The sequence below is a fragment of the Flagellimonas ulvae genome (assembly GCF_049333175.1).
Taxonomy (GTDB): domain Bacteria; phylum Bacteroidota; class Bacteroidia; order Flavobacteriales; family Flavobacteriaceae; genus Flagellimonas.
On sequence record NZ_CP186325.1, the window covers coordinates 1,679,977 to 1,795,319 of the forward strand.

Below are 115,343 nucleotides of genomic sequence, written 5' to 3' on the forward strand. Positions count from 1 at the left end.
GGGAAATTCATTTATTAAGATTCAATGGGAGTATTAGCTTTTCAAACAACATGTTCCTTTCCAACGTTACCCAATATAATACGCAGACCAACAACTTTGGCATATTTACAAGGTTTCAATGGCGTTATCTACCCATGTCGGACTTGTTTGTCATATATACAGACAACTATAACACAGCAGATAATTTCAGGCCAAGGAATAAGGGTTTAGTGGTAAAAATGACTTATTGGTTTTAGTGTTATAGAGAACATCTCGTCTAAGTAATTAAGAATGATTTATACCCAACTTGAAAGTGAACAAGAAAAGCAGGGTAAAGTCAATTCTTCCGTTTACTGGTTAAGATTCCTTTAAATTTTGAACTCTAATTTTCAACCCTCCTGTTCTAAGGGAACCTTACAATTTCATTAACGAATTGATAGATCGTTTTGGTTCCGAAAAACGAACATTTTAAAGGAATCCGCTCTTTGTACTAGATCCGTCTCGTTAAATTGCCATTTCTCAAGACCTTTTTTATATCCTTCAAGTCAGTAGTGGAGATTGTCCGAGGGGTTAGCCTAATCAAATTCATGCTTTCTCCTCAGTAGTAGAGTCGAGGTAATCACAAAACGAAATCACCTGCCACTTTTATCCTCTATTTTCTATAATACCCAGTATACTGGAGATGTTTACGGGTTTTTCCAAGGTAAAATCGGCTCCTAGATTTTTGGCAACACGATCGGTGGAAATAAGATATTCTTTTTCATGCCGAAAGTACCCGGTGACTGCAATAATTAGGGAATTTTTGTTGTGCATTGCCTCATATCTTCGTATTTGCCCTATGCATTTGATACCTCCATCGGGTAGGAATTCGTTATTGCGTACATGAAATAGGTCAAGGACAAAATAATCATAATTATTGGTTAACAGTAAATTGGCCTCGTCGGCACTGGGTACTGTATCCACATGATAACCTTTGGCCATTAATGTATCCTGCCATTCTGTAGCAAGTCTATAATCATCCTCAACTATGAGGATTCTAGGTGTTTTTTCTGTCATCTTTATTTACTAATATATGTATCCATTGACAATTTCTTTCAATTTCTGTGTCTGAATGGGTTTTAGTATAACGGGTGCTTTGGGAAAAGTACTTTCATTGAGAAAAGAACTTCCATATCCCGTAATATAGTAAAAGGGTATATTTTTTTGCTTACATTCCAAGGCCACCTTAATGCAGGTTTCTTTTTTTAAGTTAACATCCAACAGTGCAAGATTGTAAGTGGTAGTGCGCAATGCAGCAAGGGCCTCATCCTGATTCGAAAATGTATCTACCTGATTTACCTGAGGGTGTGATACAACTTTCTTCATATCCCTGGCATTCAGGAAATCATCTTCTAAAATAAGTATGTTGATACTTTGGGCCCTTAAAACCTTCTCCGGTTCTTTAGCACCCTGCACCTGTTCCAGAACAAAAACGTTATCCTTGTCCTCTCCGATTAGGCCTCCAGGGATTTTGAACTTGGCAGAGAGCCCATTTTCTTGAAAATCAACTTCAGATATACCGGAAAACTCATATTTTATGGCATTTTCAATGATGCTCGTTCCAAATCCTATCTTTTTTGGAGGTGTAACGGAAGGTCCATCCAATTCTTTCCATTCAAGGAGCAAATCATCATTTTCCTTTTTCCATGATACATTGAGCTTACCCTCTTTCACAGAAAGCGAACCGTATTTCACCGCATTAGTGGTCAACTCGTGAATGATGAGTACCATCATTGGAATGATATCGGGTGTCAACATAATACTTGGTCCTTCAAGTTTGATTTTGTCAGAGTGATTGCATAGAGGAGGTATAACTTTTAGAAGTAGTGTTTTCAAATCAACAGAGTTATATGAACTTGAGGTAAGCAGGCTGTTTGCGTCGGCCAAGGCCAGAATTCGCTGTTCCAACGAATCTACGTAATGGACCACGGATTTTTCGTTTTCCGCAGTCTGTCTCGATATTGATCGTACCAAGGTCAGCACATTTCTCAGGCGATGGTTGAGTTCACGAACCACGATTTTTAGTCGCTCCGAAGTGGCTTTTTCAACCATTACCGCTCTTTTGAAGGTCTTGACCGCCACCTCCGCCACAGCAATCGTCTCGGCATCCCATAATTCGGATTGTCCCTTGTTCAATTCCGTAAAATGATTGAAAGAACTTCTGGGATGAAGACGTACTTGCGAATCTTCCACCACCACATCTTTTTTCGGATTGCCTGCCCATGCAATGTTTTGTTCCACCGCATTCCGAAAGAAATAAATAAAAATGTTTGGGTGGTCTTTATTTATTTGAAGGGCGAGCATTCCCCTAGAGTTGCCTATTCCGTTTACATGTAGCTCATTCAAATTAGTAAAATGATGAATTTCTTGCTCTTCGTTGTCCTTTATTTTTTTTGTAATCTTATGGATGGCCTTTATCGTAGGACAATCTCCGTGAATTAAAATTTTCTTATCAATTTGATACGCCACACCATCACATTTTATGAGTGCTTTGAGCTTATCGGCATACTTTTTCCAGAAGGACCTTAAATATAGCGAGTTCTGGTTTAGGGTTACAAATTCTTCTCCATCCATATGGAGTTTGTTGATTCTTTTCTCTGCATTTCGTTCCAATTGCTGTTCCAAGACCATACTGACAAGCTGCCCCACCAATTCTGCCGAATAGGTAATTTCAGACGTTAGCTTTTTTGCGTCTTTATTGTGGAGGGCAAATAGTCCCCAAAGTTTATTGTTGATTACAATTGGGAGGGTCAAGGAGGAAGCTACCCCCATATTTCTCAGGTATTGGTTATGAATAGGAGAATTTCCCCTTAATATGGCCAAACTCAAGTTTAAAGGTGGCAAATCTTTATGGGCCGCCTTAATGTTTATTCCCTCGTCCGAAGTACTGGATATATGCCGTATGGATATCTTTAGAAAGAGCTCTCTTGCAATGGGGGGGATGTCGTATGCCGGGAAACGCAAACCCAAATAGGAATCCATTTTTCCATTGTTTACCTCGGCAACTACCTCCCCAGAATCATCTGGATGAAACCTGTAGGCCATTACCCGATCATATTCAGTGATGTTTTTCAAACCCTGTACGGATTGGGCCAAAATTTCATCGACAGTTTCCAACTTTCGTATGGTATCGAGGGTCCATTTCAAATGCGAGTTGATTTGAATGGTGGATAAGGGCTGTCCCACCGGAATAAACTCAAGTACTACGTATTTGTCCACACGATACAGTGAGAGGTCTATCTCGCACTCGTTTAACACCATTATTTTCACCTGTTCTCTATGACGAAAGGCTGAACTGTGCGATGCAATGTTCGCAATAGCATGAAAATCCTCACTTTTGAACAAATCCCTTACGGAAAGCTCAAATATGTGGGCAGGGTTGAAATTTATATAATCTCCAATATTGTTAGAGGCATAAGTTATGGCCAAGGAATCAAAGTCAAAAGCCAACAACGCACCGTAACTTTGTACGAGCCCTGGAATCTCAATGGGCTCACTGTTACATGCTTCCAGTGCCTTTGCTTCAAGCTCTTTAGACCGCTGTAGTTCTTTTTCGAAGTTCATTGGAAGCTATTTTATATATGAGGTCAAAAGTATGTTGGGCGGATTCAATCACTTGGTCATCAACAAACTTCCCTTGGGTTATAATTTTTTTTAATGTGTTCATTTGATTTTTTGAATGACCTACCAACTCAGTAAAATAGTATAATGGGTGTTGTATGCCCTGTTTTCTTGCTAAGGATAAAATTACTTTAGCTCCTGAGGATGAACCGGCAAACACATAAAAAGCACCTATTTGACTACTGATATCCCTGGCGACGAACAGGTTTCCTTGCAATTTTTGCATTTCAGCATCCAAATCGAGAGCTTTTCCACCAAGGTCTTCCTGCAAGGCTCCAATCAATGCGGTATTATAAGTGTCTATTCCAAAGTTGATCTCAAGATTTCCCAATAATGGTTTGCAATACACTCTGGCTACCAGCATGGTATAAAGAAAAAGATGCAAATTTTTTGTATTGACTTCATTTTTAAAGTTGAAAACCTCTTCAACAGCTTGATGTTGTGGTTTGGTATCGAGATATAGTTTGTTTCGAAAGGAGTTATCCAAAGTGTCTTAAGTTAAAATATTTTACTACATTGAAGCTAAAATAGACTTTTTTGGTAGGATAATACAACACCAAAGAATTAAAAAATCTTTTTCAATTTTCAGTTCGCACAACTTGGTTTCTTTCTTGTAAATGAATCAATTTCATTACAGGCATGTTTTAGCGAGTTGATTTCATTGCATCAAAAAATTAGATTTTTTAACCACAAAGCCTTGACTCATACTTTTTTGCCATCAACAATCTAGGTTTAGTTCTAAAAATATCGAATAAGACTCTGCACTTTTTTTTAACATTTTCTGAGATATGCTGGAAATATTGCAGAAATATTCTTAAATTACTAAAGAATTAACTTACGTTTGCCCTCCCCAAAAAGTTAAGAGTTCCTACTGATTTATATATTTAAAGTTTTGGTATTTAATGACTCAAAAAAGTAATTCACCCTTTCAAGAGCATAGTCAACAAAAGAAAAACGATATAACAACTGAATTTCAAATTATAGCTATTGGGGCCAGCGCAGGTGGCCTTCAAGCACTTAAAGAATTTTTCAATAATGTCCCTCCAGATTGTCCACACAGTTTTGTAATTGTTCAGCATCTAAGCCCAGACTACAAGAGTCTGATGGCTGAATTGCTTTCAAAAAATACCATACTGCCAATTTATGAAATAAGGAATAACATGAAGGTTGAACCTGGCTGTATATACCTAATTCCCCCTAAAAAAAACCTTACTATAATTAACGGTAGGTTAATGTTGGTGAATAAACCGAAAGGTAATGACTTGAATTTGCCCATTGATATCTTCTTCAGGTCATTGTCTCAAGATTCAGGGGAAAAAGCAATTGGTATTGTACTAAGTGGAACAGGCAGTGATGGCACTAGTGGTACGCGAAGCATAAAAGAGGCAGGGGGAATGGTCATGGTACAAGATCCTGTTCAGGCAAAGTTTGATGGTATGCCACAGAGTGCCATTAACACAGGTTTGGTTGATTATGTCCTGCCCGTGGAACAATTGCCTGCCGAGCTTATCAACTTTATAGAACACCCTTCTTCCAACGGAGCAGTAGAAAGTCAGATTGAGAAAGATGAGGTGACCGTTGGTCGAATTCTACATCAAATCCGTAATGTGACCAAACTGGATTTTGAGCATTACAAGCGACCCACCTTAACGCGTAGAATTGCACGGAGGATCAGCGTGAACAAATTGCACAATTTAAAGGAGTATCTTGATTTTATTTATGAAAGTCCTAAAGAGGTGCATATCCTATCCCGTGAGTTTTTAATCGGGGTCACCAAGTTTTTTAGGGATTCCCGGTTCTGGGAGAAGTTAAGTCAACTGGTCATTCAAAATTTGGTCAAGTCAAAAGGGACCAACGATTTGATCAAGGTATGGTGCGTAGGGACCAGTACGGGAGAAGAAGCTTACAGTATAGCGATTTTGCTGTCGGAAGAAGTGGAACGGCAGGGGAAACAACTTGACATCAAGGTATTTGCCACTGATCTGGAGAGCAACCATCTGGAAATTGGAAGCAGGGGCATCTATCCGGAAAGTATAATAGCCGATGTTTCACCACAGCGACTTCAAAAGTATTTTGTAAGAAAGGGAGATGAATATCAGGTCGTGGAATCACTGCGCCGTATGGTCATTTTTAGTCAGCACAATGTATTGAGGGATCCCCCATTCAATAAAATGGACATTGCCCTTTGCCGCAACCTGCTCATATACATCCAGCCTCAGGCACAGCGAAAAATTATTGGGGTACTCCACTATTCGTTGAATTTGAACGGGACACTATTTTTGGGAAGCAGTGAGACCATAGGGGATTACAAAAATGTGATGCAGGAAATGGATAGGACCGCAAAGCTCTATACCAATATCAAACCGGCCAGGTCCTTGGGGATGGAACCGTTGAACTATCCCGATGTTCAAAAAATAACTCCTGTTACCTCCGTCAAAAGCTCCAATAAGGTAAAACTGGAAAACCAGATGGCGGAGCTCATGAACGAGACGGTTGCGGAGGAACTGGGTCTGGCGGCTGTTTACGTGGATAAAAACTACAATATTCTACATGCGGTAGGAGAATTTAGAAAGTTCATTGAGCTTCCCGATAAGGGTTTTAGTGTCAATATCTTAAAAATGCTGCCCGATAGCGTATCGGTCTCCATTGGGAGTACCGTTAGAAAAGCCTTAAAGCAGAACAAAAGAGTTCTGTACAAAGGAATGAAGATCAAAAAGACAAGTGGGGATGTTTTACAGGTAGACCTGCTGGTCAATCCTTTTGATATTAACCTCATTTCGAATACAGGAGGATGTATGCTACTTTTTATCCCCAAACAATTGGAAGAAGGTACTGCAACTGTAATTGAAGAAATTTCAGGGGAGAACAATATTCGAATCAGTGAGTTGGAGGAAGAACTGAAGGAGACCAGGGAAAATCTTCAAATTGTTGTCCAAGAAGTGGAGACCAGTAATGAAGAACTACAGGCGACGAATGAAGAACTTTTGGCGGCGAATGAGGAACTACAGAGTACCAATGAGGAACTGCAGAGTGTCAATGAAGAATTGCATACGGTGAATGCAGAGCTTCAACAGAAAATAGAAGATTTAGGATCGCTCAATGCCGATATGGATAATCTTTTGCAAAGCACCGATATCGGCACCATATTTTTGGATAGGGAGTTACGTATCCGAAAATTCACACCGGCCATTCGGGAGCATTTCAGTTTAAGGGATAGTGATATTGATCGCCCAATACATCATTTCACCAGTAGTTTTGGAGATGAAATAGATCTTATAAAACGTGCCCAGAAGGTCCTGGAGTATGGAAAACCCTATCAAAAAGAGTTACGTGGCAATAATGGCAATTGGTTCTTAAAGCGTATTACTCCTTACCATAACAGCAATAACTCAATCGATGGGGCGGTCATCAGTTTTGTGGATATCAATGAGCTAAAAGAGTCCGAGGCACAAATTAAAAAGAGCGAAGAGGAGTTTAGGGCACTGTATGACAATGCACCTGATATGTATGCCAGTTTTGATGCCAAGAGCACTATCATCAATTGTAATGTAAGATTGGTGAACAATCTTGGATATTCGAATATTGAAGAGGTGATAGGGCTTCATTTATCCGATTTATATCTAGAGGAAGACGCTGACAAATTGGATGAGCGCTTGAATGAATTCAAAAAGACCGGAAAAATGGAAAATGTAATGCGGCAGCTAAGACGAAAGGATGGATCAACCATTCATGTAAGTGTAAATGCTGAAGTCCTCTATGATACCGAAGGAAACGAAGACTACACCATTACGGCTTTTAGGGATGTATCCGCTATGAAAGAGGCCGAACAAAAATACCTCGATCAAAACTTGGCCTTCCAACAGGTACTTGAAGGTACCATGGCCGGATATTGGGATTGGATGATACAGGAAGGTACAGAATACTTTAGCCCTACGTTCAAACAAATGTTTGGGTATAAGGATGATGAAATGGAAAATACACCTGAATCATGGCAAAATATAATTCATCCAGATGATTTACCTGGCGTTTTTGAGGCTTTTGACAAACATGTGGAAACAAAGGGAGAATACCCTTATGATAATCAAGTACGTTACTTTCATAAAGACGGGAGCATTGTTTGGGTGCTTTGCCGGGGAAAGGTAATCGAGTGGGACAAAGACGACAAACCTGTTCGCATGGTTGGCAGCCATGTGGATATAACCCCTTTGAAGAACATAGAGGAAGAACTGTACAGTAGCAACAGGGAATTGGAACAATTTGCCTACGTGGCCAGTCATGACCTACAAGAACCTTTGCGAACAATTGTCGATTTTGTAAAGTTGCTTGAGGAAGAGTATAAAGGCAAGCTTGATAACGGAGCAGATACCTATATCCGTTTTATCACCGAAGCCTCTGAACGGATGGGCACGTTGGTCAAAGCGGTACTAGACTATTCCCGTATAGGGAATGTAAAGACAAGTACCCTTGTGGACTGCAACCAACTTTTGGAAAATATAAAGAACGATCTCACTAAGGCCATCAAGGATTCCAAAGCGGAAATCAAAATAGGTAAACTACCTAGAATTTGGGGCTATGAATTTGAGCTTTATTCGTTGTTCTTTAACTTATTATCCAATAGCATAAAGTTCGTAGAAGTAGGAAAAAAACCAAAGATTTCCCTGAGTGCAGAGCTGAAAGACAATTTCTGGCATTTCAAGCTTAAGGACAACGGTATAGGAATCGACAAAAAGAACAAGGAAAGAATCTTCGATATTTTCCAAAGGCTACATAATACTGATTCTTACAAGGGAACGGGTATAGGTCTTGCACAGTGCAAGAAGATAGTACAGCTACACGGGGGGACCATCAATGTGGAGTCGGAACTTGATAATGGAACTACATTTAATTTTAGCATTTTGAACAAACATGAAAGAGAAACTTAAGAGCATACTTTTATTGGATGACAATCCTGCGACCAACTACATCCATAAAAAGTTTATCGCAAAGGTCAATTGCGCGGAAAAGGTACTGGATTTTCAAAACGGTTACGAAGCCTTAAAATACATACGTGACCATCCCCAATCCCCTCCTGATTTGATTTTTGTGGATATCAATATGCCCATAATGGACGCATGGGAATTTTTAGAAGAGTTTGAGAAGCTGGAAGAAGGGCTACGCCAAAAGAGCAAGGTGTTTGTTCTTACCACATCATTAAGTCCAAGAGATGTGGAAAAAGCAGGGGAAATAGAGTTGATAGAGGACGTTATAATCAAACCGTTGTCAACAGATGACATTGAACGATTGATAACAGAATTCTTTTGAAAAGATGGCCCTTTTTCAATTTAATAACACTAATTAACTGTTTCACAACAAAATACAATCATTTCACAACATTTTTTAAAAGGAAAACAATATTTCATCTGTAAATTGTAAGAAAAATCAACAACACATGGCACACTTAAATACCTTCCAGACTTCGACCACATGGCTAAAAGACATTCCATCCGCTATCGCTTTAATTGACAAAAACTTTAAAATCTGTGATGCCTCCCAAAATTGGTTTCAAAAATTTCATCTTCAAGATAAACAAGAAGAAGTGAAGGGCAGGACCATTTTTGAAATCTTCCCCCGATTCTCTGAAGATTGGAAAGTCAAATTGGAATATGTCTACGATGGTCTGACCAACATTCAGGTGATGGACAAAGTAGAATATGACGATAAGGTCATGAAATACCTGTGGCATCTTAATCCTTGGAAAGATGGTTATGGAAATCAAATTGGGGTAATACTTAATGCACAAGATGTAGGCGACAACCACCATCTACAGCTAGAGCTTCAACGTACCAAAGATAAGCTCTATCAAAAGGGCAAGATGGCCAAAATTGGTAGTTGGGACTATAGCGTCAGCGAAGACATGATTACATGGTCGCAGAATATAAAAGAAATTCTTGGTGTGGAATCCGGTTTTGAGGGCACTTTGGAAGATATGTCTAACTTCTTCAAAGAAGGCCGTTCGCGAAATACCTTTCAAACTGTCTTGGAGATGGCAATCAGAACCGGAAAGCCATGGGAAGAAAATCTTGAGATTGACGTTGTTGATAATCCTTCGATTTCGGTCAAAAGTATTGGAAGACCAAAGTTCAAAGGAGGAAAATGTTCGAGAATTCTAGGAACCTTACAAGCCATTCCACATGTTCCTCAAAACAGTTACATGAGCTCGACCACCGTTGCTAGTGATTATGAACAGTATTTTCAATTATCCCCGGTAGCTATGGCACTCTTAGATTATACTTCCGGTAAGTTTCTAAAAATCAATGATGCTCTTTCCATGGTGATTGGCCGAACCGCTGAAGAACTCAAAGACAAATCTTTTCGTAATTTTTTGAACCCGGGTGAATTGGGAAAGAACAATCCAATAAGGCAATTGTCCAAATTAAATGGCTTCGGTCCTCTGGACATCAAATATACCAAGGGAAGAACCAAGACTTTGGACTTACAACTCACTGGTAAGCTGATAAATCGCGAAAATGGAAGAAAAGTCGTATTGGTCACAATAGTAGACATAACAAGGCAAAGAGAAAAACAACTGGTATTGGAGGAAAAAATTGGGCAAACCAAAGAAGAAATCAAAAAGTTGGTCAACTTTGCCCATATGACTTCACACAATCTTAAAGGACAGGCAAGCAACTTTTCATTACTACTTCAATTTTTAAAGACCGAAAAAATGGAGGAGGAACGAAGAACAATTTTTGACATGCTGTCCTATGCCACCGATAGTCTTACCGATACCATAAAGGGACTCAGGGAAATTGTTACCATAAGACAGAATATAAATCTGAGGAAAAGGCCCCTTGCTCTAAATGAGTATATATTTAAGGCAGAACAGGGACTGTCTGGTTTAATCAAAAAAGAAGAAGCCAAAATTGTAAATGAAATACCGGATGATTTGAAGGTTAGGGCCCTTCCCGGTTATCTAGAGAATATTATGGGTAACGTGATATCCAATGCAATAAAATTCAAAAGGAAACATAAAAAGCCTCTCGTTGTCATATCCGCGCAGGTTCAAAAGTATTACACAGTAGTCAGTGTTGAGGATAATGGCGTGGGGTTGGATTTGAAAAATCAAGATAGAGAATCAGTTGGACTTTATGAGGCTTTCCAAAAAGAAAATACCACACGAGGGATGGGACTTTACTTGGTCAGATATCAAATGGAACTGATGAAGGGTAGAATCGAATGTGAAAGCAGATCTGACGAAGGGAGTATTTTTAGATTGTTCTTTTCCAATAAGTAAACCAGTTTCCAACTGCTCCACTTATTAAAGAATGGTTACGAAGTTTTAGGATTTGATATTGTTATGACAAAGTAAAAACCGTGATTTGGATTGTTATAGTACCATCTTTTATATGTCTCTTAATCTCAATTGTTCTTATCGTCAGAGAACGTAAAAAGGAGCAAAGAAAGGAATCGTCAGGTAAATCCGTTTAGACGCCCAAACGTTTCTATCCGTAAACGGATTTAAAAGGTCTTAACATGAAAAAACCTCTTCTAATAAAAAAAAGCTACTTTCAATACAATTATTTCTTTATATATCAATTTCTTTTACTTTACCATTGCTATCTTAATTCTTACAACATGAACACAATAAATCTTATAAAATTATGTTGATGATAGATAAAATGTTAATTTTTTTTGACATTTAATACAAACTCATTTATAACACATTAACTATTAAAAGTCTTTGAAAATGTACAAGGAAATCTATTTGGTCGATGACGAAGACCTGGTAAACACGATCAACGCTATTCACTTTAGAAAAATGGGTATGGAAGATAGGGTCAAGAGCTTCACCAACCCTGAACTTGCTTTGGACGAATTACGCTTTCGTAAGAACGATAAGGATAGAACATTGATTCTTTTGGACATCAATATGCCCGAAATGAGCGGGTTCGAGTTTTTGGAATTTATGATGTTGGAGGATTTTCCTGAAAACAACGAAGTATTATTGGTAACCTCTTCAGAAGCAGATTCTGATAGGGAAGAAGCCTTGAAGTATGATAAATATGTGAAAAGGTTCATATCCAAGCCCTTACAAACTGAGCATTTGGAAGATTATCTGCAAGAATCTTATGCAAGAAAGCAAGAAAGCTAATTTACCATTTTCCGATTGTTTGGTTTTGCTTCAAATAAAGCGGAACCTTACCCACATATCGCTAATGAAATCTGTTTTGATTTTTAAATTGGGACTTTATGGTTTTCTTTTCGGGAAATCGAAGTCACAAAAACCAAACCACTTGTTTGAACTTACTTGAATTTGTCTACGAAATCTATGACTGATACTCTTGATACGTTTAATGCCCTTATTCCAAAACAAGGGGATGATATTATATGGAGCATAGATCGGGATTATCAACTGACCTTTTTTAGTCACTCCTTTGAACAGCAGTTTACCAATGACTTTCAAATCGTGCCGGAAATTGGTATGGATTTGAGGTCATTGGGATTTAACGATGTTTTTTTTCATGCGTGCAGTAAGGGTTATTCCACGGCATTGAATGGAAATCCCTTGATCTACCTTTCAACAATCCAAACGAACGGAAAAGCGAAGGTTTTTGAACTTTCATTTATTCCCTTTAACAATACTAAAGGAGAAGTTTTAGGCTGCTGCATGCAACAAAAAGATGTAACAGCTGAGTCGGAAGCCCTACAATTACTAGAAGATAGAGACCGTAAATATAAGGAAGCCCAAGAGATAGCCAATGTCGGCCATTGGAACTGGGACATGCTTAAAGATGAAATTACTTGGTCTGATCAGCTTTTCAGGGTTTTTGGACAAGAGCCTGGAAATTTCGAGGCCACGTATGAAGCTTTAATGGAGATTATTCATCCTGAAGATAGGAAAGCGTTCAATGCTGATGTGGAAGCCTGTATAAGCGAAAATGTGCTTCATGATATTGTACACCGTATTGTACTCGGAGAAAAGGATGTAAGATATGTTCACCAAAAGGGTCGGGCATACTATAATTCCAATGGGAAGCCTATTCGGATGTCAGGTACCACTCAGGATGTGACATCAGAGATATTGGCAAACCAAAAAATTGTGGAGCAAAACAAAGAACTTGAGCATTTTGTCCATGTGGTATCCCACAACTTAAAGGGACCTATTTCGAATCTTTTGATGCTATTGAGTGTTTATAACTGGGGACGAGACATAGAGAACGACATTATTCTGAAAAAGTTTGAGACCACCTCAAAAGCCCTGCACCAAACCATGAAGGACCTAAGCCTCTCCCTTTCTCTGAGAAGTGTCGATGAGAATCGTTTTAGGGATGTTTGTTTTGAATCAGCTATGGAAGATGTTCTCGGTTTGCTTTCTGAAGAAATCGTGAAGGCAAATGCAAGCATCAGCATGGATTTTAGCCAAGTGTCCAAGGTTAAAGGAATCAAAAGCTACGTGGTGAATATACTTTATAATCTCATCTTAAATGCGATTGCATATAAACAAGAAGGACGAACCCCCATGGTTCGTATTTCTACCATGTTAAAAGAAGGTTCGTTGGTTTTGACCGTCACTGACAATGGAATTGGTATGAAGCTGACCCCTAAAAGGGAAAAAAAGATTTTTGATATGTATGGAAGGTTAAGTGGGCAAACAGCAGGAAAAGGTTTGGGGCTATATCTTGTGAAAACACAGGTGGAAGCAATGAATGGCAAAATTGAGGTGAAAAGCGAAATGGGAATTGGAAGTAGCTTTACCATACGATTTGGACGTCCGGCAGATTATTGCTGACGACTGTCATGAAACCTAAACCCTTTTATGGATTAACGAAAAGATTCTATGATTTCAATTAGATTAATATTGCCCTCATACCAGTATTGGAACTACCCCAAATACAGCAAATATAGTTTCAATAATTACGTGAATTGTTAACCAGATTTCAGGGCAAAATTACCAATATCAAAGATTTGTATGGAATTGCATTGCAAAGATTGGATAGGATTCTTTGAACGATAAAAGAAAAATTCTGGACTTCAGTTTCAAAAAACCAACATTTTTTGGGGATCTCTTCCTGTTTTTAGTTTGTCCCATTAATCTGTAGTTTTATTGGCTTACTTCACCAAGCTATAAACAATATTTCAATGTTCAGTATTTACAAATAGAGACCTTGGATTAGTCCAAGAGTTTTAAATCCACAATGGTGCTTGTGTAGATTTCCTCACCTTCATCGTCCTCATCTACTTCTACGGTATAGGTTATCTCGAACTTTTTGCCATAATAATCCCCTACCACCAAATCATATTTTTTCCAAACAGCTTCATCTTTCCGTTCAAACTCTAAGGAATGCCCATCACTATCAGTAAAGTAGAAGATGTAATCATCATAACGGTCATAAGTGGCAACTGTCTTTTCCACTTCTTGTAAGTGAAGGGAAGATAGTGCCACAATCAATAGTATTACAATTGTTTTCATTTTGAGTGTTTTTTTGTGCGCTTATATCTCTTGAAGATATGCAATAGAAATCAAACCGAAACCTCTTAACAATAATTTTAAATTGATTAAAATTGACACGATTAATCAAAAATCATTCTAAGAGGTTATATCGGCAAGGATAAATGGGTCTACAATTGATTTACGAGTTCAAATTGTGGTTATAAATCAGGGAAACCAGAAAGATTGCGGAAAATTTTTCTTCTATCTATTTTAGAGCTTTTATTCTGAAATTGAATCCAAAATTTTGAAGCGTATGGAAGTGAATTACATTAAACTAATCGAGACCGTGGTGGTTATGGCCATTTTTTTTGCAGTGAGATTTGTTGTGACCAAAATAATAGACAGGACTTTAAAGGATAGGCTTATCCAAGAGTCAAGGGGCTTGTCCATCAAAAAAGTGCTACGTAGCACATTATTGCTTATCTGCATGTCAATAATATTCCTCATTTGGGGTGTTGACCAATCCGATCTTGCCATATTCATTGGTTCGGTGGTCACCATCGCTGGAGTCGCATTCTTTGCCCAATGGTCACTTTTGTCAAACATTACCTCAAGTATCATTTTGTTCTTCAACCACCCCATCAAACTAAATGACAAGATCGTAATAATGGAGGGGAAGGATTATGCCATAGAGGGAAAAGTGACCAATATTGGTCTTTTCTTTATCAGCATACAAACTTATGATATGGAGGAATTGACTCTTCCAAACAACGTTTTTATCCAAAAAACAATCAAGAAACTATCCAGCACCAATTCGGTCCAAAGTTTAACTGAAAACGAAAAAAATTAGAAGCTCAGTGAAAATGTGAAAAAGCGTAAATCTTCTTTGGAAGGATAGTGTTGTTGTAAAAAATAGTAAACTTTCACTTCTATAACATACTCTTAGAGAATGGACCCTGTGCCCTATACAATTCCCAAGGCGGATGAAAGTAAAGAGGCGAGTCCAAGAAAGCTGAGAAATCCGCAGATATCGGTCACTGTGGTAAGAATAATCGAAGATGAAGTTGCAGGGTCCTGTCCAAAAGCCTTTAGGACTATCGGAATTACAGCACCGGCAAACCCGGCAATGATCATGGAAAGAACCATAGAAACACCTATAACTAAGGAAATACCAAAAGAATCTGACCAAAAGAACACAATAATGCCAGTGGTGATTGCAACAGCGACACCGTTAATAAAGCCGACCACAAGCTCCTTCTTGGCTACCCTCATCCATTGTCCTATCCTAATCTCTTTTAATGCAAGCCCCCTTATGGTTACAGCCAAGGCTTGAGATCCAGTGTTACCGGATTGGCCGGCGACAACGGGAAGGAATATCGCAAGAATGGTTATCCTGGCAATCGTATCTTCAAAGAAACCAACCACCATTGAGGCTAAAAATGCGGTAGCCAAATTTATTTGAAGCCATGGAAGACGTTTGCGTACGGCAAATGAAGCTTTAGATAGTGCATGTTCCTCTTTACCAGCACCGAACATAGTCTGTAAACCACCACTTGCCTCTTCACGAGACACCATGATTAGCGCATCGTTTCTGATAAGCCCCAAAAGATGATTTTGAATGTCAACAACAGGAATCTGTAGAAGAGAATAAGCTTCCATCACGCTCAAGACTTCCTCTCTCGAGCTTATCGCCTGTACGGAGGGCGCTTCGTATATCAGCTCTCCGAGTTCTTGTTCGGGTTTGGCAATTGCAATATAATTTACTGGAACCCTACCTACAAGTTTATCGTCGTCATCGACAACGTACACGGTCAAAACCCTTTTATCCCCAAGTCTGCGCAATTTCTCCAGAACAATCTCCACAGTATCTTCCACTGGACAACTAAAAAGATTGGTTTCCATTAGAAAACCCGCACTATTTCCATCGTAGCTTAGAAAATCCCGGATTTCCCTTGATATAATTTTAGGGAATAATTCCAATTTTCCATCAATTGAATTTCGATCAAGTCTTGAAAGTACCCTTGCAACCTTATGAGTATCAACTTTATGGAACACCTTTTTGAACAAATCGTCATTCATCATAGAAATTATACCAGGGAAGGTATAAGAAGAGAATTTAAAAAATACTTCTTTGGCCATTGCCGGCGTAGCATTGTTGAGATACGATATCATATTATCATAACCTTCGTTCTCCAGATCACCGGCAATTTCCCTGGCTGTTTTCGTCGTTGATTCCTTGTTTGACATTTTGAAGCAAGTTTTGATTAATATTGGTATTGTATTGAAAATTTCAATACAATCCTTGACTTATCCAATAGTCTCATAGATAAAAATAAAGGAGGTCAAGACTATATCTTCGGAGATAATAGCCATTATAATTTTAGTAAATATAAGTCTACTTCGAATACATTGCCTTGTGACGAAATACTTTGTTTCCGCAATCATGATTGAATTGCGAATCTTTAGATGACTACTTGAAAAAAGATTGCCCGAATGAATCGACAAATTCCAGTGATGTAAAATTCAAATAAGCTATTTGTAATATTAATTCGTTCATATTGGGATGATATCAAACCATCACCCTGTTCAAAAAAAAGTAGTTGGTTTGCTGAATTGTTATTTCCCATGGCCAAAAAATGAAGAATCTCAATTTGATTGGGTGAAACCTGGATTAAATAATCGATTAACACTATCTTTAGTAGCAGGGCATTTCTCCACCAATGCTCCTACTAGAGAACATGATCATTAAAGATGCAAAGAATAAGTTTTAAGGAATACGAGGTCAAAGGCTTCTATGATGAGATGTTCTCAGATTCTGAAGTGGTAAGACCCAGTTATCGATTATTTAAGGAATACCTGGAAAAGACAGGCTGGAAAAAACTGAAGACCCTTCAACATTCTACCGATCGCGCACAACTTTCCCTAGGCATGACCTTCAACGTGTACAGCGATAATCAAGGTGTTGAGAGGATTCTTCACTTGGACATCATACCAAGGATAATCAGCGGTGAAAATTGGGATCGATTGACCAAGGGATTGGAGCAAAGGGTAATTGCCTTGAATCTGTTCATCCATGATATTTATAATGGCCAAAAGGTCTTTAAGGATAAGATAATCCCCAAGGACTTGGTTCTTTCAAGTGCCAGCTATCTGAACCAATGTGTCGGTTTAAAACCTCCTAGAAATGTATGGAGCCATATCTCGGGAACCGACCTTATAAGGGGATCCGATGGGAATTTTTATGTTTTGGAGGATAACCTAAGATGTCCCTCCGGCGTATCTTACATGCTGGAGAATAGGGAGATTCTCAAGCGAACTTTTCCAGAAATGTTCGAAAAGCTAAAGGTCAGACCAGTCCTTGATTACTCCCATTGCCTAAGAGATATGTTGGAATCCCTTACCGATTTTGAAGGAGCATCTATAGTGGTCTTGACACCGGGAATTTACAATTCGGCCTATTTTGAGCATGCCTATCTCGCACAGCAAATGGGCGCGGATTTGGTGGAGGGACGGGATTTGGTAGTCCAGAATGGCTACGTATACAAGATTACTACAAAAGGGTTGCAAAAGGTGGATGTCATTTATCGCAGGGTAGATGATGCGTTCATAGACCCTTTGGCTTTCAATAAGGATTCCTTGTTGGGCACTCCCGGACTCTTTGAAGCTTATTTGAAGGGAAATGTGGTACTGGTTAATGCGCCAGGCGCAGGTGTGGCAGATGACAAGGCCGTTTATGCCTATATTCCAAGATTGATAAAATATTATTTGGGTGAGGAAGCCATTCTTCCAAATATCAAGACGTATATATGTTCCGAAGAACGGGATTTAAAGCACGTCATTCAAAACTTGGATAAGCTAGTGGTAAAACAGACAGATGGTGCAGGTGGCTATGGCATGTTGATAGGTCCCCATGCAACACAGACCGAAATAGCAGAATTCAAGGAGAAGGTCAAGAACAACCCCAGAAATTATATTGCACAGCCCATGATAAATCTGTCAAGAGTGCCCACGCTCTGTGAAAACGAAATTGAGGGAAGACATGTAGACTTAAGACCTTATGTTCTATATGGAAAAGAGGTAAGGGTCATTCCTGGTGCCCTCACACGAGTTGCCCTTAAAAAAGGATCTTTGGTCGTGAACTCATCCCAAGGAGGGGGCAGCAAGGATACTTGGGTATTGGATAATTTATAAAAGACGAGACCACTATGCTGAGTAGAATTGCAGATAGTATGTATTGGATGAACAGGTATGTAGAGCGTGCTGAGAATTATGCTCGGTTCATGGACGTGAACTTCAATCTCTCCCTGGAATCTGCCCCAGATGCAAAGCAGCAATGGAAACCGTTGGTCGATATCACTGGAGATTGGCCCCTGTACGAATCCTTGTACGAAACGGTGCAGAAGGAAAAGGTCATTTATTTCCTTGGATTTGATACACAAAATCCAAATTCAATCTACAACTCAATTATTAGGGCCAGGGAAAATGCCCGTGCCATTCGACCTGAACTGACCAAAGAGGTATGGGAACAGATCAACCACGTCTATTTTCTGATGAAGGAGGGTTGCGAAAGGAAAAGTTGGAAGAAAAAGGATCCCAGAACTTTCTTTAACAAGGTAAAAGAGGGATGTCAGTTGTTGAACGGTATTTTTGCCACTACCATATCACGAAGTGATGGCTGGCATTTCGGAAAAATAGGGCAGTTGATAGAACGTGCCGACAAAACTTCGAGGGTCCTAGATGTCAAATACCATATACTGCTATCAACGCCGAATGATGTAGGTTCTCCCATGGATCTTGCGCAATGGGCGGCGTTGCTCAAATCCGTATCCGCCTATGACATGTACCGGAAAAAGTATGGTAAGCTAACCACATTGAACATATGTGAATTTTTGATTTTGGACAAGGTTTTTCCACGGTCCATCAACTTTTGCCTTATTCAGGCCGGAAAATCATTGAATGCAATTACTGGATTGGATGATGGGTATTCCAATGATGCGGAAAAACAATTGGGTAAGCTAAAAGCACAACTTCAATTTATGGATATTCACGATATTTTCGCAGACGGGCTTCATGAATACATTGATGATCTGCAAAAGAAACTCAATACCGTCTCCACGGCAATCTACGAATCGTTCTTTGCAAAAAAGTATGTTGAACCCAATGTTAAAACCTAAATCCTATGACATATTGTTTGGGCATTAAATTAAAATCAGGGATTGTGGGAATCGCCGATACCAGAATAACATCTGGAAACCAAACCACCCGGGCAAAAAAGGTATTTACAGTCAACAAAAAGAAGCATTCTTTCTTTATAATGACCTCAGGCCTCCGTTCTGTCCGTGATAAATCGATAACCTATTTCAAGGAAATCATTGAGGAGAACGATGATTCTTTCAATAAACTTTACAAGGCTGTCAATGCATTTTCGGACCAGGTCAAACGGTCTGCGAACGAGGATAAAAAATCCCTGAAAGAGGCAGGCTTGAGCTTTAATTTGTTTTCCATTATCGGCGGACAATTGGAGGACGATGAGGAGCACAAGATTTATCTGCTCTACCCCGAAGGCAATTGGATAGAGGTATCCGAAGGCTCTCCTTTTGCAATAATAGGTAACAATGGCTACGGTAAACCCATTTTGGACCGTGCCATAAACTATGATTCATCCATGCAGTTTGCTCTCAAGGCCGGTTTTCTTTCGTTTGATGCAACCAGGATTAGCGCTAACGACGTGGATTTTCCTTTGGACATCATTTATTATGAAAAAGACTCGTTCAACATTGTTGAAAAACGGTACGAGGAGGAGGAGCTTCAAAATATTTCATCACTTTGGGACGAAATGCTCAGCGATTCAATACGAACTCTTCCTGATGATTGGATAAACAAACTTAGGGGTTCAGAATCCACTGAAACTATAAAAAATGCTCAAGCCGCAAGCCAGCAATAGTGTTTATGGAATTTCGGATAGAACATGAAACAGAATATTGGTATGGGGGTAAGGTATTTTTTGAGCCCCATTACTTTCGGTTAAAGCCTCAGGACGTACCCTATGCCAAACTTAAAAGTTTCAACCTTATAATATCGCCCGAGCCGATCGGAATCTCTGAGCAGACCGATGTGGAGAACAACACTGTTCATTTCAGTTGGTATGGGGGCAAGCATAACAGACTTGTCATTAAGGCAATCTCGGTTTTGTCAACAAAGGGACACAATCCATTCAGTTTTATTCTATGGCCTTCTCCATATAAAAGAATCCCATTCCTCTATTCGCAGCAATTGATGAGATACTTAAAACCGTATTTGGAAGTAGGACAAATCAATAAATCCCTTCAACAGTACGTCAATCAAATCTTGGACGCCGTAGATTCAGATACCATATCCTTTTTGAGCGGGTTTACGATCGGGATTCAGTCAGATTTCACGGTGGAGGCCCGGGAGCTGGGGAAGCCTAATTCACCGAATGATACATTTAATTCCAAAAAGGGGTCATGTAGGGATTTAGCTTGGATGCAGATACAGTTACTCAGGAAGCTTGGCTTAGCGTCAAGGTTTGTGAGCGGTTATTATTTCATTCACACAGAAAATCCAATTTATGAACTCCATGCATGGACGGAGGTTTTTCTCCCTGGAGCAGGGTGGATTGGTTATGACCCTTCCAACGGAATAAGGACCACTGAAAGATACATTCCTGTATGTTCCAGTGCGAATTACGAAAATACAATGCCCGTGACTGGAAGTGTAAGGGGAAATGCCGCTTCCAAACTAGTTACCAACCTGGATATTCAGTTACTTCAAGAATAGTTCGCCCCAATTGCATTAGGCTATTTTTTGGAAGAATAAATCAATCATTGTATCGGCCCTTGGCCTGAAAAACACTTTCTCAATTGAAACTTATACGTTATTTGATAACAATGTCAGTTACTTGCAATTAAAAAGGAGCTTTAATGAATTCAAGAGTTTTATTCTCTATTTTTAACAGACTGCTTTAGGTTTTAAGAGTAAAGGTAAATTCAAATGAAATTAAATTTTAAACTAGTTCTAGGTCTCCTTCTCATTTGGAGTTGTAGCGAAAACGTTCAAAGGAAAAAGCTAAAAATCCAGAATTGGTCAGATAGGGCAATAGAAATTAAAGGAAAGGACAGCCTGGAACATGGAAAATCATACCTTTCCATCTATTCCCAAATCTATAGCTTAACCCAAGAAAAGACACATAACCTCACTGCAATGGCCAGTCTTAGGAATTTAAGTGGTTCGGACACCATTTATCTTTTGAAAGCGGAATACTATGATACCCATGGAAAACTGGTCAGAAATTACTTTGACCGACCCATTTTTTTATCCCCTATGGAAACGGTTGAAATCGTAATTGACGAAATCGATGTGGAGGGAGGAACGGGGTCGAATTTTCTGTTCGAATGGAAGACACCTAAAAATTGCCCGGAACCCCTGTTTGAAGGAGTCATGAGTTCCACAATGGCCCAACAAGGATTGTCCTTTACAACACAGGGAAAACGTATTGAATGAATCCAATCGATTCAATTGCTTAGGATTTGTTTATTTATGCAGTATATAATATTGCCTTGTCCCAACCTTTTTCGTTTATCTACCCTGTTCCATTTATCTAGTAAGAAAATATAAAAATATCCTTTTAAATGGTGGCGTGGACACTATAATCAAAAACATTATGACCCATAAATGTATTGAAAAGGAAAGATCTTCACGTTTCCACAAATCAACAATTTAAAGAACACTGAGAAATTCCCTCTTTTAATAAATCATTCTTAAGTTTTCAATTGAGTACTAGAGGTTTATAGCTTTCCGAATATTATTTTGTATTAGCTATTTCCTTTAAAACAAAAAGTCTTCTGCCAATTTCATAAGACCTTTTATAAATGAAATATGTTCTATGAAATTAATTACCTAAAAGAACCCCATCAACAATATGAATAAGTCCATTGGACGCCCTGACATCCATTTTGGTGAGTGTAGCCGTCCTTCCCTGCGGATCGGTTAATGTGTAATTGTCGCCATCCATACCAACTTCCAACTTATCCGTCAGAGTTAGGATTGTTCCCCCTAACTCATTAATAATGTTCGAGCCTTTAAATTCCGTAAAGGGAATCGCATGTACTTCAACAATATCCTCCACGATATTTCCCCCAAGTTGATCAATACTGGTAAAGTTACCGCCCGAGTTATTGTTGATTTCATCAAAGAGGTTTTCAAAAGCGGGATCCGTGGGAACAAGCATGGTATATGCTGGCGAGGTAGCTAAATCAGCTTTTATGGTAGACCCGACTTCAGCCTCGGTGATGGTCAAAGCCTGTTCCATAATTTCAAACTCTGGATTCGCCCCGATAAATGTGGCAAGGGTTGGAACGGGAACAACATCATCCACGATATAAACAATGCCGTTACGGGCTTCTGTATCCGATAAGACTGAAGCGACCCCATTTAAAATGATATTTTGTCCAATAGCATTGAACAACATATCGATTTCAATTTGGGTATTTGTTGTAAGAAACCCCAACCCTTCACCTTCAAGAACCTCACGCGGAGTTGTCTCCAGAGTGACATGATTGTGGATAGATGCGGTCAAAAAGTCCATATGGTCAGGATTTTCTGTGTCGACGGACTCTATCCCATCAAAACCATTCTCCAACAAAAAAGCATCAAAGGTATTATCGGTGGGTACGAAGACACTAAAGGAGTTAGCTTTGGTAATCAAGTCGGAATCATCATTTAAGATATCCCTCACATCAGGTAATTTTTCCAAAGCTGCCGTAAAATTTTTCAAGTCAGGGTGTGATGCTATGATTTCATACAGTGTAGGTCCCTGTCCTGGGCTGGGTTCTCCCAACCCCAATAACACACTGTCTATAATATGCAGTATTCCGTTGGATGCCCTGATATCGACACCGACCATATGGGCAATTCTGTTTTGCGTATCGGTCAAGTTGAGTACATCATTCTCCTTTCCCACGGTCAAAGCGATGTTCATGGTGTTTATTGTTGAACTGCCCAAAGCATCCTCAATTTCCTGTGCATCAGCAATAGTGTTGGGTATGGCATGGCTTTCCACAAGATAGTTCAAGACAAGGGGGCCAAGGTTTTGCAAAGCCGGTATCTCCTTTTCCCCATAGAAACTTTCGAACGCCCCATTGTGGGGAACAAAGAAGGTAAATTCCCCAGCACTGGTTAAATCCTCGTTCACCGTTGACGCACCGGGCTCCAACAGGGAAAGGGCCTCAAGCATTTCTGCAAATTCAGTATTGCTTTCAACGAAGGTAGCCAATGTGGGTATAGGGATAGCCTTGTCCACTATATGAACGGTTCCGTTAGTGGCCAATTTGTCCTTCTCCAAAATCTCGGACGTACCGTTCAAATTGATATTTCCACCGGATGCATCGAAGAACAAATTAATTTCCTCCGCAACGTGAGTTGTGAGGTAGCCGTTTTCTTGGCTTTCCATTTCCAACACATCAATCGTTCCAATCACAATATGGTTACGAACATAGGATTTCAGAAAATCCATATCGGTCTCGTCCGTAATATCTATGGCTTCCACTCCGTCGAATCCATTTTCCAATAAAAAAGTTTCAAAAGCATCGTTTTTTGGTGCAAATACGGTGTATTCATGATTGGAGTTGCCCAATAAACCATGCGTATCCAATTGGTTGCGAAGCAAGGGGAGTTTGTCCAAAGCCTCAGTAAAAACAGTCAGTTCAGGCTCTTGGGAGATTACCCCGTAAACGGTTAAAACGGGATCGGGTTGGGGCATGGGCGTTGGATCATCGTCCTTTCCACAGGATAGTAACCCAATACACAGCAGTACCACCATCAAAAACCTTTCAATTTTCATCATCGTTTTCATTGTTCATTTTTTTAGGATTGACCGGCAAATCTAGTTCGAGCAACCAATGGCTCGAAGCATCTTGATTGAATGGTGAAGCGGCCCTAATTGAAATAATTTCAACTACATCCCGGTAGAGGTTATCGTATCTTTATCCTATGGAACTCAAATACTTCAGGCTTATCAAGACCATTGCCGAGGAGGGCAGTCTCGCCAATTCTTCCGAACGTCTGTTCCTAACGCAGTCGGCGTTGAGCCACCAACTTCGAGATCTTGAGGAACGCCTTGGATTCAAAGTGTTTCATAGAACCCGCAACAAATGGGAGCTGACCGATGAAGGAAATGAACTCTACCGCTTAGCCAACCGATTGTTCCAATCCATAGAGGAAAGCTTTAGCAACATTGAAAACATTAAGGAGGGTTCCAGAGGTTCCATAAGATTGAGTGCAGAATGTCAATCCTTTTTCCACGACATTCCAGGATTTATTCAAAAAATGGGAATTCTTTATCCCGAAATAGATATTGACTTGACCTTAGGAGCGACCCATCAGACCATTTCCCAAGTGCTGTCCAATGAGATAGATATTGCGATTGTTACCACAAAACCGGCCTCAGAAGAGTTGGTAAGCATCAAAGTACATGAAGATGAAATATTTGCCGTGATGCACAAAGAAAACCCTTTAAATACTATAGAAAATTTAGAGGCAAGCCACTTTTCCGATGTTCATTTGTTCATCAATTCGTTTCCACTGGACGGGGTTTCGGTCTATGAGCATTTTTTAAAGCCCAACAGAATAAACCCCATAAAAATTTCTGCCATTCCTTTTACAGAGATAACCCTATCCATGATAGAGGCAAACATGGGAATCATGTGCGCTCCAAAATGGCAACTAAAATCCTTTGGTCTTTCTGAAGATATCGTGTTCAAGCGCATCAGTAAAAATGGCCTCAAACGTGATCATTACTTGGTGATCAGAAAATCCAATAGGAACAAAAAATATATCCACGATTTCATCTCCTGTTTTACGGAAGATTTTTTAAACCTGTGATCTGTCATTATCATATTAAGTTGAAAAATAATCAACTAGGCATACCCTGACATTTCAACTACGATGCTATGGTTTGGGAAGAAACCTTCAGTCCTTTGAACCATCAAATCAAAGGCATTGGAATTCAAACATTTACTTTTTGGAATTACTGTTTTGTTCAGCCTCCTTTCAAGCTCCCAAGATTCGTTGAGAACCCATTGGGCCGCACGAACACATGACACACCTTTAATTGATGGAAGACTTGATGACAAGGGGTGGTCGTATTCTTCGGAAACTTGGAGCTCAGGTTTCGTTCAAAGGTTGCCCGACGAAGGTTCCAAACCAACGGCCCAGACACATTTCATGATTGTTTATGATGAAAAATTCCTGTATGTCGGCATACGTTGCGAAGACGAACCAAGTACTATCAATCAGTGGATGTCTAGGAGGGATGGGTACAGCGGGGATTGGGTAGAGGTCATACTTGACACCTACCATGATAAACGTACGGCTTTCTCCTTTACATTGAGCGCAGCAGGTGTAAAGAGCGACAAGTACATTACCCTCAACGGAACTGAAGAAGATATCGCTTGGAACCCGATTTGGTATGCACAAAGCGAAGTAAACAACGAAGGGTGGTCCGCAGAGATGAAAATTCCATTGAGCCAGCTCAGGTTCAGTAGGGAAGAGATACAGACATGGGGGCTTCAGGTACAGCGGAGGATATTGCGAAACGAGGAGCTTTCAGTTTGGAAACGTATTCCCCAAGATGCTCCTGGGTGGGTCAGTGAATTCGGTATCCTAAAGGGAATACATGCCATTGAACCGCAGCGACAGTTGGAAATTCAACCATTTATTGTCGGTTCATTGGAAACTTTTGAGAAAGAACCTGATAACCCATTCCGAAACAGCAACAAACAGGCACTCAATTTTGGGCTTGATGGCAAAGTGGGGGTTACCAACGATGTTACGCTAGACTTTACAATAAACCCAGATTTCGGTCAGGTTGAAGCCGATCCGGGCGCAATTGTTCTCGATGGTTTTCAACTGTTTTTTCAAGAACAACGTCCTTTTTTCATAGAGAACAAAAACATATTCGATTATCGGTTCTCCTCACCGATTGTGGGTGGCCCTTTTAGCTCCGATAATCTTTTCTATTCCAGAAGGATTGGGAGACAGCCACAGGGTGCGGTCACTATAGAAGGAAATCAGTTTGCAGACATTCCCCAAAGAACGCCTATTCTTGGAGCAGTAAAGCTGAGCGGGAAGACCAAAAAAGGACTATCGTTCGGGGTTTTGGAAAGTTTTACCCCCAAGGTACATGCCGAAATCAGCGACGGCACTTCGCAACTTATTGAACCACAGACCAATTATTTTGTCGCCCGTGTATTGCAAGATTTGAACCAAAGACAAACGTTCTTAGGGGGAATCTTCACCTCGGTGATACGGGCGGGGCATCCCGAAACCAGTTTTTTGCATAAATCGGCAAAAACAGCAGGATTGGATTTTCTCCATCAGTGGCAGAACCGAAATTGGTATTTTGGGGCCAATTTGGTCATGAGCCATGTAAAGGGTTCTAAGGAATCCATATTGAACACCCAACGCTCCATTCCCCATCTTTTCCAAAGAGGGGCAGGTCATTTAGCAGTGGACTCTACCAAAACGTCATTGACCGGTACAGGAGGGGATATCAAATTGGGCAAGGCGGGAAGTGGTAACGTTCAGGGGGAATTGGGAATTACATGGCGTTCCCCTGAACTTGAACTCAATGACATTGGATTTTTACGTGAAGCGGATATATTTCAGCAGTATACGGGTATTTCCTATCGGTCCATCAATTCCTTTGGTATTTTCAGGAATGCTAGGATAAACTACAAGCATTGGTTAAACTGGGACTTTGAGGGAAAACTCAATTATATTGATTGGGACATTTCGGGAGAGGCGACCTTTCAGAACAACTGGTCGGCAACATTGGGCTATTTTTCCCAGCCCCATATCTATTCGAAATCGTTGTTACAGGGAGGTCTAAGAATTAAATTGGCGGACCAGTACGGATTTTGGTGGGCATTGAACACCGATTCCCGAAGAAAATTTTTCCTGACCTATTCTGGATGGACGAAGACAGGTGATGAGGGAAGTTACTATCTGCTTGAAAATACGCTGGGAATCAATTATCGGCCCTTGGATAGGCTACGTGTTTCGTTCACGCCAAAACTTACCCTGATAAGGCATAGGCTTCAATACAATGAGACCTTGGCTGTAGGAACAGGCAATGATTACGTAGTATCCCTATTGAATCAAAATACGTTGAGCCTTGTGCTACGGGCCGATGTGACCATTGGCCCGAACATGGCGATACAGTACTATGCCGAACCTTTTATTTCGCAGGGCACCTATAGTAGTTTTGGTATTGTTGAGAATCCCCTGCAATCCTTATCGGAAGGGCAGTTGCGACCGATACGCATATTGGGTACAGCATCGGATGGTGCAAGCTACCAAATTGATACAAACGATGACGGTACTGACAATGCCGTTATAGCCAATCCTGACTTTTCGTTTGCACAGTTTCGGTCGAACTTGGTCTATCGATGGGAATATCGGCCGGGTTCTGAACTTTTTCTGGTTTGGTCCCAAAGTTTCAACGATACTACCTTACCGGATAATGGCCTCGTCTCTTCATTGGGGGAGCAGATTTTCTCACGAACATTGGGAAGCACTTTTTTAGTGAAACTAACCTATCGGTTCCATAGATGATTACAAACATGAAGACATTTGAAATTTTTTACGACCACGACATCAACCTATCAGAATGGCTGGGGTTTCTTGGAGTCCTACAAATACTTTTAGCCTATTTCCTTAATATTTCGGAAAAGCTTGGCACGAATAACGTTATGTTCAAGGCACTTAATATTTTTGGAGCCTTAATGGCATTCGTTGCCTCCTATTTGTTAAGGTTTTATCCATTTATGGTTCTTGAGGCAATATGGTTCACCATAGCCCTTATCAGCTTATTTAGAAACCCCCAAGAAGATAATGTGCCAATGGATGATTATCCGCACGAACTCATCGCAAATATGAATCCCTATTTAAACAAGGGTACATATGTTTTTGTTTCAGTAACGGATTTTTCAAACATGGAAAGTGGCGATGCACTGGGAGCTTTCAGGGAAACCGAGGGCACAACATTGATACTCAAAAAAGAGAAGGCAGAACACCTTGGGTTGCCTATAGATTTTGTGGCGGCATGGATTACCTTAAAAGTACAGTCCTCGCTCGAAGCGGTAGGATTGACAGCAGCGTTCTCCCATGAACTAGCTACATTTGGCATTAGCTGTAACGTAGTTGCGGGGTACCATCACGACCATATTTTCGTAAATCACAAAAATGCTGAACGGGCCTTGAAAATTTTAAAAAAAATGGCAAGTGCTCAAAAAAGACTTACAAATGACTATTAGAAACCTTCGGAATATTGATTTTGAAACACTCATTGGGTGCTTTTTAGATTGTTTCGAAGGCTATTTTGTGAGAATGCCATCGGATATAGAATACTACCGGAAACGTTGGCGTATGGCAAAAGTAGACCTTGCTTTGTCATTTGGAGCGTTCGACAGGGATAATCTCGTCGGGTTTCTAATTCACGCGGTAGACAGACGTAACAATGAATTAATTGCCCACAACACAGGAACCGGAGTATTGGCCAACTATAGGGGTCGTCATATAGTGGACGCCATTTATGACCATGCACTTCCGATATTAAAAGAAAAGGGAATTGAAAAATCCACCCTCGAGGTCATTACCGAGAATATTCCCGCGCTGAAGGCATACGAACGCATCGGTTTTGAGCGTATCAGGGGTCTCAGGTGTTACAGTGGCAACATTTCTGTTAAAAAGGAAAGAACAGATTTCAACCTTCAGAAGGTACACTTTAATGCTTTTGATTGGGGCAGAACCGACCAGAGCCAGTATTCTTGGGACAATCATATCCAAACCGTAAGAAGCGGGCCGTTTGTAGTCTATGTTGTCCATAGAGGGAGTGATTGGGAATCCTATTTTGTGATTAATCCCACGACTCGCTATTTGGCACAGTTTGAGGTGCTCACGGAAACTGAGTGCAGTTGGGAGCGGTTGTTCTCTGCTATTGCCAAAATCTCGAAAACCGTTAAAATCAATAATGTTGATCAATCATTGAAATATAAAATCGATTTTCTGAACCATATCGGTCTCACCAATACCGTTGACCAATATGAAATCGAATTATTACTGAAATGACAAATGAATCAATTGGTTTTATTGAACTAATTGGAACATAAAAAATAGAAAAATGAACAATACCATTTATATCATCGGTGCGGGTGCTGTGGGCAAGACACTAGCGGTTTCGCTTAGTTTGGAAGGAAAAAAGGTTGTTCTCCTTCGGGGAAGAATTGATAACGGATCAAGTTTTACTGAAACTATAACGGTAATCTATAACGGGACAACCAGACTAGAAGCCTCCGTAAACATCGATACGATTTCAAATTTTGAAAATTTCGAGGGCCTTGTCGTCCTGACCAATAAGTCGTATGGAAACAAAAGTTTGGCAAAAAAGCTGGTAGATAAATCAAAGGATACACCGCTGGTAATTCTTCAGAATGGTTTGAATATCGAACAGCCCTTTATTGACGAAGGCTTTTCTGAGGTGTATAGGTGCGTGCTATTTATGACGGGACAAATCAACTCAAGTAACGAAATAAGCTATAAACCTGTGGCGGTTTCACCGATAGGGACTATTAAAAGTTCCAATAGTAGTTTGACAGCCATAGTCGAAAGCCTAATCAGTTCCCACTTTGAATTTAGGGCAGAAAACAATATTCAAAAAATTATTTGGGAGAAGGCTATAGCCAATAGCGTTTTCAATTCAATCTGTCCATTATTGGAAGCCGACAATGGTATATTTCATAGACAAAAGTCCGTTCTTAAAATGGCGCAAAGGGTAATTGCCGAATGCCATCAAATAGCAACCCTAAAAGGGGTAACACTGAACATACAGGATATTGAGCAACGCGTTCTCCAAATAAGTGAAAAATCTGATGGGCAACTGATATCAACCTTGCAGGATATAAAAAATGGAAGAAAAACAGAGATAGATACCCTTAATCTTGAATTCTCTAGAATTGCTTCAGAACTGGGTATGGAAAACGGAATCAAGGAAACCAGCTTATTGGGGGAACTTGTAAAAATCAAGTCTGAAGCAAGTTTGAAAAAATATAAATTAAATCATATGCCGACTAAAGAATTCATTGAAAACTTCATCAGGGCCGTTGAGGAACTTCCCCATGACCAAGTGATAAAAAAGTTTTATGCAGATGATGCCTCCATACAAGAGAATCAGGGCGAACCCAGAATCGGGATAGACAGCTTGATCGAGAACGAACGCAACATGCTCAAGAAGGCAAGGAAAGTCAAGTCCGAATGCATTCGACCATTTTTTCATGAAGGGAAAAATGTTGTTATCCGATGGAAATTCCAATTTGAATGGTTGGACGGCTCAACAACTCAAATTGAGGAGATGGCACACCAAACATGGAAAGGAGATAAAATATACAAGGAACAGTTCTTTTATGACCCAAAACAGTTTATACCAAAAAAACTATAGGACAATGAGGGATGGATAATTGTCCAGACTTAGTTTATAATAATTCAAAATTGTTCTTTAAACTCAAAGTTTCTAGGGAATCTACTACTTCGCCCTAAAATGTCTCAAAAACTCGCCGTTTTACGGTACAGGCCTATTGTATAGAAAAGTAGGTTCAGTTTAAATTCAAAATTTATCTTGTAACCTTTTTCAAAGTCATCTTGTCAAATAAATGTGAGGCCAAAAAAGGCCTCTCTAACATTAATTTTAAAAAGATGAACAAATCAAAAATTCAGCAGTGCATAGTTTTGACACTATTTTTCTCGATGGTTTACGGTTGCCATTCACAATCAACTATTGAACAAATTAAGACCATAAGTGGAAAATCCATAACAGCAGCAAAACTTGACTCAACAATAAAAAGCATTATGGATTCAGTACAGGTTCCGGGTCTGTCCATTGCCATAATAAATGATTCAAAAATTGTTTATCACAATACCTTTGGTGTTTCAAACATTGAGACTCAAGAACCAATAACCAAAGAAAGCATTTTTGAAGCGGCCTCGCTCTCAAAACCTCTATTTGCCTATTTTGCCATGAAACAAGTCGAGAAAGGAATTCTGGATTTGGACAAACCGTTGTTTAAGTACTTGCCACATCCCGATGTGGAATACGACGAAAGATATCAATCGATAACTGCCAGAATGGTACTTTCGCACACCACGGGTTTTCCAAATTGGAGAAAAGATGATAATAAGGATGGTAAACTGTATATTAAATTTACTCCTGGGAGGGATTTTAATTATTCCGGGGAGGGATATCAATATTTAGCTGCAGTGGTCGCTAAAATAAATGGAACTGACCTTAATGGTTTAGATGAGATTTTTCAAAAAGAAGTAGCAAGACCACTGAAGGCGGAAATACTATATTATAATCGGAACGATAAGATAAAAAAACACAAAGTCTACGGGCATAATGAGAACGGCCCGACCGAGAACGCGCAATATGATGGAAACACCTTTGGTGCGGCCTATAGCTTACATACCGAAGCCGTTTCATATGCCCAGTTCCTCATTGCCATGCTTAAAAAAGAAGGTTTGGCTGAAAATTCTTTTGATGAAATGTTAAAAGAGCAAGTTCATTTCAAAGATGACAACCATTTGAAGCAGGAAGTTGGTCAGACCGGTTGGGGTTTAGGTCTTGCCCAAAAACCCACGGAACATGGAATGATGCATCTACACACAGGAAACAACCATGATTTCCAAACTTATATGATGATACTTCCCGAAAAAGAATTCGGAATCGTCTTTTTTATGAACGCGGGCAAGGCCATACCGTTTATTCAAAACTTGAACGCCGTTATTGGCCCAATTTTTTAAACAGTTTAGATATGGCTGAAACAGCTATACTGCAAAAAAGCATATTATTTAAAAGAAAAATTTAAAATATCAAGTTATGCAATCAACACAAGATTTAATTATGGGATTGGGTATGATGGTTGGTCTGGTAACAATTGTCTTTATTCTTGCAAAGTATACCTATCTCGTCAAAAAAGCTATGATGGATAGGGGATTGACTTCCAAAACCCCATATGGGAAATTTCGTTATCTGGACATCGGTTGTATTGTGCTGGGTCTAGGTGTCGGGCTTATGGTATCATCCATTTTCACAACAATGGACCTGTCCGAAGACACGATGGATTTATTGGTTTGGGGAACGATACTAATATTTGGGAGCATCGGTCTGGTGTTAGCCCACTACACAAGAAGAAAGCTTGGGTCTTGATATTTCAAATAATGATACCCTTTTAATCAATCGGACAAAAGATGGAGATACAGGTGCTTTTAGACAACTTGTCGAGAAGCATAAAAACGTATCCCTTTCCTTGGCCTGTTCCATACTCAAGGATGAGAATAAGGCAGAAGATGTTTTACAGGATGTCTTTATCAAAGTGTTCGAAAAGATAGATACATTCAATTTCAATTCTATCTTCTCTACATGGTTGTATCGCATTGTGGTAAATACCAGTTATAATGAACTGAAAAAGCATAAAAATCACCCAAGTCTTTCCCAGGTTGACATAAAAATTGAAAAATCAAGCGGCAATATGGCCCTAAATGCCTTCAAGGAAGAGGAGCAAAAAAAGTATATACAAGCGGCCTTAAAGAGACTTAGGGCCGACGAAGCGTTAATCCTTAGGTTGTTTTATCTGTGTGATTTAAAAATCAAGGAAATAGAAGATATTACGGGATTCAAAAATTCCAAAATAAAAGTAGACCTTCACAGGGGCAGAATTAATCTGAATCAAGAGCTTAAAAAGTTGTTAGGGAAAGAAATACATGATTTATTATGAACGAGAAAGACATCAAAGAACTATTAGGGAAAAGTATCATCAAAGCCTCAGATGATTTTACCGATAAACTGATGCTGCGTCTTGAAGCTAAAAAGGTGACAAAAAAGTCTTTTGTATCGAATTTTACATTAACATTTTCGGTATTGGCCTTAGCAATCTTAGCCATGAGTTTTACCTTGTACAAGTACATGAGCGATTGTTTTACACTATTCGATACAGATTTTGAAATTGATAGAATTCCTATTTTCGTTACCACTACGGCTCTGTTACTTCTTGCCATTAATCACGTTTTAAGATTGAACCACATTTATAGCGTTTTTAAGTCCAACAGCAGGTCGTTTTATAATAAAACATGATACATTTAGCTGAGAGTGAGTTTTGCTTCTGAGTATCATAAATCGAACCTTTTTTGGGCATCAAAAATCTTATTTAAACACTAACTACTATCACTACTATGCTAAAATTTATATCTATTTGAGGTCGTGTAAGGAATCGAACCCTGCTTTTCTGGACGGAGTAACCTATTCGGTGAGCATAAACTTTTATTATGTTTGAAAGCCTATATTTATTGGGTATTTCAGCATTGGGTTCTAGTCCCTCCGGTCGGGGGTCTAAATCACATGTTTTACGCCCATTTGATGTAGTTTGGCTTGAGATAAGAACAAATAAAATCTATATATTACCTCTTCTTTATGTATAGAAAATCCCATTTTCTATACAAAAGATATTATCTTTGTATAACAAAATCAGAAACCTATACAAAGTGTCCGAAAATGTTAAATACATTCTGCCCGAACTGCCGGTCGCCTTTGATATAGAAACTAAAGCAGTGCTCAAAAGCCTTCCCTCAGCACACGCAGCTCTGGCGGAGCTAAAGGGTATTGCATCCACCATTCCCAATCAGAGCATTCTTATCAACACCCTGGCACTTCAGGAAGCAAAAGACAGTTCGGCCATAGAGAACATAATTACCACTCATGACGATCTATACAAGTCAGAATTGAACCTCAATATATTCAAACCCATTGATGCCAAGGAGGTTCAAAACTATATACAGGCTCTGAAACAGGGTTTTTTGTTAATTTCAAAAGAACAGGTGCTGACCAATCGAACCATACTGGCCATTCAAGAGGTTTTGGAGAAAAATAATGCCGGATTCCGAAAGCTGCCAGGAACAACCTTAAAAAATGCAACAACCGGGGAGACTGTATATACACCGCCCCAAAATATAGCAGACATCAGAAGACTGATGAAGAATCTTGAACAATTCATCAATGATCCTGAAAAGAGCGACTATGACCCTCTAGTTAAAATGGCCATTATTCATTTTCAGTTTGAGAGCATACATCCCTTTTATGATGGCAATGGTCGTACCGGAAGAATTATCAATATTCTATACTTGATACTGGAAAAATTACAATCACTTCCTATTCTATATTTGAGCAGTTATATTATTGAGTGTAAAGCAGATTATTACAGATTATTACAGGAGGTAAGGGACAAAAACAATTGGGAAGAATGGCTTTTATTTATGATAAAGGGAGTGGAACAGACCTCAAGAGACACGATTGCCCTGATTCTACAAATAAAGACTTTGATGCAGGAGTACAAAAACAAACTCCGGTCCAATTATAAATTCTATAGCCAGGATTTATTGAACAACCTGTTCAAACATCCTTATACAAAAATTGAATTTGTAGTAAATGATTTAGGGGTTTCCAGATTGACCGCCGCCAATTACCTTAACAGGTTAGCTGATGATGGATTACTTCAAAAGGAACGGATGGGCACCGCAAACTACTACATCAATCGCCCCCTTTTTGATCTCTTATCAAAACGGTAAATCAAACCAGACTCCTTTAAAAGATACCTATTAGGTAAGTCGCCAAAACAATATCCCTAATAAACCAATAGGAATACTAATTTCCAAAATAGGTTCGGAAGTTTATACAATTTGGTTACCAAAGCACTGCTTATAGTCATTGTTCCAAAACTACCTAATGCTAGCAAAATGCCCTTATTTTCACTTTTACCATTGGTCTTATTGTTTGTTTTTCCTCCTATTACAGCGAACACAAGGCCTCAAACAAACTTATAAAAACTAATTCTCTATAATCGACCGTTTCGAAATGCAGACTCCACACTGTTTTTTCTCTTCTATATTTCAAATCAGAATGGTTTAAACCTTCTCATATTCGAATTTTAAATGATTTAAATATTAAACAGTAAAATGGATATAATAAAGACTGATTTTAAATATGTAGATTATCTATGGAACGATGAAAAAGTGGCAGGATTTGAAGATGATCAAGTCGAACTGTTTCTTTACAGATCCAATATATTGGGAGCCGACTTGAGAATCACCAATTATGGCGGCGGTAATACTAGTTGCAAGACTTTTGAAAAAGACCCTTTGACCAATGAGCAGGTAGAAGTTATGTGGGTAAAGGGTTCCGGTGGTGACATTGGCACGCTGACACGTGCTGGAATAGCAGGTCTTTATACCGACAGATTACGAGATTTGAAAGATGTTTATGGTGGTCTGGAAGATGAAGACCGAATGGTAGGCCTATTCAACCATTGCATCTACGATTTGGACAGTAAAGCTCCTTCAATAGACACTCCTTTGCACGGACTACTGCCCTTTAAACATATAGACCATCTGCATCCAGATGCCTTGATCGCTGTAGCCGCTGCGGAAGACAGCGAAGAAGTCACCAAAAAAATCTGGGGAGATACCATGGGCTGGATACCATGGCAAAGACCAGGTTTTGATTTGGGACTGCAATTGGAAAAATGCCTGAACGACAATCCGAACATTCGCGGTATCGTATTGGGGAGTCACGGACTTTTTACCTGGGGCGATACATCTTACGAGTGCTACATGAACAGCTTGGAAGTCATTGAAATGGCATCTGAATTCATTGAAAATAAAATAACCGAGAACGGAGAAGTCTTTGGAGGTGAGAGAATCGCATCGTTGCCTAGGGCAGAACGCTTGGAAAAGGCCTCAGCTTTGATGCCCTTATTAAGAGGTCTCTGTTCATCCGAAAACAGGATGATCGGACATTTTACCGATACCGATGTGGTGATGGAATACATAAACAGTCATGACCTTGAACGTCTGGCACCCATGGGAACCTCCTGCCCCGATCACTTCTTACGCACTAAGATACAGCCCCTGGTGTTGAATTTGGATACCGATATTGACCCTAATGATACTAAAGCGTTAGTACAAAAATTAAACCCTGCTTTTGAGGGTTACCGTGCAGAATATAGCCAGTACTACGAAACCTGCAAAAGGGAAAACAGTCCGGCCATGCGCGACCCCAATCCAGTTATCATCATATATCCGGGTGTGGGTATGTTCAGCTTTGCGAAGAACAAACAGACCGCTCGGGTGGCCAGTGAATTCTATATCAATGCTATAAATGTGATGCGCGGCGCGGAAGCAATTTCCCGATACACTTCCTTACCTAGGCAAGAAGCATTCGATATCGAATATTGGCTTTTGGAGGAAGCAAAACTAGAGCGCATGCCAAAAGAAAAGCCGCTCTCGCGAAAAGTTGCCCTTGTCACAGGTGCCGGTGGAGGTATTGGAAAAGCGATTGCGGATAAACTGGCTCAAGAAGGTGCCAATGTGATGCTCACGGACATTGCAGAAGATAGACTGAAGGAAAATCTTTCTACCTACAAAAAAGATATCGCCAGTTACGTTGTTTGTGATGTTACCCGAAGGGAATCCATTCTCGATGCCTATAAAAAAGCATGCCTTGAATTCGGTGGGGTGGACATTGTTGTGCACAGTGCAGGCCTTGCCATTTCAAAACCATTGGAAGATACCACTGAAAAAGATTGGAACTTATTGCAGGAGGTACTTGTAAAAGGTCAGTTCGAACTTGCAAAACTAGCGGTCGACATCATGCGGAAGCAAAATTTAGGTGGCGATTTTATATGCATAGCCAGTAAAAACGGCTTGGTAGCCGGCCCCAATAATGTGGCCTATGGTACATCAAAAGCTGCACAGCAGCACATGTCCAGACTTCTGGCTGCTGAACTGGGCGAGGACAGCATCCGTGTAAATACAGTTAACCCCGATGGTGTTATCGTTGGTAGTAAGATTTGGGAAGGTGATTGGGCCGAAGGCAGGGCAAAAGCATATGGGATTACTATCGAAGAACTTCCCGCCCATTATGCCAAAAGAAATTTATTGAACGAAATCATCTATCCAGAAGATATTGCCAACGGTGTATTCGCCTTTGTCGGAATACTGAACAAAACTACAGGCAATATCATCAATGTTGATGGAGGTATGGCAAATGCATTTGTTAGATAAATTAGTTTGAGTTAGTTTTTTTAGCAAACTTCCAAGGGCACATTTGTCCTTGGAAGTACTTTTTTACATAGTTATGACTTTAGATAAAAATAAGATTCTAGACTTTAATCAAAAACATCTACAAATCCATTCGGAGAAATTTGATTTTCTGTCAAACCAACTTTCTTCTCAGGGACGGGATGTGGCTACCGTCCTGAAGAAACTATCCCAATTTCAGGTGGCCATACCAAGTTGGGCACTTGGAGCTGGTGGAACGCGATTCGGTCGGTTTGGTTTTCATGGCGAACCATCCAGTATAGTGGAAAAAATCGATGATGTAGGCATCATACATCGTCTTACACAGACGGCGGGGGCCATTTCATTGCATATTCCTTGGGATAAATCCACAGATTACGATGCCGTAAAAGAAAAAGCAAAATCACAAAATATCATATTCGATGCGGTAAACTCCAATACGTTCCAAGACCAAAAAACAGCAAAGGAAAGCTATAGGTACGGTTCATTGGGCAATATTTCGAAGGCCGCAAGGGAGCAAGCTGTTCAGCACAACAAAGAAGTCATCGACATCGGCAACAAACTAGGCTCCAAAAGCCTTACGGTATGGTTGGCGGATGGAAGCAATTTTCCGGGTCAGAGCAATTTCCAGACCGTGTTGCAACATACACAAAACAGCTTAGCAAGTATTTACGATCATCTGCCGCAGGACTGGAAAATGTTCATCGAATATAAACCATACGAACCTAATTTCTACAGCACTATTATCCAAGACTGGGGTACCTCGTTCATGTTAGCAAATGCTTGCGGTGAAAAGGCATATACCCTGGTCGACCTTGGTCATCATTTACCGAACACGAACATTGAGCAAATTGTTTCTACTTTAATGATGAAAGGCAAGCTGGGCGGATTCCACTTTAACGACAGTAAATATGGCGATGATGACCTAACTGTTGGCAGTATCAAGCCCTATACGTTATTCCTAATTTTCAATGCTCTGGTGTACGGTATGGAAAATAACCCACAAAATCCGTACCCTGCGTGGATGATAGATGCAAGCCATAATATAAAAGATCCCTTGGAAGATTTAATGCAATCGTTGGAGGCCATTCAAGAAGCCTATGCCAAAGCACTTTTGGTTGACCAAAAAAAATTGCTGGAAGCGCAACAGGAAAACGATGTCGTACAATGTCAAGAAATTCTACAGAATGCGTATAGAACAGATGTAAGGCCCCTACTGGGACAAGCACGATTGAATGATGGTGGGGCCATACATCCAATAGCAACCTACAGAAGTTTGGAAATCAGAAAACGATTGATCAAGAAAAGGGGTGTAAATGCTGTTGCCTCGGGACTGTAATTATTTCTGATGAAAGAAGTAACCGCAATATTCGACATTGGAAAAACCAATAAAAAAATCTTCTTGTTCGATAAACAGTATCAAGAAGTCTTCAGGGAATATGCCCAGTTTGGTACCATTAGGGACGAAGACGGTCATCCGACCGAAGACCTCTCCTCGCTTCAAGAATGGCTAAGGCGAATTTTTAAAAAACTACTGGGGAATAAGGAATATAACATTACCGCCATTAATTTTTCTAGCTATGGTGCAAGTTTGGTTCATTTGGATAAGAATGGAAAAGTACTTACGCCGCTATACAATTACACAAAACCTATAAACCCGGAACTGATAGCAGCCTTTTATCAAAAATATGGTCCAGAAAAAGAGTTCGCATGCGATACCGGAGCCACCGTTGAGGGAATGTTAAATGCTGGATTGCAGCTGTACTCATTAAAACATGAAAGACCCATAGTTTTCAACCAAATAGCTACTTCCATGCACTTGCCGCAATATCTAAGCTACCTGTTTACGGGAATTCCACTTAGTGAGTACACCAGTATTGGCTGCCATACATCGCTTTGGGACTACACCAAGAACAACTATCACGATTGGGTATATAAAGAAGGTATTGACAAGATTTTACCTCCCATAGTTCCGACAGCAACAAGCATTACCACAAGTTACGGGGGCAAGCGCATAAAAATTGGTGTTGGCATTCACGACAGTTCTGCTGCCCTATTGCCTTATGTTAGGAGCATAAAGAAAAAATTCATTTTGGTTTCCACGGGAACATGGAGTGTTTCCCTGAACCCTTTTGCCGAAGGTAGATTATCCAAAGAAGATATTTCCAAAAACTGTATCAACTACATGAGGGTGAATGGAAAACCGGTAAAGGCAGCCCGTTTGTTTTTGGGAAACGAATATAAGACCCAGGTCATGGAACTATCCAACTTTTACCATGTCGAAAAAGACAAGCATAAAAACATCCGCTTTGATTCCACTATTTATAACGATATAATCAAAAATTTTAGACCGTTGTTTCGCTGGACAGGCTTTTGTACTTCGGATATGCCAAGCACAACAATTTTCAAATACGACTCTTACGAATATGCCTACCATCATTTAATGATGGAACTGGTTAAGTTTCAGGTAGAGAGCATTAAACTGTCCAAAGGCGATAGCTCTATTAAAAGACTGTACATAGATGGTGGATTCAGCAATAACGATGTCTATATCAAATTACTTTCACGCTTTCTAAAGAATATGGAACTGAGAACCACGGATTCCTCGTTAGGTTCCGCACTGGGTGCAGCTTTGGTCATTTCGGACGCCAGACTTGATTCTAAATTCCTGAAGCGGAATTATTCATTAAAAAAACACAATCCTTTTATAACAGAATAATACTATGGCCTTCAATCCAAATTATCCATCCGTAGAAGATCTCAGAAACAGGGCAAAAAAAAGAATCCCAAGGTTTGCTTTTGAGTATTTGGACGGTGGGTGTAATGAAGATGTGAGCCTTGTACGCAATACCTCTGAAATACGTAAAATAGAGTTGCAGCCCCGTTACCTGAGAAATACCACTACAAGCTCCTCGAAAACAAAAATTATGGGTATGGAGTTCGATGCGCCTTTTGGAATTGCCCCTGTCGGTCTACAAGGGCTAATGTGGCCCAATGCCTCTGAAATCTTGGCTAAATCGGCCTTTGACCACAATATTCCTTTCATTTTAAGTACGGTCACGACCACATCCATAGAACGAGCAAGCGAACTTACCGAAGGAAAAGCTTGGTTTCAACTGTACAATCCCGCAGATGATGCATTGCGAAACGATATTATAGCCCGTGCAGAAGCTGCCGGATGTAATGTTTTGGTATTGTTATGTGACGTTCCCACGTTCGGGTACCGCCCAAGGGACATTCGCAATGGTCTAGCTCTACCTCCCAAAATGACCCTAACAAACGTGCTACAGGTCTTGGGAAAACCAGCTTGGGCTTTAAAAACCCTAAGATTTGGCCAACCCACTTTTGAAACGTTAAAACCCTACACTCCAAAAGGACTCAATCTAAAACAGTTAGGAAAATTTATGGATGAGACTTTCTCCGGTAAACTAAATGAAGAACGAATACAACCGATACGTGACAAATGGAAGGGAAAACTGGTTTTAAAGGGAGTAGCGTCGGAGCAAGATACCCAAGATGCCATACGAATAGGTTTTGATGGAATCATTGTTTCCAACCACGGTGGCAGACAATTGGATGCTGCACAATCCAGTATCAAGGCACTTTTGGAAATCGCTGAAAAATATAATGACCAAATAGAAATCATGATGGATAGTGGGCTACAGTCAGGTCCAGATGTTGCCCGTGCTATGGCCGCAGGAGCAAAGTTCACGTTTATGGGGCGTTCTTTTCTGTACGGTTGTGCAGCTTTGGGAACCAATGGGGGCGACCATACCATAAGCATGCTGAAAACACAGTTCCGACAAGTTATGGAGCAATTGTGCTGTGAAAAAGTTGAAGATTTACCGAAACATTTAATCAAACAATCTTAGGAAGATAAATTTTAAGATGAGATTGTCACGTTTACCATAAAAAAACAAGAGGTACAGAATGGAAAAAACAAAAACTATAGTTTATGCGATCGCACTATTCTTTTGCACTTTGGGCCATTGCCAAGTAATTACAAACAATCAAGGCGTTGAACCCAGCAACCAAAGAGAAAATACCGCTGTACCTGTAATCTTTGATACTGATATTGCTGAAGATTATGACGATGTAGGTGCGATTGCCACACTTTATGCACTTGAGCATTTAGGGGAGCTAAAAGTTCTTGCCACAGTTTCCAGCAATGCTTATGAAACTACGGTACCTACGTTGAGCGTATTAAACACCTATTTTGGAAAATCCAATATACCCATTGGAGTTACCAAAAGGAAATTGCCTTCAAGACCTTGCACACAAGGCTGGGCACAGGAAATAATAAAACGCTATCCACACAATGTTACTTCAAATGAGGAAGCTTATGATGCCGTTTCGCTTTACAGAAAAATTCTGGCCGGACAGGAAGATAAATCAACTACAATTTTAACGGTTGGATTTTTTACCAATTTAGCCGATTTACTGGAATCAGGTCCCGATGAGTATTCCGAACTCACTGGAGTTGAATTAATAGAGAAAAAAACAAGGCTTCTGATTTCAATGGCAGGCAGAATGCAAAAAAAAGATGCAGTTTGGAAAGAATACAATATTAAACATGATATTCCTGCGGCGCGTTTGGTTTTCGAGAAATGGACCACACCGATCATCATGAGTCCTTTTGAGGTAGGCAAGGATATTCTAACGGGAATTCCGCTAATGAACAATAAAGAAATAATAAATAGCCCCGTTAAGGATGCCTATCGCATAGCGCTCACTAAAGACAACAATAAAAAGGGCAGAATGAGTTGGGACCAAACGGTGGTATTAATCGCTGCCAAAGGAGTTACCCCTTATTTCAATTCAAAGGAAATAGATATAAAAATTAAAGAAGATGGAACATCTGCGCAAATACGCGGCAATCGGGTTTCTTATCTTTCCCTGAACCAAGACCCGGGGAAAATTGCAGAGATCATTGAAGAACTTATGGCCTACGTGCCTTCGAAATGAACAGGGCCGGCCATACGGTAGTTCTATCGTTTTTTGACCAAAAATCTATTTTTCTTCCGACAAAAACTCCTTCATCAACTGTCCCAACCTATCAATATGCACTTTTGAGCCTGGTTCATTTATCAAATTCTGATTTTCGCCAGGGTCTGTTTCAAGATGGTATAGCTCAGATGCCACGCCTTCCTCGGCATATTGGATGTATTTCCATTTTTCGGTTCGTACAGCTTTCCATGAAGGTATTCGCGGTGCAACTTTTTCAAGGAAATATTCGGCCAAAAATGCTTTACGACCTTTGGTCTTGGGTTCTTTAAGTACGGGCACCATGCTTTGGCCGTCCATGGGTTCCAATGGTTCAACACCTGCAAGTTGCAACAAGGTAGGCGCAATATCTATATTCAAGACCATTTGTTCCCTGGTACTTTTAGGTGCAAAAACACGTGGGTAGCGCATAAACATGGGAATGCGAATTACAGGATCGTATGCCCAACGTTTTATATTAAATTCTCCATGCTCCCCCATCAACATGCCATTATCACTAACGTAAATAATTACCGTATTGTTCAATATATCTTTGTCTTCCAACGTCTTAAAAAATTGACCGACACCTTCGTCCACACTTTTTAGGCTACGATGTTGATCTCCAACAACGGTATCCCGCTGCCGACCATGCCCCCTTCTGGACTCTGGTGGCTCTGGCAAGACATTTTGGTATTCGTAAAATTTCTTCCGATTTACGGTTCTTCGTAAATGCGGTTTGCCCGCTATGTCCTTTGCATCGACAGCAACAGCATCGAACTTAAAATATGGATAGAGCGACTCGTGCCTTTTTGCAGGTAGCAATGGCCAATGAATCGCTTTATGGGCGACAATCATGGCAAAGGGCTGATCCTTATCGTGGTTTTTTAAAAAGTTCAACGCTTTTTCATTGATGATGTCAGTCATATAACCTGTTGTCTGTATTCTAGTATCTTCATCATTGACCACTCCGTCAATATAATCTCCCTGTCCCTTAAAACTGAACCATCGATCATACCCAGGTCGGCGGGAGTCATCCAAGCCCATATGCCATTTTCCAATAAATGCCGTAGTGTATCCCGATTCCCTTAACTGTCTGGGCCAAGTCAACAAGGTGTGGCTTATGACATCCAATCCCAATTTATCGTTATTGATAACATTGTGTTTGTGGGCGTAGTTCCCAGTTAAAAAACTTGCCCTACTGGGTGAACACAAAGGTGTAACCACAAAAGCGTTTTTAAAAACGACTCCTTCTTCACCTATGCGGTCTATGTGTGGGGTGTTTGCAACTGTATTGCCTTCCACGCCCAACAGTCCGGTCTGCTGGTCATCAGTAATAATGAAAATAATATTTGGTCTTTCGTTCTGTTTTTGCCCTGTAGCGTCATTGAAGGAAAGAACCAATAGCAATAGTAATACTGAATAACTAAAAAATTTCATTTCCATACTTCTTGAAATGATTCAATATGATTATAATACTAAAGATTCATCATTTTTTCGATACTGAAAATAATCGCGTGTATGACTTTAATATGTATTTCCTGAATTCTATCCGCATAGCCTTCATAAGGAACCAACACTGAAATATCCGATAGCCGTTTCAATTTTCCGCCCGACTTTCCAGAAAGCAAAATAGTGGTCATGCCTTTGGTTCGTGCTGTTTTGAAAGCCTCAATAATGTTCTGTGAATTGCCACTGGTACTTATCCCCAAAAGCACATCGCCAGCAGTTCCTAAACTCTCCACAAATCTGGAAAAAACATGCGCATATCCGTAGTCATTACCGATACACGATAAATGACTTGGGTCGGAAATAGCAATTGCCGGCAAAGGTTTGCGATTTTCACGATAGCGTCCGGTCAGTTCTTCGGCAAAGTGCATTGCATCACAATGAGAGCCTCCATTGCCGCAGGATATGACTTTGTTTCCACGATTGAACGCTTCGACCATTTGCTTCGAAATTTCCAAGATGACATCAAAGTTGGAATCGATATTTATAAAATCATCAAGCACATTTTGTGCTCGAATGAATTCATTTCTTATCTCATGCTTTAGATTTTCCATAATTATTTGGTCAACATTGCTGCTCCAAAGACACCGGCACTATCACCCAATTTGGGTTTAAGGAAACATGTTTCCAACGTATTATTGAAAATGTATTTTCGAACCCGTTCAACACCTTCGGTGTACAACAAATCAATATTGCCCACACCCCCGCCCAGAACTATGGCCTGTGGATCAAGAATATTGATGATTGAAGCGATACCTTTTCCAAAAAAATCCAGCAACCTTTCAACCGTTTGTTCTGCATATTCGTCATTTCCTCTTTTATAGGCCATCATGATTTCTTTCAGATTCTTTCGATTTCCGCTTTGCAGTTCGTAATAACGCTCAAGACCTGTTCCCGAGATTATGGTCTCTACGCAGCCCTTGCGCCCACAATAGCATTCGCCACCCGAGTCATCCAAAAAATTATGCCCCCACTCTCCGCCTATACCATGTTTACCATGTATAGACCGACCGTTGACCACGACTCCACCCCCAACACCCGTTCCCATGATAACCCCGAATACCACACTGGCATCTGGTACGGAGTCTGGTACGGAACCCATCGTAGCCTCTGCCAACGCAAAACAATTGGCATCGTTTGCAACCTCAACATGGAGTCCAAGTAGTTTTTCTAAATCTGTTTTTATTGATTTTCCATTTAAACAGACCGTGTTGCTATTCTTCAGTTTTTTTGTTGTAGGGTCTAGTGTGCCGGGCGTTCCGATACCCAACGCTGTAATGGTGATACCCCCTTTTTTTTCTAGCTCACCGACCAGCTTCTCAATTTGACTCAGGATATGTTGATATCCATGTTGTTGTTCAGTTGGTACACGAAGCCTTTCGATTATGTCAAAACTATCATGGTTTTCTTCAAGAACGATTCCCTCGATTTTGGTACCGCCCAAATCAATTCCACAGAGAATTTGTGGTGTTCCGCTTTCTTTCACTAGGTGTTGGTTTAAAAATTTTCCAGCATTTGTGATTCATTACAAAAATCTCGAAATCCGTTCTTCAATGACTTCTATTTCACGAATTGAAATACAAGTAACCGTCAGAAGGCATACATTGAATTTTTAAAAATAAGGTAGCTTAAAAAGATTCATTCAAAATATAATGACACAAAAAAATCACAATGCCAGTCTCTTCATATTGACCATTCTATTCTTCTTATGGGGCTTTTTGACATGCATGAACGATATTCTGATTCCTTATTTAAAAGAAATTTTCGTACTGAAGTATTGGCAGGCCATGCTTATACAGTTCTGCTTTTTTGGGGCCTATTTTATAGGGTCGTTGGCCTATTTTTTAATTTCCTTAAAAAAAGGTGACCCTATCAATAAAATTGGTTATAAAAATGGAATCATCATAGGCCTAGCTGTTTCCGGATTGGGATGTTTTATGTTTTACCCTGCGGCAGCATTCAAGGTCTATGGGCTATTTCTATCCGCTCTGTTTATTTTGGGACTTGGCTTTACGTTGTTACAGATTGTGGCAAATCCCTATGTATCAATTTTAGGCAGACCTGAAACAGCTTCCTCACGACTGAACATGTCCCAGGCATTTAATTCTTTGGGTACCACGATAGCACCCATTTTTGGTGGTTATCTCATCTATGAATTCTTCTTTATCGAAGGTGCCGAAGGTGATTCCACCAAAATACCCTATGTCATTTTTGGGGTCATTTTTATCCTTCTTGCCATAGTCTTTCAATTTATAAAACTGCCAAGGTTCAAGAACGAAGAGGATATCATTAAAGGAATCGGTGCGCTGCGTTTTCCAAATCTTTCCTTGGGAACGGTTGCCATATTCACCTATGTAGGCGCCGAAGTTGCCATAGGCAGCTTTTTGATAAATTTTGTTGGACTCGAAAACATTATGGGACTGGACGAGGCCGTGGGCAAAAATTTTCTGGCATATTATTGGGGCGGTACCATGATAGGACGTTTTTCCGGAGCACTATCGCTTAGTAGTCTGGACAAATTTAAAAAGACGCTACTCATGGTTTTGCTTACGATGCTTTCTTTTGCCTTGATATTCTCCATTTCTGGAGTTGCATTTAAAACGGTTGTGCCCTATGTTGGAATTATCGCATTGAATTTTTTCGTTTTTTTGGTCGGAAAAGGTATTCCTTCAAGAACCTTGGCCCTATTTGCTATCGTAAGTGCTGGATTGGTGTTGTTCGCAATAATGGGCTCGGGTAGTTCGGCCATGTGGGCACTGATCGGTGTTGGTATCTTCAATTCGATCATGTGGTCGAATATTTTCACCATAGCAATCAAAGGTCTGGGGAAGTATACCAGTCAAGGGTCTTCACTATTGGTAATGGCTATTCTTGGGGCAGCTTTGGTTCCATTGATTCAGGGGGTAATGGCCGACACATGGGGCTTACAGCTTTCGTTCTTTGTGCCTTTTGCCTGTTATCTGTACATTATATGCTATGGTTTTTATAGCCCAAAGTTGATTACCATAAATACTGTCGATGAATTTTCTAAGGAGAATAATTCGGAGAAAGCTTTATAAGTCTGAATTCTGGCAACATCAGCATAATACAAATAAAAGAGATAACCAAAATGTTAGGGTTCGTTATTCCAGAGCCGTTTTCCTATTTTCAGTTTGAATGATCAAAGCTTCATTATCGGTAGTCAAGGATTGATGGTTTACCTTATAATCGATATTTTGGTTTCCCAGGTTCATTGATTTGATGACTCCGTCCTTAGGACCATGGCGCTCGATAACAATTTGGTTCCCTTTGTAAAAATCTTGGTTCAATTGTATCTCAATTTTCTCAAATACCGGAACGGTGACAAAATATTCAGGATTCCCCGGCGTATGGGGATAAAGTCCCATCATGGCGAATACCACCCATGAGGACATGGCACCGGCATCGTCATTCCCTGGAAGTCCGTTGGGAGCGTTGGGAAAATGCCTCTTTAAAAGGTTGTGTACGGTATGGGCGGTTTTCCAATGTTTTTCTTCGGTCAGGTTGTAGAAAAAAGGAAACCCAAAGCCTGGTTCGTTCGTCATGTCAAAATACTTTTTATCAAAAATGGTCTCGAGATTTTTTAAAAATCGTTCTTCTCCCATCCTATTTTTTAGCGTATCGATTCCGTGCGGTATCGAAAATAAGTACTGCCAAGCACTCCCTTCAACGAATCCCGGACCGCCCCGCAAACCAAAATTCATCCTATCCCACAATTCCTGTGTAGGGTCAAACGGTTCGTACCAACTTCCATCTTTGTTCTTGGGTTGGAGCAAACCGATTTCATCATTGTAAAAGGACATAAAAGATTTAGAGCGTTTGAGATACTTTTTATAATCTTCTTCATTGCCCATTATTTTCGCCATTTGTGCGATATTGTAATCCGCTAGATTGAATTCCATAGTGTTGGACACCGCTCCCCAGACTATTCCATTGTTCCATTGAAAATTTTCAACCTCGCTGAAATCACCATCCATAGTGATATACCCATATCGTTTATAATCCTGGATTCCACGTCTATTGAGATTTCTTTCCTCATGATTGGCACTCTTAGTCATTGCTTCGTAAGCTTTCTGCACATCAAAATTGCGAATACCTTTGGTATAGGTGTCACCTATGACAATCGGAGCAGGGTCACCTACCATTAAATAGGGTTCAAAATTGAATATTGGCCATTTGGGCAGCCATCCGGATTCATCATAGATATCCAACATGTTCTTTACAAATTCTTCCTGTTTTTCGGGGTAGGCCAGCGTTAACAATGGATGGGTAGTTCTGTATGTGTCCCAAAGTGAAAAACCAGTGTATCGCGTATACGGTGATTTTCCAATCTCCTTACTTCCCATTTTTACGAACTCCCCATTATGGTCACTATAGATCATTGGCATTAGAAGGCTGTGGTAAAGCGCAGTATAAAAAACCGTTTTGTCATCATCTGAATCGCCGGTCACCTTGATTCTACCCAATTCTTTTTCCCATTCTTCCTCAGCTTCTTCTTTTACCTTTTCAAAATCATATCCCGTTTGCTCTTTATTCAGGTTTCCTTCTGCATTGGCCGTTGATACATAGGATACGCCAACCTTAATGTAAAGTTCCGTAGCGGCTTTGTTACCAAAAATGTAAACTATTCCACTTGGTTTGTCGTCCAGATTTTGATTGAATCGCGTGTCCGTCCTATTGTTGTATTCTAAATAAGTTGAATCTGCCTCCTTACTTAAATGAGCACTAAAAAAAACAGCGCTTCTATTGGCCGAACCACAAAAATTACCTTCCAATTGGTACCCCTTAACAGTGGTATCTGAATAATGTTCGATGACGCCTCCTTTAACGTGCGCCTGCTGTGCCATTAAATCCAGGTACACTTTGGTGCTACCTTTCGGCAATTCCAATTTGATGAGAGAAGATCTTTTGGTGGTTGTAGCGTGCACAACAATATCATCATCATCCAACTTTACACTGTAATACCCAGGTCGTGCAATTTGTTGGGAGAAACTTGAACCCTCATACCCAGTAGGTAGGTCGCGTGTAAAGAACTTGAAGGGAATACTCCCTGTGGCGGGACATCCCACTCCTGAAAAGTTGACGTTGCTGAATCCGAAGATTTTTTTCTCCTCGTGTCTATATACACTTGGCGATTCCATCTTGGTGAAGTCAAAGGACTGCGGACTTACCGAAACCATTCCCCATGGTCGAACGGCACCTGGGTGCACATTGCCAATAGTGTGTTTTGTTCCATTGCCCTCTGTTCCGATAAATGGGTTGACGTACGATGTATATTTAATATCAGTGCTTGAATTGCCCGACGAATTCATGGACGGGTCTTTGCAACTGAAAACAAAATAGAACTGCGATACTATCACGACCAAAAAGCCATAATTGAAATTTCTCATTCAACACCTATCTTTAATTGAAAGAAGGAATTTAAAATGGGGATATTGCCCAGTACTGCTATTTTGGAAAACAAGAGACAATATAATTTGAATAAAACTACATCAGGTTTTGACCTTGGTTCTTTAATGACATCAACGTAATGGGATTTTATACATTGGTTTTGCTTCAACATAAAACAATACAACTTTGGATTGCCCGTATTAGCTTCAAAAGTGTATGAAGCTGTATTGTTTTATAACGTTTTCAAATACTTCTTTTTGTATTGTTTTGGGGTAAGCCCGGTCAGTTTTTTGAAATTGACGTAGAAAACGGACTCCGAACGAAAACCGCTGTCCACCGCTATGGCAAAAATCGTTAGGTCTTTGTGCTCTTCACTTTCCAATAACCTTTTTGCTTCTTCTATTCGTTTTTCATTAATATAAGCACTAAAGGATTTTCCCAGATAGTCGTTTAGGACAATAGAAAGTATATAAGACTGAATTTCTAGCGTATCGGCCAGTTTTTGTTCATTTAGTTCGGTATCCAGATGAATTTTGTCCTCTATTATCAACTTGTTGAGCTTATCGATGTAAATCTGGCCATCTGGAACCTTTGATGTATTTTTTGATTTAAAAATGGGAAGTCCAGAGAGTATTTTTGGGTACTTGAAAAAGAAATATATAGTTATAAATATGATGGAGCACGTGAAAATAATATAATTGAGCTCCACCAATTTCTGTATGGTATTCCTGACGGGGGAATCGAGCTCAAAATTAGGAACGATCAACAAAAAATAGCATAGGTTCAGAAATGTTATATAGGTCAACACTCCTAAAAAATAAGTCAACATTCTAGGCCACCAAAGAATCGCTTTCTTTTTGATAATATCCTTTTGCCCTTGAATGATATGCCACCCTTTTAAAAAAAGATACAACTTCCATATAAGAATGGTCGTCAATACTATTTTGTGATAAAGTGAACCTACGTAATTGTAAAAACTAAAATCGCTTCTTATAAAAGTGCTCAAAACCAAAATTGTTCCTGCAATTATGGGGACATACAAATACTTTTGGTCTTTTTTACCGATTCCACCGCCCACGACCGCCTTTATGTATAGGAACAATAATGTGGGCAACAGTAAATCCAAGAAATCCGGTATGACCAATAATCTAGGAAATTCATTTTTCCAATCTTGGTACCGTAAAAGATATTGGAGCAATATATTTAGGGAAGTCACAAAAAATATAAGGGAAAGTACATAATTGTTGCGCGCCTTTTTAACGATAGGTATGAATATGCCTACGATAAGACTCTGAACACATCCCCAAATAAAAAAAATAACCGCCATTTATATTACAACTTAATAAAGCATATCCATTTTTCGAATTTAATAATAAGAATAAAACTATCCCTCTCTAATAAATCCGTATGGAAATCTTCATACTTTTTTGAAAATCAATTCTTTCCTTCGACAGAGAATTCTTCTAAAGTCTTTATCAACTCCGTGTACCTTTTATCTGCACTATTGAATATATTATTGTTTTCTGAAATATCTGTGCGAAGGTTGAAAAGCTGAAAGGCTTCTTCATCAGATTCGGGAGTTATTTGAAAAGGCACTGTAAAACCACCTGACCCCAAACCGGCAATCAGCTTTAATGAATCTTTTCGAATGGCAAAAAAACCTCTTGAGGAGTGGTGAACCAAAAAGTCCCTTTCTTCCAGTTCCTGTTTTTCATTTTTTAAGATAGGTAATATACTTACACTATCTTCTCCCTCATATTTACCAAGGGGAGTTCCTGTTAAATCGGCAAGTGTTGCCATTAGATCATTGAGCAATATCGGCGTATCCGATTTTGAGTTGGCGGGAATCCGATTTTTCCAACTTGCAATGAAAGGTATTCTATGACCACCTTCATAGATATCGGCTTTTTGTCCTCTATAGATGAAGTTTCCATCATGTTCATGGCTTGGGTCTATATAGGCTTTTTGAAAAGTGCCATTATCACTTGTAAATATAAACAGTGTATTCTCTGCCAGACCCAGTGACCCCAACGTACTGGAAATGGTCTTGACCACGTTATCGACCATATGTATAAAATCTCCGTAGGTTCCAGCTTTGCTGGTTGCTTTAAATTCATCCGAAGGCAATAATGGGCTATGGGGAGCGGTCAGGGGAAAATAAAGAAAGAAAGGCCGCTCCCTATTTTCATGAATAAAGTTTACCGCTTTTTCGGTCAATTTTGGCAACACTTCGGCATGTTTAAAATCGGTTGCCTCCAAACCAGCATTCCATTGTGTTAGATTGTTTCTACCTGGAAGAATTTCCTTATCGATTGTTTTCATTGGTAAACCTAAAACAGTCTGGTTTTCTATATAGCAATAGGGCCTCATGTCCAGTGATGCCGGGATTCCAAAAAAATAGTCAAACCCTACGGATGTGGGGCCATTTTCAATCGGCTTTGAGAAATCTATGGCATCACCAGGATACCGAGCCGGATGCAGGTTTTTGTTCTCCCAAGGTACTTCCTTACCCTCCTTGACCGGCCATGTCATGCCCAAGTGCCATTTTCCGATACATGCCGTTTTGTAGCCTTCTTTTTTTAATAAAGAGGCTACTGTCGTTCTATTGGAATCAATCAATGGTGGAGAATATCCCCAGGTAACCCCCCGCTTCAGTCGAGTCCGCCATGCATACCTCCCGGTAAGTATACTATATCGGCTCGGTGTGCATACGGAGGAAGAGCTATGGGCATCGGAAAAACTCATTCCCGAAGCAATCAAAGAATCCAATGTCGGTGTATTGACCTTCGCATTGAGATTGAGGCCACTAATATCACCGTATCCCATATCATCGGCCAAAATATAGACGATATTTGGTTTTGCCATTGCTTCAGACCTGTGCTTGCCCACTGACCTTTTTTCTTTCTCTGCACAAGAACTTGTACTCAGCATAGCAATCAAGAATACCGCAAAAGAAATAGTTTTAAAATTCATCAACCTGGTTTTAATCAAAGTGTTTTTGGAAAGTTCAATTGAACGGAATCCCATATGAAGTTGGTTCACTTTCCTTGTAACCATAGCGTACCGTCTTAATCTCGATTTTTTCGATAGTATCTTGTGGAATTGGCATTTCATAAATACGCCATCTCTCCGTATCGTTTATCCTGTAGGCAACGGTCGCCCCTTCCGTCTCACATTCCAATAGAATGCTGTCGTTCTTAAATTGTATCTTCCCTGCCTTGGTTCTTGGTTGCATTCCGCCCGGCCACATACGCTCGGCCTGTTCGATTTCTGGTATATCCTTTAAATCCCCGTACGTGTTTTGCCAGTCATCCAAGGCATTTTCCATACGTTTTACCGTATTGGAATAATCAGGATTTAAAGCTAGGTTTCTCAATTCAAACGGATCTTCGTTTAAATTATAGAGTTCTTCGCTTGGTTTTGGCCCTTTTAACCAATAGGATTCGTTTCGATTTAAATTGCCCAACGCATCCATACGTTTGAGTTCTGTCATCAAAGGCATTTGGTTCAAGAAAGTGATTTCTTGTGAGTAAGGCACTTCTGGAGTGAAATTTTTTATGTATTTGTATTGTTTATCCCGCACTGCCCTTCTAATATCATACCTATTGTCCATACGGTCCCTGGCAGCATAAACGTATTCCCTTGGATTTTGAGCAAGCTCCGTAACCATGGATTTTCCCTGTATCCATTGCGGGACTTCGATGCCCGCCAATTCCAACACGGTTGGGGCCAAATCAACAAAACTGTAGAGATTTTCATCCAGTGAAGGTTGCTCCATATTCTTTGGCAGGTACTTTTTTGGATAATGAACGATCAATGGAACCTTTATACCACTATCATAAATCCATCTTTTGCTTCTGGGGAGGCAATCCCCATGGTCGCTCATAAACATCACTATGGTATTATCCAGAAGGCCATCCTCCTTCAAATCCTTTAGAATCTCTCCTATTTGAACATCCATTCTGCTTACGTTATCGTACAGTCGTGCTATGTGACCACGACTGGTAGGGGTATCGGGTAAAAATGGTGGAACCACCACCCTTCCAGGATCAACCTTGTTTTTCTCATCAAATGTTGGTCGTTTTCGAACATCGGGGGCCAAACTTGGTCTTTTGATATTAAACTCATCAAAAAAGCGATTCTTTGTGCTATCTGGCCAAATATTGATTTCGTGGGTGATTTCAAAAGTGTAATAAATAAAAAATGGGCGTTCTTTATCCGCTTCAGGTCTGTTTCGCCATGATGGATATGCAGATACCTCGTCCCAAATGGTGAACGGCTCCCCAAACTGATAGTCCAGCTTTTTATAGGAAGCGGTCCAATATCCGTTTTTTCGAAGGATTTCAGGAAATGCCCTGACCTCTGGTGGTGGTACGGCATTGTATTTTGGAAATCCAGGTATATCGATTACTCCAGATTTTTGTCGCATATGTTGCGTTCCAATACTTGTGGGATACATCCCTGTTATCATTGAAGAGCGACTGGGAGCACAGACACCTGAAACCGTAAAGGCATTTTCATATACAATCCCATTCGATGCCAATTGATCTATATTGGGTGTATGCGCCAGACTGTCTCCGTAGGCAGTAAATCTTGGACTAAGGTCTTCCGCTACCAACCAAATGATATTGGGTCTTTGTTCTTTGGCACTTACAATTTCATCGGATTTATCTCTCTTGGAGTTGCACGCCAGAATTACTAGGGAAAATATGGCGATTATTGGGATGCACCGTTGTTTTGACTTCATTGGTTCTACTATTGGAATTTAATTATAGCTATGGAATATGGTGGTAATTTGATGGTGTCCACAAAATCTACCTCATCCACTAGTATATTCTCCAAACCTATCACAGGTTTTGAAGGGCTGGAAGCATAGATATGCATTTTACCCTTGAAATCGGGAATAGTGGAAAATTCGATTTCTTGCCCGGTTACATCATAATTTGCGATAATCGCGGTTTTTTCATTTTCGTGCTTGAAAATATATCCTTTCATATTTTCTACTTGGTCTCCCCTATCATCAGTTAGCATGGATACCGTATCAAAATTTAAAACCGCACCTTCTACCTTGCCCTTCATCGCATCGCCAAACAGTTTTGTCACCATCCCACCCGATGATAATGTATAAGGCATCGATTTAATGCTTTGGGATTTTAGTTGTTGGTAATTAAGCGTATCAGTATGTACCATACCAAAAAGATTGCCCGTAAGATTGTGCATGCTGGATAATTCAACATCGCTTTCCAAAAACTTAAAAAGGTATTTGGACAAAATCAATGTCTGGGCCCAACTGTGAAGCACGACCGAATTATCGTCCCTTATGTTAAATTCAGTAACCCACAAATCCATAGCTTTGGGAACATAAAACCCATCTATTTTTTTCAGGTTTTTTGAGGCGGTAGTGAACATATTACTGTACGCTTGCTTATCCTTAAGAAGTTCCAGTTCCCATTTTTGCCGTTCACCGATTTCTTTGGGGGCCGTTCTTGTTGCTGTTCCAGAGGCGCCCAACCCTTCTTTGCCCGGGGCAATTTTTTTTCGCTCCAGACGCCCATCCAAACCGGAAGGGGAATACAGATGAATTGTAATTGCATCTGCATTTTTACATTTTTCCAAGACCCTTTTGTTCCAATCGACTTGTCTCGCATGTCGGGTCATGTTGGTTCCCACTACTGCAAAAGATGCATCTGGAAACTCTTTTTTAAGTTCATCTATCCAAATCTGGCAGGTTTCCCCATAGACTTCAGGGGTGGGATATCTTAAAAGAGGAAACGGAATGTTGAAATACAGCTCGTTGCCCATTTCAATATATTTTATAGGAATTCCCAAGGATTGGGCTTTTTTGAGATTTCTAACACTATGTTGTAAATCTTTGCTCAACATGTTCAGCATAAAGACCGGGACTATACCTGTTTGTTGATACATTCTTGCCAGACTTTCAATAGTATATCGGTCAGGGCTGGCTCTATGGTCGTTCTCCACTACCCATTTTATCATTAAACTATCTGGCACGTCCCTATCAATGGCACCTATATCCCAATCCCAATAATTACCGATAGTACCACCGGGATATCGCAATGTACGTATTTCGGTTTTCTTGGTGACTTCGACCAAACCTTCCATATTCCATGGATCATTGAAGCTAATAAGGTTGGCATTCGCACCAAGTAGATGCTCTTGAACAGGTTTCCATTCACCTATAACGGCATTGTTCATTTTCTCAGGTGATTTTTTGGGTTCGCAGCTACAAAAGAGTGCAACGGTACTAAGTACAAAAAATACCTTGATACAGGTCCAAATTCCCTTTTTCTGGTACTTGTATTGAACTAGTTGGTCAGTCATTGTGTAAATTTTGTATGTTGAACGGTAATTCCGTAACCCATTGCGATTGGTGGGGATGTTTTTCCTGATGTTCTTTCAACCCAATATTGACCAGAAAATCATCATTGATAAAATCGAATCGCAACAGTAATCGATTAATGTCTTTACTAAGATGAAGTTCGATGGCTTCCGTTCCCGGCCATCGCCTCTTTGGGCGCTTTGTTTCAGAAAGTTTTTTACCGTTGAGCCATACTGTACAATAGTTACTGTGACCTAGGCATAACCATTTTTTACTACGTTGCGCAGCATCGATTTCCGTATATAAATAGAGTGTTCGTTCTCCTTTTCCATAGAAATAATCGCCTAAATCTATTTCCATCGACCTTGGAAAGATAAGTTGGCTTCCGTAAGGCACGTTTTTAAAATCGGACAGTCCCAAAAGCCGATTGATTTCCTTTTGATCGATGAATTCCGTGGAAGGCCGCTGCGCATCATGGTTCATGTAGACAACAGAGGGCAATGAGCCCATTCCGTGATCAGGATATTTTTTATCCATTGGAATCAAACTTGAGTCATCTTCCATGAAAGGCCCGAGCAACAGCCATTTGCCATAATTGGGCATGCCCTTGTCAAAAATCTTTTTTTCCGTTTCTGAATCGACTTCCAACCGATAGGCAAGACTTGGTTTGGTCGGAAAAGCATCAATCTTACAGACGAGTTTCAAGTCTCTGGTGATTTTTTGATGGGCAGGTATGGTCATTTCATCAAAAAAAGTTTCAAAAAATTCAGAGGTAAGGTTGATTTTTAGTTGAAGTGTTGAATCTTTCAGGTTTTCAATCGTAAGTACTACCAATCCCGTTTTGTCCGAAGTTAGACAGGGATATTCCTTGACACTAGCATGAAGTGCATATTCATTCACATGAATTTTGGTCGTTGACTTGTCTTTGGGAAAGTCAGAAATCCCAAAATCTGGATTCAGGTCAAGAAAAGGTCTGGCCGCAATACTGGTCAGTTCGGTGAGTTCGGTGATTGTATTCGGACAATCAATCCCGTGTATCTCAGGGCTTACCAGAATATCGTCCCCTACCCGTTTCTTCCAAACTTCGGGCAATGCCTTATATCCCTTGACCATGCCCAACAAGGCACCAGCGGTTGCAATAATGCAATCACTATCATGCCCATAGTGCAAGGCCGTGCCCAAGTTATCTATTTCTCCCTCGGAATTTAATAGAGAAAGTACCGTAAACCCAATATTCATTGGTGCGGATGTAAAATCGGCATCACCGTACAGGCTCTTTATCTTTTTTGATGCCACTTCCTCACCATATTCTCGGTTCCAGAAAATTACAGCACGAACCAGACGTGCACAAAGACCCTCTTTTGATATAAACTCCAAAGCTTTGGTCAGTATCGTGAACATATCGTTTTCCATAAATGCAATCGCTGCGCATGATGCCAAGTACTGCTCTGCCTCTACAGAAAATCCTTCATGGTCAAGTGTGGAATCCATCTTTGCGTAGAACGCAGCCTTTCCCGGATTTCCCGCACATAGCATCCCCCATATTTCACTGCGTATGGGTGAACCCATACTCTGTCTCCAGTACTCGTTGTTGTGGGAACCAGAATCCGGGTTGTCCAAACCAAGGCGTATATTTCTGGTAGCTATTCCATATTCGTTCCAAGGAAAAGCTACATGATGCATCCAATGCTCCTGAAAATCGTTTTCCCTAACCTGTGCCCCTTTTTTAAGCACCATGTCCAACCATAGTAATTGTAGATCTAAATCATCGTTGGCAAAATTGTTTTCAAAAAGGGAATCGTTCAGCGCAATGGAATTGAATCTTTTATAGCCTTCAATCGGGGCACCAAGGATTCCCCCGGCACACTTACCTACCCAACCACCTCGTACTTTATCGATATAGTCAGCGTATTGTAATGTTCTTTTCATGTAGATCAGTAATTGTTTGATTTCTCTCCATTGACTTTACAATAACCCATATCCTTTCATTCTTTTCCTTCGGATTTGAAACTTCTTAGTATAAAAATGTTGAAAAACAAGTCAGAAAAAATTGAGAGGATACTATTTGTTTCCATGACTTTTCCCGAAGCACCCAACCTTCTGTTTTCTAAAAAACTTTACCGGAGCTTTTCTTCTATTTTATGTGAATTTGGAAATTAAAAGGGATATGAATTGCAATAATTCAACTTTAGCTTTGTTAAATTGACGATTCTATAATTTTTGGAAACATCATCTTTAACCAACAAACTGAATTAACAAAACTAACTTCAAAAAAGACTAGGCTACTATGATGAAAATGTTTTTAAAAAAAGAACTTGTTTTTTTCTGTATGCTTTTTTGTGGAATGAACTCTTTGTTATATTCCCAACAAGTTACAGGAACCATAACCGACCCTGGAGGCATACCACTTTCAGGAGCTACAATTATCGAGAAAGGAACCACTAATGGAGTCCAAGCTGACTTTGATGGAAATTATGCAATCACCACTACTACCGATAATTGTGTATTGGTGTTCTCCTATATCGGGTTTTCCAGTCAAGAGGAAATTGTAAATGGTAGGAGCACTATCAACATTACCCTACAGGAAGATGTTTCAAAACTCGACGAAGTCGTTGTAATAGGCTATGGTACACAACGACGACAAAACGTATCCGCTGCCATTAGTACAGTATCTTCTGAAGCTATAGAAGGTAGACCCGTAGCGGATTTCACAAATGCCATTCAGGGCCAGGTAGCGGGATTACAGATTACCAACAGCTCTGGGCGACCTGGAGCGGGTACACAGGTACAGATTAGGGGTACAGGCTCGATTACAGGCAATAGCAATCCTTTATATGTTATTGATGGATCGATAATCAGTACAACGGGCGGAGGCTCTGGAGATCCTTTGGCAACTATTAATCCTTCCGATATTGAATCCATTAACGTGCTAAAAGATGCTTCGGCAGCGGCCATATATGGTGCCAGAGCTGCCAATGGAGTAATTATCATCACCACTAAACGTGGTTCATCCGGCAAAGCCAAAATTTCCTTGAACACGTTTGCAGGATTTCAACAGGCAACCAACACGTTAGACTTATTGAATGCCCAACAATACCAACAAGTATACAATCAGGTAGCCGATAACGCAGAACAAAATCGGATTCCTAACCTTGATGGGACTACGTTCAATACAAGCACCGATTGGCAAGATGCCGTTCTACAAACGGCAAGTATCCAAAATTATGAAATCAATGCAACGGGTGGAGGTGAAAATACAAGGTATTTTACATCTTTAGGGCATTACAGCGAAGACGGTATCATAATAGGAACGGGACTTAAGCGTACTACATTGCGATTGAACACCGATACTAAATTGGGAAAGTTTAAAATTGGAAATTCCATGACCTACTCTCGTTCAGAGTTCGATAGGGAATACTCTGCGAATGGAAGAAATGTTCTGGCATGGTCCCTTTTGAACGCTCCAACGGTCGATATTTTTAATCCAAATACTATAGGAGGTTTTGGAGGCCCAACGGACGATGATGGCGGGCGCCAAATCTTAAATCCTGTCGCTGCCCAAAACTTGGTTGAAAATGAAGGTACAATCAATCGTTTTCTTGGCAATGTATACGCAGAAATTGAAATTGCCAAAGGCTTGAGTTTTAGAACACGTCTTTCCGCCGATATCATCAATTTTCATAATCGCTTTTTTGCACCCTACTATCAACAGGTACCTGATGGTATACCAGGCGATATAATCGGACTATCCGATGGTGCGGAAGTGGATGAGACCCGTGGCGAGAGCATTTCTATTCTGCTGGAAAATGTCCTTACCTACAAAACTTCCCTAGGAAAAAGTAATTTTGATTTTCTACTGGGATATAATGTACAGGATGATGAGGAATCACAAATACAGGCCAGAAATGTAGGTGGTTTTATAAGCCCAGCTTTCCCCGTATTGAGCGCATCCACGGAAGCAACAGCCCCGGCAACCGGTCGTAGGATAGAACAACGTACCTTATCATACATTGGTAGGGTTGTATATGATTACGATAATACAATCTTAAGTACTTTTAACTTTAGGAGGGACGGGTCTTCCATATTTACCGAAGACAATTATTGGGATAATTTCTTTTCTGGGTCTTTAGGATTGGTCATAAGCAATCTGGGATCCTTGAAAAATAGTACTGTTCTGGATAATCTAAAGGTAAGGGCCAGTTATGGTTTTCTTGGAAATGATAGGATCAATGCCAATGCGGCCAATTCCGTACTCAATTCTGGAATACGATATATAATCGGTGGAAACCAAGAAGAATTGATAGGTGTTGCGCCCACAGGAAGATTTGCCAATCCAAACTTGCAATGGGAAAAGCAAAAGCAGTTGAACATTGGTCTTGATCTGGGATTGTTCAACAAGTTTTCTTTCACGGCCGACTATTTTGTAAAGACATCCGAAGACTTATTATTGCAGTTTCCGCTACCTTCTGTAACAGGTTTCACCAACGTTTTTATCAATGCCGGTGAAGTCGAGAACAAAGGTTTGGAACTATCCGCAAACTTCAATGATAAAAAAGGAGATTTTACCTATGGTATAGGGTTCAACGTAACATTCTTGAGTAACGAGGTCACACAATTGGCGAACGGTGTCGAGTTCATTAATCAAAATAGTAGTGGATTGTTCGGAAACATTCCCAGGACACGTGTACAGGTAGGGGAATCGTTGTTCAACTTTTTCGGCTATCAAGCTGATGGTATCTATCAAACACAAGAAGAAATTGATGCCGGGCCTACTCCACTTGCCAATACACAACCGGGTGACATCAGGTTTGCCGATATTAGTGGACCAGATGGTGTTCCCGATGGAGAAATTACAGAGGATGACCGTACCATCATTGGGGATGCCACTCAAGATGTTCAGTATGGCATTACGTTAAACTTAAGATACAAAGGTTTTGACCTGTCGGCACAATTTCAAGGAGTAGCCGGTAACGATATTTTTAGCGACACCAAGTTCTACACAGAGGGCTATTTTCTAAATGGCAACCTATCAACCAGGGTTTTGGATGCCTGGACGCCTGAAAATCCCAGTACTACACAGCCTAGGGCCATACCCAATGGATTATCCAACAACAATATCGCTTCATCATATTTTGTCGAGGATGGCTCCTATTTCAGGTTGAAGAATCTTCAAATAGGCTATAGTTTTCCGCAACAACTGCTAGACCAATTGGGTGGATTGTCCAATGCAAGATTCTATTTGGCAGGGCAGAACGTTTTCACCATAACGGACTACAGCGGTTTCGACCCCGAACAGGCACTGAATGGATTCGATCCTGTTTCTTACCCTCAATCGCGACGATTTACTTTAGGTGTACAACTAGGTTTTTAATACAACACAATGATGAAAAATATAAACAATATGAAAACTTCGACATCTTTTTCACTAATGCTGCTGCTCGTCTTTGCGATAGGTTGTAGTGATTCGTTTCTAGACGAAGCAGATGTCTTTAGGGAACTTGATTCCAGTACATTTTACCAGACCGATGCCGATGCCGTCAGTGCGGTAAATTCGGTATACGCTCCATTGAACGACCAAGGTCTTTTTAAGAGGTTCTACATGTATATTGCTCATTTTACCGGGGAGACCGCCCTTACCAACGGCACCCGATCCAACGAGCAGGTGTATGTCAACTTTAATTTTAATCCAGCTTCCGGTGATTTGATTCCAAGAGCTTGGGAAGATTGTTACAAGGGCATCAATAGGGCAAACCAGGTCATAGACAGGGTGCCCGAAATCGATTCCCCCAATGAAGAACTGCTTGACCGTGTAATTGCCGAGGCGAAGTTTCTAAGGGCCTTTTATTATTTTGAATTGGTGAAACTATATGGTAATGTACCGATTTACAATCAGGTTTTTAATGGAGATCTTTCGGATGAAGACCAATTATTCCCTTCACAATCCCCACCTTCGGCCGTATATGAAGTTATAGAAGCCGATTTACTAGATGCCATTCCCGATCTGCCCGAAAGTTACGATAACAACAATACGGGAAGAGCTACTTCTGGAGCTGCGAAATCATTATTAGGAAAAGCTTATCTCTATAATGGCGAATATCAAAAATCAAGGGATATATTGAACGAGGTCATTACTTCCGGGTTGTATGCGTTGGAACCTGATTTCATTAATATTTTCCCAAAATCCAATGAAAACAATGGGGAATCAATTTTTGAGGTACAGTTTCAATCTGGTTTTGGTGCAGCATTCGACCAGCCCAACCGAGGTGGCCCAAATGAAGCCAGTTGGATGAACAACTGGTTCAGTCCCGCCCGAATTGGGTTTAGAAATGCCGTCCCAGGAAGACAGACCATTGAATTCTTTGAACAATTTCCCGAGGAAAACGCGATTAGACGCACTGGAACCTATGCCCAACCAGGAGATGTTTGGGGCACGTGGAACCCGATAGCCGATGATCCTGTAGCGGCCAACCAATGGAGAGATAGAACTTTGGTTTTTCCAGACCCCACATTACCTTTCCTGGGAATACGGAAATATGCGGGTGGCCCAGACGATCCAGACAGTTTTAATCAGAATGCGAATAATTATAGGGCCATTCGGCTGGCAGATGTACTGTTGATGTTTGCTGAAGCGGAAAACGAGGTCAATGGCCCATCAGCATTGGCCTACGGTGCGGTAAACCAAGTACGCGAACGTGCTGGTGTAGACCCTTTTCCCGAAGGACTCAGTGCAGATGCCTTTTTTGACCGGTTAAGAACGGAACGCAGGCTTGAACTCACATTCGAATACTCGCTGTTTTTTGATTTGGTTCGGTGGGCCAACAGCGGAAAAATACAAAGCAGTGAACTCCCTGCCATTATGCCCGGTTTTACAGTAGGCAAAAATGAATTGTTACCTATTCCGGAAGCGGAATTGATTGATAATCCAAACCTTGATCAGAATGACGGGTACTAAATGATATAAGTTTTATAGTGAAGTTAGTTTCAAGGGCTGTTCTCGATGAGAGCAGCTTTTTTTGTTTTCAACCGATTAATTGGGTAATCAGTTCGATTTCGAAAAAATCCTCTCGACCTCACCTTTTTCAGTAGCATAGTGTATCTCTACAGAATCATTGGTCAGTAGTACATGCGTGGTTTCCAAAAAATTCCCGGGAATTTCCATAGCGAACAGATAATAGGTTTTTTCTAGAGTCTCTCCAGCATCAATAAACTCAAAGGATAGATTCCCGAAATAGGAATGATTTTTCGTAATCAGCTCCTTGAAACCCAATCCCAATCCACAAGTTGCAAACTCAATGGCCCTACCCGCTACTTTGCCATTTACGGATTGATGCCAAACGTTCAGCCAAGGATATTCATTTATTTTCCAGATATAACCTACCAGTAGCTTTTTATTTGGGTTACTCGCGGTGGCCCAGCCCATGCCATTGGATTCAGAAAAAATATGGGATGTCAAATAGGTCTTGTTCCTACTACCCGATGTTCTTAAATCAATTTTTCCGTCGGGCAAAATTCCTTCGGGCCAATCAAACGAATCTGATTCCAAGTTATCGTAAGAAGCTCTGGGATAGGCTCCTTTTTGGTAAAATCCTTTTCCAGCATTGGTATCGATTCGCAAACTTTCAGAAACAAATTCGCCGCCAAATGTAGGGTGTTGCAAAAAATTATATACCCTGGATATGGGCAAATTGTTGGTGACGGATTCGTGTACCTTTAGCAATGCTTCATTTTGATACAATACTATTGCCCTCTCCAGACTAAGGCCCTCTTTTTTGGATGTAAAACCCGTTACGTAAATCGTATTACCCTCACCATCCGTAGCGACTTGATTTTTCCAGATTCGTGCCGTTGGTTCCCCGTATAGCCGAATCCCTGAATTTTGCTCACCTGAAGTTGGCATTCCCCAAGTTCCAAGACTTATAAAATGTCCGCGAAACGCAAAACCATCTTTATTTATTTTTGGCTGCTTTTCTAAGGGGAGCGACCAATCAAATGGATTTATGGGATTGTCCCCAAGTCTCAAGGAAGTAATCCCGCCCCCTCTTAATGTTTGGACAAGCTCGATGTGTCGGTTCTTTAAAACTATGGAATCGGAACCATTCGTCTTTTGGCCCTTAGTGGAAACCAACACAAAAAATACCAGAAATACAGGGAAATTGATGTGATGCATATTTTTATTTGGTAATTGGCATAGGAGCGTTGGTTTCGTACAGCCATTTAACGATACTGTCCTTCATTTGGGAGGCAATATCTGGGAACTTCTTGCTCAGATTTTCCTTTTCCCCCAAATCATTTTTCAAATCATAGAGTTCCGTGGTTCCATCTTCCAACGATAAAATAAGTTTCATATCACCCTTCCGCAAGGCTGCCTTGGGTCTTCCTCCTTGATTGCTAAAATGTGGATAATGAAAATATAACGATTCCCTGGTCAATTTCACATCAGACTCAAAAGCTTTGAGCTTACTTTCACCGTCAATAATCTGTGCTACTTCCCCGTTTCCACGTACAAGTTCCATTACCGTCGGAAAAACATCGATTGTCGAGAGTACGGATGAATTTACAAAGCCACCTTCAAAATGACCTTTCCAATAGGCAATCATCGGAACGCGCAAACCGCCTTCGTACATGGTTCCCTTACCCGACCGCAACGGGTCGTTAACGGTAGGTTTGCCTCCTGCTTCGCCAATTGCAAGCCCACCATTATCAGAGACAAATAGAATCAACGTATTTTCCATCAACCCATTTTCTTCAAGGCTTTTCACAATTTGTCCTACCGATGCATCCATTTGTTCAATCATGGCTCCGTATACGGGATTAAAGTCGTTCGGCTTTGGGTTTTCCTTCATTTTATACTTTGCCACCAATGTTGAATCTCCCTGAAGTGGCAAGTGAACGGCAAAATGGGCCACAGTCATAAAGAAGGTGGTATCCCTGTTGCGTTCAATGAATTTTATGGAGTTTTGAGTGATTTCATTGGTCAAGTACGGTAATTCATAGGCTTGGGTGTCATCACCAATTTTATACCATTTGTATGTTTTGTCTATTGGTAAAAGTTCGTAATCGAATCCTTCCGTAATATCAAATCCCTGAAATTTTGGGTCGGACTTTCCAAAAGTGGTGTTCTCGCCCAAATGCCATTTTCCCATCAACGCTGTCTTATATCCATCTTTTTTAAGCTCTTCTGCAATGGTAATTTCATCCAACGGAAGATGATTGACATAATCGGCAGGATAGACGGGTGAACTTTTAAGCGTTTTTGTGCCGTATATGTAATTGGTCAATCCCACTCTTGCGGGATAACGTCCCGTTAGCAAACTTGCCCTTGTAGGCGAACAAACATGGCTTCCCGCATAGGCATTGTCAAAACGTATCCCCTTCATTGCCAATTTATCCAAATTAGGGCTCTCGAAATAGGTGTTCCCATAAATACCGAGGTCAGACCATCCCAAGTCATCTGCTACTATGAGTACTATATTCGGATTTTTGATTTCCCCAGCATCTTTTCTTTGTTCTTTGCCTGTTTCCATACAAGCCAATAAGAAACAAGGCAGGATGAATATTACTACGATTCTTTTCTTCATAAAACTCAGATTACAAAGTGAAATATCTTCAAAAACTGACCTTAATACCTTATGTTTTCCAAATTGAAAGAGAAAGACAGTTGAAAAGCATGACTTTGAGACAAGTTTAAATCCAAGAAAGGATATGTTAGGTATGGGAGAAAATACAATTTCCTACAAGGAGAAATTGACCGGGATTGATGAATATGAGCGGGAGCCCGTTCCTAAAAAATCGGTCAAGGGACTCAAAAGCTTTATAGGCATGGTCGCCGGTGAACACATTGCCGGTACCGAATTCATTATTGGGCCTCTGTTCGTATTGCACGGGGTCGCCATGGCCGATATTTTTTTAGGACTCTTTATCGGTAATTTGTTGGCAACGCTAAGTTGGGCATTGATCTGTGCCCCAGCTGCCGTCAAGACCAGGCTCACCATTTTTTATCAATTAGAGAAGATTAGTGGTGTGGGGTTGGTATCCATTTATAATGTGGTGAACGGTCTATTGTTCTGTGTTACGGCTTCTGCCATGATAGGGGTCTCGGCTTCTGCCGTTGGACTGTTGCTCAATGTTCCGGGACCGGGGCTTACCGATTTGTACCCCACCAGTTTTTTATGGATTTTGATCATTGCATTTATTGGGCTGGTCATTACCATTGTAGCAACATTTGGTTTTGATAGGGTATCCAGATTTGCCAATATATTTGCCCCATGGATGCCGTTGATATTTTTGGCAGCAGGTATCGCCATGCTTCCCTCTTTAGGGATAAATTCCTTGGATAGTTTTTGGGAAATTGGAAAAGAAAAAATTTGGACAGGCGTTCCCGCCGAGGGACAGACCAAATATACATTTTGGCACGTACTCATTTTTGCATGGCTCTGCAATAGTTCCATGCACATAGGTCTTGCGGATATGTCCATTTACAGGTATGCAAAAAAGTCATATTACGGATTGGCTTCAGCATTCGGAATGTTCATAGGGCATTTTATGGCCTGGATTGCATCTGGGATTCTTTGTGCTGTGGCCTTGCAAACTGGAAATTCAAATCCCACTCCGGGCGAAATAGCATTTATGGGCGCTGGCCTTTCTGGAGCAATCTGCGTAGTTGTGGCTGGTTGGACAACGGCGAACCCTACAATTTACAGAGCGGGACTCGCAATACAGGCATTATTGCCAAGATTCAAGCGCTGGAAAATCACAATGATTGTTGGAATCACTGCAACAATCTTGGCTTGTTCCCCTGTCATCATAAGCAAACTAGATCAGTTTTTGGGACTATATGCCCTCTTGGCCTCACCAGTGGGCGCTGTAGTTATTCTTGATATTTTTCTATTTCCCAAAATGGGTCTACAGTCCAACTTGGCCTCTCTTAAAAACATAAAAGTGAATTTTTCCGTACTTGGTGCATGGATAATAGCAATTGCTGCAAGCTATTTTATATACATATACACGAATGTCCATTTTTACTTCTTTGTTGCGGTACCTGGTTGGATAATAGGAGGCATTTGCTACCTGCTCTTTGCATTCATACAGCAAAACTATCTAATAAAAACAGAAACAGTTGAATTTACCTCTACGACTAAATGAATTAAGGATGAAAATACTAAAATCAATATCCTATGTAGGTCTTATTTTGACACTAGTCCCTTCATTTTTAGTATTCCTTCAAGTGTTGGAATTAGAACTCTATAAGAATTTAATGCTTTTGGGCACCCTCATTTGGTGTACAACCGCACCTTTTTGGATCAACAAAAAAGTGAAGGAGAATTAAAAACGTTTTATGGACTATCCCAATGGTGAGACTTTGAAATGGATACCAAATCAATAAACGCCATATATTTTTTAGTGTGGAAAAATCGTAAAATGCAATGAAAGTTTTTAATCCTTTTAGAGATGGAAAGCGAACGAGTATAGTTGGTCTTTTAAGCATCCTGTTTATGGCAATCATAACGGTGTCATTCTCCCAAGGTATGTCTTTTAAAACACATGATTCAAATAGTGGTTCAACAAAAGCATCAGAAACAGTCAAAAGAGATTTCAATAGACCGAACATACTTTTGATTTTGGCCAAGGCAATCTATCTTATCCAATAAGAGCCGTAAGGGATAGTAGTTATCTTTTTGTTCATAACCTTTTTCCCGAAAGATGGCCCGCGGGCGACCCAATAAAGAATAATGTATTGGAGGGTTTTGGTGATATTGATGACAGTCCTTCAAAACTCGTAATGTTGGAAAAAAGGGATGTGAACACAATCTATCGGAATTTCTTCCAGTTATCAACATCCAAAAGACCAGAATTTGAATTGTACCATATACCAACTGACCCATATCAGACCCATAATTTGGCAGGACAGCAGAAATACAAAGGAGTAGTTGAAATGTATCTGAAGAAATTAACAGAGTGGCGGAATGTAACCCAAGATGTAAAAATTTCAGAAAAAAATACTCCATTTGATTTCTATCCCTATTTCGGGAAAGATAACAAGGCAATCGAAAATTAGTCCGTTCTCAAACAAATCTATCGTCCTCAGCTTCAAAAAACTAAGATATTGGTGAAGTGAGCGAGCGAAAACTTCATTTTTTCTTAGCTGAATTAAGTGGTACAGTTCCTACGCCTTCAAAAGTCATCTTAATGGGTTTGATGGTACCATCCGTGTTAAATTCCATTTTATCGATACAGACCACCCTATGATTTCGATGCTCATTTGGTATTGGCCTGCGATGGTATATCATATACCAATCGTCAGTGTTGGGTATGTTCAATATTGAATGGTGTCCCGCACCGGTGGCAATTTGTGGATCGGACTGCAAGACAGTATCCAAACGCTCAAAAGGGCCTAAGGGAGAGTCTGCAATTGCATAGGCAACGCTATAATTATCCTTGCCCCAGCTACCTTCGGACCACATAAAATAATACTTGTCATTTTTAACGAACATGAACGGGCCTTCCACATAGTCTTTGGGTGTAATTTCTTTGAAATATTGTCCATTTTCAAAAGCTATAAAACCTGTAAAATCGGTATTCAACTTCGCAATATTGCAATGATTCCATCCTCCATAAATCATATAGTAAGTTCCGTCTATGTCCTTGAAGACAAATTGATCAATAGGTTGAGCCTTATTGTGTACTTTTCCTATTAAGGGTTTACCCAAAAGGTCTTTATAAGGACCCCTGGGATTTTTAGCCACAGCAACACCGATTCCACCAACTTCGGTACTATCGTGTTTTTTGGGGTTCCACCATTTACTCTCTGGAGTCTGTATGTCATTGGCGCTGAAAAACACAAAATATTTTCCATCTTTCTCGATGGCCGAGGGGGCCCAAAGCGAATCGTCAATCCAATCTACATTTTTGGAAGAGATTATCGCTTCGTGCTTCTTCCAGCTTACCAAGTCATTTGATGAAAAAGCGTCCAATGCGATTCTGTCACTGGAAATTCCCGAAGAAGTGGGAAAAAGCCAATACGTATTGCCTAAAATGACCATTTCGGGGTCTGCATACCAATCTTCTAGTATCGGGTTGCCAGTTTTTGCTGCTTGTTGTGCATTGATATCGGCATAAATGAGCAATAAAATAATCAGTAAAAAGCCTTTGTACAGTGTCATTATTGAACGTGTCATCAAGTTTAAATTATGTTCTTCAAAATTTCGGAATCTTGAAAATGGATTACTACCGCAAATAAAAGATTACACCTACATAATTGCTTCTGATTTACAAATCCATCGTTTTACCTCGACCCATTTTATAATTTTCGTTAATGATTAGTTAAAAATCCAACAACCCCATAACAATGAAAACAAAAACTACTTTTTTAATTTTTTTTCTTTTAGTATGTGCTCTTCAAGCACAGATACAGGTCTCGCAAGGCCCCATGATTTCCAACAATCCAAATATTATAGGATGTAACAACAACACTACGCTGATTGAAGAACCTTGGAACAGCCAGAATAGACTGGCTTCCTTGATTGAGTCAAGAGTGACCAACCTGCGTTTTCCCGGCGGTACGGTTTCTGAAAATTGGGATTATAGAAACGATACTTTTTTCCCTCCCAAAGGAACCCCAGGCAGTGAAGATGGTTGGATAGACCCCACGCAGATGATAGGTTTCGTAAAATCGATTGTTGAAAACGGAACAGGAAGAACCAACTCCGTCGAAAACTTTTCCAAAGCACAGAAAGCAAACAATTTTCAGCCTGTATACGTAATGAATATGACCACTCCAGGTCTGGATTATTATTCAGAAAAATTCGGTGTTCCAGAGGACAGTGAAACTTTTCAACCCTTGCAACCAGATTGGTGGAGAGCCTTTGAGGATAGGCTGCAACGCAATCTGGAGATGCTGAGACGTGCGGAAGCAAGTGGAATGCCCGTTCAATTTATAGAACTTTCCAATGAAGTCTATTTTGGTGCCGGAAAGTATCAATTCTTGAATTTTCAAGGATTCAGGGAGGACAACGCAGGATTCGGTTATCCCGAAGCATGCCATTATTTTATCACTGAGATAAAAAAGGAATTCCCAAATGCCAAATTCGCTGCCGTAGCCTACTTTGACACCGAAGGTTCAGAAGGCAGGCGCAAGGATTTTTGGAACGGTTACGTCATCCCTAGATTGGACAGCAACCTGGTCGATGCGTTGACCATGCACGCCTACATTGAGTCAAATCCCAATCAAACAGCAACAAATCAGACTGAATTGAATACGATGCTGAATTCTTTTCGTACGGTATTCGACCAAGCTAAAATCAATACTGATTTTGCCAATGTAGTAACTGCCGATAATTGGGACGTTTGGTGGACAGAGTACATGCCCAACTTTTTTAATATCGGCCCCGGTGTCAATCAAGATAGATTTAGTTGGGAAAATGCCTTGGTCGTCAATTATAATATTGCCAGTTATCTGGAACTACCTTCATCCGAACTTTTGCAAATGCACGAATTTAGTGGAATGACCACCAACGATGGAGGCATAAATGCTGTTGGCCGAGCCATTTCATTGGCCAGTTTAGCCACTGCTGGAATGAATCAACGTCAAGAATTATCCTTTTCAGGGATTTCCAATCTTGCCGGTACGAACGTTCCTGAACTATTTGGCTTTTCATTCTCGAACAACAACAATAAGAACTTTTGGATTACCAATGCGAGCGATGAGGTCAAAACATTGGATATTTCCAATTTGGGCTTTTCAGGAAAGGTCGTCCATCAATCTGCCGGTACTTTGGGCAGCAACAACGATCCGATGGAAACCGTTATTTTACCCGATAGCACTATTGAGCTTCCTCCCAATTCCATTACCACCTTATTGACTACAAACCTGCCGGACATCCAAGTGGTTGCCGGAGTCGATTTAACACTTGAAAATGGAGGGGAATTTGATTTTGGAACCTTACGATTGGGGAGCAATGGTGTTGAAAATGATTTTGAAATCACAAATTTAGGTGGTGGCAACCTCGATATTTCGAACATTACCATTAATGGGACAAACGCAAACGATTTTCAGATTACGGCACAGCCCGGTACATCCTTGGCCAATCGGGAAAATTCCATTTTATCCATACAGTTTGAACCTACCGGCGATGGTACACGAACAGCGACTGTGAACATTTCCAGCAACGATTCGGATGAATCTACATTTAGTTTTACCATAAAGGGAACTACCACAAGGGCCTTTGCTTTTAATCGATTGGATGTTACGGTAATAGCGGATGGATTCAAGGACATTCCATATAATGGTGACGATGCCGGAAAACAGAATACTGGTCTGCGATTAACCTCATTCGGAAAAGTCAAAGATGCAAATGGGAACGGTCTTTACACGATTTGGAGGATACGCAACTCATCCGAAGAGAATAAACAGGTAGTTCTAAAATCAGTGGATAATAGTTTCGAATATCCATTTACCATCAAAAAAAACAAAGACGCCTTTGTCCGAAGCACGTACTTCACAGGCAGTGCAACCCATAAATTATTTTTTGAAGGTAATAATCTGGACACAAAAGCATCGAGCCAAACCAGTTATATGGACGGGAGAACCGTTTTTGTCGCCAAGAACGGTAATGTAGGTGGAGCAAATCCGTCAGGTAGGGTACGTTCGTCCAATGGCGTCTTTACGATGGATGCTTCTGGTTCTGGGATTAGTGGAACCTCGGACCAATTTAGATATATCTATGAAAAACTGGAAGGTGATTTTGAATTTACCACAAAACTGTCAACGGCAGCACAAACAGGAATTTTTGGAATCATGGTGCGCGAATCAAATGTTGTGGACAGTAAAAACCTGTTTCTGGGACTATCGGATGCAGCAGCACTGATACTCCAACAAAGAGCACTTCGGGGAAACGATACGGAACAGATTTCAACAGTAAGTGCATCCACCCCAATATGGCTTAGAGTCGACCGTTCGGGAAATAGGTTTACTGCTTCGTATTCGTTGGATGGAGCTACTTTTCAAATATTGGACAGTACCATTGTAATATTTCCTTTTGAAGTATCCTTGGGACTTGCGGGTTCCAGCACAGCGAACGGCCAGCTTTCTACTGCAGTTTTTGAAGAGGCCATTATTGTTCCAGACACTGGGCAGCCTGAACCGGATATCGCCATTTACGATGCGGACACAAAGGCGTTGTTAACGAGCGGTTCATTGGATTTTGGTCTTATTGATTTGAATGCATCCAGTACCAAGACCATAAATGTTACAAATGTGGGTACAGCTTCCTTACAACTCAGCAATATTGAGGTGGGCGGACCCGATGCACAACTTTTTACCTTTCAAAACCAATCTGGTAGCACATTGGAGCCAGGGGTGTCTGCAGTATTGGAAATGACGTTCACTGCTTCACAATCCAGTTCAAGAAGGGCCACCCTGATTATTGAAAGTAATGACCCGGAAGAAGCAACGATTACATTGTCGCTTACTGGGCAAGGGCCAGGAAACCTCTTGAGTAATGGGGATTTTGAAGACCCATCAAAAGTGCCTTGGACCAATGCGGGAACAGTTGTGGATGACGCTACCGAGTCTAGGTCGGGAAGTAAAGCCCTTCGCCTCTTTTTGCCGCCGGATACACCTGAAGGTTCCCGTTTTTTCGGTGCGGTACAAACCGTGCCTGTACAACCATTGGGACAATATTCCGTACAAGGTTATTTTAAAGGGGAACGGACTTCCGAAACCGGTGCTTTTCGAATCTTCGTAAGGTTTTTGGATGCCGGCAATAACGAAATTGGACAGACTACCTCTAATTTCTTTGCCAACTCCCCCAGCTATAAATTGATGACAGCCAGCTTTACCACACCCGAAGGCTGTACACAGGTAGAGGTAACCCCTCAGATTTTAGCGGCAACGGGAACCGCATGGTTCGATGATATTGAGATGGCGGATAATACAAATACCGCGCCAACAAGTATTTTACGCAACGGTGATTTCAACAGCGGTCAAAAAAGCCCATGGACAAATGGCGGTACGGTAGAGACCGATGTTGTGAATGCGGAGGGCGCCGAAAGTCCAATTATGCGACTTTTCCGTTCTTCAAAGGGTTTTAGCGGGTCTAGACAATTGGTAAAAATCAACGAAGGAAGCTCTTACAACTTATCAGGCAAGGTAAAAAGGTCGCTTACCGAAGGATTTTCCCGTTTTTTCATCCAGTTTCTTGATGAAAACGGAAGTTATATTCAAGATGGTAATGGAAAAAACATTACAAGAGCCACTCAATTTGGCAGATTTGGTGGTGTAGACCTCACCTATAAATTCATTGGTTTGAACAACATAGTACCCCCAGTTGGTACTACTAATATGGAAATCAACCTGCAACTCTTCAATGGAACCGGCTCTGTGTGGTGGGAGGAAATTAGGTTGGAAGAAATACTCCCTGTCAGCGGCAGTACGGCACTAAGAGCTTCAATACCTATAGAATCCATCAATTCTGAAGGAGTATTTGTATTATATCCAAATCCAGCATCAGAATATGTAATGGTTTCTTTTTCTGAATCGCAAAAGAGTTCTGGACTTACAAAAGAAAGTATTGAAATACGGATTTACGATATGACGGGAAGGATGGTTGAAAGTCATTCATACGGACCAAATCAATTTGCAGAAGATAAAATAACCGTTCCCCTGGAGACCCTTGGGGAAGGACTCTACATCTTCAAAATTGGTTTTGCCAACGGTGATACGGAAGAAAGACTTCTCAGAGTAAATTAAGCTTTATTGATTGGGACGGAAACCCATTAATACAAATTGGTTTAATGGGTTTCTTTAAACTTTAAAATAGTAATATCCAACAAATAATATCGTCCATAAACAGCAAACAATTTCGAGTGAAGCTTATCTTAAGAGTACTTATTTTTCTTTTTCCGTTTTTTATTTCGGCACAGCATACTTCTCCCAGAAATGTCATTATTGATTTGGATACGGGCAATGAAGTAGACGATGTGTACGCATTGGCAAGAATTTTACTGGATAGCAGTATAAATTTAGTAGCAATAAACGCAACGCATTGGCAAACCAGCCATTGGTCCATACCCAACACTATGGAAAACAGTCACCGATTGAACCAACAATTATTGGCTGTAATGGATATGAAAACAAAAACAAACAGGGGCGCACATGCCAGAATGTACGATTGGGGCGATAAAGCCCAACATTCAGCCGCAGCCTACGAAATCATTGCACAGGCACATCAGCAAAAAGAGGGAAAAAAGCTTGTTGTCATTGCTTTGGGAGCCCTCACAAATGTTACATCCGCACTATTTATTGACAACACTATATCCGATAAAATAAAAGTATATTGGTTGGGTTCTACCTATGACTTTGAAAAAGGAATCTTTGGACTTACCGATTTTAACAGTACCATGGACGTGCCCGCTCTTCAGTTGATGCTGCACTCCAACGTGGACATGCATATTTTACCAGTGAACGTGGCAAGAGCAATGAAGGTGGATTATATGGATATGAAAGTCAAGTTCCAAAACAATACTCTAGGGAACTATCTGATAAAGCGATGGAACAATCATTTAGACCCTTTGCGAAAAAAAAGGATTTTATGGGATGTTGCACTTGTGGAAGCGTTTCTGAATCCGGAGTGGAGTAAGAGCAAAATGATACGGATGTCCAAGGACAATGGTGACCGTACGATAAAGTTTTATCAAAAACTCGAAACCGACTTAATGTTGAATGATTTTGAAACGACGATACTAAACTTCAAATCATAACAGCATAATTGTCAGTTAGATTTACATCAACATAAAAATATGGTCAAAGTTTCAACTATCCATATCAAATCTTTAGAACGATAGGTTGGATTTCAAGATGCTCAGGTATTTTAATTTAATATAAAAATATGTTCAGCTGGATAATTAATAACGATACACCCCGAATCAGCATTTTCAAGCTTATCATTGTCCTCCTAATGGTTAATGGTACAATGTTGGCCCAAGAAAATACCAACAAAAGGGCCGAGTGGTTTACCGATTCAAGGTTTGGCATGTTTATCCATTGGGGCATTTATAGCGGGGCCGAAGGTATTTGGAAAGGTGAGAAAATCCGTCATGATAATAATTATGCAGAATGGATATACTATCGAAACCGTATCGAAAAACAAGAATATATTAAACTTTTAGATCGTTTCAATTGGGACGAAATAAATCCTGAAGAGTGGGTTCTATTGGCAAAAAAAGCTGGTATGAAGTATGTTACCCTAACGGCAAAGCATCATGATGGTTTTGCATTATGGGATAGTCAGGTAAGCGATTACGACCTTGGCAATCATACCGTACCCAAAAGAGATATTGTTAAGGAACTTGCGGAGGCCTGCACCAAGCATGACATGAAATTAGGTTTATATTATTCACATTGGGTGGATTGGGAACACCCGTACGGATGGGATCACTCAAAGGAAATCTATGGTCTTACCGAAGAAAACTTTAATACCTATTGGCAAGAAAAAGTCATGCCCCAAATGCGGGAACTTTTGACCAATTATGGAAAGATAAGCTTGATTTGGTTTGATATGTGGATGCATCATTCAAAGACGGTTGTAAAAAAAGATCAGCTCCTACAGCTGAAAGGTCTTATCCGCGAGTTGCAACCAGAATGCTTGGTAAATTCTCGATTGGGCCTATCGATTGAAGAGGATACAGACATCGATTACAAAACACTGAGAGATAATCATTTGGGAGAATCCAAGGAGAACTTTCCATGGCAGACGCCAGCAACGGTCGCACATTCTTGGGGATTTAACGCTTCGGAAACCCAATGGAAATCAACTAGTACCTTACTGCAGTCCATAGTTGGTAATGTTAGTCTAAATGGAAATATGATGCTCAATATAGGCCCGCGTGCCAATGGTGAAGTCCCACATGAAATAGAGCAACGCCTAGAGGAAATTGGGCAATGGCTTTCAATCAATGGAAATTCCATATATGGTGCACAAGCTTTTGACTTAAGTAAAGACATGCATGATTGGGGCAATATCACTTGCAAAAAACTCAAGAATGGTAAAACACTTGTTTTTCTTCATGTAACCAATTGGCCCCTTCATCAACAATTGCCCGTAACCGGAATAAAATCCAAACCAAAAAAAATCTATCTTTTGGCCGATAGGCAAAAAGCTTCCCTAGATTTTCGTTTCAATAATGTGGTCACAACTATAGATTTACCGGAAAAGCAGCCTGATGATTACATTTCGACAATAGTTTTGGAATTCGACAACTATCCAGATACAGATGCAAACTTGGTCGCTAAGTCCACTTATGGCGGCTACAGTCTTTCACTAAATAATCTGTCAGAACCAGCTCCTGACCATCCCATCATTAAAGCCCAACGCAAAGGAACCATCCCAAGCCACATTAAGGTGAAAAAGAGTTCAGATTTTCAATGGCGTATTTATGTTGAAAAACCTATGTCAGTTTATGCCGATGTTTCCTATAGCTCTCAAAGTAAGCAAAACAAAGGCGCAATTACCATTAAAGCTGCAAACGTCGAAATAAGTGAAAAAATCAGATTTACGGGTAGTGTCGTTGGGGAGCCGAATCTCGATTGGCATATTGATAGCTTTAATTCTCATAGGATTGGGGTTTTGGATTTCCCCAAACCAGGGTATTATGATATTATGTTGAATATAGTGCCCTACACCAATAAACCTGTTGATTTTCAATGGCTTTGGCTGAGTGAATTATAGAATTTAATAATATATCTAAAGTAGATTAGTCATATGGTTTTTTAGTTATTGGAAAATACATTGGTATCGTTTAGGATGGAAATCCATCGCTCCAAAAGATTTGATAAGAAAAAGATTAGAGAATTGGAACCTTTTTTAAGACCCTTTAAAATCTTAATCTAACACTCATCAATATACCACCATTTGTGCCTATTTAAAGCGGCGTAAGGAATCGAACCCTACTTTCTTGGACGGAGTTACCTATTCGGTGAGCATAATTTTCAACACCTCTCTAAACCACTATATACGGGCCTTTCCAACTCTAGGTTCTAGTCCCTCCGGCTCCACTTTTTAGACACCACTCTAAACCGTAAAAAAAAATCTGTAAATCAATGATTTACAGATTTTTTTATTTTTTTGTTTACAAATAGTTACTTGTAAAAAATAAACAAAAAAAATACATAATTCCTTACACAAAATGAAAAATCCGATTCTATCTACGCTCAGAGTTGTTATAGTAGTTCTGGTATGCTCTATTTCTAGTTGTAAAGAACGCGATGACAAAAAAAATCAGACGAAAAATCCAGTTAAGTCAGAGGAATCAGATTTGGGCAATTTAGACAGCAGTTTAATCGTGGAAATCCCTAAGGGCATTAAAGTTCCCAAAGGCATGGTTTGGGTGCCAGGAGGAATCTTCAAGCAAGGTGCGGCTCCACAAGACAAAATGGCCATGCAACACGAAAAACCTTCTCATCAGGTAGCCGTGGATGGTTTCTTTATGGATATCACTGAGGTGACCAATGCACAATTCAAAAAATTCGTGGACCAAACCGGTTATATCACTGTGGCTGAAAGGGAAATTGATTGGGAGGAAATGAAAAAACAACTTCCCGCCAATACCCCTAAACCCCATGACTCAATAATGCAACCCGGATCTTTGGTCTTTAGAAAAGCAAAATCAAGCCTCCCCAATCTTTATGACTTTTCCCAATGGTGGGAATGGAAAATAGGTGCCAATTGGAAACATCCTGAAGGACCCAAAAGTTCAATTAAGGGGAAGGATGATCATCCTGTAGTCCATATAGCGTACGAAGATGCACTTACCTACTGCGAATGGGCTGGCAAAAGACTTCCCACCGAAGCGGAATGGGAACATGCTGCCAGAGGCAGTAATCACGATGCTATATTTTTCTGGGGAAATGACTTTTATCAACTCAATAGTCACGCTAATACTTGGGAAGGGGAATTCCCAGTCGAGAATACCGAGAAAGATGGCTTCGAACGGACGGCTCCAGTTGGAAGTTATCTTCCAAACCAATTTGGACTCTATGATATGGCTGGTAATGTTTGGGAATGGACTACAGATTGGTTCAATACTAAATATTATTCCGAATTAGGCAAGAAAGGTCTGGTTAGAAATCCGATTGGAGCCGATGTACCTTATAATCCGTCAATACCTCTGGCAAGGGAAAAAGTTATAAAAGGTGGCTCTTTTTTATGTAGCGAGAGCTATTGTGCTAGTTATCGGATAAGCGCGCGAATGGCTACAAGTAAGGATTCTGGTGCAGAGCATTTAGGATTTAGAACAGTAAAGGATCTAAAGATGCTGGAATAAATCAAAGTAAATTGTAAATTCTATTGACCACAACTTAAGATTTAACAGTAAAAGTTCGATTTTAGAGTAAACCTATATAATTATAATACCGTAAAAGGAAGGTTTTTTTAGATAAGAAAAATCTTAGTTAACCACTGAGCAAAATACTAAGATTTGAATCTGTTTGAGATAGTCAGGAAAGAAACCTTTTATCCTTTTGGATAAAGATACCTATTCGGTGAGCAAAAACTCCTTATATGCTGAAAAGCTCTTATTCATTAGGATTTTAAAGGATAGGTCTCATTCCCTCCAGAAGTCTACGTCTTAGGATTAAATAGACTATTGTGCAGAAAGCTGGGATTATCCTTAAATTTCATCCAATCTTCTTTTGTCTTTTTATATAAGGTTTCCAATGTATTCTTTGCTTCCTTGTCCAATTTTTCAAACCCGTTCCCTTTTGTGTACATAAGCTTATCCAAATAAATCATTAGATTCTGACAACAGGTAGCTTGTCCACTTATTAGTAAAGACACCAAAATCTCATTTAATTTATCACTATCCGTAAACCACAGGGTTGTTCCAAAAGTTGCGGCTTCATCAATATGACCTACAAGTTTTTCTCCCATAATCGCGTCGTAGTCATTTCCCTTGAGCATGGAAAGGTTTTTAGATACCTTGCTATAGTCTTCTTCAATCTTCTTTTTGAAGTCTAATTTTGTGAGTTCTTTGACCAGACAGGTCATCCTGCGATAGCTATACGCATCATCTTCATAAATTCGATTATAGTGCAAACGACGGATTTGTTTAAGAAATACTGTAGGCAAAAGCAGTTTAAGGGAATTGAATCTATCTAAAGCCAGTATTTCCAAGTGCTTCAACTTGAAGTGTTCCAACTTAAAAGAAGGCAGACGTTTCTCAAAAAAATCAGGTATCAATTGTTTTAGGTAATTCCACATATTGTTCGCCCTTACCTTAACCATGGACTTCAGAATGTGGTAACTCACTATGGTGCCTATTCCTATTCCGGTGATTGAAATGCCAACCCCAAAACGCCAAGTAAGAAGCTCAATATCTAGCAAAGCGAAAACCAACCCTGCCAAAGTGAAAAACCATAATGAAAAATAGAAAATCCTTTTCTTTCTCCTGTAAGATGATAAAAGCTGATTTATGGTCATCTCACGAACCTCTCCTGATTTTTCTGAAACAAAGGAAAAAGCATCGATATATGGAGAAGAGACATCGCAAATCATGATAAGATCGAATTGGTGCTCTTTCGCATTATCTTGAAAGTCTTCTATACTACTGATTCCTTGATTGTCATATATCCCACCATCCATTAATCCAATAGAAGCTCCTTGGTAACCGCTATGTGATTCAAAATAACTTTTATGCTCAGAATCAGGGCCAAAAAAATCACTTGGCATTGCGATAGGCTCAAAACCGCCAGAAAATGCAGAAGAGGAGGCAATAACATCGCTAAGTCTTATTTCGTGATAAACCTCTTTTTTAAGATTCAATTGGTAAGCCCCAACGTAATTCTGTCTGGCTCCCTTAGCAATTTGAAAACGGTAACGTAGGCCCTTTTTAAACTCTGTAGCATTAAAGCACACATATTCCAGATGAGATTTATTCCAAATGCCATCCAAATCTCCAAGACACATACCATTGGTAAGGGATTCGTCATATATCTCAGCAAAGGCATTTATTAAATTCTTTCTTTTGTAGGTATGATTCCATACACCATCCTTGCTTACTTTTTCAAGCCCCTCTTGAACAAGGTCTTTCTTTGACAACCACCCAAGCAAAGTGTTATAAATTGTTTCAAAATTTAGTCCTTTTGCCAACATGGACGAATACATGACGCCAGTAATAGTTCCCCCAGAAACTGTGGATATAGCCTTCACTTGGTTCAATAGTATATTTTGCCCATATTCTACGGAATTTAAGTATGAAAGGATTCCCAGCTGGAAGACTGCAGAACGATAACCTCCTCCAGACATGCAAATGGCTATTCGGTTTAAAGGATTATTCGGAATCTGAGGTTCTTCTTTTTCTCTTTTTGCCATCAAGTTTTAAATTCTATTTTTACTTCTTGCATAGTGTTAAAGTGCCTAGATTTCTATTCTCCCCTACAAATAACAATCTTCGTAATCAAAGACAAGCTCATACAGGATATGGGCCTTACCATTTCCAATAGTCCTTCTTCTTACCGGCATTAGCTGGTTGATTACTGAAAACCTGATTACTATCCAACCCCCAAAAACATTCACAAGTTGAGGAAAGAGTTTTTAGGGGAAGACATCCAGCAACTGGTTTCTTTAAAATTAGATGATTATTCTTTTCTGACAAATACCAATGATTATAATTACGTAGTACATAGGTATTTTAATATTGAATCTCCACTAGATTAAAAGAGTTTCTTGCCAGTTCTTATAAACGAGGTACTATTCCTGAATGTTCCTACTAATTATGCCATTTTCATACATAATCAGCATTTTTAATTGGGGTTGGAAAAGCTTCCAGCTCTTTAGAGACAATCCCAATAAGTTGAAAAGATTCCCGTTCAGCTTTTTTTTGAGAAGTTGTTTTGGCAGTTCTTGTCTTAGGAATTGAAGTTATTCTTGTCGCGGTGGAAGGCACAGTTCTGGTTCGTATCGCTTTTCTGACCGAAGGATTTCTCGAACGCTGTACACCTCTTCGTGATTTTACCCTTCCAGCCAATGCTACAAATTGTTTCCGTTTTTCATTGACCAACGGTTTTGCTCTTCCGGACTTTTTTTTTCGGTTGAGTTTTGCCCCAACATCCAAGACGGTGTGCCTATCCAAATTAAGTGCTTTATTCACCGAGTGAAGCCTGAACCTACCTTTTTTATTTAGACTATCCGAGTTAATGATAAATGGGCCAGCGGATTTGTTTGCCTCGCCTTTTACCAACTCTTTATTTAAACTAAATGCTGTTGGGGCTTCGAATTCAACATTTCTGATAAAAATGAGCTTACTGGTAAATCTAGGGATAGCGATATCTTCTTTGTTCAAGATGTTTATATCCCAGAAAGGTGATTCCAAGAGGGTTTCATCAAACCACGCTCTGGTTATGCTTGCAAAGAGCAACTCAAAACTGATGGATTCTACAGCCAAATCTGAAAGTTCTTGGGAATCAACAATGTCATCATATGTTTCGGTCTTCATTTTCCCCAACAAATCATGTATTTCTACCTTGCTAAGTGTGATTTTTTTCCATGTCAATTCATCTCCTTTATATAGGTTGTTCGGCTTACATGAAGTCAGAAAAAAGTCAGAACCTGATCCAGCATGTGTACGAACCAAAGTTTCTAATTGCCCTTTGGTCTTTACCAATTTGTTCAGGAATCTTTTGAACTCATCCTTAACAATCTCCAAAACCTTTATTTCTATCTGCTCTTTATTTCCATTTAATTTCCAATCCGTTTCTATTTGCTCCAATTTTTTCAGATTATCTTCTAGATACACCTCTATTTCTTGTTGATTTTGATTGTCTCGTTTTTGCAAAAGAACTTCCCTTGTCTCAGTGAGTTCCGTCCATTTCAAGTGATACATTCTATAAGTATCTTGAGACTTTCCGCCAATTGCCCTCAGCGCTTTTTCAAAAATGGGATGACCATACAACATTGTAATTTCCAACGTATCAACATCAATCAATTTAAGGGTCTGGACTATATTTCCATATGGAAAGAACAAATAGTCTTGTTGGTCCGATATTGCCCAATAATTCTTTTCCTTGGGAATGGTGTTGGCAATCTGTGAAAACTCCAAAAGCTCATCCATATATTTTTGCGCATTTTCAAATGCGGAATTTGAGTCTAGGAACAAGAAATCGTCATAGGTGAACCCAGTGGAAAAGGGAGAAAAAATAAGTCCGTATTTCTCCCTATCCTCATTTTTGATTTGGTTCTCAAAAAAATCTTCTTTGATTTTCTCGAATATGGTAGCTAATTGGAACATTTAATACTTCTGGAAATTAAACCCACTCTGGAATATTTGCTTTTGGGTCTGGGGATTTTTTAAGGACATGGCACTTAAAGCCAATCAGTTGCATTCCCTTTATTTTGATTCCTTGCGATTCGCTTTGGGATTGCATATTCCGTTGCTGTTTATGAGTTTCATAATGCCCTCCTGCATGAAATGGGCCCCAAGAAATGCTTCCTCCTCCACCTGCTTTGTCCATTTCTGCTTTAATCTGGGTATTGCGCTCACCAAAGTGTAAATGAAGGTCTTTTACAAAAATTGCAGTAGTCGTAAATGCAGGTATCATACCTTCTGGTGGAGAAGCACCATCAGAAACCATATTATCTTTGAACTCCGTATTGTTTTGATCAAACCTCCAATATTTACTGGTCAAAAAGTTAATATTAAACCATGGTCTACTAATTGGCACTTGACATATTTTGAATCGCAGTTTGAATGTGGAAACATCTATTGTTTTGGAAGTTTTTCGTTTCTCACGACTTCCACGTCCCCCAATACGTAGTGCACCTATGGATAAAGAACCGCCTCCACCGCCTTTTTTGGAATCGAATTTATAGTTTGAAGCGTAATCACTTTTACCAAAACTGAATTCTGTCCAACCATTATCAGTTTCTGCAAAACCTCCCGGCAACAAGGATGTGTAAAAGAAATCTGAACCCGAGGAAGGCCCTGTAAGTCTTGCCTTATCCAGATTATCTAAATATTGTTGTTTTAGGGTAAGCATGCTTCTACCTTCTACTTGGGCTATGTAGGCTGCAATTTGGTCATACTCTTCTTTATATCCGTTTGTAATCCAATCATTTTTAGCGGCCATTACCTTACTTCTAAGGATACTGGCATTCATTGCCCAAAAATGGACCGCAGCAGGGTCTTTCCCTGCAAGTGCATTTACTCTATGGTTATTGTACTCTAAGGCTACGTTAAGATAACTCTGTAGTTTTTCATTATACTTTTTCACCAAAGCAGTTTCTTCCAACACTTCCTCCTCTTCTTCTGTAACAAGGTTCTTTTTTATTTTTTTTTCTTGAAGCAGTCCACGTAAACGTTCAATTTTTTTCTTGGTTTTTTCATCAGGCTCAAAGTTTGCAACTTGACTAAATTTTAATATATGTTGATATGCCAAACTAAGACTGTTTTCCTGTTCCCATTTATTCATAGTTACCTTCCCCTTTACCCCACTTGTATCTGGAATCATGTCACATAATCTTGATAGATTCTCGGCTTGCATGTATTTTCGGGTTACATCTTGAGCTAGTAGCTGATTTATTTCTTCTGCCGTTTTTTCCCTTGGTTCCGGAGAAGAATCTTCACCTTGTCGAGATCTTGTTCGTTGGGATTGCGGTTCTCTATAAATGCCGGTAAACCCTGTGGATAAAAATTCCAGCTCTTCCTTTGGATAAGGCATTCCTACAGGCAGCCAAGCCAAATAATTATCATTGGATTTTGGGACAATATCATCCCCGTTGGTCAAAACGTCATAGAGTTTTCCCAAAACAGAATTCATTAAAACCTCTGGTAGTACTTCTTTATCCATTTTTGTGTTTTTATTGTTAAGTTTTATCCTATGGCTTTGGACTCGTTATATATTATCAAATCAGTTAGATGAAACAAAAGTTATGTTGTTCTTGGGGTTCATGTGGTTTCGGCCGGCAATGCACGTTCCATAATCAGATAAAGACAATTGGCCGTTATCGCACCTTCTCCCCAATAGGTTTGATGTGTTTTAAAACTCAACACTTTTAAGTACTTCCAAAAACCTAGATTTTTAGTATTTGTGAGGTTGTAGGGCAAGTTTTTAATTGGGATACCCAATTCTGCTATATTGAAGAAGTTTTTGCCATTGGAATTGGAGATATCATAATTTGATGATAGAATATCAGTATCAGAATATATATTGTACCAACTTTCGAGTGCGATATCCTGAAAGGTTCCGCGATTTTTAAAGTAATCAGGATAGTACGTAGAGATGAAATCATAAGGACATCTTATGGTCACCACTCTCTTTATTTCATTCGCCATGCGATAATTTGGGATATTCCCATAAGGAAATATGGAATCAATAAGAACAATCCCTCCAAAGCCGTAACTATGCAATTCAAGAGAATCAGGGTTATCTTCCTCCAAAACTGCTTCAACTAAGCTCTCAACTTTACCGGTCAACTCCAATTTATTGTTTCCCATAGTCAAGTAAGAGTCCATGCACAGAAAATAGGTGGCTTTTCTGGAAATGGTATTCTTAAACTTGGGAAATACCGCTGTCATTATAGCAATGCCCGCTGTTATCCAATGGGAAACAATGACTCCTGGAGCAATTTTTTGGTGTATTGTTTTGAGCAATTCGGAATCCTTGGGCAGAGCATTAATTAGTATATCGGTAATAGAAGTAAGTACCGCAGGAAACGATATCAGAGCAAAGATGGAAATCAACAACAAGAAAAACAGGAAATATAGAATCTCCAACTTCTTTTTTCCACTAAAGGTGTTTTTTAAAAAAAGTGCCTTTATCAGTGCTCCAGCCTTTGAAAAAAGTATAATTAGAACAAGTCCTAGTTTTTGGATAGCGTTCTTTTTTTCAAACTTTTTGGTAAAATTTTCATCATAGGAGCATTCATAGATTTTACAGACCTCAACCGCCTCTTCCTTGTTTTTTGAGTTGTATTCAAAAATGGATGTGACGGAGGTGGTAAAGGTTCCACCAAGACCAAAATGAAAATCTTCCTCTTCCAAATAGTATTTTTTGAACCTATCATGGTTCATTCTATCCATAGAATACAGATATCGCTGCGCGTATTCTTTTGCAGAATCACTATGCTTTTTTCCTAAAACACCAGGTAAGTAGATTATTGATTTCATGGGACAGCTTGATTTTGTTTTAAGGGTATACTTTTGGGATGGAAATTGTATCTATGTTTTAATCTTTTTTTCTGAAATTGATTGTCCTTAACTGTTCATATATTCCTCTTTACTAAATTCTTACCAATATCCAGGACGGCCTTGATTGTATTCTTTCTTAGTTGACTTATCCTCATTTTTGAAACACCCGCTTTTTCAAGTTCTTTAAAGACAAAAAGCTCTTTCTGACTTTTAACCAACCACTCATACTCATCCAAAGTGATTTGTTTTTTCGATAAAAGGGTCGTCCATCTTTCAAGCTTATGTTTGGATGCTTGAATGAAACTTTCTATGTCTTTTTTTGTTTCCTCTTTAAAATCCAAATACTCTTTCCCAAAAATGTCAAAGAGCACTGTTTTCACTTCATTTAATCCCTCCGTTATGTCTATTGGCTTTTTAATCATTGACTTTCTAGAATTAGTGTTTGTAAGCTGTTTTTGGTTTGTGCATCTTTTTTGAGTTCAAAGTCTATTAAAAGATTCATTGCCTCCAAGGCTTGAAGCTTGGCCTCCTCCACAAATAGTGGCGAAAACTGGCCTTTCTCTTTCCATCTATTTATAAATCCGCCAACAAAAGGTTTGCTTTCATCTCCTAGCATTTCCCACATTTTGGATGAAGTTTCGTTATTTGCCTTGCCCCCTTCATACTGTGCCATTTCCCTTATTTCAACTAGAAGACCCTCTGCCCTATTTTTATGAAGGGTGTATGGCTCAGTAGCTTTATCCATAATCCGAATCATCTTTGTTTTCAAATCAACCGCTCTTTCGTAGGAATACTTGTCGTAGGAAGCCACTTTTGTAGAAGTACAGTTTAAAAGAAAGACACAAATACCAATCAGGGAAAAAATGGTTGAGAATTTTATTTTTTGTTCTATCATGACTTAAATATTTGCTGTTTAACCTTCAAAATGGCATTCAAATGGTATTGTGCTATCTTATCCCTTCCTTCACGGGTCATTAAAATAGATTTGCACTCTTCTTTATTGTCCATGAAAAAACTTTCTGTTAAAATTGATGGCATCTTCGTATGAGTAAGAACATAAAACCTTTGCTCTTTATCCAAATCCTGGTCTGTGTAATCCGCTCTAAGCATTTTATCAGGAAAAACATTCTGATATTCAATTCCAAAGATTTCGGCTATCTTATCGCTCCTATCATCGCCTGGTGATGTGAATACCTCAAAACCACACCCTCCTCCTGCATTTGAATGGACGCTCAAATAAAAACTTGGCATATTGGCATAATGATTTGCTCTTTCTACTCTTGTTTCCAAGCTTACATCATGATATTCCGGTGCGATGTTCACATAGCTGATGCCTAAACCTGTCAAAGCCTCAACAATTCGGTTCACTATAGCACGGTTGAATTCACCTTCGAACAATTGAGATCCATCTTTCCAAATGGGGCTTCTTTTTCCTGGAGTTTGGTAAACACCTTTAATTATTCCCCCATGTCCATTGTCTAGAAGTATCAACATATGGTTTGTTTTCAGTTTAAGCCAAAACGATCATATTATGACTTAAAATCTTACTTTAAGGTTATACGTTCAACCTATGATTGAATAAGGTTAGTATAGCTGCTTTTGAGAGGTTGCGGATGTAGTAGCAGCAAACACCGTGAAAGTAAAAATTGTAACTAAATTACGGGGCCCATCTTTGAGGAATGCCCCTTTTCAGTGTATGGATGGTTTCTTTGGATATATAATTGCGTTTTTTGTGAATTGATTTGAACTAAATAACCATATCAAATAGTAAACGTAGAATAAAAAGGCTCCTAAACACTGAGATAAGAATAAACACAACCCCTTCAACCTCCGGTTAATTCACTCCTTTGCTCGACCAAACAACTCTTTTTCGGTTAAGAAAAATGGTTAAAAAACGCCTTTTTTCGATTAAAACATTTCCCTAAACCATTTAGCCCAAATTTTTTGACTTAACCGATACTTTTTAAGGAAATCATGCCGCCTTATCAAATTTGGGACAAAACAGACCCCTATGAAAGTTCTAATACTTCGTGCAAAAAAAGAGTTTTCCATTTCAGATAATCGTGTGGCAGCCATAAGTTGTCTCATCATTTCCATTACTGTGTTTTTCATCATGGCTGTACTGGGCCGTGAAACTTTGCTGTAGCAGTAGCACAGTTTTTTGGTTTTCCTGTATCGATAATTTCTGGCTAACTTAGTCAGGTGTACACTGTAATTGATATAGAGACTACGGGAAACGGCATTAAAGGCAACCGAATTACTGAAATTGCCATATTCAAGCATGATGGCTATAGGATTGTAGACGAATTTACGTCTTTGGTAAACCCACAATGCCCCATACCCTATTTTATTACTGGTCTTACTGGCATCGATAATCAAATGGTGGCTAACGCTCCACTTTTTTCTGAAATAGCGGATACTGTACTAAATTTTACCCAAGACAGTGTTTTTGTTGCCCACTCTGTTAATTTTGACTACGGGGTCATTAAAGAAGAGTTTAGACAACTGGGGGTAAGTTTTATTCGTAAAAAATTATGCACTGTCCGCCTATCCCGAAAACTGATTCCAGGCCTAACGTCTTATAGTTTGGGAAAACTATGCTCATCCATTGACATACCGCTTTCGAACAGGCATCGTGCACGAGGGGATGCCCACGCTACAGTATTGCTTTTTGAAAAGTTATTGCAAACACCCACTTCTGAAAAGGTATTTCAAACCTTTTTAAATGCCCGAAGCCAAGAAGCCACACTTCCTCCACATTTGGATAAATCTGAGATTGACGCCATTCCTCAAAAACCAGGTATCTACTATTTTAAGGATAGAAATGGCACTATCATTTATGTAGGTAAAGCCATCAACCTTAAAAAAAGAGTCCTCGGTCATTTTTATGATAAAAGCGAAAAGGAGATTCGATTGTGTAGAGAGACCGCACATATAGATTTTGAGCTCTCCGGAAGCGAATTAGTAGCACTTTTAATGGAATCTGCAGAAATAAAAAAACATTTTCCCTTATACAATCGGGCGCAAAAAAGAAACATCAAACAATTCGGGGTTTTTTGTTATGAAGACAGAAAGGGTATAAAACATTTAGCTTTTAATACGTTAAAGTACATTCAACATCCCGTAAAGGTGTTTTATAACTTAACGGACTGCAGGCTGTTCCTGAAGCAAATCTGTATGGCATACCAATTATGTCCCAAATTCTGTCATTTACAGCTAACGGAATCGAACTGTTCTCTATTCGAGGGCACATTTTGTGAAGGAATTTGTTCAGGTGAGGAAGAAATAGAAGCGTATAATACCAAAGTAGATAGTGCCTTGCAGGATTTAGCCTATGAAAAGGCAGGTATTAAAATTCTAAAAGAGAAGGGAAGGCATGTAAACGAAAATGCGTTTGTACTTGTTGATAATGGACAATATAGAGGGTACGGCTTTATTGAAGATACTTTGGAAATCAATTCCAAAACGGATATTGAAGCTTTTCTAATTCCGCAAAAAAACACTCTGGAGACACAGCGAATTGTGGAAAATATGATGTCGAAAAGAGAATGCTTGGAATTGTAGAAAGTTTAAAGGAGCTATACTTTCTTTTTTATTCTTCGATACATTTTTACCATAAAAACAATCCACGCAGCAACAATTAAAGCTGCAATGCTGACATAGAGAACGATGACATCCATAACGTAGATTAAATAATTAAAGCCCCCTGCACCAGAATCCCTAGGGAAATCGTATTGTTTCTAAAAGAAAAGTTCAGCACAAAGACGATTAACAAAAAAGTTTAATCCCTTTGTTTAACGCTAAATTAACAAGAAAAAAGACATGATATGTTAAAAAATTATGATTTTTTTAACTTTTCTGTTTAATCAAAACAAATGCCCCTTTTAACAGAGGCATTTGCTAACCAACTAAATTAGAATGCATCAGAATTGAGCGGTTTCTGTGCTTCCTTTCATAGCTACCGTGCTAGATGTACCTGAGGTAACAATATTCTGGACCGTGTCAAAATAACCTGTACCCACAAATCCTTGATGTTTCACGGCTTTAAATCCAAATTCCTGCAACCCGAACTCTCTTTCCTGTAATTCGGAATAACCAGCCATGCCCCTTTCCTTATAAGCTTTACTTAACTCAAACATACTTGTATTGAGCGCATGGAACCCGGCTAGGGTAATAAATTGGAACTTATAGCCCATTTCGGCCAATTCCTCTCTAAAAGTTTCCATCTCCTCAACACTTAGTTTAGCTGCCCAGTTAAAGGATGGGGAGCAATTATAGGCCAACATTTTGTCAGGATATTGCGCATGAATACCTTCTGCAAACTTTCGCGCTTGCTCCAAATCAGGAGTAGAAGTCTCCAACCAAATCAAATCTGCGAAAGGGGCGTAGCTCAAACCTCGATCTATACCTTGCTCCAATCCATTCTTCACATAAAAGAATCCTTCTGGCGAACGCTCTCCTGTAATGAATTTATGATCTCTCTCATCAATATCACTGGTGATTAAATTGGCCGCATCGGCGTCTGTTCGTGCGATAATCACCGTGGGAACTCCCATTACATCTGCTGCTAAACGGGCGGCAATTAACTTATTTACCGCTTCCTGAGTGGGTACCAATACCTTACCTCCCAAGTGTCCACATTTTTTTGCTGAACTTAATTGATCTTCAAAATGAACTCCCGCCGCACCACTTTCAATCATGGATTTCATTAATTCAAAAGCGTTCAGGTTTCCTCCAAAGCCAGCCTCTGCATCAGCAACAATGGGAACCAAATAATCTTTCTTGTCTTCGGTTTCGTTTACTACCTGAATCTGATCTGCTCGAAGCAACGCATTATTGATGCGCTTTACCACCATAGGAACACTATTGGCAGGATACAGGGATTGGTCAGGGTACATTTCTCCGGACAAGTTGGCATCTGCCGCCACTTGCCATCCACTCAAATAGATGGCCTCGAGACCAGCTTCTACTTCTTGAATGGCCTGATTTCCCGTTAGTGCACCTAAACCTGCCACAAAATCTTGGCCGTTTAGTTTGTTCCAAAGTTTCTCAGCACCCATTTGGGCAATGGAATAATCTATCTCGTAAGACCCTCGTAGTTTTATAACTTCTTCCGCGGTGTATGGCCTTTCAACTCCTTTCCATCTGGGATTAATTGTCCAATCCGTTAACAACGCTTGAATCCTTTCTTTTTTTTCCATAATTTTAATTTTTCGAATTTGATATGAATCCCATGTAATGTTCGCGCATTCTTGGGATTTTTTTAGTTGTTGATATACTGATTTATGTAATTCCTCGATAGGCCTTTAAGGTTAGAAATTCTTCAAATTCCCGACTTCTGACCAGCTTATCAAATAGCTCAAAGGCTTTTTCAAATTGGGTATTTCCCATATTAGCCTCACCGACTAAGTGAATAATTTTATCCTTCTCTTCCTCAAAAAGTTTTGAATAAAGAGCATCATTGAATTTTCTGCCATCTTCTAGTTGAGCATTGAACTTACGCCATTGCCATAGCTGGGTCCTTGATATTTCGGCAGTGGCAGCATCCTCCATTAAATTGTATAGCGCGACACAACCGTTGCCCCTTAGCCAGGCTTCCAGATACAGAATACCAACATTCATATTTTTACGAATCCCTATTTCCGTAATGGTTCCTTTTGGAATGGCAATCAAGTCCGACTCCAGGATAACATCAGTTTCCCTCAAAGCCGTATCTATTTGATTGGCCTCGGGCATATGCTTATTAAACTCGTCCATTGCAATGGAAACCAATCCAGGGTGGGCCACCCAAGTACCGTCATGTCCATTTAGCACTTCCCTTTCTTTATCCAATCGCACCTTCTCTAAAGCGGCTACATTGGCAACTGGATCGCTTTTAATTGGAATTTGGGCCGCCATTCCTCCCATGGCATGAATTCCTCTTTTATGACATCTTTGGATAACCAAACGAGAATAGGCATCCATGAACGGGACCGTCATGGTCACTTGATCTCGGTTAGGTAGAATAAAACTGGGATGGTTTCTAAATTTCTTGATATAAGAAAAGATATAATCCCAACGTCCACAGTTCAATCCAACAATATGATTCTTTAATTCATATATAATTTCATCCAACTGAAAGCTGGCCGTAATCGTTTCAATCAAAACAGTGGCTTTAAAAGTTCCTACCGGTACACCTAAATATTCTTCAGAGAACGTGAAAACTTCATCCCACCATCTTGCCTCCAAATAGTGCTCTAGTTTTGGCAAATAGAAATAGGGTGCAGAACCTCTGTTCATAAGCGTTCTTGTATTATGGAACACGTAAAGCGCAAAGTCAAAAAGGCTTCCTGATGTTTCTTCTCCATTAATCAAAACATGACGTTCATTTAAGTGAAGCCCCCGAGGCCTTACCAACAAAACAGCCACCTCATCATTCAATCTATAGGATTTATCTTTCTTTGAATCATAAAAAGATATCTTCCGCGTATTGGCATCAATTAGATTCTGTTGACCTTGCAGGCAGTTGTCCCAAGTTGGAGCGTTACTATCCTCAAAATCCGCCATAAAAGTTTTAGCTCCAGAGTTCAGCGCATTGATGACCATTTTTCGTTCTACCGGACCGGTAATCTCAACCCTACGGTCCAATAGGTCAGCTGGAATATGCTTCACCTGCCAATCGGCATTTCGGGTTTCCTCAGTTTCCAATGGAAAAGAAGGCATAACTCCGCGATCAAATTTGGCCTGCTGCCTCAAACGCTTGTTCAACAGTTGCAAACGTTCTCTATTGAATTTCTGATGTAGTTCGATAACAAATTCCAGGGCTCCATCCAATAGTAGTTCTGGATAGTAATTGGTCACTTCTTTTGAAAACTGAAGGTTGGTGGGTGATGCGATTATATTTTCCATGACAAACTGATTTTGTTCATACAAGAATAAATCAAAGTTTTGAAAAAAACAAGCGAACGTTCGCTAAAAATAATAAATACGCTATTTTTATGTTATTCGCAAAATAGCCTATATTTGATTGCGAAAAATGGAAGAAGAATATATCAAACTTATTTTTGGATTAAAGCTCAAGCAAATTAGAGGTCGAAAAAACCTATCCTTGTTTGGGCTTTCCAAACTCACTGGACTTTCTAAATCCTATTTAAATGAGATCGAGAAAGGAAAAAAGTATCCGAAAACAGATAAGATTGCCCTACTAGCCGAGAAATTGGAGATACCTTACGACAATTTGGTATCCTTAAAGTTGGACAAAAACCTTGCACCTGTTGGCGAATTGCTTCAATCCAAAATCCTTAAAGAGCTACCGCTTGACCTTTTTGGCATCAAAGAAAGTGACTTGATAGATATTGTGGCCAATGCCCCTGCCAAGGTGAATGCCTTTATCAGTACAATCATTGAAATTGCAAAACACTACGATTTTGGGAAGGAAAGCTTCTTCTTGGCTGCTTTACGATCATACCAGGAAGCCAACCAAAACTTTTTTCCTGAATGGGAGGCCGAAGTGGTGAAGTTTGCAGAGGCATATCAAATCAACCTGGATAAATCGGTTTCTTCCAAGGAGTTAGAAGAAATACTGATAGAAGAGTATGGCTATACCATAAATAACGAAGACCTAATAAAACATAGCGAACTGGACAATCTTCGTTCCATTTTTGTTCCAAAAACCAAAACACTCCTTATTGCAGACCATGTAGATGAGGCCCAACGCACTTTTATCTATGCGAAAGAAATAGCGTATAACTATCTGAATATTAGTGAGCGTTTGTACACCTTTACCTGGATTAAATTTGAAAGCTTTGATCACGTACTGAACAACCTTGCGGCTTCTTACTTTGCTGGTGCATTGATTATTCCGAGAAAGCTTTTGGGACAATATCTAGACCGATTTTTACAAAAACCCCATTTCGACAAGACTTTTTTAGCAAAAATGACCAAACGTTTCAATGCATCGCCTGAATCATTATACCAACGTTTGACCAACATCTTGCCAACGGATTATAAAATGGAAAATCTCTTTTTTCTGAGGTTTTCCCACCAAAAAGGAACCCAACGTTTCGATATTACAAAAGAACTGCACCTCACACATCAACATTCGCCCCATGGTAACGAAACCAACGAAAAGTACTGCAGAAGATGGGCTTCAATTCGTGTGTTGCAGGAAATTGAAAAAACGGGAAACGAACACCATATTCAGGTTCAAATCTCCCACTACCCCAATGACCAGCTTTCGTACCTCATTTTCGCATCGGCTACTAAAGATCCTTTTAAGAAAGACCTTTACCGAAGTGTTGGTATTGGGTTACTTATTAATGATCAGCTTAGAAAAAAGGTGAATTTTTTAAATGATTCGTCCGTTGCTACTTATAACGTAGGGGTTACTTGTGAGCGTTGTCCTATTTCTGATTGCAAGGAACGTATGGCTCCACCATCTATCTTGGCCCAAAAGGAAAAGGATGCCAAAATAGATGCTATTGTTGAAGAACTCAACCAAAAATTTAGTTAGGTACTTACCGACAAAATCACCTTAAACTGGGCCTCGTCTTTTAATTGTTGAAACCCTTCATGTAGATTTTTCTCTTCAACGGCATACGGATAGAAGCTTATTGGCTCTATACAGACCATGTTCCTTACCTCAGTCCAACACATAAAGTGACCAAAACCTTCGGTAGAAATGGTAATTTCCCCTTTATCCTGAAGTGTGATAGAAGTACAGTTGGTTACTTGCAGCGCTCTGCTTCCAACGGCTAAAACCTCATCCAAGGTAATTTGTTTTTTACCCGCAACGATTACTGGAGCATCCGTATGCAATTTAAATGCAGGATGGTATCCAAGCATAAATGGCATTCCCGCATCACCGGTTATTTTAAACAAAATTTCCAACCCTTTGGGGGTTAGTGTATAATGCTTTTCGAACTCGAAACCATAGGACCATGTCAAATACTCAACATCTGACTTTTCAGGATACTTTTTGTTTTTAACAGGAGTATCTGCCACATACACCTTTTTAAAAACGGCATGCGTATCACTGATGGAAACTAAATCGTAGTCCATTAACCGCAGATGGCCATGTTGGTCCATTACTCCATTGCCCTTTGGAGTTTTCACAAGGTAATCAGCATTGGCCACGGGACCTATTATTGGAAACATCTCAGTGTCGGCACTGCCCCACCCAGGACTTCCTTTTTGGTGAATGTATTCATGACCATTAGCCTCAAAACCTACCAATTCTCCTGTATCAATTCGGACAATTTGGTTGTCAAGCACTAATTCTTCCATAGCTATTCAATAAAACCTTGTTCACGCATCCAATCATCATTGAACATCTTGCCCACATATCTACTACCGTGATCATGAAATAAAACGACCACAACATCATCTTTTTTGAAATGTTCTTTTAGCTGCAATACTCCCTTGATGGCAGCTCCTGCCGAATTACCTAAGAACATTCCCTCTTCTTTGGCCAATCTCTGGGTGTAAACAGCAGCATCCTTGTCAGTTACCTTGGTAAAACCATCTATAATTTCGAATCTTACGTTTTTAGGAAGAATGTCTTCTCCAATACCTTCAGTGATGTAAGGATATATCTCTTTTTGATCAAAAATTCCGGTTTCATGGTATTTTTTGAATACCGAGCCGTAGGTATCCACCCCCCAAACCTTTACGTTGGGATTTTTCATTTTTAGGTAGGAACCCACACCTGAAATAGTACCCCCTGTACCAACGCCCACAACAAAATGAGTAACCCTACCATCAGTTTGCTTCCAAATTTCAGGCCCTGTGCTCAAAAAGTGTGCTTTACAGTTAGAAGGGTTGTCATATTGGTTTACGTACCAAGAATTGGGAATCTCTGTTGCCAATCTTTTTGCTGTGGAATAATAGCTTCGTGGGTCTTCGGGCGCAACATCGGTTGGACATACATGAACCTCGCTACCCACGGCCTTCAAAATGTCTATTTTTTCTTTCGATTGCTTGTCACTAATAACACAAATCATTCGATATCCCTTCACCACTGCAGCCAACGCTAAGCCCATCCCCGTATTACCAGATGTACCTTCAATTATGGTTCCGCCCGGTTTTAATACTCCGGCCTTTTCAGCATCTTCAATCATTTGTAAGGCCATACGGTCTTTTACCGAGTTTCCAGGGTTAAAAGTTTCATACTTGGCAAGCACCAAACAGGGTAATTCTGAAGTAAGTGTATTAAGTTTTACCAAGGGCGTATTGCCTATGGTTTCCAAAATATTTTCTGCATATTCCATATTGGGCACAAAGATAGTTTTTTGATACAGGGAACCTATTCATCCAAAAGGAAATATCCCTAAAAACGCCAACGACCTGAGTTTAAGATCATTCAAACTTCATGGCCTTAACAGGACTTATTTTTGTGATGATATAGGAAGGTATAAGCAACATCAACAAACAGAGTAGCATAACTCCAAGATTCAACATTACTACGGTAGGCACATCTATAAACACGGGTATGTATTCAATATAGTATTCCTCAGGGTTTGGAAATTTAAAAACACGATAACGATGCTGAATATATAGAACTGTCAACCCAATGAAATTCCCCCAAAACAGTCCAATGGAAATTAAGTAAGTTGCATTGTAGAGAAACACTTTTCGAATACTCCAATTCTCAGAACCCAGAGCCTTAAGAACACCTATCATTTGCGTACGTTCCAATATCAGAACCAAAAGGGCGGTAATCATGTTGATCCCTCCGACGATTACCATTATCCCGATTATAAGTGCGATGTTGAAGTCAAAAAGCCCTATCCATTCAAAAATGCGAAAGTATTTGGATTTGATATTTTGCGTATCCAGACTTGAAATGGTTTTGCCATAAATCTCGTTGGTCTTGGTTTCCATTTCATCAAAGTTGGAAAGAAAAACTTCGAAATTACCTATCTGATTGGCTTCCCATTTGTTCATACGCTGAATATGTCGGATATCCACAAAAACATAGGTTGCATCAAATTCTTCAAAACCACTATCATAAATGCCAACAATTTTAAACCGACGGTTGTTGGGTACTTTGGAAGGGTCATCTTCCTTTAGAAAAAAAGAGAAAAAAGAATCGCCCACTTTAAGTTGTAAACGATTGGCCATTAAACGGGATACCAATACCTCATCATTCAGTTTCCCAGTGTAATCCGGTAATCGACCATCTATTAAGTATTCTTCAAAAACCGTCCAGTTATAATCTTTACCCACACCTTTGGCAAGCATCCCTTCAAAAGTATCTTCTGTACGGATAATACCTCCTTTTGTTGCCACTGCCTGCACATGGTCTATGCCGTCCACAATATTGAACTCAGGATAAAATTCTTGTTCCAACGAAACAGGTACCAAGGAAACTTCAGAGGTATTATTATCGTAGTTGGAAATTTGAATATGGCCATTGAACGCCGCTACTTTTTCCCGAATCTTATGTTTAAGCCCCACGCCAGTAGCAATGGCAATAAGCATCATAACAATACCAATGGCAATAGCTGCAATGGCAATTTTTATTATAGGAGCGGAAATACTAATTTTATGTTCCTTTCCTGTAATCAGGCGCTTGGCAATAAATAGTTCTAAATTCAACGGATGCCCAATTTATCGGTTCTCAAAAGTACATTTTTCTGTTTGTTTTTACTCCTTTCTTCGTGCAAAGGAAGAACTCAAACCCATGACACCATCACCGTAGTTTCCGAAAAGGAAACGGATAAGAAAATTATTGTTGCCGCCAATAGAACCCACGAATATCTTCCTTTGTTAGAAAATAAGAGCGTCGGAGTTGTGGCTAATCCCACAAGTGTGATTTTTAAAGATGAAGGATACATCCATTTAGTGGATTCCTTACTATCCCATCAAATCGAAATCAAGAAAGTATTTGCGCCCGAGCATGGATCTAGAGGCAAAGCCGATGCCGGGGAGTTGGTCAACGATGAATTGGACAAAAAAACAGGACTTCCCATTTTTTCCTTACATGGCAAAAATAAAAAACCTTCGAAGGAACTTCTTGAAGATTTGGAGTTGTTAGTTTTCGATATTCAAGATGTGGGAGTACGGTTTTACACTTATATCGCAACCTTGCAATTGGTCATGGAAGCTTGTGCAGAAAACAACATACCTATTATTGTTTTGGATAGACCCAACCCAAACGGACATTATGTAGATGGACCCACCATGCAAAAAAAGCATACTAGTTTTTTGGGAATGACGACGATACCTTTGGTATACGGAATGACTATTGGTGAATATGCACAAATGCTAAATGGAGAGCAATGGTTATCTGGCGGATTAAAAGCTGACCTAACCGTTATCTCTTTAGAAAACTATACGCACCAAACTGCGTATTCTTTACCCATACGGCCTTCGCCTAACTTGCCCAATGATGTTTCCATCAATCTATATCCAAGTTTGGGTCTTTTTGAAGGAACCCACATCAATGCTGGACGAGGAACCGAATTTCAGTTTCAAAGGTATGGTGCTTCATTTTTGGATAGCGTAGCTTACGATTTTAGCTATACTCCAAAACCTAATTTTGGTGCAAAATATCCTAAGGAGGAGGGGAAAACATGCTTTGGGAAAGACCTGTCTTCGCAAAGGAGAATGGATTCTATTTCTTTAAAGTGGCTCTTTGACGCGTATTCAAATGCTGTAGACAAGTCAAAATTCTTCAAAACGGATTCTTTTACCAAACATTCGGGTACAACCAAGCTTCAAAAGCAAATTGAATCCGGACTGACCGAAGAAGAAATTAAAATGTCATGGCAAGAAGAGCTGGAGGCTTTTAAGCAAATACGGAAGAGGTATTTACTCTACAAATAATTTTTTCAAGAGGTCTCAAACCATTTCAAGGTTTTCATCCACAAAGTTTCCTTGAATCTTCTTCGGAAGAAACCAAAATGTCCTATTTCTTTTTCATTAATACCCATCGGCCTCACCGTTTCCCAAGTTTTATCTGCGTTTTCAAACAAATCATGGATTCTTTTTAAACCAGGTTCGGTTCCAATGGTATCATCTGAAATTGCAAGGGTAAAAAGGTCTCCTGTATATCTTGCGAAATAGGTGTTTATCCCTTTGGATTCAAGTTGTTTTACCATACTAGGATTTTTACGTCTTGCATGCCATTGTTGCACCACTCCTTTCGGAACGTCTTCAAGTAAACCTAGTTTTTTTCCTGGAAAATAACCCACCAAGTTGGTCACCGCAGGAAAAAACAAGTGCCACAGAACGTATAACTTTAACCGTCCTTTACCCCAGTCTTTATAAAATGCTGTCTGGGCGCCTATGGTCAATGCTTTATTAATCAAATTTGACTTTGAGGTCATCCCTATCAACGTACCTCCAATACTATGTCCCAGCACATAAATTGGAAACTCTGGATAGGTTTCTTTAGCATAAGTCAAGACCGAACCTACGTCCTTTTCGCCCCAATCCGTAAAAGAAGTATAAAAGCCTCTAAGCTTTTTTGGCCTTGACTCGGCTATACCACGATAATCATAGGTAAGCACATGAAATCCATTTTCTGCCATAAAGGTGGCGTAGTTGGCATATAAACCTTGACCTACTGCCGTAGCAGAGTTGATTATTAAAAAAGTGTCCTTTTTATCTTTTTCCGGAGAAAAAAGACGTGCTTTTAGCACGAAACCGTCTTCACATTGGATTTCCTTTTCCTGAAATTGTACCAAAAGAAAAAATGAAGATTAAAAAGTCTCTGCCTTTTCAGTAGTAGGTCTACGATATTTATGAAACGGTTGTTTCAACAAACCAACGACACTGGCATTTTCCTTTTCATCTGGAAAAGTATCAACACCATAAACAATTTTATCGGCATCCAAGGTCATATAGGTACCAAAAAGTCTGTCCCAAATAGAAAAGATGTTCCCGTAATTGGAATCCGTGTAAGGCAATTGGTAGTGATGATGCACTTTGTGCATATCTGGACTTACTATAAGCCAACTGATGGCATTATCCACCTTTTTGGGCAATTTGATATTGGCATGGTTGAACTGAGACAATACCACCGATAAGCTTTGGTACAACATAATGATTCCAATGGGAGCCCCCACCACAAAAACACCAATCAATGTAAAGGTGTAGCGGATAAAGCTTTCCAAAGGGTGGTGTCTGTTGGCGGTAGTAGTATCCACATTATGATCAGAGTGATGAACCAAATGGACCATCCATAGAGGCTTAACCTTGTGTTCCACTAAGTGAGCTGTGTAGGCTCCTATTAAATCTAAAAGCAAAACACCCAATAAAACATAAAGCCATAAAGGCATTTCTGGCAACCAATTAATAATTCCAAACCTGTCGGCCACTGCCCAATCCGATGTTTTCAGCAATAAAAAGGCCAAAGGAAAATTAACAATAATAGTGGTGAGCGTAAAGAAGAAATTCGGCACGGAATGCCTCCATTTTTTATAAGGGGCGTTAAAAAGGGGCACAATACCCTCCAGAATCCAAAAAAAAGTAATTCCTCCAACCAAAATTAAACTTCTGTGCAAAGGAGGAATCGTTTCAAAGTAGGTAATAATTTGTTCCATATTCTCAAAGATAAGAAATCGCTAAATCTTGATTCTTTTCTTCATTTCCTCTACAATATTATACGCCGCTGGACAAATGGCGACATTTTTTAAGGTAAGATTAGAAATTTGGTGAAACTTTTTTCTGTCCGTATGCGGAAACTCCCGACAAGCTTTAGGTCGCACTTTGTAGATGGAACAATAATTATCTGAGCCCAAAAAAGCGCAGGGTACTTGCTGCAACACATAGTCGTTCTCTTCATCCACTCGAAGATATTCATCTATGAATTTTGAAGGACGCATTTTTAAATGTTTGGCAATACGCTCAATATCCGCTTGGGTAAAAAGAGGTCCTGTGGTTTTGCAGCAATTTCCACAATCTAGGCAATCGGTTCGCCGAAACTCCTCTTCATGAAGCTCCTGCATAAGATAATCCATTTGCTTAGGGGGTTTCTTTTTGAGTTTTGCGAAGAACTTCTTGTTTTCCAAGTGCTTTTCACTAGCTTTCCGGCCCAATTGTTCCAATTCTTCTTTCATATGAGCAAACTTAAAAAACAGATTTCATTTAAACCTTAAGCAACTAATACCGTCATATTTCATCATATGGAAGTGATTTTCAATAAAGATATTTTGGGGAATGCCCTATTAGATTATCATAACGACAGGTATTCTGAAGACATTATAACTTTTTCCTCATTGGATGAACAAGATACTATTCCCCTTCCCTATCTGTTTAGAAGTTATAAGGAAATGCCCAAGATAGAACAAAGTGCCTTGGAGCTTTCTTTTGGAAAAGTGCTGGACATTGGCTGTGGAGCGGGCTCACATAGTATTTTTTTACAGGAAAAAGGCCATATCGTTATTGGACTCGACTCCTCTCCCGGAGCTATCGAAGTATGCAAACTTCGAGGTCTTAAATCAACGGTTCACTCTAAAATTGAATACTATAAAGAAGAGCAATTTGATACCTTGCTTCTCTTGATGAATGGAATAGGTTTGGCCGGAAGACTATCTAGTTTGGAAGGGTTTTTGATTCATTTGATGGAATTGCTTAAACCCAATGGTCAAATCTTGTTGGACTCAAGTGATATCATATACATGTTTGATCAGGATGAAGATGGTGGTGTTTGGGTTCCAGGTGATAAAAAATACTATGGTGAAGTCACTTTTTCAATGGAATATAAAGGTCAGCGAGGAGAAGTTTTTGACTGGTTGTATTTGGATTTCAACACGTTAAAGGAATGTTGTAATTCGCTGAACCTGAACTGTGAACTTGTAATATCTGGAGAACATTACGACTATTTAGCTAAACTTTCTGTAAAAACAGAATAAACCGTTTAAAAATTGCGTTTACAATTGAAATAATCTCATACATGAAAAAGAAAAAAATATTCTTCCTTTTGGCTCTTATGGCTTTGTTTATTGGATGTTCCTCCGATGGCGATACTGCTGAAACCCCACCAGAAAATCCTCAAGGAGAAACACCTTCACCTCCTACTCCACCTAATCCTAATGTAGATAGGTCAGGTAACCTTTTGGCTACGGGCGCTTCCGCAAATGACCTGTTGGCCAATACAAATTTTGATAGAATTTTGATTGAGGTTGCCCACGTGGCGGGTTTTCGTCCAACAGCAGAAACCTTGGCAAGTTTTCAAGAATTCATTCAGCAAAAAACCTTTAAGGAAAATATAGATATCATTTTCAACGAACTTCCTTCACCTAATGAAGAAACCCTCACTTTAGAGGAAATTGACGATTTGGAACAAGACAACAGAACTGCTTTTAATGACGGAAGCACTTTAGCTGTATACATTTATTTCGCAGATGCTCCTTCAGATGGTGATGACGAAGAAGAAGATTTGGTAACCTTGGGAGCCGTTTTTAGGAATACATCTATGGTCATTTTTGAATCCACTATCCGAAGATTAGCTCCACCAGATAATAGTGGTGCCCCTGTTACTCTAACCGATGTTGAAACAGCTACCTTAAATCACGAATTTGGACATCTTTTTGGCCTTGTAAATCTGGGCACAGAACCTGTTAACGACCATGAGGATACCGAAGCTCCAAATCATTGCAATGTTGAAGGCTGTTTAATGCAAGCCCAGCTGCAATTTGGGAGTCCCGCCGCCCGAAGTTTGACCTCCAGAGGAGAAATTCTTACCTCCCCATGTACTTTGAACGGAAACTCCATGCTAAAGCTTTTGGAATCAAGAGCTGCCCGAAGTCTAGCAGTAGTACCGATATTGGATGGTGAATGTATTTTGGACCTGCAAGGTAACGGTGGTCGTTGACCCTAAGGAATATTCAAATATTTATGCGTTTGTAGAGATACCTTCCATTTGGGATTTTTCATAACATACTCTACTATTTGAGGAATCATTTTTTCTCTAACACTCCATTCAGGTTGAAGATAGAGTATGCAATCTTGGGAAACCTTGGCTGCTTGCTCTTCTGCAAAGATAAAATCGTGCTTGTTGTAGACTATTACTTTAAGCTCATGGGCCTTATCATAGATTTCACCCACCGGCAATTTGTTCTTTTTGGGAGATAGACAAATCCAGTCCCAAGTACCTGTTAGTGGATAGGCTCCTGAAGTTTCAATATGGGTTTGTAAACTCTGGGCTTTCAGTCCTTGGGTCAAGGGATTCATATCCCAAGTCAAGGGTTCACCACCCGTTACCACAATAGTGTCTGAATATTTAGCTGCGTTTTCTACAATAGTGTCCACTGAAGTAGGAGGATGCGTTTCGGCATTCCAACTTTCCTTTACATCGCACCAATGGCAACCCACGTCACAACCACCGACTCGTATAAAATAGGCCGCTGTACCTTTATGGTACCCCTCACCTTGAATGGTATAAAACTCCTCCATCAAAGGAAGCATTGTACCTTGATTCACCAAATCCATAATCTCTTCAGAAACCATGGAACAAAGATAGGACTTAAAGGATTGTTAGGCCACGCTTTGGTGTGGACTATTCTTTAACAGCGATTACATCAATTTCAATTTTGGCATTAGCCGCCAGACCAGCTGCTGCATAGGTAGTTCGCGCCGGTTTCCTTGTAAAATGTTTCACATACACCTCGTTAAAAGCCCTAAAGTCATCTATATCACTTAAAATCACCGTACATTTTACCACGTTGTCCAAAGTCAAACCATGTCGTTTTAAAACACCTTCAATGTTTTTAATGGCCTGCTCAGTTTCTCCTTGTATACCTCCTTCTGCCAATTTACCCACACTTCGGTCCATTCCTATCTGTCCGGCCAAAAAGAAAAGATTTCCTGCCTGTACGGTTTCACTAAATGGTGCCTTTTGTCTCTTAGGGTCAGGAGATTTATGAAAAATAATATCGTTGCTCTCTTGTGCGTACGAGGAAAATATGAAACCAAATAAGGTTAAAAGCAGAAAAAGAGATAGTTTTTGTTTCATTTTGGCATTTTTAGAATTGTTTAAAATTACCCTATTTTTATCGGAAAATGAACTCGATGAGTCGGAAAGAAGATTTCTTAGCGCATATAGAAAAAGGGTATACCACCAAAGGTGATTATATAACCATGGGCGCAGGTATGGTTGACGGGGAAACTATAAAAAATGCCTTTGTCAAGGTACCCTTAAAAACCCTGAACAGACATGGATTAATTGCCGGTGCAACGGGAACGGGAAAAACCAAAACCCTTCAGGTTATTGCCGAAAATCTTTCTGACAAAGGCATCCCTGTGCTGCTTATGGACCTTAAAGGTGACTTAAGTGGTATTGCCCAATCAAGTCCGGGCCACCCCAAAATTGATGAGCGCCATGAAAAAATTGGATTGCCCTTTGAACCCAAAGGATTTCCGGTTGAAATTCTTACGCTTTCCGAACAAGAGGGGGTTCGATTGAGAGCAACGGTTTCTGAATTTGGCCCAGTGCTTCTTTCGCGAATTTTGGATTTGACCGTCACCCAAGAAGGCATAGTGGCCGTGGTTTTCAAATATTGTGATGATAACAAGTTGCCATTATTGGACCTAAAGGATTTCAAGAAGGTATTGCAATATGCCACAGGCGAGGGAAAGAAGGAATTTCAATCCGAATATGGAAGAATTTCAACAAGCTCCACAGGAACCATACTCAGAAAAATAATTGAGCTGGAACAACAAGGGGCAGAGCTTTTCTTTGGAGAAAAATCCTTTGAGGTGGACGATTTGGTCCGAATAGATGAAAATGGGAGAGGGTATATCAACATCATCCGATTGACCGATATTCAAGATAGACCCAAGTTATTCTCAACATTTATGTTGAGTTTATTGGCGGAAATTTATGGGACATTCCCAGAACAAGGGGATAGTGACAGACCCGAACTGATTTTGTTCATTGATGAGGCACACCTGATTTTCAAAGAAGCGTCAAAGGCTTTGCTGGACCAGATTGAAAGCATTGTAAAACTGATTCGTTCCAAAGGAATAGGACTCTATTTTGTTACTCAAAACCCTACAGATGTGCCTGATGACGTACTGGCTCAGCTTGGGTTGAAGGTGCAACATGCTCTTCGCGCATTTACTGCCAAAGACCGAAAAGCCATCAAGTTGACCGCAGAAAACTATCCAGATTCTGAGTTTTATGACACCAAAGAAGTATTGACCTCCCTAGGAATTGGAGAGGCGCTTATTTCTGCCTTGGATGAGAAAGGAAGGCCTACTCCATTGGCAGCTACCATGCTCAGGGCACCCATGAGCAGAATGGATGTACTAACTCCTACTGAATTGGATGAAGCCATTGGAAAATCAAAATTGGTCAAAAAATACAATGAGGATATTGATAGGGAAAGTGCTTATGAAATATTAAATGAAAAAATTGAAAAAGCTGAAAAAGAAGCTGAAAAGGAAAAAGAAAAAAAATCCACCTCAAGTCGGAGAAGTTCTTCCCGAAGCCGAAGTACACGAATGAATCCAGTAGTTAAGGTATTGACCAGCGCAACTTTTATTCGTGGGGTTCTTGGCGTTTTAAAAAAAGTTATCCGTTAAAATTTAGTATGAAAAAAACATCTAGTGTATTTGCCATTTTATTGGCAATACTGATTTCCTCTTGTGCTGAAAAAGATAAAACTTTCCTAATAAGTGAGGAGAAAATTGGACCCTTGGCGAAAGAAACTCCCATTGCCGATATTGAGTCCATTTTTGCTTCAGATTCTGTAGTAAGGGATAGCTTGAATACCCGAATAGGTAATGCTTTGAGTAAGATTCAAATTTTTGAAAAAGGGGGAAAACATCTTTTGACCCTTACTCCCAATCAAGACAGTGTTCCTACAGTTGAAAATGTGCGGATTTTTGATTCTCGATACCTTTCTGAAAAAGGGATTGGGCTTCAAAGTACTTTCAAGGATATCAAAACCAATCATTCAATAAAGAAAATTGTGACCACTCTGAACAGTGTTGTTATATTTCCCAAGGGGAGTAATCTATACTTCACATTGGACAAAGAAGAACTTCCTGCCAATCTAAGATACACCACTTCAAACATTGAGGCGGTTCAGATTCCTGAAGATGCTAAGATAAAATACCTAATGCTGGGGTGGGATTAAACTAACGGTATGAGTAAAAAGTACATTCTCCAAAAATCCCCTTTTATAGTCCCCACGGATGATGGAAAACATATTGCAGAACATTTTGGGCTTGCAACTGATGGAAATAACGACTTAAGTATTGCTCATATGGTTGCACCGCCAGGCTGGAGTGAGCCTTTTCAAACTCCAGATTTTGATGAGTATACTCTGGTAGTACGCGGGAGAAAACAATTTATTATTGATGATGAAAAAATTATTCTTCAAGCAGGGGAGTCCATTAAGGTGCACAAACACACCCGTGTTCAGTATTCCAATCCTTTTAATGAAGAATGTGAGTATGTTTCTATTTGTCTACCGGCTTTTAGTATGGAAAGTGTGAATCGCGAACCTTAGAAGAATACGTTAGCAACCTAGTAATTCGACATTCAAAGGGTAGTCATCCCTAGATAAGTCCGTATTTTTCTCGGTTCTCCATTACTTTTGGGCTGTTCATCTGCATCCATTCGGTCAATTCGAGCAATTTTTCCACATAAGAGTGTCCAAATTCAGTTAAACTGTACTCCACACGAATTGGAACCTCCGCATAGGCCTTACGTGAAAGATAACCATCAGCTTCCAATACCTTTAGGCGTTGGCTCAGTACCTTATTTGAAATACCATAGACAAATTTCTTAAGTTTATTAAACCGAAGGGTTTCAAAATAACCTAACCACAAAATAATCAGCACACTCCACTGGTCTGAAGCAACAGACATTACATCCCTTACCGGACAAAGTTCCGGAGGGTTCTTATAATCAATGTGCCCAAACATTTTTTCTAACTTTTTTGTGATTCTAACCTTCTGATTATCAGTTGTAGTTTCCATTTTATCACTTGATTAGATGTGAGTTACCTTAAAAATTCTCAAAAAATACTCTTATTTTTACTCTCCAATAAAGAGTAAGTTACAAAAAGTAACCATATGAAAAAAATCATCGCGAAAATTCTGCCTCCGCTCTATGGTCAGTATTTTAACTTTTTGTCCTTTTTTGCAGCGCAAGAAACAGCGCATAAGGCATTTGTTTTGTTTTGTACGGTTAGAAAAGGGAGAGTTTTACCCCAACAATCTGAATATCTAAAAAGTGCCAAGAATGGAATAGAAGAAGTTTCAGGACACCGCATACAAACATATTCATGGCCAGGAACCAAAGAGACAGTATTATTGGTGCATGGTTGGGAAAGCAACACATTTCGTTGGCGAAACCTCATTAAAAAACTCCAAGAGGCCAATTATAATATTATCGCTTTTGATGCGCCCTCACATGGACATTCTTCGGGCAAGCTGCTCTATGTTCCCTTATACGAAGAAGCAGTTCATCATATCATAAGAAAATACAACCCAAAATATGTAATAGGCCATTCTGTTGGCGGTATGACTCTAATGTACAACGAGTATAAAAATCCGAACCCAGAAGTAGAAAAAATCGTTACCATTGGGTCCCCATCTGAATTCCATAGAATTATGGACCAATTTCAGGATGTTTTAAAATTCAGCGATAGATTTATGGGCCATTTGGACAGTTATATCTTCAATAGGTTTGGTTTTCATATCCGGGATTTTTCCACCTCGCAATTCGCCAAAACCAACACTAAAAAAGGCCTTTTGTTTCATGATCGCTTGGATGCCATAGCTCCTTATATTGCCTCTGAGAAGGTGCATGGGAATTGGAAGAATAGCCAACTGGTAAGTACCGAGGGATTGGGGCATTCCATGCATCAAGAAGATGTGAACAATCAGATTATAGATTTTTTGCAAGCTTGAAAAAGAAAGGGTAATTTCCCCAAAAGAGTTTGTCATGTCCAGTATTACGCCTTTCCACGTTGCCATTCCCGTGCATAATCTAGATGATTGCAGAACATTTTATCGTGAGATTTTAGGTTGCGAAGAAGGTCGCAGCAGCGACCATTGGGTAGATTTTAACTTGTTTGGTCACCAGTTGGTCATCCATTATAAACCAAAATCTGGGGAAGAGCTACATACAAATCCAGTAGATGGCAAACATGTACCTGTCCCACATTATGGTGTTGTTCTCCCATGGGACACTTTTCAAACTTTTTCCTCCCATTTGAAAGAAAAAGGAGTACAGTTTATCATTGAACCCTACATTCGTTTTAAAGGTGAGGTAGGTGAACAAGCTACCATGTTTTTCCTTGACCCGGCGGGAAACGCATTGGAGTTTAAAGCTTTTAAAGATATGGGACAATTATTTGCTCAATAAGCTTATCCTATCTGCAATCCTTTTTTACGTACCCAGAAGTAGGCAAAAACAATATTGGGCACCCAACAAAGCCAAGCCACAATCCTATATGCAATAATAAAGTTTCCAATCGTTGCGGTTAAAACAGGTAGCCATATTCGTAATGTGACAGCGGCAAAGCAGGCGGCATAACTATAAATCATCATACCCTGGTGCAAAGACAAGTCTTTCTTCTTGATCGCAATGTAGGCTTTGATCGTGGTAAACAACCAAATCACACCCAAAATCACAAATCCCATAGAAGCAATAGGACCTCCTGTGGCGTAAAACCCAATATATATACCGCAAATGCCGCTTACCAAGGCTGCAGTTACGTATACCTTTCCAAGGCTTCTATGCAGCTGAAGCCTCTTTCTCCTTAGTTTTTGACTGAATTGTGACCAACCGGTAATCAATGCGACTCCTCCAAAAATGATGTGACCATAGAAACCAATATTCCAAAGGTCATTCGCCAAAAGTTCGTCACCTTTGCTTTGCAACAGTCCTATCTTGCTATCGGCTACTATATACAGCAATGGGTATAGTCCTACACCTATGGCCAAAAAAGCAAATACAAACCAAGCAACTTTATTTGACGTGTTCATTATTGATACCTCCAACTGCTTAAATCTGCACCTTGGGGGGCAGACTCCATAATCCGTTTCATAATTTTTGGCACGTACATGGAATTATATCGCAATCTACTGATGTGATTAGGGTTTTCATGATCTCCATTCCAACAGTGTTCCGCTCTGTCTCCATAATCAACTTCACCCGCATAATAAGGGTCCGTAGTACTCTCTAAAAAATCCTCCATCAAATACACGGCATTATTTAGATAATAGTTATCCATATCGCCACAATAGATGTTTATCTTTCCCTTGAGCTTATCTCCCAACTTATCCCAATCCCGCTCCAGGATATATCGTAAATCGTAGTTTTCTTTCCAGTATTCGGCAACTTCATGATTGATTTCTCCCGTCATTTTATCCCATAACCTTTCGGGATATCCATCTTCTCCCTGAGGAGAGTAAGTCGCTTCCCAAATATCCCATTGTTGACCCGAACGGGATTTTGTTCCCAACACAAACTCCAAATGATTGTATTCCCTTGTACTATTTTGAACATTTCCAAGATAATCACGATGGCCAGGAACTTCTGTTTGCTTATGTTCTGCCGGATAATAATAAGCATTGGAATCTTCATAGATATCCGTCAAACAATACGCTCTAAAATCTATAGGGTCAGGACAAGCGGCAAAACAGCCATTATACTCATCTGGATACTTAACTTGAACGGCCAAAGCTTCCCATCCTCCTGTAGACCCGCCATACAAAAAGCGTGACCAGCCTTCTCCCATTCCCCTAAACTCTTTTTCAATATATGGGATAAGTTCATGGGTAATGGCATCTCCATACGGTCCTTGGCTAGCTGAGTTTACGGCATAAGAGTCATCATAATATGGAGTTGGATGTTGGATTTTGATTATTAAAAATCTAGGAAAGTCGGGTTCGTTCCAACGTGTATAGAAATCATAGGTTTCCTGCTGTTGTATAATGTTGTAACCCTGCACATCGAATCTTGCCGAATAATCCGGTTTTAAATCCGGGTCAGGAGGAGTGGTCCTAAAACCTCCAAAATCAGAAGGAAAATGACCGTGGAAAATCATAAGGGGGTATTTGGCCTCAGGATGTTCATCAAACCCTTTTGGAAGAAGAACATGTGCCCCTAAATACATATCACGACCCCAGAACTCTGATAACTTTTCAGATTTTACTTTGATGTGTTTAATCCATTCCGTGTCCTCGGGTTCCTCTATAGGAGGAATTATCTCTTCCATAACCAAATCCATTTGTGGGACCTCACCATCCTTGATTTCAACCTTAACCGGTTTGCTGTATAGGTTTCCTGGAGATCGGTTCCATTGTTGTCCTTCTCCATTGTCCATAGGTAATTTGACTGTATGGCCAGTTGACAAGTCAAACGTTTCATAAACGTGCAAGAGGGCTTGCACATAATATTCTCCATCCGGTAACTCTTTCAAACTTTTATAAGGAAAACCAAAGATAGAACTGTCAAACACCTTTTTCTGATTGGGTTCCATTCCTTCCACGTCCATTCCAAAAATAGGTTGTGCATTCAATCCTGCGCTGATTTGAAACCTAGGTTCCTTGGTTTCGTCCGAGGCGAACATTAGCAACAAACGGCCATCCAAACTTTCTGCACTTACGCCATCTGAAAAGGAAACCTCAACAATTGGACCTGCTTCATTTTTAGGTTGGCAGGAAACCAGAATAGTGGCACAAAGAAATAATAGAATTATCTGTGATTTCATGATTAGGTTGTTTGACTTGAAGATACATAATTTAAATGTAGATTTCCATAAACCAAATCATGGACCAAATAACCCGTTCATCGAAAAGTACTGATTTGTAATATGATACAGCTCATAAAAACGTTCAATAAGGCAAAACCCTAAATTTTACCTACATGAAAACTATACTACTATTGGTTTCTTTGGTTTTTGCTGGTTTCGCTGTGGGCAGTTGCACCAATGACGAAGGTGAGACCGAATTTGAAATCCTTAACCCTGGAGAAGAGGATTCCGGTGCTTCACTACAATCTGAAGAAAAGGTTATTAGCTAGCTTTTGTTCTATGCCTTTCTCTTGCAAGTAAGGTGTTTTTTAACAACATGGCAATGGTCATAGGACCAACCCCACCGGGTACAGGTGTGATGTACGAGGCTTTTTTGCTTACATTTTCAAAGTCTACATCACCTGTAATATAATAGCCTTTTTCTTTGGTTTCATCTGGAACACGGGTTATTCCAACATCAATGACTACGGCTCCTTCTTTTACCATGTCTGCTTTTACAAAATGTGGAATTCCCAATGCAGAAATTATGATGTCCGCCTCGGCAATAACTTCTTCAATATTATTGGTTCGGCTGTGGGTTTGCGTTACGGTTGAATTTCCTGGAAATCCTTTTCTGCCCATCAATATACTCATGGGTCTGCCAACAATATGACTACGGCCAATAACAACGGTATGTTTACCTTGGGTTTCAATCTTGTATCGTTCCAACAATTCCAAAATTCCAAAAGGTGTTGCCGGAATGAACGTGCTCATATCCAAAGCCATTTTTCCAAAGTTTGTAGGGTGGAAACCATCTACATCTTTATCGGGATCTATTGCCATGATAACCTTTTGGGTATCAATTTGGTCCGGTAATGGTAGTTGAACAATAAAACCGTCTATATCTGGATTGGTGTTGAGTTCATTTATGGTTTTTAGCAACTCAATTTCACTGGTGGTATTGGGCAACTGAATAAGTGTGGATTCAAAACCAATACGCTTACACGCACGGACCTTGCTCCCAACATAGGTTAAACTTGCTCCATCATTACCCACAATTACCGCGGCCAAATGAGGAACTTTTTCTCCGCGTTCTTTCATTTTTTTGACCTCTGCGGCTATTTCGTCCTTGATGTCGTTCGATACCTTTTTCCCGTCCAGTATTTCCATTTGTGTTCTTTGTAAAATGGCTTAAGTTTTATCTCATATTCTGCATCATCTGCATCATCTTCTTGCCTCCCCCGCCCTGCATCATCTTCATCATCTTGCTCATTTGTTGGAATTGTTTCAGCAATTGATTTACTTCTTGAATGGACCTTCCACTACCTAGAGCTATGCGTTTTTTGCGACTCGCATTCAATTTAGAAGGGTTGGAGCGCTCGTCAGGTGTCATGGAATGGATAATGGCCTCGATGTGTTTAAAGGCGTCATCATCAATGTCCATCCCTTTAATGGCCTTACCAACCCCAGGAATCATACCCATGAGGTCTTTCATATTCCCCATTTTCTTGATTTGCTGAATCTGGCTCAGAAAATCATCGAAACCAAAGCGGTTTTTCGCAATCTTCTTTTGGATTTTTCGAGCCTGTTCTTCATCAAATTGTTCCTGAGCACGCTCTACCAAAGAAACCACATCGCCCATTCCCAAAATACGGTCTGCCATCCTTGAGGGATAAAACACATCGATGGCTTCCATCTTCTCTCCGGTACCGATAAATTTAATGGGCTTGTCTACAACCGATTTGATAGATATAGCCGCACCACCACGTGTATCACCATCCAATTTGGTAAGGATTACCCCATCAAAATTCAATACATCATTGAAGGCTTTTGCTGTATTAACAGCATCTTGGCCCGTCATAGCGTCCACTACGAAAAGGGTCTCCTGTGGCGTAATGGCCTTGTGAATGTTTGCAATTTCGGTCATCATTTGCTCATCTACCGCCAATCGTCCAGCAGTATCTATGATAACCACGTTGCATCCGTTGCTTTTTGCATGCTGGATACCGGCTTTGGCAATAGCAACAGGGTCATTATTATCTCTATCGGAATAGACCTCTACGCCTATTTGTTCGCCTACCACATGCAACTGGTCAATTGCTGCAGGTCGATAGACATCACAAGCCACTAAAAGTGGTTTTTTGGTCTTCTTATTTTTAAGATAGTTTGCTAGTTTACCGGAAAATGTGGTCTTACCCGAACCTTGTAGACCTGACATTAAAATCACAGAAGGGCTTCCAGATAGGTCAATGCCTTCTGCTTCACCACCCATGAGCTCGGTCAGCTCGTCCTTCACAATCTTGACCATAAGCTGGCCCGGCTGAAGGTTGGTCAGTACATTTTGGCCCATAGCCTGTTCCTTGACCTTATTGGTAAATTCTTTGGCTATTTTGAAGTTGACATCCGCATCCAACAGAGCTCTTCGGATTTCCTTAATGGTCTCCGCTACATTTATCTCTGTTATTTGACCATGCCCCTTGAGTACGTGTAGGGCTTTGTCCAGTTTATCACTTAAATTATCGAACATCGGCTTTTGTCATTTTTGAAGAGGGACAAAGTTAAGCATAACCTCTGGGAAGCACAATTGGCTGCCCTGAAATAAAAAAGAGCGCTTGTAGAGCGCTCTTTTAATATGATTATATTCTACAAGTTTTAAATCCGTTCAAAAGTCAATAAATCATCGTCGTCGTCATCTTCTCTCAGCTGGACCCTGTTACTGCTATATTCGATAACGTACCAGTCTTCGCTTAAATCATCAAAATCATTGGATAGGGAAAACGATATTTCGAATTCAAGTTCATCGAGATCATCATCGTCATCAAAATCACTGTCATCCAACTCAACAGTCCATGTACCAGTGAAGGTATCCATACCATCTTCGACGTCAATAAAGCCATTTGCGTTAAACGTAAATACAACTCCATCAAAATCGCTGGTCTCATCTTGACCGTCATCAATAAATTGGGTAATACGCCAAGTTGCGTTACTTACAGCACTGGTCAAGGCCGTTATATCTGTACTGTCAAAGTTTTCGTTTCCGTTTGAATCGTCATCGTCACTGCACGATACTAAATTGAGGACTAGAATAGCAAGGAATAGGTTTTTTAAGTGTTTCATTTTCATTTTGTTTTGTGTTACAGCAATTGTTTACTCTTCGATGAGATTTTTACTCTCTTGTTCCTATGAAACGTTTTAAACATTAAAATCCCTACCTCACTTCTTTGGTTTGTGAAATATTTAACAAGCAAAAAGGACGGCCTTGGGGAGGACCGTCCTTTTCGTGACTATTGGGGAAATTGGTTATGGTTTTTCAAAAACTAAAGTTTCAGTGGTATCTTCATCTTCGTAGGCAAGTTCAATTCTTGAACTTTCTACGGAAACAATATGCCAGTCATCGGTCAATTCGGCCAAGGTTGCATTTTCCTCAAGGTTTACAAAGAATTTCAACTCTTCATCCGTATCTCTTAGAACTCTCCATAGACCTGCCGCTATGGGCGTATCATTCACGGAAACTTCTAATTGGTGCATATTGGAGAAGTTAAAGTCCATATCGTTGAAATCAGCCGTCATATCCATTCCATTGCTGATATAACTAGTGACATTCCAACCACCTCCTAAGGCTATATTTCTTATTTCGGCAACATCTTGGTCGTCAGCATTGTCATTACAAACTTTTTCAAGGACCATTTCATAGTCTGCGTTTTCGTCTTCGAACACCAATCTTGTTGTTCCAACGATACTTGGTCCATCAATTTCGGTCAACGGCCAATCAAAAGATACCGCAGGCTCATCACCTATATTGATTTTTAAAGTGCGAACGTTATCATCATTGGATACGATTTCCCATGTTCCTGAGAAAGAAGTGATACCATTACCTACGGTTAATGTACCATCTTCAACAAAGATGAATTCGTACCCTAAAAGTCTTTCAATTTCCTCACCTTGGTTTTCAACCTCTTTGATAATCCAATCGCACTCCAATAATGCGTTTGTCAAAGTTTCTACGCTGATAATCCCATTACCACCATTGCCATTATCGCCGTTACCGTCATCCGGACAATGTTGTCTCAATACTATTTTATTACCATCATCCGAGTACAACTTTATCTTATGGTCTCCAATTTCATAAACCAACCACTCCAAATTGAAGTCAACCAACGTCTCGAATTCAAGATTTAGTGCGATACCGTTATCAGTGACTCTGGTAGACCATTCACCTGTAACCATACCTCCTGCAGGAGACTGATAAGCAACACTACCATTTTCAGAGAATGTTAAGGTATTTTCAAGGTACTGTCCTGTTTGGTCCATGCTCATACGGATTACTTCACGGATTTCCCATGGGCATTCTACCAATAAATGGTCCAGTCTTTCTTTGGTGAAATCATCATCATTGAAATCATCATCATCATCTTCATCGCATTCATCCTTGGCGCGCTCCAAAGCTGCAGCCAATTCAGCATTACTATCTACCACTATTTCAGTTCCATCAAACTTTTTCAAAGTCAAAGGAAATTGAATGCTTACAAGCTCGTCATCTTCCAAACCAGCAAAGAATCTTCTCAACTCCATATCACTGTTTACCGTGACTTCTCCAGTCTGTTGATCATTAATATCAAATGTGAACAATGTGATGGGGTACACAAAGTCGATACACTCTATATCATCATCATCTCCACCTTCCGTACATTGGGCAGCAAGTTCACGCAATTGTTCAAAATTTTCTATGACCAGTTCAGAGAAATCTCCAAATGTGATAGTGATAGGGAAAATAATATCAAGGATATCATCGTCTGTGTCCAATTCATCGAAGATTTCCTCAATGATGTGCAAGTCTTCTCTGGAATCGATTGTAATTTGAATACCATTTACTTCGACAGTATATGGAAATTTGATGGCCAAACAGCTTGCGCCGTCCACAATGTTATCAAAAGAACCATCATTGGTTGCTGTGTTTTCTATCAAAACCGCAGTATTGGAATTTGCCGAGATAGTTTCTTGGGTGTCTCCTCCGACTTCTTCGAATTCTTCTTGGCACGAAGTAAATAGCAATGCCGCAAAGAGGAGGTTTGTAAATATTAATTTGTTGAATAGATTTTTCATAACGATTCGGATTTTTGTTTCTTGGTACACTTCTAGAACAATTGTCAAAAAAAAAACCCTACTTGGTCTTCCATTTTTTTAAAATATATTTGAACACCAACACATCTCCTTTTAAATGAGCAATGTTTGTGAAGACCAAGTGTATAGCTCTATATTTAGGGCTAACTCGAAAACGCTATTTAACTTTATATATTATAAGTTTGGTAATGAGGAAAAAGCTCATGATGCCGTACAGGAAGCATTTGTAAAACTTTGGGAAAACTGTAGTAAAGTTGAACCCGAGAAAGCAAAATCGTATCTGTACACTGTGGCCAACAATATGTATTTGAATGTCCTCAAATCGGAAAAGGTGCGATTAAAGTACGCACAGACCCCTAAAGAACATTCCAACGAATCCCCTGAATTTCTTTTAGAAGAAAAGGAATACAAGAAAAAACTGGATAATGCACTTAACAGTTTACCAGAAAATCAGAGAACGACTTTTTTACTAAACAGAATTGATGGAAAAAAGTATGCGGAAATTGCAGAGATGGAAGGTGTAAGTGTAAAAGCTATTGAAAAAAGAATGCACTTGGCGTTAAAATCGCTTCGAGAAAAAATTGATGGAATTTGAATAATTAGCAATTTCGATTATCTGCACAAATGACATTTCAAGTAAGTCATTGTCCATTGCATATTGAACATTGTTAAATGATTAAGGTAGGGTATTTTGAAACTAAGTTGTTATATTAAGGTAAAGCCTAGAAATCATGCAGGATAATTATTTGGCAAAATGGCTTAATGATGAACTTTCGGAAGAAGAACTGGCTAAGTTCAAAAGCTCCGAAGAGTATGCTTCGTACAAAAAACTCAAAGGGGTATCCGCCTCTTTGAAAGCACCTGATTTTGATGTGGAAAT

General features: G+C 39.9%; 94 protein-coding genes (2 of these 94 only partly in view). 52 read left to right on the plus strand and 42 right to left on the minus strand.

The window, feature by feature from the left end; genetic code table 11:
* Window positions 1-236, plus strand: the 3' portion of a protein-coding gene (locus tag ACOKFD_RS07755) for a DUF5916 domain-containing protein (protein WP_422860717.1). The gene continues 1,972 nt to the left of window position 1, outside the view; only the last 236 of its 2,208 coding nucleotides appear in the window; its start codon lies beyond the left edge, outside the window; its stop codon occupies window positions 234-236.
* Window positions 237-624: 388 nt separating this feature from the next.
* Here the strand turns inward: ACOKFD_RS07755 and ACOKFD_RS07760 are convergent, their stop codons facing one another.
* The 3 genes from ACOKFD_RS07760 to ACOKFD_RS07770 are packed head-to-tail and all read right to left on the minus strand — an operon-like array spanning window position 625 to window position 4,126.
* Window positions 625-1,035 carry a hypothetical protein gene (locus ACOKFD_RS07760; protein WP_422860718.1) on the minus strand — a complete coding sequence of 137 codons (411 nt, stop codon included), beginning with the start codon at window positions 1,033-1,035 and terminating at the stop codon, window positions 625-627.
* A 9-nt stretch (window positions 1,036-1,044) separates the two neighbouring features.
* Window positions 1,045-3,582 carry an HWE histidine kinase domain-containing protein gene (locus tag ACOKFD_RS07765; RefSeq protein WP_422860719.1) on the minus strand — a complete coding sequence of 846 codons (2,538 nt, stop codon included), beginning with the start codon at window positions 3,580-3,582 and terminating at the stop codon, window positions 1,045-1,047.
* The gene (locus ACOKFD_RS07770) at window positions 3,551-4,126 is read right to left on the minus strand and encodes a hypothetical protein (RefSeq protein WP_422860720.1); all 576 of its coding nucleotides are present in this window, start codon (window positions 4,124-4,126) and stop codon (window positions 3,551-3,553) included. The genes ACOKFD_RS07765 and ACOKFD_RS07770 overlap by 32 nt, the downstream gene beginning before the upstream one ends.
* Window positions 4,127-4,541: 415 nt before the next feature.
* On the opposite strand from ACOKFD_RS07770, the gene ACOKFD_RS07775 reads away from it, so the two are divergent.
* The 5 genes from ACOKFD_RS07775 (at window position 4,542) to ACOKFD_RS07795 (ending at window position 13,408) form a co-directional block, all read left to right on the plus strand.
* On the plus strand, window positions 4,542-8,561 hold the full coding sequence (locus ACOKFD_RS07775) for a chemotaxis protein CheB (protein ID WP_422860721.1): 4,020 nt from the start codon (window positions 4,542-4,544) through the stop codon (window positions 8,559-8,561).
* Entirely contained in the window at window positions 8,545-8,940 is a 396-nt protein-coding gene (locus tag ACOKFD_RS07780) for a response regulator (protein WP_422860722.1), read from the plus strand. The genes ACOKFD_RS07775 and ACOKFD_RS07780 overlap by 17 nt, the downstream gene beginning before the upstream one ends.
* Before the next feature lie 127 nt (window positions 8,941-9,067).
* Window positions 9,068-10,912 carry a PAS domain S-box protein gene (locus ACOKFD_RS07785; protein ID WP_422860723.1) on the plus strand — a complete coding sequence of 615 codons (1,845 nt, stop codon included), beginning with the start codon at window positions 9,068-9,070 and terminating at the stop codon, window positions 10,910-10,912.
* 453 nt (window positions 10,913-11,365) lie between these two features.
* Complete coding sequence (locus ACOKFD_RS07790; protein WP_422860724.1) at window positions 11,366-11,770, plus strand: response regulator; 405 nt, start codon at window positions 11,366-11,368, stop codon at window positions 11,768-11,770.
* Window positions 11,771-11,947: 177 nt separating this feature from the next.
* Window positions 11,948-13,408 carry a sensor histidine kinase gene (locus ACOKFD_RS07795; protein ID WP_422860725.1) on the plus strand — a complete coding sequence of 487 codons (1,461 nt, stop codon included), beginning with the start codon at window positions 11,948-11,950 and terminating at the stop codon, window positions 13,406-13,408.
* A gap of 381 nt (window positions 13,409-13,789) precedes the next feature.
* On the opposite strand, the gene ACOKFD_RS07800 is transcribed toward ACOKFD_RS07795, so the two are convergent.
* Window positions 13,790-14,089 carry a hypothetical protein gene (locus tag ACOKFD_RS07800; protein ID WP_422860726.1) on the minus strand — a complete coding sequence of 100 codons (300 nt, stop codon included), beginning with the start codon at window positions 14,087-14,089 and terminating at the stop codon, window positions 13,790-13,792.
* Between the two features lie 274 nt (window positions 14,090-14,363).
* Here ACOKFD_RS07800 and ACOKFD_RS07805 point away from each other — a divergent pair, with 274 nt between their 5' ends.
* Window positions 14,364-14,900: a mechanosensitive ion channel domain-containing protein gene (locus ACOKFD_RS07805; protein WP_422860727.1), complete on the plus strand. Its 537-nt coding sequence runs from the start codon at window positions 14,364-14,366 to the stop codon at window positions 14,898-14,900.
* A gap of 113 nt (window positions 14,901-15,013) precedes the next feature.
* Here the strand turns inward: ACOKFD_RS07805 and ACOKFD_RS07810 are convergent, their stop codons facing one another.
* Window positions 15,014-16,297 (minus strand): magnesium transporter, encoded by a 1,284-nt coding sequence (locus ACOKFD_RS07810; protein ID WP_422860728.1) that lies wholly within the window; start codon window positions 16,295-16,297, stop codon window positions 15,014-15,016.
* A gap of 504 nt (window positions 16,298-16,801) precedes the next feature.
* On the opposite strand from ACOKFD_RS07810, the gene ACOKFD_RS07815 reads away from it, so the two are divergent.
* The 5 genes from ACOKFD_RS07815 to ACOKFD_RS07835 all read left to right on the plus strand — a co-directional run bounded on the left by ACOKFD_RS07815 (window position 16,802) and on the right by ACOKFD_RS07835 (window position 21,571).
* The gene (locus ACOKFD_RS07815; protein WP_422860729.1) at window positions 16,802-18,241 is read left to right on the plus strand and encodes a circularly permuted type 2 ATP-grasp protein; all 1,440 of its coding nucleotides are present in this window, start codon (window positions 16,802-16,804) and stop codon (window positions 18,239-18,241) included.
* A 14-nt stretch (window positions 18,242-18,255) separates the two neighbouring features.
* Complete coding sequence (locus ACOKFD_RS07820) at window positions 18,256-19,224, plus strand: alpha-E domain-containing protein (protein ID WP_422860730.1); 969 nt, start codon at window positions 18,256-18,258, stop codon at window positions 19,222-19,224.
* A gap of 5 nt (window positions 19,225-19,229) precedes the next feature.
* Window positions 19,230-19,994, plus strand: coding sequence for a hypothetical protein (locus ACOKFD_RS07825; protein WP_422860731.1), 765 nt, complete (start codon window positions 19,230-19,232; stop codon window positions 19,992-19,994).
* A gap of 5 nt (window positions 19,995-19,999) precedes the next feature.
* Window positions 20,000-20,848 carry a transglutaminase family protein gene (locus ACOKFD_RS07830; RefSeq protein WP_422860732.1) on the plus strand — a complete coding sequence of 283 codons (849 nt, stop codon included), beginning with the start codon at window positions 20,000-20,002 and terminating at the stop codon, window positions 20,846-20,848.
* A gap of 213 nt (window positions 20,849-21,061) precedes the next feature.
* Window positions 21,062-21,571, plus strand: coding sequence for a DUF3124 domain-containing protein (locus ACOKFD_RS07835; RefSeq protein ID WP_422860733.1), 510 nt, complete (start codon window positions 21,062-21,064; stop codon window positions 21,569-21,571).
* Between the two features lie 388 nt (window positions 21,572-21,959).
* On the opposite strand, the gene ACOKFD_RS07840 is transcribed toward ACOKFD_RS07835, so the two are convergent.
* On the minus strand, window positions 21,960-23,921 hold the full coding sequence (locus tag ACOKFD_RS07840; protein WP_422860734.1) for a fasciclin domain-containing protein: 1,962 nt from the start codon (window positions 23,919-23,921) through the stop codon (window positions 21,960-21,962).
* Between the two features lie 137 nt (window positions 23,922-24,058).
* Between ACOKFD_RS07840 and ACOKFD_RS07845 the strand changes: the two genes are divergently transcribed.
* From ACOKFD_RS07845 to ACOKFD_RS07915, 15 genes are all read left to right on the plus strand, one after another.
* Window positions 24,059-24,949 carry a LysR family transcriptional regulator gene (locus tag ACOKFD_RS07845; protein ID WP_422860735.1) on the plus strand — a complete coding sequence of 297 codons (891 nt, stop codon included), beginning with the start codon at window positions 24,059-24,061 and terminating at the stop codon, window positions 24,947-24,949.
* Between the two features lie 117 nt (window positions 24,950-25,066).
* A complete protein-coding gene (locus ACOKFD_RS07850) occupies window positions 25,067-27,682 on the plus strand; it encodes a DUF5916 domain-containing protein (protein WP_422860736.1) in 2,616 nt (871 codons plus the stop codon).
* A gap of 8 nt (window positions 27,683-27,690) precedes the next feature.
* Window positions 27,691-28,383, plus strand: a complete 693-nt coding sequence (locus tag ACOKFD_RS07855) for an ACT domain-containing protein (RefSeq protein ID WP_422860737.1) — start codon at window positions 27,691-27,693, stop codon at window positions 28,381-28,383.
* A complete protein-coding gene (locus ACOKFD_RS07860; RefSeq protein WP_422860738.1) occupies window positions 28,373-29,197 on the plus strand; it encodes a GNAT family N-acetyltransferase in 825 nt (274 codons plus the stop codon). The genes ACOKFD_RS07855 and ACOKFD_RS07860 overlap by 11 nt, the downstream gene beginning before the upstream one ends.
* Window positions 29,198-29,249: 52 nt before the next feature.
* Entirely contained in the window at window positions 29,250-30,563 is a 1,314-nt protein-coding gene (locus ACOKFD_RS07865; protein WP_422860739.1) for a 2-dehydropantoate 2-reductase, read from the plus strand.
* Between the two features lie 305 nt (window positions 30,564-30,868).
* Window positions 30,869-31,921 carry a serine hydrolase domain-containing protein gene (locus tag ACOKFD_RS07870; RefSeq protein ID WP_422861010.1) on the plus strand — a complete coding sequence of 351 codons (1,053 nt, stop codon included), beginning with the start codon at window positions 30,869-30,871 and terminating at the stop codon, window positions 31,919-31,921.
* Between the two features lie 76 nt (window positions 31,922-31,997).
* Window positions 31,998-32,327: a hypothetical protein gene (locus ACOKFD_RS07875; RefSeq protein ID WP_422860740.1), complete on the plus strand. Its 330-nt coding sequence runs from the start codon at window positions 31,998-32,000 to the stop codon at window positions 32,325-32,327.
* On the plus strand, window positions 32,317-32,895 hold the full coding sequence (locus ACOKFD_RS07880) for an RNA polymerase sigma factor (RefSeq protein WP_422860741.1): 579 nt from the start codon (window positions 32,317-32,319) through the stop codon (window positions 32,893-32,895). Before ACOKFD_RS07875 ends, ACOKFD_RS07880 begins: the two co-directional genes overlap by 11 nt.
* The gene (locus ACOKFD_RS07885; RefSeq protein WP_422860742.1) at window positions 32,892-33,251 is read left to right on the plus strand and encodes a hypothetical protein; all 360 of its coding nucleotides are present in this window, start codon (window positions 32,892-32,894) and stop codon (window positions 33,249-33,251) included. The genes ACOKFD_RS07880 and ACOKFD_RS07885 overlap by 4 nt, the downstream gene beginning before the upstream one ends.
* Before the next feature lie 407 nt (window positions 33,252-33,658).
* Window positions 33,659-34,738: a Fic family protein gene (locus ACOKFD_RS07890; protein ID WP_422860743.1), complete on the plus strand. Its 1,080-nt coding sequence runs from the start codon at window positions 33,659-33,661 to the stop codon at window positions 34,736-34,738.
* A gap of 387 nt (window positions 34,739-35,125) precedes the next feature.
* Window positions 35,126-37,231 (plus strand): bifunctional aldolase/short-chain dehydrogenase, encoded by a 2,106-nt coding sequence (locus ACOKFD_RS07895; protein ID WP_422860744.1) that lies wholly within the window; start codon window positions 35,126-35,128, stop codon window positions 37,229-37,231.
* 73 nt (window positions 37,232-37,304) lie between these two features.
* Complete coding sequence (locus tag ACOKFD_RS07900) at window positions 37,305-38,585, plus strand: sugar isomerase (protein ID WP_422860745.1); 1,281 nt, start codon at window positions 37,305-37,307, stop codon at window positions 38,583-38,585.
* Window positions 38,586-38,591: 6 nt separating this feature from the next.
* The gene (locus ACOKFD_RS07905) at window positions 38,592-39,965 is read left to right on the plus strand and encodes an FGGY-family carbohydrate kinase (RefSeq protein WP_422861011.1); all 1,374 of its coding nucleotides are present in this window, start codon (window positions 38,592-38,594) and stop codon (window positions 39,963-39,965) included.
* A 4-nt stretch (window positions 39,966-39,969) separates the two neighbouring features.
* Window positions 39,970-41,118: an alpha-hydroxy acid oxidase gene (locus ACOKFD_RS07910; protein ID WP_422860746.1), complete on the plus strand. Its 1,149-nt coding sequence runs from the start codon at window positions 39,970-39,972 to the stop codon at window positions 41,116-41,118.
* A gap of 58 nt (window positions 41,119-41,176) precedes the next feature.
* Entirely contained in the window at window positions 41,177-42,211 is a 1,035-nt protein-coding gene (locus tag ACOKFD_RS07915; RefSeq protein ID WP_422860747.1) for a nucleoside hydrolase, read from the plus strand.
* Between the two features lie 45 nt (window positions 42,212-42,256).
* Here the strand turns inward: ACOKFD_RS07915 and ACOKFD_RS07920 are convergent, their stop codons facing one another.
* Genes ACOKFD_RS07920 through ACOKFD_RS07930 form a run of 3 tightly spaced genes read right to left on the minus strand, consistent with a single transcriptional unit; the run spans window position 42,257 to window position 45,221 of the window.
* Window positions 42,257-43,666 carry a sulfatase-like hydrolase/transferase gene (locus ACOKFD_RS07920; protein ID WP_422860748.1) on the minus strand — a complete coding sequence of 470 codons (1,410 nt, stop codon included), beginning with the start codon at window positions 43,664-43,666 and terminating at the stop codon, window positions 42,257-42,259.
* Between the two features lie 38 nt (window positions 43,667-43,704).
* Complete coding sequence (lpcA, locus tag ACOKFD_RS07925; RefSeq protein ID WP_422860749.1) at window positions 43,705-44,289, minus strand: D-sedoheptulose 7-phosphate isomerase; 585 nt, start codon at window positions 44,287-44,289, stop codon at window positions 43,705-43,707.
* Between the two features lie 2 nt (window positions 44,290-44,291).
* Window positions 44,292-45,221, minus strand: coding sequence for an ROK family protein (locus ACOKFD_RS07930; RefSeq protein ID WP_422860750.1), 930 nt, complete (start codon window positions 45,219-45,221; stop codon window positions 44,292-44,294).
* 166 nt (window positions 45,222-45,387) lie between these two features.
* Here ACOKFD_RS07930 and ACOKFD_RS07935 point away from each other — a divergent pair, with 166 nt between their 5' ends.
* Window positions 45,388-46,794 carry a sugar MFS transporter gene (locus tag ACOKFD_RS07935; protein WP_422860751.1) on the plus strand — a complete coding sequence of 469 codons (1,407 nt, stop codon included), beginning with the start codon at window positions 45,388-45,390 and terminating at the stop codon, window positions 46,792-46,794.
* Between the two features lie 63 nt (window positions 46,795-46,857).
* Here ACOKFD_RS07935 and ACOKFD_RS07940 read toward each other — a convergent pair whose 3' ends face one another.
* From ACOKFD_RS07940 to ACOKFD_RS07965, 6 genes are all read right to left on the minus strand, one after another.
* Window positions 46,858-49,143, minus strand: coding sequence for a GH92 family glycosyl hydrolase (locus ACOKFD_RS07940; RefSeq protein ID WP_422860752.1), 2,286 nt, complete (start codon window positions 49,141-49,143; stop codon window positions 46,858-46,860).
* Window positions 49,144-49,376: 233 nt separating this feature from the next.
* A complete protein-coding gene (locus ACOKFD_RS07945; RefSeq protein WP_422860753.1) occupies window positions 49,377-50,471 on the minus strand; it encodes a helix-turn-helix domain-containing protein in 1,095 nt (364 codons plus the stop codon).
* 107 nt (window positions 50,472-50,578) lie between these two features.
* Window positions 50,579-52,117, minus strand: a complete 1,539-nt coding sequence (locus ACOKFD_RS07950) for a sulfatase family protein (protein WP_422860754.1) — start codon at window positions 52,115-52,117, stop codon at window positions 50,579-50,581.
* 34 nt (window positions 52,118-52,151) lie between these two features.
* Window positions 52,152-53,891, minus strand: coding sequence for a sulfatase family protein (locus tag ACOKFD_RS07955; RefSeq protein ID WP_422860755.1), 1,740 nt, complete (start codon window positions 53,889-53,891; stop codon window positions 52,152-52,154).
* Between the two features lie 8 nt (window positions 53,892-53,899).
* Window positions 53,900-55,486, minus strand: coding sequence for a hypothetical protein (locus tag ACOKFD_RS07960; RefSeq protein ID WP_422860756.1), 1,587 nt, complete (start codon window positions 55,484-55,486; stop codon window positions 53,900-53,902).
* Window positions 55,479-57,413: an ADP-ribosylglycohydrolase family protein gene (locus ACOKFD_RS07965; RefSeq protein ID WP_422860757.1), complete on the minus strand. Its 1,935-nt coding sequence runs from the start codon at window positions 57,411-57,413 to the stop codon at window positions 55,479-55,481. Before ACOKFD_RS07965 ends, ACOKFD_RS07960 begins: the two co-directional genes overlap by 8 nt.
* Before the next feature lie 358 nt (window positions 57,414-57,771).
* Between ACOKFD_RS07965 and ACOKFD_RS07970 the strand changes: the two genes are divergently transcribed.
* Both ACOKFD_RS07970 and ACOKFD_RS07975 read left to right on the plus strand, forming a co-directional pair.
* A complete protein-coding gene (locus ACOKFD_RS07970) occupies window positions 57,772-60,855 on the plus strand; it encodes a SusC/RagA family TonB-linked outer membrane protein (RefSeq protein WP_422860758.1) in 3,084 nt (1,027 codons plus the stop codon).
* A 30-nt stretch (window positions 60,856-60,885) separates the two neighbouring features.
* Entirely contained in the window at window positions 60,886-62,436 is a 1,551-nt protein-coding gene (locus ACOKFD_RS07975; RefSeq protein ID WP_422860759.1) for a RagB/SusD family nutrient uptake outer membrane protein, read from the plus strand.
* 87 nt (window positions 62,437-62,523) lie between these two features.
* Here ACOKFD_RS07975 and ACOKFD_RS07980 read toward each other — a convergent pair whose 3' ends face one another.
* The gene (locus ACOKFD_RS07980) at window positions 62,524-63,651 is read right to left on the minus strand and encodes a hypothetical protein (protein WP_422860760.1); all 1,128 of its coding nucleotides are present in this window, start codon (window positions 63,649-63,651) and stop codon (window positions 62,524-62,526) included.
* A 4-nt stretch (window positions 63,652-63,655) separates the two neighbouring features.
* A complete protein-coding gene (locus ACOKFD_RS07985; protein WP_422860761.1) occupies window positions 63,656-65,062 on the minus strand; it encodes a sulfatase in 1,407 nt (468 codons plus the stop codon).
* A gap of 133 nt (window positions 65,063-65,195) precedes the next feature.
* Between ACOKFD_RS07985 and ACOKFD_RS07990 the strand changes: the two genes are divergently transcribed.
* The 4 genes from ACOKFD_RS07990 to ACOKFD_RS08005 all read left to right on the plus strand — a co-directional run bounded on the left by ACOKFD_RS07990 (window position 65,196) and on the right by ACOKFD_RS08005 (window position 67,539).
* Window positions 65,196-66,626, plus strand: a complete 1,431-nt coding sequence (locus tag ACOKFD_RS07990; protein ID WP_422860762.1) for a purine-cytosine permease family protein — start codon at window positions 65,196-65,198, stop codon at window positions 66,624-66,626.
* Between the two features lie 7 nt (window positions 66,627-66,633).
* Window positions 66,634-66,810: a hypothetical protein gene (locus tag ACOKFD_RS07995; RefSeq protein WP_422860763.1), complete on the plus strand. Its 177-nt coding sequence runs from the start codon at window positions 66,634-66,636 to the stop codon at window positions 66,808-66,810.
* A gap of 97 nt (window positions 66,811-66,907) precedes the next feature.
* Window positions 66,908-67,132: a hypothetical protein gene (locus ACOKFD_RS08000; RefSeq protein WP_422860764.1), complete on the plus strand. Its 225-nt coding sequence runs from the start codon at window positions 66,908-66,910 to the stop codon at window positions 67,130-67,132.
* A 131-nt stretch (window positions 67,133-67,263) separates the two neighbouring features.
* The gene (locus ACOKFD_RS08005) at window positions 67,264-67,539 is read left to right on the plus strand and encodes a hypothetical protein (protein ID WP_422860765.1); all 276 of its coding nucleotides are present in this window, start codon (window positions 67,264-67,266) and stop codon (window positions 67,537-67,539) included.
* A gap of 73 nt (window positions 67,540-67,612) precedes the next feature.
* Here the strand turns inward: ACOKFD_RS08005 and ACOKFD_RS08010 are convergent, their stop codons facing one another.
* Window positions 67,613-68,659: a glycoside hydrolase family 43 protein gene (locus ACOKFD_RS08010; protein ID WP_422860766.1), complete on the minus strand. Its 1,047-nt coding sequence runs from the start codon at window positions 68,657-68,659 to the stop codon at window positions 67,613-67,615.
* 170 nt (window positions 68,660-68,829) lie between these two features.
* Here ACOKFD_RS08010 and ACOKFD_RS08015 point away from each other — a divergent pair, with 170 nt between their 5' ends.
* The 4 genes from ACOKFD_RS08015 (at window position 68,830) to ACOKFD_RS08030 (ending at window position 77,801) form a co-directional block, all read left to right on the plus strand.
* Entirely contained in the window at window positions 68,830-73,230 is a 4,401-nt protein-coding gene (locus ACOKFD_RS08015; protein WP_422860767.1) for a choice-of-anchor D domain-containing protein, read from the plus strand.
* Window positions 73,231-73,346: 116 nt separating this feature from the next.
* Complete coding sequence (locus ACOKFD_RS08020; protein WP_422860768.1) at window positions 73,347-74,240, plus strand: nucleoside hydrolase; 894 nt, start codon at window positions 73,347-73,349, stop codon at window positions 74,238-74,240.
* A 128-nt stretch (window positions 74,241-74,368) separates the two neighbouring features.
* Window positions 74,369-76,207 carry an alpha-L-fucosidase gene (locus tag ACOKFD_RS08025; RefSeq protein WP_422860769.1) on the plus strand — a complete coding sequence of 613 codons (1,839 nt, stop codon included), beginning with the start codon at window positions 74,369-74,371 and terminating at the stop codon, window positions 76,205-76,207.
* Window positions 76,208-76,664: 457 nt separating this feature from the next.
* Entirely contained in the window at window positions 76,665-77,801 is a 1,137-nt protein-coding gene (locus ACOKFD_RS08030) for a formylglycine-generating enzyme family protein (RefSeq protein ID WP_422860770.1), read from the plus strand.
* A gap of 296 nt (window positions 77,802-78,097) precedes the next feature.
* On the opposite strand, the gene ACOKFD_RS08035 is transcribed toward ACOKFD_RS08030, so the two are convergent.
* From ACOKFD_RS08035 to ACOKFD_RS08065, 7 genes are all read right to left on the minus strand, one after another.
* Window positions 78,098-79,846: a patatin-like phospholipase family protein gene (locus ACOKFD_RS08035; RefSeq protein ID WP_422860771.1), complete on the minus strand. Its 1,749-nt coding sequence runs from the start codon at window positions 79,844-79,846 to the stop codon at window positions 78,098-78,100.
* A gap of 412 nt (window positions 79,847-80,258) precedes the next feature.
* Window positions 80,259-81,761 carry a hypothetical protein gene (locus tag ACOKFD_RS08040; protein WP_422860772.1) on the minus strand — a complete coding sequence of 501 codons (1,503 nt, stop codon included), beginning with the start codon at window positions 81,759-81,761 and terminating at the stop codon, window positions 80,259-80,261.
* 16 nt (window positions 81,762-81,777) lie between these two features.
* Window positions 81,778-83,319, minus strand: coding sequence for a hypothetical protein (locus ACOKFD_RS08045; RefSeq protein WP_422860773.1), 1,542 nt, complete (start codon window positions 83,317-83,319; stop codon window positions 81,778-81,780).
* Between the two features lie 98 nt (window positions 83,320-83,417).
* On the minus strand, window positions 83,418-84,638 hold the full coding sequence (locus ACOKFD_RS08050; protein ID WP_422860774.1) for a hypothetical protein: 1,221 nt from the start codon (window positions 84,636-84,638) through the stop codon (window positions 83,418-83,420).
* A gap of 95 nt (window positions 84,639-84,733) precedes the next feature.
* Window positions 84,734-85,081, minus strand: coding sequence for a hypothetical protein (locus tag ACOKFD_RS08055; RefSeq protein WP_422860775.1), 348 nt, complete (start codon window positions 85,079-85,081; stop codon window positions 84,734-84,736).
* Window positions 85,078-85,554: a hypothetical protein gene (locus tag ACOKFD_RS08060; RefSeq protein WP_422860776.1), complete on the minus strand. Its 477-nt coding sequence runs from the start codon at window positions 85,552-85,554 to the stop codon at window positions 85,078-85,080. Before ACOKFD_RS08060 ends, ACOKFD_RS08055 begins: the two co-directional genes overlap by 4 nt.
* Complete coding sequence (locus ACOKFD_RS08065; RefSeq protein WP_422860777.1) at window positions 85,551-86,153, minus strand: N-acetylmuramoyl-L-alanine amidase; 603 nt, start codon at window positions 86,151-86,153, stop codon at window positions 85,551-85,553. Before ACOKFD_RS08065 ends, ACOKFD_RS08060 begins: the two co-directional genes overlap by 4 nt.
* A 517-nt stretch (window positions 86,154-86,670) precedes the next feature.
* Between ACOKFD_RS08065 and ACOKFD_RS08070 the strand changes: the two genes are divergently transcribed.
* Complete coding sequence (locus ACOKFD_RS08070) at window positions 86,671-86,805, plus strand: hypothetical protein (protein WP_298999933.1); 135 nt, start codon at window positions 86,671-86,673, stop codon at window positions 86,803-86,805.
* Between the two features lie 56 nt (window positions 86,806-86,861).
* The gene (locus ACOKFD_RS08075) at window positions 86,862-88,223 is read left to right on the plus strand and encodes an exonuclease domain-containing protein (RefSeq protein WP_422860778.1); all 1,362 of its coding nucleotides are present in this window, start codon (window positions 86,862-86,864) and stop codon (window positions 88,221-88,223) included.
* 359 nt (window positions 88,224-88,582) lie between these two features.
* Here ACOKFD_RS08075 and aceA read toward each other — a convergent pair whose 3' ends face one another.
* Window positions 88,583-89,860 carry an isocitrate lyase gene (gene aceA, locus ACOKFD_RS08080; protein WP_422860779.1) on the minus strand — a complete coding sequence of 426 codons (1,278 nt, stop codon included), beginning with the start codon at window positions 89,858-89,860 and terminating at the stop codon, window positions 88,583-88,585.
* Window positions 89,861-89,942: 82 nt separating this feature from the next.
* The gene (aceB, locus tag ACOKFD_RS08085; protein WP_422860780.1) at window positions 89,943-91,547 is read right to left on the minus strand and encodes a malate synthase A; all 1,605 of its coding nucleotides are present in this window, start codon (window positions 91,545-91,547) and stop codon (window positions 89,943-89,945) included.
* A 127-nt stretch (window positions 91,548-91,674) separates the two neighbouring features.
* On the opposite strand from aceB, the gene ACOKFD_RS08090 reads away from it, so the two are divergent.
* Window positions 91,675-93,150, plus strand: a complete 1,476-nt coding sequence (locus ACOKFD_RS08090; protein WP_298999938.1) for a helix-turn-helix transcriptional regulator — start codon at window positions 91,675-91,677, stop codon at window positions 93,148-93,150.
* Here the strand turns inward: ACOKFD_RS08090 and ACOKFD_RS08095 are convergent.
* From ACOKFD_RS08095 to ACOKFD_RS08105, 3 genes are all read right to left on the minus strand, one after another.
* A complete protein-coding gene (locus ACOKFD_RS08095) occupies window positions 93,147-93,923 on the minus strand; it encodes an aldose 1-epimerase (RefSeq protein WP_422860781.1) in 777 nt (258 codons plus the stop codon). The two genes, ACOKFD_RS08090 and ACOKFD_RS08095, sit on opposite strands and share 4 nt — an antisense overlap.
* A 2-nt stretch (window positions 93,924-93,925) precedes the next feature.
* Window positions 93,926-94,906, minus strand: a complete 981-nt coding sequence (locus ACOKFD_RS08100) for a PLP-dependent cysteine synthase family protein (protein ID WP_422861012.1) — start codon at window positions 94,904-94,906, stop codon at window positions 93,926-93,928.
* 88 nt (window positions 94,907-94,994) lie between these two features.
* Window positions 94,995-96,236, minus strand: coding sequence for an ABC transporter permease (locus tag ACOKFD_RS08105; protein ID WP_422860782.1), 1,242 nt, complete (start codon window positions 96,234-96,236; stop codon window positions 94,995-94,997).
* A gap of 3 nt (window positions 96,237-96,239) precedes the next feature.
* Between ACOKFD_RS08105 and ACOKFD_RS08110 the strand changes: the two genes are divergently transcribed.
* The gene (locus ACOKFD_RS08110; protein WP_422860783.1) at window positions 96,240-97,466 is read left to right on the plus strand and encodes an exo-beta-N-acetylmuramidase NamZ family protein; all 1,227 of its coding nucleotides are present in this window, start codon (window positions 96,240-96,242) and stop codon (window positions 97,464-97,466) included.
* A gap of 5 nt (window positions 97,467-97,471) precedes the next feature.
* On the opposite strand, the gene ACOKFD_RS08115 is transcribed toward ACOKFD_RS08110, so the two are convergent.
* The 3 genes from ACOKFD_RS08115 to ACOKFD_RS08125 are packed head-to-tail and all read right to left on the minus strand — an operon-like array spanning window position 97,472 to window position 99,703.
* Window positions 97,472-98,329, minus strand: coding sequence for an alpha/beta fold hydrolase (locus tag ACOKFD_RS08115; protein WP_422860784.1), 858 nt, complete (start codon window positions 98,327-98,329; stop codon window positions 97,472-97,474).
* A gap of 15 nt (window positions 98,330-98,344) precedes the next feature.
* Window positions 98,345-99,187 (minus strand): sterol desaturase family protein, encoded by an 843-nt coding sequence (locus tag ACOKFD_RS08120; RefSeq protein ID WP_422860785.1) that lies wholly within the window; start codon window positions 99,185-99,187, stop codon window positions 98,345-98,347.
* A 21-nt stretch (window positions 99,188-99,208) separates the two neighbouring features.
* On the minus strand, window positions 99,209-99,703 hold the full coding sequence (locus ACOKFD_RS08125; RefSeq protein WP_422860786.1) for a YkgJ family cysteine cluster protein: 495 nt from the start codon (window positions 99,701-99,703) through the stop codon (window positions 99,209-99,211).
* A gap of 66 nt (window positions 99,704-99,769) precedes the next feature.
* Here ACOKFD_RS08125 and ACOKFD_RS08130 point away from each other — a divergent pair, with 66 nt between their 5' ends.
* Complete coding sequence (locus tag ACOKFD_RS08130; RefSeq protein WP_422860787.1) at window positions 99,770-100,498, plus strand: class I SAM-dependent methyltransferase; 729 nt, start codon at window positions 99,770-99,772, stop codon at window positions 100,496-100,498.
* A gap of 41 nt (window positions 100,499-100,539) precedes the next feature.
* Window positions 100,540-101,460 (plus strand): hypothetical protein, encoded by a 921-nt coding sequence (locus tag ACOKFD_RS08135; RefSeq protein WP_422860788.1) that lies wholly within the window; start codon window positions 100,540-100,542, stop codon window positions 101,458-101,460.
* A 2-nt stretch (window positions 101,461-101,462) separates the two neighbouring features.
* Here ACOKFD_RS08135 and ACOKFD_RS08140 read toward each other — a convergent pair whose 3' ends face one another.
* Together ACOKFD_RS08140 and ACOKFD_RS08145 are read right to left on the minus strand one after the other, a co-directional pair.
* On the minus strand, window positions 101,463-102,095 hold the full coding sequence (locus tag ACOKFD_RS08140; protein ID WP_422860789.1) for a 7-carboxy-7-deazaguanine synthase QueE: 633 nt from the start codon (window positions 102,093-102,095) through the stop codon (window positions 101,463-101,465).
* Window positions 102,096-102,144: 49 nt separating this feature from the next.
* Entirely contained in the window at window positions 102,145-102,600 is a 456-nt protein-coding gene (locus tag ACOKFD_RS08145) for a RidA family protein (protein WP_422860790.1), read from the minus strand.
* Between the two features lie 56 nt (window positions 102,601-102,656).
* On the opposite strand from ACOKFD_RS08145, the gene ACOKFD_RS08150 reads away from it, so the two are divergent.
* Genes ACOKFD_RS08150 through ACOKFD_RS08160 form a run of 3 tightly spaced genes read left to right on the plus strand, consistent with a single transcriptional unit; the run spans window position 102,657 to window position 105,103 of the window.
* Window positions 102,657-104,171, plus strand: a complete 1,515-nt coding sequence (locus tag ACOKFD_RS08150) for a helicase HerA-like domain-containing protein (RefSeq protein ID WP_422860791.1) — start codon at window positions 102,657-102,659, stop codon at window positions 104,169-104,171.
* A gap of 8 nt (window positions 104,172-104,179) precedes the next feature.
* Complete coding sequence (locus ACOKFD_RS08155; protein ID WP_298999966.1) at window positions 104,180-104,728, plus strand: hypothetical protein; 549 nt, start codon at window positions 104,180-104,182, stop codon at window positions 104,726-104,728.
* Between the two features lie 9 nt (window positions 104,729-104,737).
* Window positions 104,738-105,103, plus strand: coding sequence for a cupin domain-containing protein (locus ACOKFD_RS08160; protein WP_422860792.1), 366 nt, complete (start codon window positions 104,738-104,740; stop codon window positions 105,101-105,103).
* Window positions 105,104-105,152: 49 nt separating this feature from the next.
* Here the strand turns inward: ACOKFD_RS08160 and ACOKFD_RS08165 are convergent, their stop codons facing one another.
* Entirely contained in the window at window positions 105,153-105,575 is a 423-nt protein-coding gene (locus ACOKFD_RS08165) for a winged helix-turn-helix transcriptional regulator (protein ID WP_298999972.1), read from the minus strand.
* A gap of 96 nt (window positions 105,576-105,671) precedes the next feature.
* On the opposite strand from ACOKFD_RS08165, the gene ACOKFD_RS08170 reads away from it, so the two are divergent.
* Window positions 105,672-106,511 carry an alpha/beta fold hydrolase gene (locus ACOKFD_RS08170; RefSeq protein ID WP_422860793.1) on the plus strand — a complete coding sequence of 280 codons (840 nt, stop codon included), beginning with the start codon at window positions 105,672-105,674 and terminating at the stop codon, window positions 106,509-106,511.
* A gap of 34 nt (window positions 106,512-106,545) precedes the next feature.
* On the plus strand, window positions 106,546-106,968 hold the full coding sequence (locus tag ACOKFD_RS08175; protein ID WP_422860794.1) for a VOC family protein: 423 nt from the start codon (window positions 106,546-106,548) through the stop codon (window positions 106,966-106,968).
* A 2-nt stretch (window positions 106,969-106,970) separates the two neighbouring features.
* On the opposite strand, the gene ACOKFD_RS08180 is transcribed toward ACOKFD_RS08175, so the two are convergent.
* Together ACOKFD_RS08180 and ACOKFD_RS08185 are read right to left on the minus strand one after the other, a co-directional pair.
* Window positions 106,971-107,591, minus strand: coding sequence for a DUF2306 domain-containing protein (locus tag ACOKFD_RS08180; RefSeq protein ID WP_422860795.1), 621 nt, complete (start codon window positions 107,589-107,591; stop codon window positions 106,971-106,973).
* Window positions 107,591-109,321: an alpha/beta hydrolase-fold protein gene (locus ACOKFD_RS08185; RefSeq protein WP_422860796.1), complete on the minus strand. Its 1,731-nt coding sequence runs from the start codon at window positions 109,319-109,321 to the stop codon at window positions 107,591-107,593. The genes ACOKFD_RS08180 and ACOKFD_RS08185 overlap by 1 nt, the downstream gene beginning before the upstream one ends.
* Before the next feature lie 155 nt (window positions 109,322-109,476).
* On the opposite strand from ACOKFD_RS08185, the gene ACOKFD_RS08190 reads away from it, so the two are divergent.
* Window positions 109,477-109,632, plus strand: coding sequence for a hypothetical protein (locus ACOKFD_RS08190; protein WP_422860797.1), 156 nt, complete (start codon window positions 109,477-109,479; stop codon window positions 109,630-109,632).
* On the opposite strand, the gene ACOKFD_RS08195 is transcribed toward ACOKFD_RS08190, so the two are convergent.
* The 4 genes from ACOKFD_RS08195 to ACOKFD_RS08210 all read right to left on the minus strand — a co-directional run bounded on the left by ACOKFD_RS08195 (window position 109,625) and on the right by ACOKFD_RS08210 (window position 114,445).
* Window positions 109,625-110,512, minus strand: coding sequence for a bifunctional 5,10-methylenetetrahydrofolate dehydrogenase/5,10-methenyltetrahydrofolate cyclohydrolase (locus ACOKFD_RS08195; RefSeq protein ID WP_422860798.1), 888 nt, complete (start codon window positions 110,510-110,512; stop codon window positions 109,625-109,627). The genes ACOKFD_RS08190 and ACOKFD_RS08195 overlap by 8 nt on opposite strands.
* A 28-nt stretch (window positions 110,513-110,540) precedes the next feature.
* Complete coding sequence (gene ffh / locus ACOKFD_RS08200) at window positions 110,541-111,869, minus strand: signal recognition particle protein (protein ID WP_422860799.1); 1,329 nt, start codon at window positions 111,867-111,869, stop codon at window positions 110,541-110,543.
* A gap of 125 nt (window positions 111,870-111,994) precedes the next feature.
* Entirely contained in the window at window positions 111,995-112,459 is a 465-nt protein-coding gene (locus ACOKFD_RS08205) for a hypothetical protein (RefSeq protein ID WP_422860800.1), read from the minus strand.
* Between the two features lie 183 nt (window positions 112,460-112,642).
* Window positions 112,643-114,445 carry a hypothetical protein gene (locus ACOKFD_RS08210; protein ID WP_422860801.1) on the minus strand — a complete coding sequence of 601 codons (1,803 nt, stop codon included), beginning with the start codon at window positions 114,443-114,445 and terminating at the stop codon, window positions 112,643-112,645.
* Window positions 114,446-114,560: 115 nt separating this feature from the next.
* Between ACOKFD_RS08210 and ACOKFD_RS08215 the strand changes: the two genes are divergently transcribed.
* Window positions 114,561-115,058, plus strand: coding sequence for an RNA polymerase sigma factor (locus ACOKFD_RS08215; RefSeq protein WP_422860802.1), 498 nt, complete (start codon window positions 114,561-114,563; stop codon window positions 115,056-115,058).
* 136 nt (window positions 115,059-115,194) lie between these two features.
* A protein-coding gene (locus ACOKFD_RS08220) for a FecR family protein (RefSeq protein ID WP_422860803.1) crosses the window boundary here: on the plus strand, window positions 115,195-115,343 show its 5' end (the start). 766 nt of this gene lie beyond the right edge of the window; the window shows 149 of its 915 coding nt (coding positions 1-149); its start codon is at window positions 115,195-115,197; its stop codon lies off the right edge, out of view.

Coding starts and splice junctions, on each gene's coding strand:
- ACOKFD_RS07760 (WP_422860718.1), bottom strand. CDS start 1,035: ATGACAGAAAAAACACCTAGAATCCTCATAGTTGAGGATGATTATAGA.
- ACOKFD_RS07765 (WP_422860719.1), bottom strand. CDS start 3,582: ATGAACTTCGAAAAAGAACTACAGCGGTCTAAAGAGCTTGAAGCAAAG.
- ACOKFD_RS07775 (WP_422860721.1), top strand. CDS start 4,542: ATGACTCAAAAAAGTAATTCACCCTTTCAAGAGCATAGTCAACAAAAG.
- ACOKFD_RS07780 (WP_422860722.1), top strand. CDS start 8,545: ATGAAAGAGAAACTTAAGAGCATACTTTTATTGGATGACAATCCTGCG.
- ACOKFD_RS07785 (WP_422860723.1), top strand. CDS start 9,068: ATGGCACACTTAAATACCTTCCAGACTTCGACCACATGGCTAAAAGAC.
- ACOKFD_RS07790 (WP_422860724.1), top strand. CDS start 11,366: ATGTACAAGGAAATCTATTTGGTCGATGACGAAGACCTGGTAAACACG.
- ACOKFD_RS07795 (WP_422860725.1), top strand. CDS start 11,948: ATGACTGATACTCTTGATACGTTTAATGCCCTTATTCCAAAACAAGGG.
- ACOKFD_RS07800 (WP_422860726.1), bottom strand. CDS start 14,089: ATGAAAACAATTGTAATACTATTGATTGTGGCACTATCTTCCCTTCAC.
- ACOKFD_RS07805 (WP_422860727.1), top strand. CDS start 14,364: ATGGAAGTGAATTACATTAAACTAATCGAGACCGTGGTGGTTATGGCC.
- ACOKFD_RS07810 (WP_422860728.1), bottom strand. CDS start 16,297: ATGTCAAACAAGGAATCAACGACGAAAACAGCCAGGGAAATTGCCGGT.
- ACOKFD_RS07815 (WP_422860729.1), top strand. CDS start 16,802: ATGCAAAGAATAAGTTTTAAGGAATACGAGGTCAAAGGCTTCTATGAT.
- ACOKFD_RS07820 (WP_422860730.1), top strand. CDS start 18,256: ATGCTGAGTAGAATTGCAGATAGTATGTATTGGATGAACAGGTATGTA.
- ACOKFD_RS07825 (WP_422860731.1), top strand. CDS start 19,230: ATGACATATTGTTTGGGCATTAAATTAAAATCAGGGATTGTGGGAATC.
- ACOKFD_RS07830 (WP_422860732.1), top strand. CDS start 20,000: ATGGAATTTCGGATAGAACATGAAACAGAATATTGGTATGGGGGTAAG.
- ACOKFD_RS07835 (WP_422860733.1), top strand. CDS start 21,062: ATGAAATTAAATTTTAAACTAGTTCTAGGTCTCCTTCTCATTTGGAGT.
- ACOKFD_RS07840 (WP_422860734.1), bottom strand. CDS start 23,921: ATGAAAACGATGATGAAAATTGAAAGGTTTTTGATGGTGGTACTGCTG.
- ACOKFD_RS07845 (WP_422860735.1), top strand. CDS start 24,059: ATGGAACTCAAATACTTCAGGCTTATCAAGACCATTGCCGAGGAGGGC.
- ACOKFD_RS07855 (WP_422860737.1), top strand. CDS start 27,691: ATGAAGACATTTGAAATTTTTTACGACCACGACATCAACCTATCAGAA.
- ACOKFD_RS07860 (WP_422860738.1), top strand. CDS start 28,373: ATGACTATTAGAAACCTTCGGAATATTGATTTTGAAACACTCATTGGG.
- ACOKFD_RS07865 (WP_422860739.1), top strand. CDS start 29,250: ATGAACAATACCATTTATATCATCGGTGCGGGTGCTGTGGGCAAGACA.
- ACOKFD_RS07870 (WP_422861010.1), top strand. CDS start 30,869: ATGGTTTACGGTTGCCATTCACAATCAACTATTGAACAAATTAAGACC.
- ACOKFD_RS07875 (WP_422860740.1), top strand. CDS start 31,998: ATGCAATCAACACAAGATTTAATTATGGGATTGGGTATGATGGTTGGT.
- ACOKFD_RS07885 (WP_422860742.1), top strand. CDS start 32,892: ATGAACGAGAAAGACATCAAAGAACTATTAGGGAAAAGTATCATCAAA.
- ACOKFD_RS07895 (WP_422860744.1), top strand. CDS start 35,126: ATGGATATAATAAAGACTGATTTTAAATATGTAGATTATCTATGGAAC.
- ACOKFD_RS07900 (WP_422860745.1), top strand. CDS start 37,305: ATGACTTTAGATAAAAATAAGATTCTAGACTTTAATCAAAAACATCTA.
- ACOKFD_RS07910 (WP_422860746.1), top strand. CDS start 39,970: ATGGCCTTCAATCCAAATTATCCATCCGTAGAAGATCTCAGAAACAGG.
- ACOKFD_RS07915 (WP_422860747.1), top strand. CDS start 41,177: ATGGAAAAAACAAAAACTATAGTTTATGCGATCGCACTATTCTTTTGC.
- ACOKFD_RS07920 (WP_422860748.1), bottom strand. CDS start 43,666: ATGAAATTTTTTAGTTATTCAGTATTACTATTGCTATTGGTTCTTTCC.
- lpcA (WP_422860749.1), bottom strand. CDS start 44,289: ATGGAAAATCTAAAGCATGAGATAAGAAATGAATTCATTCGAGCACAA.
- ACOKFD_RS07935 (WP_422860751.1), top strand. CDS start 45,388: ATGACACAAAAAAATCACAATGCCAGTCTCTTCATATTGACCATTCTA.
- ACOKFD_RS07940 (WP_422860752.1), bottom strand. CDS start 49,143: ATGAGAAATTTCAATTATGGCTTTTTGGTCGTGATAGTATCGCAGTTC.
- ACOKFD_RS07945 (WP_422860753.1), bottom strand. CDS start 50,471: ATGGCGGTTATTTTTTTTATTTGGGGATGTGTTCAGAGTCTTATCGTA.
- ACOKFD_RS07950 (WP_422860754.1), bottom strand. CDS start 52,117: ATGAATTTTAAAACTATTTCTTTTGCGGTATTCTTGATTGCTATGCTG.
- ACOKFD_RS07955 (WP_422860755.1), bottom strand. CDS start 53,891: ATGAAGTCAAAACAACGGTGCATCCCAATAATCGCCATATTTTCCCTA.
- ACOKFD_RS07960 (WP_422860756.1), bottom strand. CDS start 55,486: ATGACTGACCAACTAGTTCAATACAAGTACCAGAAAAAGGGAATTTGG.
- ACOKFD_RS07965 (WP_422860757.1), bottom strand. CDS start 57,413: ATGAAAAGAACATTACAATACGCTGACTATATCGATAAAGTACGAGGT.
- ACOKFD_RS07970 (WP_422860758.1), top strand. CDS start 57,772: ATGATGAAAATGTTTTTAAAAAAAGAACTTGTTTTTTTCTGTATGCTT.
- ACOKFD_RS07975 (WP_422860759.1), top strand. CDS start 60,886: ATGAAAACTTCGACATCTTTTTCACTAATGCTGCTGCTCGTCTTTGCG.
- ACOKFD_RS07980 (WP_422860760.1), bottom strand. CDS start 63,651: ATGCATCACATCAATTTCCCTGTATTTCTGGTATTTTTTGTGTTGGTT.
- ACOKFD_RS07985 (WP_422860761.1), bottom strand. CDS start 65,062: ATGAAGAAAAGAATCGTAGTAATATTCATCCTGCCTTGTTTCTTATTG.
- ACOKFD_RS07990 (WP_422860762.1), top strand. CDS start 65,196: ATGGGAGAAAATACAATTTCCTACAAGGAGAAATTGACCGGGATTGAT.
- ACOKFD_RS07995 (WP_422860763.1), top strand. CDS start 66,634: ATGAAAATACTAAAATCAATATCCTATGTAGGTCTTATTTTGACACTA.
- ACOKFD_RS08000 (WP_422860764.1), top strand. CDS start 66,908: ATGAAAGTTTTTAATCCTTTTAGAGATGGAAAGCGAACGAGTATAGTT.
- ACOKFD_RS08005 (WP_422860765.1), top strand. CDS start 67,264: ATGTTGGAAAAAAGGGATGTGAACACAATCTATCGGAATTTCTTCCAG.
- ACOKFD_RS08010 (WP_422860766.1), bottom strand. CDS start 68,659: ATGACACGTTCAATAATGACACTGTACAAAGGCTTTTTACTGATTATT.
- ACOKFD_RS08015 (WP_422860767.1), top strand. CDS start 68,830: ATGAAAACAAAAACTACTTTTTTAATTTTTTTTCTTTTAGTATGTGCT.
- ACOKFD_RS08025 (WP_422860769.1), top strand. CDS start 74,369: ATGTTCAGCTGGATAATTAATAACGATACACCCCGAATCAGCATTTTC.
- ACOKFD_RS08030 (WP_422860770.1), top strand. CDS start 76,665: ATGAAAAATCCGATTCTATCTACGCTCAGAGTTGTTATAGTAGTTCTG.
- ACOKFD_RS08035 (WP_422860771.1), bottom strand. CDS start 79,846: ATGGCAAAAAGAGAAAAAGAAGAACCTCAGATTCCGAATAATCCTTTA.
- ACOKFD_RS08040 (WP_422860772.1), bottom strand. CDS start 81,761: ATGTTCCAATTAGCTACCATATTCGAGAAAATCAAAGAAGATTTTTTT.
- ACOKFD_RS08045 (WP_422860773.1), bottom strand. CDS start 83,319: ATGGATAAAGAAGTACTACCAGAGGTTTTAATGAATTCTGTTTTGGGA.
- ACOKFD_RS08050 (WP_422860774.1), bottom strand. CDS start 84,638: ATGAAATCAATAATCTACTTACCTGGTGTTTTAGGAAAAAAGCATAGT.
- ACOKFD_RS08055 (WP_422860775.1), bottom strand. CDS start 85,081: ATGATTAAAAAGCCAATAGACATAACGGAGGGATTAAATGAAGTGAAA.
- ACOKFD_RS08060 (WP_422860776.1), bottom strand. CDS start 85,554: ATGATAGAACAAAAAATAAAATTCTCAACCATTTTTTCCCTGATTGGT.
- ACOKFD_RS08065 (WP_422860777.1), bottom strand. CDS start 86,153: ATGTTGATACTTCTAGACAATGGACATGGGGGAATAATTAAAGGTGTT.
- ACOKFD_RS08070 (WP_298999933.1), top strand. CDS start 86,671: ATGAAAGTTCTAATACTTCGTGCAAAAAAAGAGTTTTCCATTTCAGAT.
- aceA (WP_422860779.1), bottom strand. CDS start 89,860: ATGGAAAAAAAAGAAAGGATTCAAGCGTTGTTAACGGATTGGACAATT.
- aceB (WP_422860780.1), bottom strand. CDS start 91,547: ATGGAAAATATAATCGCATCACCCACCAACCTTCAGTTTTCAAAAGAA.
- ACOKFD_RS08090 (WP_298999938.1), top strand. CDS start 91,675: ATGGAAGAAGAATATATCAAACTTATTTTTGGATTAAAGCTCAAGCAA.
- ACOKFD_RS08095 (WP_422860781.1), bottom strand. CDS start 93,923: ATGGAAGAATTAGTGCTTGACAACCAAATTGTCCGAATTGATACAGGA.
- ACOKFD_RS08100 (WP_422861012.1), bottom strand. CDS start 94,906: ATGGAATATGCAGAAAATATTTTGGAAACCATAGGCAATACGCCCTTG.
- ACOKFD_RS08110 (WP_422860783.1), top strand. CDS start 96,240: ATGCCCAATTTATCGGTTCTCAAAAGTACATTTTTCTGTTTGTTTTTA.
- ACOKFD_RS08120 (WP_422860785.1), bottom strand. CDS start 99,187: ATGGAACAAATTATTACCTACTTTGAAACGATTCCTCCTTTGCACAGA.
- ACOKFD_RS08125 (WP_422860786.1), bottom strand. CDS start 99,703: ATGAAAGAAGAATTGGAACAATTGGGCCGGAAAGCTAGTGAAAAGCAC.
- ACOKFD_RS08130 (WP_422860787.1), top strand. CDS start 99,770: ATGGAAGTGATTTTCAATAAAGATATTTTGGGGAATGCCCTATTAGAT.
- ACOKFD_RS08135 (WP_422860788.1), top strand. CDS start 100,540: ATGAAAAAGAAAAAAATATTCTTCCTTTTGGCTCTTATGGCTTTGTTT.
- ACOKFD_RS08140 (WP_422860789.1), bottom strand. CDS start 102,095: ATGGTTTCTGAAGAGATTATGGATTTGGTGAATCAAGGTACAATGCTT.
- ACOKFD_RS08145 (WP_422860790.1), bottom strand. CDS start 102,600: ATGAAACAAAAACTATCTCTTTTTCTGCTTTTAACCTTATTTGGTTTC.
- ACOKFD_RS08150 (WP_422860791.1), top strand. CDS start 102,657: ATGAGTCGGAAAGAAGATTTCTTAGCGCATATAGAAAAAGGGTATACC.
- ACOKFD_RS08155 (WP_298999966.1), top strand. CDS start 104,180: ATGAAAAAAACATCTAGTGTATTTGCCATTTTATTGGCAATACTGATT.
- ACOKFD_RS08160 (WP_422860792.1), top strand. CDS start 104,738: ATGAGTAAAAAGTACATTCTCCAAAAATCCCCTTTTATAGTCCCCACG.
- ACOKFD_RS08165 (WP_298999972.1), bottom strand. CDS start 105,575: ATGGAAACTACAACTGATAATCAGAAGGTTAGAATCACAAAAAAGTTA.
- ACOKFD_RS08170 (WP_422860793.1), top strand. CDS start 105,672: ATGAAAAAAATCATCGCGAAAATTCTGCCTCCGCTCTATGGTCAGTAT.
- ACOKFD_RS08175 (WP_422860794.1), top strand. CDS start 106,546: ATGTCCAGTATTACGCCTTTCCACGTTGCCATTCCCGTGCATAATCTA.
- ACOKFD_RS08180 (WP_422860795.1), bottom strand. CDS start 107,591: ATGAACACGTCAAATAAAGTTGCTTGGTTTGTATTTGCTTTTTTGGCC.
- ACOKFD_RS08185 (WP_422860796.1), bottom strand. CDS start 109,321: ATGAAATCACAGATAATTCTATTATTTCTTTGTGCCACTATTCTGGTT.
- ACOKFD_RS08190 (WP_422860797.1), top strand. CDS start 109,477: ATGAAAACTATACTACTATTGGTTTCTTTGGTTTTTGCTGGTTTCGCT.
- ACOKFD_RS08195 (WP_422860798.1), bottom strand. CDS start 110,512: ATGGAAATACTGGACGGGAAAAAGGTATCGAACGACATCAAGGACGAA.
- ffh (WP_422860799.1), bottom strand. CDS start 111,869: ATGTTCGATAATTTAAGTGATAAACTGGACAAAGCCCTACACGTACTC.
- ACOKFD_RS08205 (WP_422860800.1), bottom strand. CDS start 112,459: ATGAAACACTTAAAAAACCTATTCCTTGCTATTCTAGTCCTCAATTTA.
- ACOKFD_RS08210 (WP_422860801.1), bottom strand. CDS start 114,445: ATGAAAAATCTATTCAACAAATTAATATTTACAAACCTCCTCTTTGCG.
- ACOKFD_RS08215 (WP_422860802.1), top strand. CDS start 114,561: ATGAGCAATGTTTGTGAAGACCAAGTGTATAGCTCTATATTTAGGGCT.